Origin of the sequence: Clostridium caldaquaticum, from assembly GCF_023806125.1 — a bacterium.
Classification (GTDB): Bacteria; Bacillota; Clostridia; order Clostridiales; family Clostridiaceae; genus Clostridium_AT; species Clostridium_AT caldaquaticum.
This window is the reverse complement of record NZ_JAMSKT010000004.1, coordinates 57672-173014: the sequence shown is the minus strand read 5'-3', so window position 1 is coordinate 173014 and position 115343 is coordinate 57672. Positions and strand designations below refer to the sequence as shown.

Below are 115343 nucleotides of genomic sequence, written 5' to 3'. Positions count from 1 at the left end.
TAGAAAAAAAAGACAATAAATTTATTTTTAAAACCTTAAGTGTTTTTTTGTTAGGAGCTCTAGTTTCAATTATTTTATTGATCTTATTAATAATTATAAGTGGCCAATTAAATAATTTATATAATTCTATATTTCGATTAAGTGGTATGGCTAGCAGTTCTGGAGGTTATAACATTAAGACACTTATAAAAAAATTTGTTCAAGGTAATATGAAAGCTGTAGTTTCAGGTGGATTAACATTACTTTGGACAATTGTATTAATTTTCAATCTAAACTATTTAAAAAGTGAAAATAAGGAAAGAGGAACGCAAATATTAAAATGGATTATATTTATGTTCTTGTCAATTATATCTGTTTATGGTTACTATATTTCTTACAAGTTAAATGAGGAAGTAGCTTATATACATCCATTTATTTCTTTTTCATTAGGAATACAGTATATTGTTAATTTTATATTTATGCTGTATTTATTAAAAGATAGAAAGGGCAGAGAATTATCATTAATTATATTTTTAGGGATAGTATTCTCAATACTAATGCCTATTGGTTCTAATGTTGGAATAAAACACTCTATTATGGGAATGTGGATTAATTACCCGGTATTAGTATATATAATTGCGAATTTTATAAAAGATGGTTATCTCGATATAAAATTTCATTTAAATAATAATATTTATAATACTATTGCTATGAACGACTCTATAAAAACTATACTAATTTTTTCTTCTATATTGTTTATAATAGTTTTGTGTAACTTTTCCTATAAAATTAATAACTTTGATGATTACAGAAGATACAACTTAAAATATAAAATAAATAGTGAAAAGTTAAAAGGATTAACTACAACTAAAAGAGAAGCTGATGCAGTTAATGGAGTTTTAAATGCCTTAGAACCATACAAACAGAATAATACGCTTATGGTATATGGAAATGCAGTTTTATTTTATTATTTAACTGATATGGTGTCATATTTAGATAAACCATGGGCAAATATAGACTCTTATACTACAGCTGATTTTATTAGAGATTTAAAGAATAAACCTGATATTGATAAAAAGTTACCAATAGTTTTAAAAGCAAAAACTAATACTTACAATGGGTTTAATGAAGAGAATTATTTAACTTTAATTAAAGAAATGAAAGATCAAGATCAGAATGTTAAAGGAAGAAACTTACAAGAGTTTTTAAAAAGACATAATTATGAAACCTTATATGAAAATGATTATTTTATTATATATATAACTAAACAATAATATAAAATTTGAAAATATAAAGAATTATACTTATTGTTAATAACTAAGTTTAAATGGAGGCATTATTGTGAGTGAAGAGGAAATGTATTACTCAATTGTTATTCCAATGTATAACAGTGGTGATTGGATACAAGAATTAACATCTAAGATAACAGATGTTCTAAAAATAACTAATAAAAAGTTTGAAATTATCTTGGTAAATGATTGTAGTCCTGATTTAACAACATGGGATAAAATTGTAGAAACTTGCAAAGTTAATAAAAATGTAAAAGGCATTAATTTAATGCGAAATACTGGACAATATAGAGCAACTATTGCAGGATTAGATAGAGCAATGGGGAAATATGTTGTTACAATGGATGATGACTTTCAGCATAAACCTGAAGAGTTAATTAAACTGATAAATGCCATTGAAAAAGACAATAAATATGATTGTGTTTTTGGAATATATGGTGAACGTAAGGATAGTTTTATAAGAAAAATAGGTTCAAAAGCTTTTAATAAGTTGAATGAAAAAATATATAAAAGACCAAAAGGAATAAAAATATCTAGTTTTAGAATAATGAAAAGAGATATTGCAAAAGCACTTGTAATGTATAAAACCACAAAACCACAAGTAGGACCGTTAATTTTAAAAATAACTAATAAGGTGGGTAATGTAATAGTTGAACATCAAGAACGGATTTATGGTAAAAGCGGGTATAAGTTATCAAAACTTATTAGTGAAACTATAATGTCAATTATTAATGTTTCTACTTTACCTTTGGATATAATGAGTTGGCTTGGATTTTTATCATCATTTTTTTCAGCAGTTGTTGGTGTAATTTATTTGATTTTATATTTATTAGGAAGGGCAAAAGTACCAGGATTCACTACTCTGATATTAAGTACTACATTTTTCTCAGGTTCGATTTTATTTAGTATAGGAATATTAGGTAAATACATTGGAAGAATTATTAATGAGTTAACTGGTTTACCAAACTATATAATTAAAGAAGAGATAGATGGAGATAAAAATTTAAAATAATACAGGAGGAACAATATGAAAAAAATACTAATTTTAGGGACAGGAAATGCACAAGTTGATATCATAGAATATTGTAAAGAGGCTGGTTTTGAGGTACACGCCTGCAGCTATACTACTGGAGGTTCAGGTGAAAAGCTGGTAGATAAGTTTGAACTAATAAATATAATAGATATAGATGGTGTAGAGAAATATGTAAAAGACAATAACATAGATTATGTTTATTCTGCAGGTTCCGATGTTGCTATGCCTACTGCATGTATAGTAAGTGAACGATTAGGATTACCTCATTTTGTAAGCTCTAAAACTGCATTATTATGTAATACAAAAAATGAATTAAGAAAATATTTAAAATTAGATTTTGAAGGAAACATAAAATTTCAGGAAATAACAAATATTAACGATGAAATACATCTAGAGTTTCCTTTAATTATGAAACCAGTTGATTCTCAGGGGCAAAGGGGAGTAACAAGAATAAACAGTCTTGATGAGTTTAAAGAAAAATTCGAGTCTTCAATGAAACATTCACGAGTAAAGAGATTGATCGTAGAAGAATACATTGAAGGCCCCGAAATATCAGTGAACTCTTATTCTATAAATAATGAGGTTGTTTTCTCATTAATATCAGATAGAATAGTATTTAGTGATTTACCAGGAGGAATAATACATAAACATTTGATTCCTACAAGTATAGAGAGTAAAGAAATAAAAAATAGCATAGAAGATTTAGTTAAAAGAGTGCTGGAAAAACTAGAAATTAAAAATGGTCCTGCATATTTTCAAATTAAAATGAAAAATGGTATTGAGCCTAAACTTATAGAAGTTACTCCAAGACTAGATGGATGCCATATGTGGAGATTAATAAAAAAGTATACAGGTAATAACTTATTAGATTGGACAATAAAGCATATTCAAGGAAATTTAAACTTTGTAGATTCTAAGGGGATAAAACCTTTGTATAAAGATAAGAAATTTGTGCTAGAATTCTTATGCGAAAAACCAGGACTAGCATTTAATAAAGAGAAATATGATGTAGGCAATTCTTCTTATTTAAAATGGTATTATGAGAATGGTGATATTGTAAAATCAATGAATGGATATATGGAGAAATGTGGATATATGATAAAAGAATGGGAAGGTAGATAAATTATGAAAGTTCTTGTAACTGGAGCAGCAGGTTTTGTAGGAAAATGGGTACTAAAAATTGCAAGTGAAGAAGGTTATGATGTAGTAGGATTAGATATTCAAGAGTTAGGAGATCATATTTACTTTGATAATAATTATTTTAAATATATTAAATCTTCTTGTCAAATTGATGATTTAGTTAAAATATTACCTGAATTTGAGGGCGTTGTCCATTTAGCTGCAATTAGACCTACAGGTGATTTTGGAATTAATGAATATATAAAAAATATAAAATTAGCCAGTGATGTTATTGAAGCTTGTAGATTGACATCTATTAACAATTTAGTATTAATATCATCAAGATCTGTTTATTCTAATAAGGACATACCTTGGAAAGAAGAAAAACTTAATATTCCACTAAACCTTTATGGGGAATCTAAACTTGCAGTTGATATGTTGGCTGAATTTTATAGTGAAAAGTATGGAATGAATATTAAATCTCTTAGATTAGCTCAAGTATTAGGAGTAGGAGAGAAATCAGGATATCTATTAAATACATTTATTAACAGAGCATTTAAGAAAGAAACTCTTAAGCTTTTCGGTAAAGGTAAAGGAGAAAGACAGTATATATATGTTAAAGATGTAGCATATGCAATACTAGCTGCTTTAGAACATAAAAATATTAAGGGCATATTTAATATTGGAATTGAAGAAACTATTAAAAATTCAGAATTAGGATTAATAATAAATAGAATTTTTGATAATGAAGGTAATTTAGAACAAGAAATAAATATGCCAGAAGACATAAATATTTATAAGATGGATATTACAAAGGCAAAAGATGTTTTAGAGTGGAAGCCGAGATTTACATTTGAAGAGGCATTAAAAGATATTAAAAAAATTATGGAAAACAAATAGAGGTTTTTATGAAACAAAATTCAATGTATAATAAAAAAAGATACTTATTATTGCATTTGTTAGTATTATATTATCCTGTAATAAGTATTGTAGCAAAATATGCATCTAAATACGATGTTTTAACATGGCAGTTTTTGTTGATTTATGGGTTGCAATTATTCTGTATAGGTGTTTACGCTATATTTTGGCAGATGGTTATTAAAGGAATGGATTTGTCTATAGCTTATTCTACTAGAGCGTTGGTTGTTATATACAATATGTTTTGGGCATATATTTTATTTGAAGAGAGAATAAGTTTTAAAAATATCATTGGGTCTATAATTATACTATTAGGGATTTGGGTGGTTACAAAAGATGATTAGTATTGGTCAACTTTATATTATGTTAGCAGTAATACTAACAGCCTTTTCACAAATATTGTTAAAAAAAAGTGCTAACAAAAAGTATACAAGTTTCTTGAGAGAGTATATAAATTTTAGAGTAATATTCTCTTATGGATTATTTTTTATTACAATGCTTTTAAATACTATTTCTTTAAAAACTATAGGATTAAAAGATATTCAAGTATATATGGCATTAAGTTATTTATTTGTTCTGATATTTAGTAGGATAATGTTAGGTGAAAAGATAACTAAAAGGAAATTGATTGGGAATATTATTATTGTATTCGGCATAATAGTATTTAATTTATAAGCATTACTAATGATTTAAAAAATTGGATTAAATTCAATGGTTCAAAGAATTCTTTTAAGAATTAAAACTTCAAAATAAAAATATCTATGGAACAAAAGATTAAAAAAATCCAGTAGAAGGCTTTACAGCTTACTCTACTGGATTTTTTTATGGAAATTTTTTGACGCTTACAACTTTAGTTAAAATTTATGGTTTTGCGCTTACTACCGATGTCCAATTGCCATATACTTTTGTTGTTCCAACCATTACATATGCTCTTGCCTTGTAATAATAAGTTGTTCCTGTGGTCAAGCCTGTATTAATATAAGATAAGTTAGAGGTTGACGTTAAATAGCTATAGTTTCCTGTGTTTGAAGTAGCCCTATATATTTCATAACCACTAGCTCCCGTTACCCCACTCCAAGTAAGTTTAATGCTTGTAGAACTATTACGAGTAGCTGCAAAATTTGCAGGTATTGCAGGAACAGGTTTAGCGTTTACCACAGGTGAAAAATTACCGTATACTTTTGTAGAACCTACAGTAGTATAAGCTCTAACTTTGTAGTAATAAGTAGTTCCAGTAGTTAGTCCAGTGTTAGTAAAACTTGTAGATGTTGTAGTTGATACTAATGAGTAAGTTCCTGAACTTGATGTTGATCTATAAACTTCATAACCGTTAGCGCCGCTTACTGCAGCCCAGCTGATATTTATACTGTTATATGAAGATGATTCTGCTTTTACTGATGTTGGAACAGGAACAGTAATTTCTGTAACTTTTAAAGAATACTTTTGTGTGGTGCTATAGCCTCTAAAAGGAAATACCAATATATAATATTTACCTGATTCAGTGGCATAAAAATCCATACATTCCCCAGTTGTATTCCAATTTTCTGAATATGCAACTATATCTCCGTTTGAATTAATCAAACAAAAGTCGTTATCATTAGGTAAATTTGAAAGTTCAACATGAATAGCTTTATTACTATTAATGTTTAAACTATAAAAATCCCAATCATTAGGAGCTGATATAAATGACTGATAAGTAGTTCCATAATTTATTGGATATGCTGTTGTCATTGTATCATTAGGTTCATATGGATCTCCCATTTCACCAGTTCCTGTAACTACAAGAGAATATTTCTGTGTTATATTATATTCTTCGTAATAAGAATATACCAATATGTAATACTTACCGGTTTGAGTGGCATTAAAATCTATGGACTCTGTTGTCGTACCCTCATTAACTGAAAAATCAACTATACTTCCGTTAGAATTATATAATAATAAGTCATAGTCTTCAGGCAAATTTGAAAGTTCAATATGCATAGTACCAGTATTTATAACATTCAAGCTATAAAAATCTAAATCATTAGATCCTGATATATAAGCCTCATAAGTTGAGCCAAAATTTACTGGATATGCTTCCATAACTGTATTGTTAGGTTCATAGCAATCTTGTATTAGCGTAGCTTTGAGAGTATATTTTTGTGTAGTACTATAGCCTTCAAAAGGAAGTACAAGTATATAATACACACCTGATTCAGTGGCATTAAAACTTATAGATTCATTTGTTGTATTCCAATTATATGAACCTGTTACCCAATTTCCGTTAGAATCAAATAATTCTAAGTCATAGTCGCAAGGCAAATTTGAAAGTTCAATAAAGGTTGTTCCAGTATTAGTAACATTTAACTTATAGTAATCAAAATCATTAGGTGTTGATATATATGACTGGTAATATGTTCCATAATCTATTGAATATGCTGTCTGCATTGTGTCGTTTGGCTCATATGGATCCTCTACTGGTGGTTCTGGATCACCTACACCAACAGAATCAAAAGCATTTTTTACAGCTGTGGCTTCAGCAGAATTTTCACCATATAAATCAACGGCAGATTGTATAAGATAATTTTTTGCATTAGCAAAGTCAGTATATTGACTCATATAATTTACTAAAGCTCTGTAATATATCCTTGCGGTCTTTTCCATACCAATACTTTGAGCAACAAGATATGCAGCTTTATTGGGAATACCTGAATTAGTATGAACCCCACCCCAGTCACCGTATTCATTGTCTGGTAAATACTCATAATCGCTCATATGATCAGGCTGATAATATAATGCAGGATTTGACAGACTTCTTAATGCATCTCCAGAAATATAAGGAGTATAGATATCATCACCTACAACCCAGTCAGCTGCATCAAATGTCCAGTTACCACCGTCAGCAACGTTATATTTGCTGTAGGTTTCAATAAGGACTCCAAATACATCTGCCATTGATTCATTTAAAGCACCTGATTGATTATGATAGTATAAATCTGCAGTATAGTCTATTACCCCATGAGTCATTTCATGACCAACAACATCTAAATCTCCGCTAAGATAAGTAAATAAATAACCGTCGCCATCACCATATACCATTTCATAGCCATCCCAGAAGGCGTTATTATAGTAATAACCATAGTGTGTAAAAGATTTAATATCCATACCACTGTTATCTAAGCTGTTTCTATTAAATAAATTTTTATAGAAGTCAACTACTTTATCCGCATAATGATGTGCACTAACAGAAGCTTTATGATCTTCAGTTCCAAAAAAATTAGTACTATTTGTAACTAAAGTTCCAGAGGTTGTGGAATTATCACAATCATAGGTAAGTATGCTGTTTGTTGATGAATTGGTTAAGTCCTTCATTTGATATTGAGCACTAGACTGGTATAAATTCAGAGACTTAGTATTTCCTTGAACATCAATACCTGAACCTGTAACTGAGCCATCATATCTTATATTATTTTCAGTTTTAATTACATTACCTGAATAAGTTTCAACATAAACATCATAATTTCCTATAGTAGGTTCCATATAGGAGATATTAACCTTATATACTTCATAATTTTTATTGTCTTTGCTTATTATAAGTTTCTCTGCTTTTGGAGTATTTCTTAAACTTTTATAAGTGTATTGCTTTTTTGCTATTTCCACAGCTTTGCTTTCAGAAATTTTATTGTTTCCAAGAGTGGTAATACTTTTATTTTTTTCCACCTTTCCATTAACACTTACTATAACTCCATTTTTGTCAAAATGAACATTTATTAAGCTGCCTTCTACCTTGTTTCCATTAATCATTTGCATAAATTTAACATAGGTATGGCCTAACTCATCTTTTTTTACCTCAACAGTCTTTAACTCATTTGTTACATTATCTATTCCAAATAACTTCTTGTTTTCATCTAAAAAATTGACAGCTGATTTCTCGCCAGGAGTTTGCTTGGCAGAAAGTTTTCCTGATAGAAATACTTGTCCATCTTTTTCGTACAATTTTAGCTTACCATTGCTTAAGTTATTTAGCTTTTGAATATTTTGTACCTTGGTTAGATCTTTTGGCTTTTGAGTAGTTTGTTTTTTGATTGAGTTCCTTAGTTCCTGAATATTTTCAATTTTGCTCAGGTCTTTTGAGTTTTGAATAGTTTGTCCATTAATTAAGTTTTTTAGTTCCTGAATATTTTTTACTTTGCTTAAGTTTTTTGTAGGATTTAATTCTTTCGCAGATGCAGGTATTGAGAAAGAACTAAATAATACTAAGCTTAAAAAAATAGAAATAAATTTTTTTTTCATAATCCCCCTCCTGTTTTAAGTGTATACTGCAGTATGTTTACAAAAAACAACTTCAATACAATATAACCAGAAATTCCTTAAAATGTCAATACAATTCATAAAGCAACTTTTTCGAGAATATTGTATAATAAATGTGTATTTATTTTATGGGAAAGGAAACTAAAATGGTTAAGAAATTATCTAAAATAACTATAATACTCTTAGCATTACTTTTGATAATCAATCAAAATGTACAAGCCTATTCCTTCTATAATAAAAATAATAAAACTGTAAATAAAATTTACAATAGTAATAATAAATTAATTACTAAAAATATAGAATCTCAGCTTAAAAAAGTTCCAAATGAACTAATAATAAAATACAAAAAAGGCACTACACAAATTAAAAAAGAAGCTTCACTAAAGAAAGTAAAAGGTCTTCAAAAAAAGCAGCAGTTAAATCTTGTAAACAGCGATGTTGTAAAGCTTCCAGATGGTACTGATTTGGATGCTGCTATGAAGGCTTTAAAAGAGAATTCAAATGTTGAATTTGTTCAGCCAAACTATATTTATTACCCTGCTGAGCTTACAAGTGATACAAGAAGTTCTGAGCAGTGGGGGCTTCAAAATACAGGACAGGTTATTAACGGACAGCAGGGCACAGCAGGTATTGATATTGATATAAAAAGTGCATGGAATATAACAAAGGGCAGCAGTCAGGTTATTGTTGGCATAATTGATTCAGGAATTGATATAAATCATCCTGAGCTTAAGGATAAGCTTTGGAAAAATCCTGGAGAGATTCCAGGTAATGGTGTAGATGATGATCATAATGGTTATGTTGATGATATAAATGGATGGAATTTCTATGGGGATAATAGCCAGATTTATAATGCTGAAGATGGAGACAGTCATGGAACTCATGTAGCAGGTATTATAGCTGCAGCTTTAAATGGTATAGGTGTTGCAGGTATTGCCCCTGATGTGAGTATTATGCCTTTAAAATTTATTGGACCTTATGGTGGTACTACAACAGATGCAATAGCTGCAATAGAGTATGCTAAGAAAAAAGGCGTTAAAATTCTTAATATGAGCTGGGGAAATGCAAGCTTCGATGCTGCACTGAAAGAGGCTATTGAAAATTCCGGCTGCCTTGTTGTTGCTGCGGCAGGGAATAACGGTGAAAATATTGATACAAGCCCTATATATCCTGCAGCTTTTAACAGCAGCAATATTTTATCTGTAGCAGCTTTAGACAATAAAGGAAGCTTAACGGATTTTTCAAATTATGGCTTAACAAATGTAGACGTTGCAGCTCCAGGACAGGATATATTAAGTACTGTTCCTAGAAAAACTTTGCTAGGTGCTGCAGTTGCAAGCAGCAACGGCATTTATAAAACTTTGCTTCAAGGCTTTGGAATGGAAAGTATAGCTTCAGGTGCTGAGAGAAAAGATTTAATGTCAAGAGTTTTAAGTTTCTTTGGAGTAAGTCAAAGTGATGCCATACTCCTCATTCAAGATGATGAAAGTAGTTATGGCTTTGAGAATATACTTTCTTATTATAAAAATCCTCTGCAGGAACTAGGATTTAATAATGTAACTGTATATAATATTGGTTATTTAAGAAACGGACCTGGCTTTTCAGCCTTAAGGAGTTATAAGCTTGTTATATGGGCTACGGGGGAGGCTGTTGGGTTAGCTGATGATAATAGTTATATTATAACTGAAACGGATCAGAGAAATATAAAAAGCTATCTTGATTGTGGCGGAATGTTTTATGTATCAGGAGAAAATATAGCATATAATTTATCAGATACTAGTTTTATAGAAAATTATCTCCATGCAAAACATTTAACAGATGAATATAACAGAAGATCTGTATCAGGCATGAGTGGAACTTTTTTTGAAGGTAAAAGCTATAATTTAAATACAGCTTATGAGGATATTGTAAAAGCAAGTGATTCTAGTGGACAAGTAGTTTTGGCTTATGATGAGGAGCAAAACTATAATAATGCTTATGAATATTTTTCAGGTACTTCTATGGCAGCGCCTTTTGCTTCAGGAGTAGCGGCACTTTTACTTAGCTATGGTGTGGATGATCCTCTTATTATAAAGCAGAAGATTATAGATACGAGCAAACCTCTTCAAAGCTTAAGCGGAAAAGTTGCCACTGGAGGAATGATAAATGCAGCAGGAGCTTTAGCTTCAGCTAAGAATGCAGGAAAAAGCAATTTATTTCAGAGGCTTTGGGGAGCTAATAGATATGAAACTGCCGTTTCTATTTCAAAGTATGGCTGGAAGGGAGCCAGCAACGCAGTTTTAACTACAGGTGCTGACTTTCCTGATGCTCTTAGTGCTGCTCCTCTTGCTAGAAAATATAATGCACCTATACTTTTAACGGAAAGACAAAGCTTAACTCCTTCTGTTGAAGCAGAGCTTGATAGGCTTGGAGTTAAAAATGTGTTTATTATAGGAGGAGAAGGAGTAGTTTCTAAAGCTGTAGAAGATAGGCTTAGACTAAAGAACATAACATTCACAAGGCTTGGCGGTGTAAACCGCTATGAAACCTCCTTGGCTATAGCAAATTATCTGGGAGGCAGCAGTGAGATTGTTGTTGCCACAGGCAGAGATTTTCCAGATGCGCTTTCTATAGCATCTTATGCAGCTTTTAAAAATGTTCCAATACTTTTAACTGAAACAAATAGTCTTTACAGCGGTATTTCAGACTATATTAGAAAATATGGTGTTAATAAGGCATATGTAATTGGAGGTTATGGAGTAGTATCAGACTTTGTGCTTAACAGCCTGCCAAATGGTGAGAGAATAGCAGGAAACAATAGATATGAAACAAATACTGCTGTGTTAAATAAGTTCAGTGGAGAATTTGATATAACAACTATGTATTTTGCAACGGGACAGGACTTTCCAGATGCTTTGGCAGGTTCAGTGCTTGCTGCAGCTACTAAGTCTCCAATTGTGCTGCTTGGAAAAACTGGTGCAAGTGCAGCTACAAGCAGTTATATAAAGGGAAACCTAAGCAGAATACAAAATAAGCAGGTGCTTGGAGGAGAAGGGGCGGTTTCAAGCAGTGTTATGAATAGTCTGCTTCAATAGTATGATAAAAGGCAGTTCAAAGCTATGAACTGCCTTTTATTAACACCAATATATTTTTTGCTAAGTTTATATTAAAGTATATAGATGCCTTTCTTTTTTAAGTTATTAATTTACAGCAGAAAGCTGCTTGCATCTATTCTTAATATCAGTTAAGTTTAACTCCTTTGTTTAAATTTTCTTTTATTTTTTCAGCTACTGTTTCACCGAATTTATAAGCCTCTAAAAGCTCTTTTTCGCTAGGTTTAAAGTTAATTTTAAGTCCTGGAGTTATAAGTTTCATCCTTAAAGCTTTAAGTCTTGATTCAATATTTGGTACAGCCTCTCCGCTCCAGCCAAAGGAACCAAAGGCTGCAGCTATTTTCCCGCCGTGAACTAACGGGTTCATTGTGATTAATAATTCCATTATTGGTTTTAGAGCATCACCGTTTATAGTTGGGGAACCGAAGAGCACTGCATCTGCCCAATAAATTTTGTTTAGGATATCTTCTTGTTTATGGTATATAACGTTGAATAAATCAACAATAGCATCATCAATTCTTGACTTTATTCCCTCGGCAATTTTATTTGCCATATCTTCAGTAAACCCGTAGGCTGATACATATGGTATAACAACCCTTGTTTTCCCGTCAGATGGAGCTGTCTCTGTGCTCCATTTTCTGTAAGTTTCTTTATAAAACTCTATATTTCCTCTAAGTATTGGACCGTGGCCTGTGCATATAGTATCGATTTCTAAGTATTTAATTTTATCAAGAGCTTTAAGAACATAAGGTTTAAAAGGTCCCATTATGCAGTCATAATAGTATTTTAAGGAATCCATGTATTCATTTTCTTTTTCTTTTGGAATTAAATCTCTAAACATTTCATCAAAGCAGTAATGGCTTCCAAAAGAGTCGCAGGTCATAAGCACATGGTCTTCTTCTACATAAGTGTAAATTGAATCTGGCCAATGCAAAAATGGTGCTTCAATAAATCTTAAAGTTTTATTTCCAAGGCTTAATGTATCGCCTTGCTTTACTATTATTTCTTCAAAAGGTCTGTTTGTTATTTGCTTTAAAAAGCGTATGGCAGCAGCTGAACCAACTATTTTTGCGTTTTTTGCATAGTCTAAAAGTTTTGCTACAGAACCAGCGTGGTCAGGCTCTGTATGTTCTATTATAATGTAGGCTATTTCATCAAAGTTTATGTTTAAGGATTTCAGTCTTTCAAGATATTGTTCAAAAGTTTTTTCTTTAACAGTTTCAAATAGGGCTGTTTTTTCGCTTCCTTTAACTACATAGGAGTTGTAAGTTGTTCCATAAGGAGTGTACATTATTACGTCAAAAATTCTAAGGTTAGGGTCTAGTGAACCTACCCAGTAAATGTCTTTCTTTACTTCTAAAGCTCTCATCATTTAAAATCACCCTTCATTAATGTTTATGTACAAATTATCAGTTGATAATATTTATCCGTTAAGTTTGAATTAATTATAATATATTGTTAAAAATAAATCAATAATAAATGCTAATTATATCTATATTATTACTAAAATTTAATATTCTATTAAAAAAATAAGTGCATATTTTTTACATTGTCTGCAAAAAATAAATTGTGATTAACGGAAGGGAAGTGATATAGATGAATAGCAAGGAATATATGAAAAAAGTATATAGAAGGTTTTCAGATTTTGTCTCAATAGCATCAGCAAGAGAGCTTGAATTTTTCGTTTTAGATTCAAAATTCACTTCAAGTTTTAATTACAGAATGAAGAAAATGTTAGAGGAAATAAAAGCAGAAAAAAATGATGATATAGAATTCAGTATAATGTTTAATACAAGCGGTGAAATTGTCTTAATAGATGCTAATATTCTGGGAAAGTACATAGGAAATAATTATAACATATCTATAGAAGAGTACTATAAGAATGCTTCACTGAATAAAATAATTAAAGATGTCATTAATGGCAGTGAGAAATCACAAAAAGACTTTGTAATCATTTCTTACAGTATTTTGTATCATACTTTAGATACCATTTACAGTGAAATTAAGTGTAAAAAAGACACTGTGGATAAGTATAAAAAAGATTATCTGCTGACAGACTATGAGGGTGGTGATATTGGAGCAGTGATTGCCAGCATATTAATTTTAGAAGACATATGCAGGTACATAGGTATTAGAGAAAATTTAGTTTTACAAGCAATTAATGATGTTGTTTATAGAAAAAATATATAGTCAATTTTATAACGTTTTCGACACAAAGCAGAACAAATTGTGTAAAATATGTAATATTATAGAATTAAGTACTGTAAGAAATGTTAATAATGGGTTTTGCGTGTCATAATAAAGGGATAATATATTATAAATGGCTATCAGATTACGACAATGTTTTTTTGTGTATAATGTTAATATTGTGATAAAGAGATTTATGGGGGGTGGAGAACTGTTCTAGTGAGCCTATTGTGTATATTGATAAAACAATCCACAAATGTTAATAATTATTGTGATAATTGTGGACAACTTAAACGCAGAGCTCAGAACAGAATTTTATGATGATAGTAGAAAGCATGATTAGAAATGAATTAAGTGACGGAATGAAACGTAATTATTTTTATAGGCTTACAAAGGATAAAATTTCACTTTCAATAGGTGCAGATGAAATGGAAGTACAGTCTTATGGAATTGAAATTGAAAGACAGGATGTAGTAAATGGTTCAATAGTTAATATTGAGAGAGAAGCTGTTAAGAGCATAAGTCCTCATAGACATAAGGTACATAATCTTCTTAAGATGTTGTGCGACAGCTGTGTTTCACCAGTACATCTGATTGATATTCTCGGGGAATATATAGATGAGTATATTGTGGATTTTGATGAAGCTTTAAAAGAAATATCAGCGTATTAAAAGAGGAGTTGATTCCTCTTTTTTTAGTTTAAAGAAAATTAAAGTTTTAGGGTAAACCTTAAGATTTAACAGCGAAAGCAACTTTATTGCTTTTTTTATATTCTTTAAAGTGATTTAGTGATAAAATAAATATAGTATTACTTTAAATTTTGACTCTTAGCTGGTTAAGTGATTAAAAATAAATCTTATATAAACCATTAGAGGAGGAAGTAAAATGATTATCGGGGTTGGTGTGGATATAGTTGAAATTAGGAGGATAAAAGAGGCTCTTGACAGGACAGAGAATTTTGTGGAGAAACTCTTTTCCAAGGAGGAAATTGAGTATTTAAAAAGCAGGGGGTTAAGGCCGGAGTATGTGGCGGGGAGGTTTGCTGCTAAGGAGGCTATTGCTAAGGCTTTAGGAACAGGTTTCAGGGGATTTAATATTAAAGATATTGTAATAGATAGGACTGCTCTTGGGAAACCTATTGTTGTGTTTAAAGGTAAAGCGAAGCTTATTGCTCAAAAGTATGGAGATTATAAAGTGCACTTAAGCATATCTCATGGTGAAGATAATGCTATTGCTTATGCACTTCTTGAAAGCGGTGAAGGTTTGGGAGACAGAGAGTGTGATAATCTTTCTGTGCAATATAGGAATGCAGGAGAGGATGACAGTGAAAATAGCAGCAAGCTCAATAATGAGAGAGATTGATAAATACTGTATAGAAACTTTGAAAATTCCTGGTATAGTGCTAATGGAAAATGCAGCACTTAAGATTATAAAAAATATAGATCTTAAAAATTGTAAATCTTTTTCTATTATATGCGGCAGCGGCAATAATGGAGGTGATGGCTTTGCAGTTGCAAGGCATCTTTTTGTACTGGGGAAAAAGGTTGATGTGTTTTTAGTTGGCAGTGAGGACAATATGAGCACGGACTGCAAAGTAAATTATACAGCTTTAAAAAATTTAGGGGTTGCAATAAATAAGGTCAGTAATGTTGAGGATTTAAGCGAATTAAGAGAGGCCGTTTTAAGATGTGAAATAACTATAGATGCTATATTTGGAACAGGACTTAAAAGAAATATTGAGGGTATATATGACTTAGTTATATCTGTAATGAATGAGAATAGTAAATTTATACTGTCTATAGATGTACCTTCAGGTTTCAACAGTGATACAGGAAAAGTTTTAGGAAATTGTATAAAAGCTCATAAAACAGTAACCTTTCAGCTTTATAAAAGAGGTTTTCTAAACTATGGAAGCGATAGGTATACAGGGGAAGTTGCAGTTGAAGCTATTGGAATACCAGAATTTGCAGTAGATAAATTTCATGATAATGAATTTATTGTTGAAAAATATATGTTAAAAGAGAAGATTAAGGTGAGAGATAAATATTCTCATAAGGGTGATTTTGGCAAAATTTTAATAGCTGCTGGTTCAAGAGGCTTTACTGGAGCAGCATATATTGCAGCGGAAGCAGCAGTAAAAAGTGGTGCGGGCCTTGTTACTTTAGCCTGCAGTAGGGATATTCAGGATGTGTTAAGTTCTAAGTTAGTTGAAGCTATGACTGTAAATTATGAAGATAAGGACAGGTTGAAGGATATAATAACAAAGTGTGATTGTATTGCAGTTGGGCCAGGACTTGGTAATAATGAAGACACCTTTCATTTGCTTCAATTCATTTTAGAAAATGCTGCTTGTCCTGTAGTAATTGATGCTGATGGAATAAATGTACTTAAGGATAAGCTTTTTGTTTTAAAAAATAGAAAACATAAAATTATTATAACTCCACATCCGGGAGAAATGTCCAGAATAACTGGGTTTACTGCAGGGGATATTAATGAAAACAGAATAGAGATTGCTAAAAATTTTGCTAAAGAGCATGGAATTATAGTGCTGCTAAAAGGTTATAATACGGTGATTACAGATGGAGAGAAGGTTTTTATTAATCCAACGGGCAATAGTTCTATGGCTTCAGGGGGAATGGGTGATTGTTTAACAGGAATAATAACTTCTTTTATAGCTCAAGGTTATAAAGAACTGGAAGCTGTATATATGGCTGCTTTTGTTCATGGTTATGCTGGTGAAATGCTTTCAGAGAATTTGTTTTGTGTAAGCGCCAGCAGTATAATTGAAAGTTTATCCGAAATTATAAAAGAACTGCAGAGATAAAAGAATATTAGTAAGACAAGCAGAATAGTATTAGTAATAGAATTAGTAATAGAATTAATAGTAAGGGAGCATGACATGAGAAGGAAGTTACTAATACTATTTTCTGTAATATTTGTTTTTACTATTATAGTTATATTTTATGGCTGCGGAAAATCTAAAAAAGATCCTAACGAAGTTACAAATTATTTAAAGGATTTAAAAACTTATAGTACAGATTTTATTATAGAAATTAAAAATGATAAACAAGTGATAACATATGAGGGAAAGCATTATTACAGCAAGGCTTTAGGGCATAGAATGGAACTTGGACAAGACAGGGTCTTTATATACAAAGGGGATAAGATATATGCCCATGATGTTAAAAATAATGTCAGGTATACTGTGGACAAGAAGTTTGATAGTGGTTTTCTGCTTAGTTTTGTGGAAGAATATATAAATCTTTTGTATACAAACGAAGAGATAAAATATGAATTTAAGGAAAATGAAATGAAGAAATATCAGCTTATACACCTATTGATTCCAGGGTTAAACAAAGATACGGAAAAGGCTGTTATGTATGTAGAACTTACAAGCAATCTGCCAGAAAAGGTAATAATATATGACGAAAAAGACAATGAAAAAGTTAAAATAACTTATAAAAATTTTCAACCCAATCCTGAATTAAAACAGGAATTATTTAAAGTGGAATAAGTGGACATACATGGAGGGATAAGATTTGTTTAAACACTTAAGACCAGTATGGGCAGAGGTAGATCTGGATAGATTAGCTCATAATATGAGAGAGATAAGAAGGATTGCAAGAAGCAGGGAAATTATAGCTGTAATTAAAGCTGACGGTTATGGTCATGGAGCTTTGGATATTGCTCCAACTCTGCTTGAAAATGGAGCAACAAGATTAGCTGTTGCAGTCTTAAATGAAGCTGTAGAACTTAAAAGAGGTGGAATTATGGCACCTGTGATGGTGCTTGGATTTACACCTCCAAGCTTAATAGACATGCTTCTAAGATACGACATTGAACAGACAGTTTATTCCTTTGAGCTGGCTAAGGAAATATCAGATTTAGCAAGAAAAAAACATAAGACAGCTAAAATTCATATAGCTTTGGATACAGGCATGGGCAGAATTGGTTTTTTACCAGATGAGAAAAGCTTGGAAGAGGTATATAAAATTAGCAAATTGCCTAACATAATTATAGAAGGTTTATATTCACATTTTTCTACTGCAGATGAAAAGGATAAATCCTATGCTGAAATTCAGCTTAATAAATATAATGATTTTTATGATAAATTAGTAAAGCTGGGTGTGAATATAAAAATAAGACATATTGCAAATAGTGCGGCAATAATTGATATGCCGGAAACTCATTTTGAAGCAGTCAGGCCGGGAATTATACAATATGGTTATTATCCATCTCAGGAAGTCTTTAAAGATAAAATAGATTTAAAACCTGTAATGTCTTTAAAAACAAATATTGTTCACATAAAAAACCTTCCAGCTGGGGAATATATAAGCTATGGAAGGAAATTTCAAACATCCAGGGAAAGTATAATAGCTACTCTTCCAGTAGGCTATGCAGATGGTTATACAAGGCTTCTTTTTGAGAAAGCAAAGGTAATTGTAAAAGGAAGCTTTGTACCAGTTGTTGGTCGAATTTGTATGGATCAGTGTATGGTAGATATTACCGATATAAAGGATGTAAAGCTTGGTGATGAAGTTATACTGATGGGAGAACAAGGCGATTTAAAATTTACTGCAGAGGATATAGGCAATCTTCTTGGTACAATAAATTATGAGGTTACCTGTATGATTAGCAAAAGAGTTCCTAGAGTTTATATAAAAAATGGGGAAGTTGTAAAAATAAGAAATTATGTTTGGTAAAATAAGGAATTATAAATTATTTTTTGACATATTGACAGTTTGTAGAGTATAATTGTATCATATATATTTGCGCACTTTTTTAGATATAAATTCTACTTGTGAATGCAAATAGATTATACAGTATGCTACTTTCAGATAAGTACCTAGTATACGAAGTTTTAGGAGGCGTTGTTTCTCATGGCAGGTTCAAAAAAACTCGTAGTTAACCTCACAGAGTCATTATTCAATGAATTTAATAAAGCTCTTGAAGAAGATTGTAAAAAAAGAAGTGAATTTATTCGAGAAGCTATAATATTATATATTGAGGAGAAAAAAAGACTTAACCTAATGGATCAGATGAGAAAGGGATATATGGATATGGCTCAGCTGAATCTTGAAATAGCAGAAATGGGCTTTGCAAATGATATAGATGAGTTAAAAAAGTATGAAGCGAAGCTTTCGGAGAGTGATTTTCCTAATGACAACAGTAGTGAAAAGAGGAGATATATTTTATGCTGATTTAAGCCCAGTAGTAGGCTCAGAACAAGGGGGAATAAGACCGGTTATCATTATACAAAATGATGTGGGGAATAAATACAGTCCTACGGTAATTGTAGCTGCAATTACATCACAGATAAACAAAGCGAAACTTCCAACTCATGTTGAAATCTCCTCAGAGGAATATGGATTAAATAAAGATTCAGTAGTTTTGCTTGAACAAATTAGAACACTCGACAAAAAAAGACTAAAGGAAAAAATAGGTCATATGACTGAAGGGGACATGAAAAAAGTGGATGAAGCACTTTCTATAAGTGTTGGGTTGTAATGGGGGCTTTTAAAGGCCCCTTTTTAGGTTTAGAAAAAATGTTTTCAAGGGGGAATCATATGAAAAAGTTCAAAGAATATTTATTGATTACAATGGGTTTTTTGCTTGTAGCACTTTCGCTGGAGCTTTTTCTTGTTCCAAATAAAATAGCTGCAGGCGGAGTATCCGGTATAGCTATAATAATAAACAGTATTTTTCCAGTGTTTGATGTTGGATTTTTGATGCTGGGCATGAATATTATTTTGTTTATAATTGGATTTTTAGTTATTGGAAATAAGTTTGGAGCTAAAAGCATATATGCAAGTTTGGGTTTATCAGGTGCTATATGGATAATGGATAGATTTGAACTGTATAATAGAGTGCTTACAAAAGATTTGCTGCTTGCTTCTGTATTTGGTACCCTTCTTTCTGGTATAGGAATGGCTATGGTTTTTAATCAGAATGCTTCTACCGGCGGTACGGATATACTCGCTAAAATATTAAATAAATTTTTTCATCTTGATATAGGAAAATCCCTGCTTGCAGTTGATTTTGTAGTTACTTTGTTTGCAGGAGTGAGCTTTGGTGCGGATATAGCTATGTATGCACTTCTAGCAGTTATAGTAAATGGTTTTGTAATAGATAATGTAATAGAAGGTTTAAATTCCTGTAAAGAAGTTATGATTATAAGCAGCAAGTTAGAGGAAATTGGAAATTACATAATAAAGGAATTAGACAGGGGATATACAATTTTTCATGGAAAAGGCGGTTTCACCGGAAAAAATACAAAAATATTGTATACTGTGCTTTATAGAAGGCAGTTTATTAAGCTTAAAAAATTTATAAAAGAAATAGATAGTAAAGCTTTCATTACTATAAGTGAGTCTCATGAGGTGCTGGGAGAAGGTTTTAAAGATATAGTAGGAGATGAGTAACAGGATGCCAGGCATTTGTTAAGTGCCTGGCATTTGTTCATAGTTTTTTTATTAAATTAAATTTCATATTAAGTACAAGCTGTGTTATAATGTTAGTGTGGATGGTGTATTTTTGTGTATAAATATAGATAAATAAGGAGATGCAGCAATGATTGAGTTTAAAAATGTAAGTAAAGTTTACGACAATAATGTTACTGCTCTTAAAGACGTTAACATAAGAATTGAAAGAGGAGAATTTGTGTTTTTAGTAGGACCAAGCGGAGCTGGTAAGTCTACTTTTATTAAAATGCTTTTAAAAGAAGTGGATCCTACTACAGGTTCAATAATTTTAAATGATAATTTGGATATAACTAATCTAAAAAGAAAACAAATTCCTTTTTATAGAAGAAAGATAGGAGTAGTTTTTCAGGATTTTAGGCTGATTCCTACTTTAAATGTTTATGAAAATGTAGCTTTTGCCATGAGGGTTGTTGAAGCTCCTGAAAAAGAAATAAGAAAAAGAGTTCCTATGATGCTTTCACTTGTAGGATTATCAAATAAGTATAAGTCGCTTCCAAGCGAGCTTTCAGGAGGAGAACAGCAAAGAGTTTCTCTTGCCAGGGCAATAGTTAATAATCCGTCCTTATTAATTGCAGATGAGCCTACTGGAAACCTTGACCCCGATACAGCTTTAGGAATTATGGATATACTAAACGACATTAATCGTGCAGGAACTACTATAGTAATGGCTACTCATGCTAAGGACATAGTTGATGCTATGAAAAAGAGAGTTATTGCTATTGAAAAGGGAACTATAGCAAGAGATGAGCTGAGAGGTGGATACGGATATGAAGATTAATACTTTTAAGCATTTTATAGCAGATGCATTAAAGAACTTGAAAAGAAATCAAACCATGAGTACAGCTTCTGCAGCTACTGTTGCAGCAACTTTATTTATTCTTGGTTTGTTTATGCTTACTATATTGAATATTAGGCTGGCTATGAAGGATGTTGAATCACAGGTAGAAATAAAAGTATTCTTAAAAGAGGATATTAAGATTGATGAACAAAAGGATTTGGAAAGCACTATAAAAGGTACAGCTGGAGTTGTAGAAGTTAAATTCGAAAGCCAAACGGAAGCTTTAGAAAACTTAAAGAATAGACTAGGTGAACAATATAAGTCCCTTTTAGAAGGACTGGACAAGGAAAATCCTATGCCAAGCTCTTATATTATTAAGGTGGATAAGCCGGAAAGTGTATCAAAGGTTGTTGATACTATAAAGGATAAGCCTGGTATAGAAGTAATAAAAGATGGTAAAGAAGTTGTTCAAAAGATAATTGCTATAACTAGTGCTGTAAGATGGGTAGGTATTGTTATATTTGTAATTTTAATTGGAGTTTCATTGTTTTTGATTGGTAACACGATAAAGCTTACTGTATATGCTAGAAGAAGAGAAATAGGAATAATGAAGTATATAGGAGCTACTGACTGGTTTATAAGATGGCCGTTTATTTTAGAAGGTATGTTTATTGGTATTCTAGGGGCTTTAGCATCTTCTGTGCTGCTTTACTATGGATACAGATATATTTTTGTTAAAATGTCTACTCAGCTTATGATGGTACAATTTATTGAACCTAACTATGTTTTTAATACTATGCTGGGTGAATTTGTGCTAGGCGGGGTGGTTATAGGCATACTTGGAAGTATAATGGCTATCAGGAAATTCTTAGCAGTTTAAATATATTATTTACTGTGGTTTGGGGGGATACACATGAGAAAGGGCATAAGCCTTATTATAGCTCTTGCATTAACTTTTGTTTCTTTAGTTAATGTAAAAGCTGATGAATTAACTGATGCACAAAAACAATTAAATAACATTCAAAATTCTATAGAGGATAAAAAAGATGAATTAGAGGACATTAATAAGCAAAAGGAAACTGTGCAGAAGTCTCTTGAAGAACTTGATAAAAAGATGGAGGAGTCAGAAAAAGTTCTAAACAGCCTAAATAGTAAGATAAATGATATAAATAAACAAATATCACAAAGCGAAAAACAAATACAGGAAAGCCTGAAAAATCTGGAAGACCAAAATGAGCTTTTTAAAAAGAGATTAAGAGCAATGTATGTAAACGGAAATGAAAGCTATTTGGAAATAATATTAAATTCAAGCAGTTTTTCAGATTTTTTCTCCAGGTTAGACACTGTAGTGAGAGTTATGGAATATGATAAAAAGTTAATTCAAAGCATAGAAAATAACAAAAAAGCTTTAGAACTTCAAAAATCACAGCTTGAAAAGTCTAAAAAGGAAAACTTAGCTTTAAAATCTGAAGCGGATAAAAAATATAGCGAGCTTAAAAAAAGTGCTGATGAAAAAGAAAAGCTTATGGCTTCATTAGAGAAAGATAAGGCTGCCTATGAGAGAATGATTGAACAGGAAGAGCAGGAGTCAAAGGCTATAGCTACAATGATAGCCAGTATAAAGAAGAAAAAGGAAGAGGAAGCTAAAAAGCAGCAGGAAATAAACAGAGGTTCAGCATCGTCTGGTACTACAACAGTTTCAGTAAACTCAAGCATAGGCAAGCTGTTTAGTATTACAGGCGGTAAAGCATACCCGATAACTTCCGCTTATGGACCAAGAGTTCATCCTGTATTTGGGGTGCAGAAGCCACATACTGGAATAGATATAGGTGTTCCTATGCAAACTCCTATTTATTCTCTGGCTGATGGAGAGATTATATACTCTGGCTGGCAGACAGGTTATGGAAATGTGGTTATGGTTGATCATGGAAATCTTATAAGCTTATATGCTCATAACTCTTCTTTATCAGTAAAAGTAGGACAAACTGTTAAGGGTGGTCAGCTTATTGCTTATTCAGGCAGCACAGGGTATTCTACAGGACCACACCTTCACTTTGAGATAAGAATGTCAAGTGGAGCAACTATAAATCCAGCTTCTTATTATATAAGATAAATAACATATTTAAAAATAAATTTGCAAATGTTTTTGCAAATTTATTTTTTTTAGTGTTATAATTATGGAAGATTTATATAAATATATAGATGAGCACAAATATTAAGTAAATTAATTAGATTACTATGTGATTATGAGGGGAGAGATGTGAATGAAGAGTAAAAAGAAATGGGTAGCCTGGACTGTTGCTTTGGTAATAGCAACAAATTTATTGACTTACTTTGGAACTAAGAAGCTTTCTATAGTGCTTCCAAATGGAAAAGTTATAGGAGCACAGCAGTATGGTGATGTATCTAATTTTCAGAAGTTATTTGAGGTAAGAAATCTTATATATAAATTATATGATGGTACAATTGACGACAATGTTCTTTTAGAAGGAGCTATAAAAGGAATGACAGGAGCTCTAAATGATCCTTACACTGTGTTTATGAATCAAAAGGAGTTTGAAGCTTTTAGTACTCAAACAGAAGGAAGCTATTCAGGCATAGGGCTTCAGATAGAAGTAAAGGATGATGATATAGTAGTTTTAAGCACTTTTGAAGACTCTCCTGCTAGAAAGGTTGGAATACTTCCAGGTGATATAATAAAGAATGTTGATGGAACAGATGTTACAGGTAAGGAATATCAAAAAGCTATTTCCATGATAAAGGGACAGGAAGGTACAACTGTTAACGTAACAATAAGCAGAAATGAGAAAGAAACGCATACATATACAGTTAAAAGAGCAAAGATAAACCTTCAGACTGTAAGTGGCGAGATGCTGCCAGGAAACATGGCTTACATAAAAATTTCTATGTTTGATGAGCATACTGCAGATGATTTCAGCAAAAAATTAAAGGAACTTAAAGGGCAGGGGGCTAAAGGTATTCTTTTAGATTTAAGACAAAATCCAGGAGGGTTGTTATCCAGCAGCGTTGATGTGGTTTCAAATTTTGTTTCAAAAGGAAAGGTAATAGTTTCAACTGTTGATAAATATAAAAAGGAAGAAAAACATGTATCTAAAGGAGGAATAGCAGAAGGAATGCCTCTTGTAGTTTTAATTGATGGTTTAACTGCCAGTGCATCAGAAATAGTTTCTGGTGCAGTAAGAGACTACAAGGTAGGAACCCTGGTAGGTGAAAAAACCTTTGGCAAGGGTGTCGTTCAAACTTTAGTAGATACTGGAGATGGTACTGCTTTAAAGGTTACAGTATCTAAATATTACACTCCAAATGGTGAAAATATACATAAAACTGGTATTGCTCCGGATGTACAGGTTACATACCCGGAGGAGCTTTTAAAGAAGGCTTATAACAGAAATACTGATCCACAGTTTATCAGGGCGGTAGAGGTATTAAGAGAGAAGATGAAATAATTAATTTTGAGGAGATTTTATTTACATGAGTATTTTACTTAGCACTTTAAGAGCTGTTGCATATGCTCTGGTAGATTCTAGCAGTATGCTTATGCTCATACTCTTAGCTTTTATATTATATAGACAAAATAAGAAGATAACAGTAATGCAGAAAATGATTATAGGTGAAAGCCTTAATTCAGCTTTTGAACTTACAATATCTCAAATAGTAATAGGTATATTTGCAGGGGCAGCATCCAGCATACTGTTGTCATTTTTAGGGGTGGCCTTTGATATAAATTCTGCTATCTATTTAGTGTTTTTGATATCTATATTTTTCATGTTCTGGAGGCCAAGATTTATATGTTTTGCATATTCTGGAGCAGTGCTTGGACTTTTAAGCCTGCTTCTAGAATTAATATCTAAGGTTTATGCCGGGGTTAAGATAAATTTATTAGGAAATAATATAAACTTGGCTGATGTTAATATTTTAAGAATAGATATAGGGGCACTTATGACCTTTATTGCGGTTATGCATTTTATTGAAGGTATTTTGGTTATAATAGATGGTAAGAGGGGTTCTATACCTGTATTTACAAATAGAGATAATAAGATAATAGGAGGATTTGCTTTTAGAAGAAATTGGGTACTTCCTATAGCCTTGTTTTTTATAGTAAACGATGCAGGTAATTTAGGATTTACGGAAACAATTGCAACACCTGACTGGTGGCCTATTTTAGGAACTTCTCCTATTTTGACTATGGCAAAAGGTGCCGCAGTAAGCCTTTTTGCTTACTTTGGAATTATTGGTTATAGCACTGTTACTTTCACAAAGAACAGAGAGGAAAAAGTAATACAATCTGCTGCAGCACTTTTTATATTTAGTTCAGTATTATTTGCATTTTCCCAGCTATCCTATTTAGGATATATGTATAAGCTTTTTCTCATTGTATTTGCTCCTGTAGCTCATGAACTTATGTTAAATGTACAAAGAATTATGGAAGTAAAAGGAAAGCCTAAGTATATGAGCAGCGAGGAAGGAATAATGGTTCTTGAGGTAGCTCCCAATTCTCCAGCTTATGAAATGGGAATAAAAAGCGGAGATTTGCTTCTAGAAGTTAATGATAAAAAGATTACAAACGAGCAGGATATACTAACTGTTCCAAAGGAAAGCTTCAATTACATAAGCTTTAAGCTTAAAAGAGGTTTAGGAAAGATTCATGAGGTAAGCTATAACAGGATGTCTAGGGATAAAAAGCTTGGGATAGTTTTTGTACCGAAGGAAATGCCAGGAGACAGTATGGTGATTCGTTATGATGATAATAAGTTTAGAGAGATACTTGATAAGATGAAGAATAAAGATGATAATGATGAGGAGTAAACGCAGAAATTTCTGCGTTTTTTTGCTAATGAATTTATGGGGTTAATACCCAATTGTAAGTTTTGTTATAATTGTTGACAGTGATAGTATAAAAGTATACAATAATAATTATTGAACAAATGTTCGTATTTTGGAGTTGATGATTCATGAATAGATTTAAGATAAGTTCCAAGTTTAAGCCTACTGGAGATCAGCCTCAGGCAATAGAAAGCATTGTGAATGGAATAAATAATGGTGAAAGATTTCAGACTCTGCTCGGTGTAACTGGTTCTGGAAAAACATTTACTATGGCTAATATAATAGAAAGAGTTCAAAGACCTGCTTTGGTTTTAGCTCACAATAAAACTCTTGCAGCTCAGCTTTGCTCTGAGTTTAGAGAGTTTTTTCCTGACAGCTGTGTAGAGTACTTTGTTTCCTACTATGATTATTATCAGCCGGAGGCTTATGTTCCTCAGACGGATACTTATATTGAAAAGGATGCTTCTATAAATGATGAAATTGATAAGCTTAGACACTCAGCCACAGCTGCACTTTTTGAAAGAAGAGATGTTATTATAGTAGCTTCTGTGTCCTGCATTTATGGCTTAGGAAATCCGGAAGAATATAAAAACCTTACAATATCTTTAAGAGAAGGTATGCAGAAGGATAGAGATGATGTAATAAAAAAGCTTATAGAAATACAGTATGAAAGAAACGAAATTAACTTTGTGAGAGGTACCTTCAGAGTAAGAGGCGATGTGTTAGATATTTATCCCGCAGGTTCTACTAATAAGGCTGTAAGAGTAGAGTTTTTTGGTGATGAGATAGATAGAATAAGAGAATTTGACGTATTAACTGGAGAAATTTTAGGTGTTAGAAATCATATATCAATATTTCCAGCTTCTCACTTTGCTACTTCTTATGAAAAACTGGAAATAGCAATTAAGAAGATTGAGGAGGAGCTTGAGGAGAGGCTTAAGGAGCTTACAGCACAGGATAAGCTTTTAGAGGCTCAAAGATTAAAGCAGAGGACAAATTTTGATATAGAGATGATAAGGGAAGTTGGATATTGCAGCGGAATAGAAAACTATTCAAGAATATTAGACGGAAGAGCACCAGGAACACCTCCACAGACTTTGCTAGATTATTTTCCAGAGGATTTTCTTATGTTTATAGACGAAAGCCACGTTACGCTGCCGCAGACAAGGGCTATGTATGCTGGTGATAGATCCAGAAAGAATACTTTGGTTGAATATGGCTTCAGGCTTCCTAGTGCTTATGATAATAGACCGCTTAAGTTTGAGGAGCTTGAGAAAAAGATGAATACTGTAGTGTTTGTTAGTGCAACCCCAGGTCCTTATGAACTTGAGCATTCAACAAATGTTGCAGAGCAGATTATAAGGCCAACTGGTCTTTTAGACCCGGAAATTATAATAAAGCCTGTTAAAGGACAGATTGATGATTTGTATGCAAATATTAAGGATACAATTAATAGAGGTTTCAGAGCTCTTATAACCACTCTTACAAAGAAAATGGCAGAGGATTTGACTAAGTATTTCAAAGAGATGGGAATAAAGGTTAATTATCTTCACTCTGATATAGACACCATTGAGAGAATGAAGATTATAAGAGATTTGAGAAAAGGCGAGTTTGATGTGCTTGTTGGGATAAATCTTTTAAGAGAAGGATTGGATATTCCGGAGGTTGCGCTGGTAGCAATTCTTGATGCTGATAAGGAAGGTTTTTTAAGGTCTGAAACTTCACTTATTCAGACTATAGGCAGGGCGGCTAGAAATTCTGAAAGCAAGGTTATTATGTATGCTGATGTTATAACTAATTCTATGGAGAGAGCAATTAGTGAAACAAACAGAAGAAGAAAAATACAGATGGAGTATAATGAGAAGCATGGTATTGTGCCTAAGACTGTTATTAAAGATATAAGAGAAATTATAGAAGCTACAAAGGTAGCCGAAGAGGAAGCTCATTATGGAAGTTTAGAAGAAGCGGTTCAGGCTAATAATGAAAATATAGATAGGCTTATAGAGCAATATGAGCTTGAGATGAGTCAGGCGGCTAAGGATCTGCAGTTTGAAAGAGCAGCACAGCTTAGAGATATGATATTTAAGCTTAAGAAACAAAAGACTAAAAAGTAGGATATATGGAGGGTTAAATGAAGGATAAGATAATAATAAAAGGTGCGAAGGTTCACAATTTAAAAAATGTGGATCTGGAGATTCCTAGAGATAAGTTTGTTGTTTTTACCGGGCTTTCTGGGTCCGGAAAATCTTCCCTGGCTTTTGATACTCTTTATGCAGAGGGTCAGAGAAGGTATGTGGAGTCTTTGTCTGCTTATGCAAGGCAGTTTTTGGGTCAGATGAATAAGCCGGATGTGGAGTATATTGAAGGATTGTCTCCTGCTATATCTATAGACCAGAAGACTACAAGCAGAAATCCCCGTTCTACAGTTGGAACAGTAACTGAGATTTACGACTATTTAAGGCTTTTGTATGCCAGAATAGGAATTCCGCATTGTCCAAAGTGTGGCAAGGAGATTAAACAGCAGACTATTGACCAGATGGTTGATAAAATTATGGAGATGCCTGAGAGAACCAAAATTCAGATTCTTGCTCCTGTTATAAGAGGAAGAAAGGGAGAACATACAAAGGTTTTAGAAAACATAAAAAAAGAAGGTTTTGTTAGAGCTAGAATAGATGGAGAGATAGTTGAGCTTACTGAAGAGGAAGTTAAGCTTGAAAAAACTAAGAAGCATAATATTGAAGCTGTAATTGACAGACTTATGGTAAAGAATGATATAGGCAGCAGATTGACTGATTCTTTGGAAACAGCATTGAGACTGGCAGAGGGATTGGTTATAGTAAATGTGGTTGATGGAGAAGATATGCTTTTTAGTGAAAAGTTTGCCTGTGCAGACTGCGGAATCAGTATAGAAGAACTTGCTCCAAGAATGTTTTCTTTTAACTCTCCCTTTGGTAAATGTGATACCTGTGACGGTCTTGGTACTTTAATGGAAATAGATGAAGATTTAGTAGTTCCAGATAAGACTAAAAGCTTGGCAGAAGGAGCAATTTTACCTTGGAGTGGTACCAGCGGTAAGGATGATTCCTGGACCTACAGTGTATTAAAGGCTCTTGCAAGGGAGTATGAATTCAGACTTGATACACCATGGCAGGAGCTGTCAGCTGATATAAAAAAGATACTTCTTTATGGATTGAATGGACAAAAGATAAAAGTAAGATATGAAAGAGAAACTGGAACAGGAGAGTTTAACCATGCTTTTGAAGGAGTTATAAACAGCCTTAAGAGAAGGTATATGGAGAGCAATTCTGATTATATAAAGACAGAGATTGAAGGTTACATGAGCGATTCGCCTTGTCCTAAGTGTAAGGGTGCAAGGCTTAAGCCGGAAACTCTTGCGGTAACTGTTGGGGATAAGAATATACATGAGTTTTGTCTTATGCCTATACAGGAGGAGCTTGATTATATTGAAAATCTGCAGCTTTCAGAAAAAGATACAATGATAAGCAGTCAGATTTTAAAGGAAATAAAAAGCAGATTAAAGTTTCTGGTTGATGTAGGTTTAGACTATTTAAATCTTTGGAGAAATGCAGGAACTTTGTCCGGTGGAGAAGCACAAAGAATCAGACTTGCTACACAGATAGGTTCAAGCCTTGTAGGAGTATTATATATTTTAGATGAGCCCAGCATAGGACTTCACCAACGGGATAACGACAAGCTTATATCTACTTTAAAGCATCTTAGAGATTTAGGAAATACTCTTATAGTTGTTGAGCATGATGAAGATACTATGAGGGCGGCAGACTGCATTGTAGATATAGGTCCTGGAGCAGGAGAGCATGGCGGGCAGGTTGTAGCCATGGGAACTCTTGAGGAAATTGCCAAATGTGAAGCATCTATTACAGGTCAATATCTTAGTGGCAAAAAGGTTATAGAAGTACCAAGTGAAAGAAGAAAACTAAATGGTAATTATATTTCAGTTATAGGAGCAAAGGAGAACAATCTTAAGAATGTAAATGTTAATTTTCCTCTTGGAGTATTTACAGCAGTAACTGGTGTGTCTGGCTCAGGAAAGAGTACTCTTGTTAATGAAATACTTTATAAGGGCTTAAATAAAAAGCTTAATAATGCAAAGGCTATGCCAGGAAAGCATAAGGATATACTCGGTGTTGAAAATATAGATAAAATTATAGACATAGACCAAAGCCCAATTGGAAGAACACCTCGTTCCAATCCTGCTACCTACACTGGAACCTTTGATCTTATAAGAGAAGTTTTTGCAACAACTTCAGAAGCTAGAATGAGAGGGTATAAAGCAGGTCGCTTCAGTTTTAATGTTAAAGGCGGAAGATGCGAGGCCTGCAGCGGGGATGGTATTATTAAAATTGAAATGCAGTTTTTATCCGATGTTTACGTACCTTGCGAGGTATGTAAAGGAAAGAGATATAACAGAGAAACTCTTGAAGTAAAATATAAGGGTAAAAATATAGATGATGTATTAAACATGACGGTAGAGGAAGCTATAAAGTTTTTTGAAAATCTTCCTAGAATAAAAAATAAGCTTCAAACTCTTATGGACGTGGGGCTTGGTTATATAAGGCTTGGCCAGCCTTCTACTCAGTTATCGGGAGGAGAGGCTCAAAGAATTAAACTTGCTTACGAACTTTCAAAGAGAAGCACAGGAAAAACTCTTTATATTTTGGATGAGCCGACTACAGGTCTTCACATAGATGATGTAAGCAGGCTTATAAAAATAATTCAAAGGCTTGTGGAATCAGGGAATACTGTAGTTGTTATTGAGCACAATCTTGATGTAATAAAGTGTGCAGATTATCTTATTGATTTAGGTCCTGAAGGGGGAGAAAAGGGAGGAACTGTACTTGCAGCAGGCACTCCGGAGGAAATTGCTAAGGTAAAAGCTTCTTACACAGGACAATATCTAAAAAAAATGTTATAATATTTTTAGTCAGACTAGCATATCATTATTATGCTAGTCTTTAAGCTTTAAGTTATGTTTTAAAATAATGTTGAAATGTGCCTGTTAAAATGTTATGCTCCTTTCAGCAGTATTTTGAAACATATTGAGACTATAAGGAAGGGTAGTGGAGTTAATTGGACTTTAGTAAGTTGACCACCATTTTTAGATTTGCCATAATAGGTATAATTTATATAATTATATTTTTGGCTCTTAGAATAATGTATAAGGATATTAAAAGTGGAGGCAGGAGAAGGCCTGTAAAAAAGAAATCCTTTGGTCTTGAAGTTATAGAACCAGGAGAAAACCATCATTTAAAAGAAGGAGTAATTATTCCTGTTAAGGGTGAACTTACCATAGGGAGAAAAAATACTAATAATTTAATACTGGAGGATCAGTTTGTTTCTGGAAATCATGCTAGAATATTTCTTAAAAATACAGACTATATGCTAGAGGATTTAGGCAGTACAAACGGCACCAAATTGAATGACAAGAGATTAGATGGCAGAGCTATATTAAAAATCGGCGATGAAATAGAAATAGGCAGCGCACTATTTAAGGTTATAGGATAGGTGAAGCTAGTGGATAGTATAAGAGATGAAAAAAAGTTAATAAAATACACTTATTTGCTTTGTATAATAAGCTTTGCAAATCTTGCACTGCTTAAGCAGCCCTTTGATAAAGGGGCTTTGCTTGTGGCAGGAATTATAATAGTTTTGATTTCCTACTCACAATTTATTATTAGACGATTTTACCCTGATGGAGATAAGTATATACTAATACTTGCCAGTGTTTTATCTGTTATAGGTTTAACTTTCATTTATAGAATAAATTACATGCTGGCTTTAAGGCAGGTAATGTGGTTTGCTCTAGGCGTTTCAGCCTTTATAGTTATTATAGTTTTGTTTCCAGATTTAAAAAGTTTTCAAAGATATAAGTATGTTTATCTTGTTTTTACTATAATATTTATGTCAATGGCTTTGCTGTTTGGTAAAGTAGAATTTGGAGCAAAAAATTGGGTCAGAGTAGGAGGTTTCAGTTTTCAGCCCTCGGAATTTGGAAAGCTTTTTTTAGTTGCTTATCTTGCTGCTGCTTTAAAGGATTATGAAGATTTCAAAGCTTTAATAGAGCCTGCCATAGTGGTTATGGTTTGTCTTGGCTTTATGGTTCTTCAAAGAGATTTGGGTACAGCACTTATTGTTTTTGCCCTTTCTGTAACTATACTTTATATAGCTACTTCAAAATTTAAATATGTTATAACCTGCTTAGGTCTTTTTATAATTGGAGGTTATATAAGCTATAAGCTTTTCGGTCATGTAAGGGTAAGGGTAGATATTTGGCAGAATCCGTGGGCTGACCCTACAGGCGACGGACATCAGATAGTTCAATCTCTTATTGCCATAGCTTGGGGAGGACTATTTGGGAGAGGTCTTGGCTTTGGATATCCTAATTATGTTCCGGTAAGCATATCAGACTTTATTTTCACGGTAATCTGTGAAGAATTAGGAATAATTGCAGGTCTTGGCATAATAATAATTTACTTTCTTCTCTTTTATAGATGCATGAGAGCAGCAGTTTATGTTCAGGATAATTTCTCTAGATTAGTTGCAGTAGGATACAGTGCCATTCTTGCTTCTCAAGCATTGGTAATACTTGGAGGGGTTATAAATTTAGTTCCTCTTACAGGTATTACACTGCCTCTTATAAGTCAAGGAGGAACCTCTATGCTTATTACCTTTTGCTCTCTAGGAGTTGTACAGAAGATATCGGAAGGAGAGAGTTAGGGTTATGGAGAGAGATATTTCAACTAACATAAAAAAGGTATTTGTAGTATTTTTATTGTGCTTTGTTGTGATTATGTCATATATAGCCTATTTTATTTTATATAAGGCGGATGCGGTAGCTAAAAGTCCTTATAATAGAAGGCTTTTGGTTATAAGAAATGAAGTGTTAAGAGGAACAATTTATGATAGAAATATGACAGCTCTTACTAAAAGCGAGAGAGTAAATGCAGAAACTCAAAAGAGGGTTTATACTGCAGGAGAAGTTTTTGCCCATGCTTTAGGGTATATCGATGAAAAATATGGTTTGACAGGTCTTGAAAGAAAATATGACGCGGAGCTTATGGGGCTTGGCGGAATAGATTTATCTAGCCTTATAAAAAGCAAGGATAAAAAAGAAGAGAGAGTAGGAAAAAGTATAAAAACAACTCTTGATTCTGATGTGCAAAAGCTTGCTTATGAGCTTCTTGGCATTGAAAGAGGAGCTGTCGTAGCATTAAATCCTAAAACAGGAGAAATTTTAGCTATGGTATCCAAGCCTTCCTTCGATCCTAATAATTTAAGCAGAAACTGGGAAAAATTGCAAAAATCAGAATCTCAATTTCCATTACTTAACAGAGCTACTGCTGGTTTATATCCTCCAGGTTCCGTATTTAAGATAATTACTGCTGTAAGTGGATTAGAGAATATACAAGGATTAAAAGATAGAAAATTTAAGGACGAAGGAAAGCTTGTGTTCAATGCAAATGAATCTTTAAGCAATTATAATGGAACAGCCTATGGGAATATATCTTTAGATAAGGCAATTTATAAATCCAGTAATGTATACTTTGGAAGTTTAGGTATAGAGCTTGGAAATGACAAGCTTAAAGCTACTGCAGAAAAATTTTTCTTTAATAAAGATATTCCAGCTAATGGAATAACAATTGAAAATAGCAGGTTTCCAACTTATAAAAGCAATGAAAAAGGGAATATAGCTCAAAGTGCAATAGGCCAGGCTGGAGTGCTGGTTACTCCTATGGAAATGGTTCTTACTGCAGGAACTATTGCCAATGATGGTGTTATGATGAAGCCGTCAATAGTAAGTCAGATATTAGATGATAAAGGAAAGGTAGTTAAAGATATTAAACCTGAAAGTATAGGGAATATAATCTCAAAGGAAAATGCAGCAATTATAAAAGAAGCCATGAGAGAAGTTGTAACAAGTGGAACTGGCAAGGCAGCGGCAATTTCAGGTATAAGTGTAGCCGGTAAAACAGGAACCGCAGACCATGATGATATACCAGGAATAGATGAAGTTCCACACTCTTGGTTTATAGGTTTTGCCCCTTATGAAAATCCACAGGTAGCTGTGGCTGTTATTGTAGAAGAAGGTGGAACAGGAGGAAAGGCTGCAGCAACAATAGCAGGCAAGATAATGAAAGAGGCGTTGAAAAAATAAGCATTTTTATATACATGAACATATGTTTCTATGATATAATAAAGTCAGGTACGTGTAACATTTTGACGATACCTGGCTTTTTTTAATTTTTTTAGAAGAACACTTTAAAATATTAGCATTTAATTGTATTTTATATAAGGAGAGTTTTATGAATGGAAAGACACATGCAGGAGTAGGATTAGCAGCTTTTGTAGCTCTTAGCAATAAATTGCCAGATGGGTTCAGTTATATGGGAATGGGAGTAGTGATTTTAGCTTCACTGCTTCCTGATATTGACCACCCAAAGAGCATAATGAACAGGTATATATTACCTTTTAAAAATAATGGAGCAAAAGTTACATTATATTTTTGTAGTGGTATAATTGTTTTGTACTTTGATTACCTTTATGCTAATGAGCCGGCTTATAAAGCTCTAGGCATAACACTAATTACAGTAGGACTGTCTTCTCATAGAAATGGTCTTACTCATAGTTTGCTTGGAATGATTACATTTAGTTTTATAGTTGGATATATAGGAAATAAATATAATTTGAAAAATATTACTTATTATTTTATTATAGGATATAGCTTACATCTATTATGTGATATGTCAACAAACAGAGGAGTGCCTCTTTTTTATCCTTTTAAAAATAAAAAGGTAAAATTCCCATTTACTTACAGGGTAGGTTCTAAGTTTGGAAATTTTATTGAACTAGTTTTAATAGCAGCTGGGTTAATCTACATAATTTACAAGCTGCCAGTAATGTCTTAAAAGGTTACAAGGATGCAGTAATGGGACTTAGGGTAAATGAAATGTCCCTTTGTCACCTTGATAAAATAAAGGTGGTGAAGAAGTTGTTTGATTTCGAATATCAATTAAAGATACTTCCGGACAAACCAGGAGTTTATCTTATGAAAAATTCCTTAGGCGAAGTAATATACGTTGGAAAGGCTAAAATACTTAAAAACAGAGTAAGACAGTATTTTCAAAGCTCAAAGAACCATTCAGAAAAAGTCAAGGCTATGGTTAAAAACATAGCTGAATTTGAATATATAGTTACGGATTCAGAGATGGAAGCGCTTATACTTGAGTGCAACCTTATAAAAAAATATAGACCAAGATATAATATTTTGCTTAAGGATGATAAGCATTATCCTTTTATAAAGGTTACAACTAATGAAGATTTTCCAAGAGTATTTATGACTAGAATACATGCTAAAGATGGGGCAAAATATTTTGGACCTTATACAGACTATGGTGCTGTATATGAAACCTTGGATTTAATTAAAAAGGTATTTCCACTTAGAACCTGCAAGCTGTCTATAAAAGAAGGAGAAAATAAGGCAAGACCTTGTCTTAATTATCATATAGGGCTTTGCAGTGCTCCTTGTGCAGGGTTTGCATCTAAAGAGGAATATGGAAGTACTGTTCAAAATATCATTGACTTGTTATCTGGTAAGGATAGACAAATAGTAAAAGATTTAAAGGCTCAAATGGAAAAGTCAGCAGAGAATTTGGAGTTTGAAAAAGCAGCAGCTTTTAGAGATAAAATTTTAGCTGTAGAAAAGATTGTAGAAAAGCAGAAAATTATAATAGGCAACTTTGAAGATGAGGACTTTATAAGCATATACAGCGATGAAGTAGACACCTGTGCTATGGTGTTTTTCTTAAGAGATGGAAAAGTGGTAGGAAGAGAGCATTATATGCTTGATAATACTTCAGGAATTGAAAAAGGGGAAATAATATCCGATTTTATTAAGGAATTTTATGGAGGTACAGCCTTTATTCCAAAGAATATATACGTACCTGAAATAGAGGATTCAGAACTACTGGAGCAGTGGCTTACTATGAAGAGGGAATCAAAAGTATGGATTAAGATTCCGCAAAGAGGAGATAAAAAAGAGCTTTTAGATATGGTAACTAAAAATGCAAAGCTTATAATGGAGCAGTTTAAAGCTAAGCTTAAGGCTGATAAGGAGCTTCATAAAGTTTCGCTTAAAGAACTGGCAGAGCTTTTGGAGCTTGAGGAGCTGCCTAACAGAATCGAAGCTTATGATATTTCAAATATTCAAGGGGTAGACTCTGTAGGAAGTATGGTAGTGTTTGAAGGCGGCAAAGCTAAAAATAGTGATTATAGAAGATTTAAAATTAAAACGGTGCTTGGAGCAAATGATTATGACAGCATGAGAGAAATTTTGACCAGGCGTTTTAAGCATGGACTTGAGGAGTTGGAAAAGATCAGAGAGAGAAACTTGGAGCTAAGTGCAGGTAAATTTTGTGTGTTTCCTGATTTAATCCTTATGGATGGAGGAAAAGGTCAGGTAAATGTAGCTTTGGAGGTTTTAAAAGAGCTTAACATAGAAATACCTGTCTGCGGTATGGTTAAGGATGATAAGCACAATACTAGAGGACTTATATATAATAATAATGAGATGTTTATTAGGCAAAATTCTAATGTAATGCATCTTATAACAAGAATACAGGATGAAGTGCACAGATTTGCCATAACTTATCACCGAAGCTTAAGAGATAAGAGAGTGCTTCATTCTGTTCTTGAGGACATCCCAGGCATTGGTGAAAAAAGAAGAAAAGAATTGCTGACTAAGTTTGGAAGCATTGAAAATATTAAAAATGCAAGTTTTGAAGCACTTATAGAGACACCATCTATAGATAGAAAGGCAGCAAAAAATATAATTGATTACTTTAATAAATCAAAGTAGCAAAGGAGAGAAAAAATGAAATACGTTGTAGATACCCATACACATACAATTTCCAGTGGTCATGCTTATAATACATTGCTAGAAAATATAAAGGAAGCTTCTCAAAATGGAATTGAACTTATAGCTACTACAGATCATGGACCAGATATGCCTGGAGGGCCTCATAAATATTATTTTGCAAATATTAAAGTATTGCCTAGAGAGATTAATGGAGTAACTGTCCTTAGAGGCTGTGAAGCTAATATTATAGATTTTCAGGGGAATTTAGACATACCTGATAAAATTCAGAAGAATTTGGATATAATAATAGCTAGCCTCCATGATGTATGCATAAGACCAGGAAGCAAGGAAGGAAACACAAAAGCACTGATTGGTGCTATGGAAAATCCTTATGTTGATATTATAGGACATTGTGGCAATCCAGTATTTCCAATAGATGAGGAAAAAGTTGTGAGAGCAGCAAAAGAGAAAAATGTACTTATTGAAATCAATAATAGTTCTCTTATGAAGGGGGGAGCAAGAGAAGGCAGTATAAAAACCTGCACTAGGGTAGCAAAACTGTGCAAGGAATATGGAGTTAAAATAGTTATAGGAAGTGACGCTCATTCCTGTTTTCAAGTTGGAAGGTTTGATGATGCACATAAAATGCTTGCTGAAGTTGGCATGCCTGAAGAGCTTATAATAAATACACAAAAAGATAGAATTTTAAAATACTTGAAAAAAAAGGGAAAATTAGCTGACCTAAAGCTTGATTAAAGCATATACTATACATTATACTAAAATATGTATCATTAATAGTGTCAAGGAGATTTATGATGAATCGATATAAAAATTTTAGCAGTGAGCTTTATAATATCTTATCATCAGAGGATGTAGTAATTGATGAACCGATGAAAAATCATACTTCATTTAAGGTTGGAGGTCCAGCAGATATATTGGTTACTCCTGAAAATTATGATGAGGTAGTTAAGATAATTAAGCTGTGTAATGATAAAAATGTACCTTATTACATAGTGGGTAAAGGTTCTAATCTGCTAGTTAAAGATGGAGGATTCAGAGGTGTAGTAATAAAGCTTACAAAGCTTGATAATATAAAAGTTGATAATAATAAAATTATAGTACAGTGTGGAGCAGAACTGTGCAAGGTTTCTGATGCAGCACTTAAAAACAGTCTAACAGGCTTTGAATTTGCCTGCGGTATACCTGGAACTGTTGGAGGAGCCGTTACAATGAATGCAGGAGCTTACAATGGAGAGATTAGTCAGGTAATTCAAAGTGCACTTGTAGCTGATAAAGAAGGGAATTTAATAACATTAAATAAAGAACAGTTAGAGCTTGGCTATAGAATGAGTGCAGTACAAAAATATGGCTATACTGTGCTTGAAGTAACCTTTGAATTAAGTAAAGGTGATTATAGCAAAATAAAGGAAAGAATTGATGATTTAACCAGAAGAAGAGAGGAAAAGCAGCCTTTAGAATATCCTTCTGCAGGAAGCACTTTTAAGCGTCCGGAAGGACATTTTACAGGGAAGCTTATAGAAGATTGTGCACTTAAAGGTTATAAGCTGGGAGGAGCACAAATATCAGACAAACATGCAGGCTTTGTCATAAATAAAGAAAACGCTACAGCTAAGGATATATTGAATTTAATTGAGTATATACAAGCTACTGTAAAGGAAAGATTTAATGTAGACCTTCATCCAGAGGTAAGAATTATCGGGGAAGAAACAAAATGAAAGGAAATCTGTAAAATTTAGACACGGGGAAAGTCTCCGTGTCTAATATTTTAATAATATAATTATTTTAACCATAATATTTTTTGTGTTATAATTATAAAATAAAACTGTACTAATAATCTTTATTTTTAATTATAGATATACAATATATATTAATCTCAAGGAGGTAAACTATGAGATTTGTTATAATTACAGGACTGTCAGGTGCGGGAAAAACTCAAGCTATAAGGTGTTTGGAGGATTTAGGTTATTTTTGTGTAGATAATCTGCCGGCAACTTTAATTCCTAAATTTGCAGAGGCTTGTTATCAAACAGATGGTAAGATAGATAAAATAGCTTTAGTTATAGATATACGAGGCGGAAAGTTCTTTGATAATTTATTTGAGAGTCTTAACTACTTAAAAGAGCAGAATTTTAATTACGAAATACTATTTTTAGATGCTAAGGATGAAACACTTATAAAGCGGTTTAAAGAATCCAGAAGAAAGCATCCTTTAGCTCCAGAAGGTAGAATACTAAATGGTATCACTATGGAGAGAAACAGGCTTAAAGAGCTTAAGGACAGGGCTAATAATATTATAGATACAACAAAGCTGTCTACAAGAGAACTTAGAGATAAGCTCACATCAATATATTCTGAAGAAGGGCAGGTTGAAAATGAGCTTATGATAACTGTATTGTCCTTCGGATTCAAATATGGTATACCAGTTGATTCAGATTTGGTTTTTGATGTAAGATTTATTACAAATCCTTTCTATATACCAGAATTAAAGCCTTTTTCAGGAAATGACAAGCCAGTTAGAGATTATGTTTTCAGTTTTGAAGAGACAAGAACTTTTGTAGATAAGCTTGAGAATATGGCTGAATTTTTAATTCCACATTATCTTAAAGAGGGAAAAAGGCAGCTTATCATATCTATTGGCTGCACAGGAGGCAGACATAGGTCTGTAGCTATTGCTAATGAAGTTTATGAAAGACTGAAGAGCCGAGGGCATAAGGTAACTATTGACCATAGAGATATTGATGAGGATATAAATAAGGGTGGGTTAAAGCTATGAGATTTATTGACTGGTTAAAACCAGGAATTAAGGTTAAGCGCTGGATTATGCTTGGAATCCTGGGAATATTAATGATAGCTTTTGGGCTTGTAGAGTGGATACAGCATAGATTTTACAGCGGCTATTATATCGCCTTTTATGTATTTCTTATCACTGTAGGCTTGTTTATATTATATTTAGCTGTTACCCAGGGAATGAGATCTTTTATATTTTTAATAAACAAAGGATATATTAATGTTTCTTTGGATTCTAGAAAGCTGGAAAGTTTAATTTATGAAAAGAGATTATTAGTTAAAGGACCTAAGGTAGTAGTTATAGGTGGAGGTACTGGTCTTTCAACTATGCTTAGGGGTTTAAAGCATTACACTTCAAATATTACAGCTATAGTAACTGTTGCAGATGATGGAGGGGGGTCAGGAGATTTAAGAGAAGATTTAGGAATACTTCCTCCTGGGGATATAAGAAATTGTATACTGGCTCTAGCAGATACTGAGCCTCTTATGGAGGAACTTTTACAGTATAGATTTAAAGGTGGAAGACTAGAAAATCAAAGTTTTGGCAACCTTTTTCTTGCTGCTATGGATGGTATTTCTTCAAACTTTGAAGAAGCAGTTCAGAAAATGAGTTCAGTACTTGCGGTAACAGGTAAGGTTTTACCAGTTACTTTAGATAATGTAATTCTTAAGGCTAAGCTGAAAAATGGAGCTATTGTAGAGGGGGAATCTAAAATTGCGGAAGGAGTTTTTGAAAACAAAAGCCCTATTGATAAGGTGTTTTTAGAGCCTCCAAATGCAAATGCTCTTAGAGAAGCGGTTATAGCAATAAGAGAAGCTGATGCTATAATACTTGGACCTGGAAGTCTTTATACCAGTATTATACCTAATCTATTGGTTCAAGATATTTCAGTTACACTTCGCAGAACAAAAGCTTTGAAAATTTATGTGTCAAATATAATGACTCAACCAGGAGAAACAGATAACTTTGGAGTTGAAGATCACCTAAAAGCTATTTTCAAGCATGGTGGTGAAGAGATAGTAGATTATGTCATTGTAAATTCAGGAAAAATTGACAAGAAATTAGAAGAAAAGTATTTACAAGATGGTCAGAAGCTTGTTGATATAAATAAAAAACAAGTTGAAGATATGAATGTTAAAGTTATTGAAGGTAATTTTGTTAAGATAAAAAATGGATTTGTAAGACACGATTCTGAAAAACTTGCTGCAATATTAATTGAGACTATTATGGAAAAGAAGCTTCTATTTGATAGAAAGAAGATAATAGAATACTTTTATTTATCAGAAAGGCTTAAGGAAAGAAAAGAAACTAAAAAGTCATAGAGAGGGAAAGATTATGTCATTTTCAGCCAAAGTAAAAAGCGAGGCTTGCAGAATAGGCGAACTAACAAGAGATGAAGCTAAAGCAGAGCTTGCAGCTATAATGAAGGTCAGCGGCACTTTATCCTTAGGCTCTAATAAACAGCTCAGCTTTAGAGTAACTACTGAAAATCCGTCTATTGCAAGAAGAATATTTAAGATGTTAAAGCAGTATTTTAATATTCACACTAAGCTATTAGTGAAAAAAAATAATTCTTTTAAAAGAAATAATATATATATGGTTGTTATAACTGAGGATATGGGTGTTAGAAGTCTTCTAAAAGAGGTGGGAGTTTTAAAGAGCAGTGAAGGGATTTTGTCATTAGATTATGGAATACCAGGTAAGCTTATAGAGACCGAAGAAAACAAAAAGGCCTATATTAGAGGAGCATTTTTAGGAGGCGGGAGTGTTAGCAATCCGGAAAAAACTTATCATCTTGAGTTTGTAACTCATAACAGTGAATATGCAGAACAGCTTAGCAGTTTAATAAATACTTTTGGACTTGTTTCTAAAGTTATACAAAGAAAAGGAAGTTTTATAGTTTATATAAAAGAGGGAGAGCAGATAATAGATCTTTTAAATATAATTGGAGCACACACTTCTCTTTTAGAGCTTGAAAATGTAAGAATTATGAAGGAAATGAGAAATAATGTTAACAGGCTTGTAAACTGTGAAACAGCTAATCTTAGCAAAACTGTAAATGCTGCTGTAAGGCAGGTTGAAAGCATTAAGCTTATTCAAAAAGAAATAGGGCTTCAGAGACTTCCTAAAAATTTAAGAGAAATTGCAGAGGTAAGACTTGCTTATCCAGATGAATCTTTAAAGGAACTTGGAGAACTTTTAAATCCTCCCGTAGGTAAATCAGGGGTAAATCATAGACTTAGAAAAATAGAAAAAATCGCAGAGGAATTAAGGAAAGAGGGAAGGTAGTTTTATATGTCAAAGCATGAGGATATCATTAAGTATATACTGTCTTTAGAAGTCGGCACTAAGATTTCTGTAAGAAGTATAGCTGGTGATTTGGGGGTTAGTGATGGTACTGCATACAGAGCCATTAAGGATTGCGATGCTATGGGTATAGTTACAACTATACCTAGAGTTGGTACTGTGAGAATAGAAAAGGTTGAAAAGAAAAGTATAGAAGCTCTTACTTTTGCAGAGGTAGTAAATATAGTTGATGGCACTCTTCTAGGAGGGAAAGATGGGGTTCATAAAGCTTTGAGCAAGTTTATTATAGGTGCTATGACTATGGATGCTTTTATGAAGTATATAAGTCCTAATTGTCTTGTACTTGTTGGTAATAGAGAAGAGATTCAGAGATTAGCACTTATGAATGAGTGTGCAGTACTTATAACAGGGGGATTTGGCTGTAGTGAAGAGATAAAACGGCTTGCAAATGAAAAAGGTCTTCCAATAATTTCTTCTACTTATGATACTTTTACCACTGCAAGCATGATAAATAAGGCAATGTCAGAAAATCTTATTAAAAAGGATATTATATTAGTTGAAGATATTATGATTACAGAACCGGTTTATTTAAGAGATACTGATATTGTGGCTCATTGGAAAGGACTTATGAGTGAAACCAAGCATGAGCGTTATCCTGTTGTCGATAATGAGATGAGGGTAGTAGGTATAATTACATTAAAGGATATGTCTATTGAAGCTATGGATGATGATGAGCCTATAAGCAAATATATGACTAAGGATATTATAACAGTTACTCCAAAGACTACTGCAGCATATACTGCTCATATTATGGGCTGGGAAGGTATTGAAATGTGTCCTGTTGTTGATGGAAGAAAACTTGTGGGGGTTGTGAGCAGACATGATGTTATAAAGGCTCTTCAGTATATATCCAGGCAGCCTCAAATAGGTGAAACAATAGAGGATTTAGTTCTTAAAAATTTTGAATTTGATAATAATGAGGACAAGATGCATTTCTGGGGAAAGATTATTCCAGAAATGTTAGATCCTATAGGTACAGCTTCATGGAGTTCTATGAATATGCTGCTTTCAACTATGGGCATTATGACTCTTAGGCAGAGAAACAATATTAATATATCTGTAGACAGCATTTCTACATACTTTATGAAGCCAGTGCAAATAGACAGCCATATTGAAATATTTGCAGAGGTTATAGATATGGGACGAAACTTCTGTAAAGTTGAAATAACTATGTATGACAATAAAAAAGAATTAGCAGGAAAGACTTTGCTTTCTGCCAAGGTGCTGAGGAAGTAAGATGTGTCATAATTAAAGGGCGTCACATATGAGTCATATTTTTATATGGCTCATATGTGACGCTTTTTTGCGGTATTCCTCATAATTGTCATTATTGCATAATGACAATTATGCCTAGTGCCGAATAAGGTGATTTAACAAATGGTATTAACAGTATCTTACCTTAAAAATTAAAATTATCAGTTATTATTAGGATAAATAATATATATGATAATTTTGTCAATTTTTAATGAAGACAATTATGATTTTCTTTTAGTTGAGTGATAAATCGATTACATAGTATAATTTTAACATGAAAGGGGTGAGGTTATGAAGTTCTCAGCAAGATTAATTCAAATTTTATTTCTTTTGCTTAGTTCAGATAAACCTATTCCTGCTGTTATTCTTGCTGAAAATATGCAGATAAGTAAAAGAACTATATTTAGAGAATTAGAAAATGCAGATAACTGTTTAAAAGAATACGACCTTAAATTAGAGACAAAGTCTAAAAAAGGCATCAGTATTAAAGGGAGTGAGTCAAATAAAAATAGACTACTGGATGAATTAAATAAATTGGAATATAGTGATCCGAAAAATAAAGAAGGACGTCATAATCGTATTATTCTAGAATTATTAAAGCAAGAAGAACCACAAAAGATATATTATTACTCAAGCCTTTTAAAGGTTAGCGAAGCAACAATTAATAATGATTTAGATAATATAGAGGAGTGGTTTCTAAAAAATAATATAAATTTAGTTAGAAAATCTGGACTTGGAATTTATCTGGATTATAAAGAAGAAGATTATAGAAAAGCATGCATGAGATATGTATACCAAAATACGGAAGATCCACTTAATAGATTATCTGATTTAATAGAAGCCAGTATTGTAAGTAAAGTAATCAATTCAATAAAACAGGTTAAAAGCAGTAGATTAAGTGGAATGGCTGAAAGTTCTTATACAGAACTCATAGTATATTTGTCAATAATGACAAAACGAATATTAAATGGAAAGAAAAACACAAGAGAAAAAAACATAAACTTAACAGGACAAAACATTAAAGATTATGAGTTTGTAATAGAACTGGTTTCATTACTTGGTGAACAGTTTAAAGCGGAATACACTACTACGGAAATAATAGATTTGTATATATATATTAAAGGTGCTAAATTACAACATATTAATGAGAATGAAGATGTTATCGATATAGAACCTGATATAAGGTATATGGTGTATGAAATGATTCAACAGTATGATAGTACTATAGCTTATCAGCTTAAACAGGATACAGATTTTATAAGAGGATTAATAGCACATGTTAGACCTACAATTATACGTTTGCAGCATGAAATCGAGATTCAAAATCCATTTCAAAATGAGATAAAAAGTTTATACCCTAATGTATACGAAAAAGCTCAGAGAGCTGCAAAAGTAATTGAAGATAAATTTAAGCTTAAAGTTCCAGAACAAGAGTTAGGGCTTTTAGCAGTACATTTTGGAGGAGCTGAAGTAAGGCTGAAAAGGAACTATAAGTTTATTAGAAAAGTAAATGTGGGTGTAATTTGTTCTAGTGGAATAGGAATATCTGCTTTATTATCTTCAAGGATATCTCATATTTTTTATGATAAAGTAAGGGTAAAAACTCTTTCTATAAGCGATTTATCATCTAATAGGATAGAAGATGTTGAGATATTGATATCTACTTTTGATATAAATACTCCTAGGTACAGTTATATTAAGGTAAATCCAATGCTTACAGAGGAAGATGTATTGTTAATTTCTAAGGAAATAGAAAATATATCTAAAAATATAGTGCAAGATAAAGGTATTGAAAAAGCGGATATTCTTAATAGAATTCAGGAAATAGGGTTAATAACTAAAGAAATAAGCTCTATTATTAAAAGTTTTGATTTATATATTGTAAATTCATATATCAAAATTGATGAAATTATGGTTTTTGTAAGTGAAATAATAGGAGAAAGTGAAGAAAGTAAAAATTATATATACAATGATTTGAAAAAAAGAGAGGAGTTAGCTACTCAAGTTATACCAGAGTTTGAATTTGTACTTTTACATGCAAAGACAAAAGGAGTAGAGGCATCTAAATTTATATTAATAAAACCAGAGTTAACTCACTTTGAAGATAAATATTTTTCCAGATCAAAGGCGGTAGTAGTAATGCTGATACCAGAGGACGATCCTAGGAGAGTGCTGGCTATTTCAAGTATAAGCAGTGCTTTATTTGATGATGAATTGTTTTTAGATGATATAAAAACTGGGAATAAACAAGCTGTAAAAAGTTACGTAGAAAGGGTATTGAAAGAATACCTTTCAGAACAAATTAAAAATTTATAAGCAATAGGAGATAGACAATATGTTGAAAGAAATGTTAACAAACAATATAAATGTGGTTGAGGAAGCAGCAAGTTGGGAAGAAGCAATTAAAATTGCTGCTGCTCCATTAAAGGAAAAGGGATATATAAAAGAAGAATATATTAGTGCAATGTTACAGAATGTAGTAAATAACGGTCCTTATATAGTTATTATGCCAGGTCTTGCTATACCACACTCTAGACCAGAACATGGAGTGATAAAAACAGGTATGTCGCTTTTAAAATTATTAAAGAGTGTTAAATTTCCAGAAGATAAAGAAATAGAGTTAATTATTGTTTTAGCTGCAAACGATTCTGAAGTACATTTAGAATTAATATCTGAGCTAACTAATTTACTTATGGAAGAAGAGGCTATTAAAAAATTATTTTCATCAAAATCTAAAGAAGAGGTGCTTCAGTGTATATGATCGATAAAATTAAATCATTTAAGGTTTTAGTTAACTCCTTCGAGGTAAATGCAAATTATTATGAAGAAGATATAACAAATATATTTATTCCATTATTAAAAAGATTGACAAATATGAAAAAAAGAAAAAATGGAAGGCTTTTGGTTTATTTAGCAGCATCACCCGGAGTTGGTAAAAGTACTTTAGCTGCGTTTTTAGAAATTATTTCTAAAAACATCGAAAATACTATGGAGATACAATCTATTGGAATTGATGGATTTCACTATGATCAAGAGTATATTAAAAATCACAAAATAATTATTGATGAAAAAGAAGTACCTATGATAGAAGTCAAAGGATGTCCAGAAACTTTCAATTTAAGTAAGTTAAAATCAAAAATAAAAGTTTTAAAAAATGAAAGTGTTAATTGGCCGATTTATGATAGGAGCTTACATGATGTTGTGGAAGACAAAATACTGGTTACTAAAGATATTGTACTAATTGAGGGAAATTGGCTCTTATTAAATGAAGATGGATGGAGGGAATTAAAGGATTATTGTGATTATAGTATTTTTATAAAAGCTGATGAAGCAATGCTAAGAGATAGACTAATACAGCGAAAAATAAAGGGGGGATTATCGGAGGAAGCGGCAACTAATTTTTATGAACAAAGCGACAGCAAAAATGTGAAAAGAGTACTTAATAATAGTTTAAATGCTGATTTACAGCTAGAACTATTAAGCAATGGAAAGTATAAAATAAGGGGGTAAATTTATGGAAATTCGTAAACAATTAAATTCAGTTCAAAAGAAAAACATGAGATCGAAAGTTCAAGCTTTTGGTGGATTTCTTACAGGAATGGTTATTCCCAATATGGGGGCATTTATTGCATGGGGATTTATAACGGCATTATTCATACCTACTGGATGGGTTCCTAATGAATATTTTGGAAAATTAGTAGGACCTATGATAACTTATATGCTTCCCCTTTTACTTGCTTATACAGGTGGTAAGCTTGTAGCTGGTGAAAGAGGAGGAGTAGCTGGCGTTATTGGTACATTTGGATTAATAATTGGTTCAGATATACCGATGTTTTTAGGGGCAATGGTGATGGGACCTTTCAGTGCATACGCAGTAAAAAAATTTGATTCACTTATTGAAAATAAGATACCAGTTGGATTTGAAATGGTTATAAATAATTTTTCCTTAGGTATACTGGGATTACTGCTTAGTTTATTTTCTTACTCATTAATAGGCCCAGTAATATTACAGGCTAATAAGGCAGTAACTGTACTTATAGAAGGCTTAATTAAAACAGGATTTTTACCTATTTTATCACTTATTAACGAACCAGCAAAGGTATTATTCTTAAATAATGTAATTGACCAGGGTATTTATTATCCATTAGGAATGCAGGCTGCTTTAAAGGCTGGGAAGTCAATATACTTTATGGTAGCTTCAAACCCAGGAGCAGGCTTAGGATTATTACTTGCATACTCCTTATTTGGAAAAGGTGCATCTAAGAAAACAGCCCCAGGAGCTATAATAATTCATTTCTTAGGCGGTATACATGAAATATACTTCCCATATGTATTAATGAAACCAATATTGATCATAAGTATGATACTTGGCAGTGCTTCAGGTATATTAACCTTTAGTATTTTTAATGCAGGTTTAGTCGCAGGACCAAGTCCAGGATCAATATTTGCATATCTAGCATTAACACCAAAAGGAAATTTCATAGGAGTAATTGCTGGAGTATTAGTAGCTGCAGCAGTAAGTTTTGCAATAACGTCCTTTATATTAAAATCTTCTAAAGAAGAGGAGGACTTTGAACAAACAGTCAAAAAATCAAAGGAAATGAAACAAGAGGGTAAGGACTTATTAAACTCTGTATTACAACATAATAATGCACCAATAAAACTAGTTGTATTTGCTTGTGATGCAGGTCTTGGAAGTAGTGCAATGGGAGCTAATGCATTTAAAAAGAGAGTAGAAAAAGAAGGGCTTTCAGTAGCAGTTAAAAACTATGCTATTGAAAAAGTTCCTCAGGAAGCTGATGTAATTGTAACTCATAAGAGCTTGCTAGATAGAACTAGGTTGACATGGCCAGACAAACGTATAGTTACAATTGAAAACTTTATAAAAGACAGCAACATAGATGAATTGCTTGCAGAATTGATTGCACGTAAATAAAATGTATAGGCAGTAAGGAGATGTTGGCTTATGAAGACTAGGGCTGCAGTGTTAGCTGGTAAAAATAAAATATATATAAGAGAATTTGAACTGCCCGAAATAACTGAGGATGAACTATTGGTAAAGGTAGTTTCAGATAGTGTTTGTCTATCAACCTATAAGGCATTAAAAAGAGGAGAGGAACATAAAAGAGTTCCTAATAATGTATCAGAGCATCCAGCCATTGTAGGACATGAATTTGCAGGGATTATAGAAAAGGTAGGCAGCAACTTAAAAAATAAATTTACAGAAGGTGAAAGATTTGTACTGCAGCCAGCAATGGGGCTTGAGTCAGGCTATTCAGCAGGATACAGCTATGAGTATTTTGGAGGAGATGCTACCTATTGCATAATTCCTAAAATAGCTATTGATTTGGGGTGTGTACTTCCACTTAACGGAACATATTTTGCCAATGCATCTTTAGCAGAGCCTATGTCATGTATAATAGGAGCTTTTCACGCCAGCTACCATACAAAACAATATGTTTATAAATATGATATGGGAATAAAGGAAGGTGGAAAAGCTGCACTTCTTGGATGTGCTGGTCCTATGGGTCTAGGAGCTATAGAATATGCTGTCAATGGTCCTATAAAACCAAAGATGGTTGTAGTTACAGATATTGATGAAGCTAGATTAAAAAGAGCATCAAGTCTTATAAAAGTTGAAGATGCCAGAGAAAAGGGTGTTGAATTAATATATATTAATACTAAAAATATGGATGCAGTAAGCGAGCTTATGAAATTGTCAGGCGGTAAGGGCTATGATGATGTATTTGTATTTGCTGCTGTTAAGGGGTTAATAGAAACTGCTGATGATATATTAGGTAATGATGGATGCTTAAACTTCTTTGCTGGACCAACAGATAATAATTTTAAGGTTCCACTTAATTTCTACAAGGTTCACTATGAAGGAACTCACATTGTTGGAACTTCAGGTGGATCAACTGATGATATGCTTGAAGCTATAGAGTTATCGGAAAAGGGTTTGATTAATCCTTCTTATATGATAACTCATGTGGGTGGACTGAATGCAGTTCCAGACACTATAAGAAATCTTCCTAATATTCCAGGAGGAAAGAAGTTAATTTATCCTCATATAGAAATGGAATTAACGGCGATTGATGATTTTGAAAAGTTAGGTGAAAATAACGAGTTCTACAAAAGATTAGCTGAAATATGCAAGAAAAACAACAATGTTTGGTGTGAAGAAGCAGAGAAGTTTCTGCTGGAGTCAAATGGAGTTCTGTAATGATTTTATGTATCAGTAATATAGAATAAATATTAATTCACAGGAAACCATATTTCTGTATAAGTAAGTTTTTTACTAAAGTTGTTTTATATACAGAGAGGAGTGAAGCTTGTGAGGAATAGAACAAAATTAACAAACACTCAAAGAAAAGCAGTAGGCCTCATAATGAAAGATAATGGTGAGATAGCACACTATGCTGAAAAGGCAGCTGCCAGCAGAAAAAATGATAATGTAAAACCAGAAGAAACTTTTTAAAATGTAAAATGCAGAATATAGAATGTTAATTCTATATTCTGCATTTTAATATAATAAATATCCAGCAATGCCGGCTAAAACAGATAAAAGTATAGGATCCAGCTTGTATTTAAATGAAGCAATAAAGGCTGCAAGGAATATCAGTACACTTTTATAGTCTATGAAAGAATCATAGGCCACTAAAATTGCAGCAGCAGCAATTAATCCAACAGTTGCTGGTCTTAATCCAAGAAAAGCATATTCTACATTTTTGTTATTTTTAAACTTAATGAAGAATGTGGATATTATAATCATAATTATAATAGATGGAGTAATAACACCTAAAGTTGCAACTATTGAGCCGATTATTCCAGCGGTTTTATAACCGATATAGGTGGCTGAATTTATAGCTATGGGGCCAGGAGTAATCTGAGAGATAGCTACAATATCTATAAATTCTTTAGTACTTACCCAATTATGTATATTTACTACTTCTCGCTGGATAAGAGGAAGCATGGCATAGCCTCCACCAAAGCTGAACAAACCGATTTTAAAAAAAGTTATAAATATATCTAAAATAATCATTTTACATCTCCCTTATTTCTTCCATATAGTACTCCTAAAGCTACAGCTGCAATTATTATTATGACGGGTGTAACATTTACAAAGGCTACAAGTGCAGCAACTGCGACAGGTATGATTATAGTTTTTTTGTTAATTTTCGCAGCCTTTCCAAACCTTAAAATAGGAGCTGCTATAAGTGCTACTACTGCAGGTCTTATACCCTTAAAAACTCTTTCAACTGCAGCATTGTCTTTTATTCCAACAAAAAAGGAAGCTATTATTAAAATTATAAGCAAGGAAGGAAGAACCGAACCTAAAACTGTAAATATCATTCCAGGTATTCCAGCCATTTTATAGCCTGCAAATACTGCGGTATTAATTGCTATAGGTCCTGGAGCAGATTGTGCAAGTGCAAGCATATCAAGAAAATCTTCTCGGTTTATCCACTTATTTTTATCTACTATTTCTTTTTCGATTAAAGGAATCATGGCATAGCCGCCTCCGATAGTAAAAGCACCTATCTTAAAAAAAGAATAGAACATTTCAAAGTATTTTTTCATTTTCAATGCCTCCATTTTAATAAACTGGATATATATGCAATATTATTATAACATAATTATATAGAGTATCAGGGATTATTTTGGTAAAATTAATTAAAGCAATAATAAGGAGGAGGTAATTAAATGTTTACACATGTAGTATTCTTTAAATTAAATGATCCAACACCATTAAATGTGGAGAAAGCTAAAACTATATTGCTTGGTATGGAAGGGAATATACCTCAGTTGAAATATCTTGAGGTAGGAGCAGATATTTTACATACTGAACGTTCTTATGATTTAGTTCTTATTACAAGATTTGAATGTAAAAATGATATGGACGCATATCAGGTTCATCCATTCCATGTTAATGAAGTACTTAAAAATTTAAGACCAATGCTTAAAGCTTCTGCAGCGGTAGATTATGAAGATTAGATGAAGGCAGGTATTTAATAAGTGCAGGGATACTGTTTACGGACAGTGTCCTTTTTGTTTCCATTTAATATTAGTTGAAAAAAATACTCCATAAATATAAAATTATAGTAATAAACTAACCGTAAAAGAAAGGAAGTGAAAATTTGTCAACTGACTTTAATGGAGAGTTTGTTCATTTGCATGTACATACAGAATATAGTCTTTTAGATGGTTCTGGTAAAATTTCTGATATGATTGCAAGAGTAAAAGAGCTTGGAATGAAAAGTATTGCTATAACAGACCACGGTGCAATGTACGGCTGTGTTGATTTTTACAAGGCTGCGAAAGAGCAGGGAATAAAACCTATAATTGGATGCGAAATATATGTGGCGGCAAAATCTATGTATGATAAAACAAACAACAAGGATAATGATATATATCACTTAGTTTTGCTAGTTAAAAATGAAATTGGATATAAAAACCTTATGAAGATAGTTTCAAAGGCGTCTATAGATGGTTTTTACTACAAGCCAAGGGTTGACCATGACTATTTAAGAAAGCATAGTGAAGGTATAATAGCTTCCAGTGCATGTCTTGGAGGAGAGGTTCAAGCAAATCTATTAAATGGAAATAGAAAAAAAGCAGTAGAAATTGCTCTTTTGTATAAGGACATATTTAAAGATGGTTTTTATTTAGAACTTCAAAATCATGGAATGGAAGAGCAGCTTAAAGTAAATGAGGAACTTATAAGCTTATCTAAAGAACTTGAAATTCCTTTGATATGTACTAATGATGTACACTACATAAAAAGGGAAGATTCAAAGGCTCACGATATCCTTCTTTGTGTTCAGACAGGTAAAACTATTGATGAAGAAAACAGGATGAGATATCCTTCAAGTGAGTTTTATTTAAAATCTCCAGAAGAAATGTATGAACTATTTTCATATATTCCAGAGGCTTTAAAAAATACGGTTAAAATAGCGGAGCAGTGTAATTTTGATTATGAATTCCACGTATCTAAGCTGCCTAAGTTTCCTCTGCCAGAGGGTGTAGAACCTTTTGATTACCTTAGAAAAACTTGTTACGAAGGGCTTAAGGAAAGGTATAAGGAAGTTACGAAGAACCTTACAGACAGACTAGAGTATGAGCTTGGAGTAATTAGGAACATGGGCTATGTGGATTACTTTCTTATAGTTTGGGATTTTATAAGGTTTGCAAGGGAAAGTAAGATAGCTACTGGAGCTGGAAGGGGGTCAGCTGCAGGTTCTTTAGTTGCGTATACTCTTGGAATTACTAAAATTGACCCTCTTAGGTATGGTTTGCTTTTTGAGAGATTTTTAAATCCAGAACGTATATCTATGCCGGATATCGATAGTGACTTTTGCTATGAACGTCGTCAAGAAGTAATTGACTATGTAGTAGAAAAATATGGAATAGAAAATGTATCACAGATAATAACCTTTGGAACTTTGGCAGCCAGAGCCTGTATAAGAGATGTAGGAAGAGCAATGAATTATTCTTATGCTGAAGTAGACAGAATTGCAAAGATGATTCCTGCAATGCTTGGAATTACTATAGACAAAGCCTTAAATATAAATCCAGAACTTAAGAGTGCTTATGACAATGAGCAGAGAGTTAAAGAACTTATAGATGTAGCAAAAGCCTTAGAGGGTCTTCCAAGACATTCTGGAACTCATGCTGCAGGAGTTGTTATAGCTTCTCAGCCTTTAGTTAATTATGTTCCTATGCAAAAAAATGAAGGTAATATAGTAACGCAGTTTACTATGGGAACACTTGAAGAACTTGGACTTCTTAAAATGGATTTTCTTGGTCTTAGAACCTTAACTGTTATGAGAGATGCAGTTGATATGGTTAAGTCAGGAAAAGGAGTTGATATAGACTTAGATAAGATAAATTATGAAGATAAAGAAGTCTACAAGATGATTGGAGAAGGTAAAACGGTAGGTATATTCCAGTTAGAATCACCAGGTATGACTTCCTTTATGAAAGACCTGAATCCTGATAATCTTGAAGATATAATAGCAGGTATAAGTCTTTACAGACCTGGTCCTATGGCGGAAATACCAAGATATATAGAGGGTAAAAGAAACCCTGAAAAGATACATTATGAAACTCCTGAACTTGAAGCTATACTTAATGTAACATACGGGGTTATGGTATATCAGGAACAGGTTATGGAAATAGTTAGAAAGTTGGCAGGGTATTCTATGGGACGTGCAGACTTAGTTCGTCGTGCCATGTCGAAGAAAAAGCATAGCGTAATGGAGCAGGAAAGAAAAAATTTTATATATGGTATTGCAGATAAAGATGGAAACATAGAAGTACCAGGCTGTATAAGAAATGGCATTAGTGAGGCTGCGGCAAATAAGATATTTGACCAGATGATGGATTTTGCTTCTTATGCCTTTAATAAAAGTCATGCGGCAGCTTATGCAGTAGTTGCATTCCAAACAGCATACCTTATGCGATACTACTCCACGGAATACATAGCAGCAATGCTGAACAGCGTAATGGGAAATAATGAAAAGATAGCCTTCTACATCAGATTTGCTAATGAATCAGGTATTGAGGTACTTCCTCCTGATATTAATGAAAGTTACAGTAAGTTTACAGTTAAAAATGGTAAAATAAGGTTTGGGTTAGCAGCTATTAAAAACGCAGGTGTAAATGTAATTGAAAGCATAGTAAAGTCCAGAGAAGAAAAAGGCAAGTTTAAGAATTTAAGCGATTTTTATAATAAAATAGATGTATCTATAGTTAATAAACGGGCTATTGAAAGTCTTATTAAAGCTGGAGCCTTTGATTGTTTCAAGGTTTATCGCTCTCAAATGCTTGCTGTGTATGAAAAGTTATTAGAAGGAATGCACAGTGAGAGAAAGAGAAATATTCAAGGCCAGTTAAGTCTTTTTAAAGACTTTAGTGCAGATGAAGATATATTTGAGATTAAATATCCAAAAATAAAAGAATTTGAAAAAAAGTATCTTTTAGCTATGGAAAAAGAAATGACAGGTCTTTATTTGTCAGGGCATCCGCTTGAAGAGTATGAAGAAACTCTTAAGTTTCAGACAAATACTAGAATATCTGATATTGTAGTAAGTGAAACTCTTGAAGAGGGAGAACTTCAGGAAACTTCAAAAATAAAGGATGGAGATAGAGTTATTATAGGCGGAATTATATCAGAGGTGAATAAAAAAGTTACAAGAAACAATGATATGATGGCTTTTGTAAGGCTTGAAGATATGTATGGAGGCATAGAGGTAATAATTTTTCCTAAGGTGCTTCAAAACTGTAAAGCTCACATAGTTGAAGATAGTGTAGTGATAGTAAAAGGAAGAGTAAGTATCAGAGAAGAGGAACAGCCCAAAATATTATGTGAAAACATAGAACCTTTAATAAAGATAAATAACGATAAGGTATATATTTTAATAGAAGAAGATAAACTAAGAAAAGAAGCCTTTGATAGAATAAAAAATGAATTGGTTAAACATAAAGGAAATCAGCCTGTGTACATATGTACAAGAAAAGAAAGATATAAGTTCAGGCTGGATAGAGAATATTGGATTAAGCCAAGTGATGAGATTCTTTCTTTCTTAAAAAATCAATTTGGGGAAGCAAATGTAAAGGTACAATAGTTTATATAAAGCTTAAAGGTTGATAATGGTCTAGTAAAATAAAATCTTAATTATTTAAATAAAAATAATTGGCTGGTTAAATTATTATTTTACTAGACTATATCAGGTTTTAGAAATTCATATTTACAAATTTACTAATCAAGTAAAGTAAAAAAAGTTTTGAACAGTATTATGTCGAAATTTATTGCAAATTACATTATATTAGATTAGAATTAAAGTGGAATATCACTATAATTTTCGTAACCTTCATGGGACAATATTTGTCCCAGTGGGATAAGTTAGGAGGGAAATTATGAAAACAATTGCCATATTAACTAGTGGAGGAGATGCTCCAGGAATGAATGCTGCTATAAGAGCAGTAGTTAGAGCTGGTTTAGATAAAGGGCTCAAGGTAATGGGTATTCAAAGAGGATACAGTGGCCTTTTAAATGGAGAAATATTTGAAATGAACAGGCACAGTGTATCCGACATAATACACAGAGGTGGAACTATACTAAAAACAGCTAGATGTGAAGAATTCAAAAAAGAAGAAGTAAGAAAAAAAGCTGCACAAATTTTAAAGGTTTATGGAATAGATGGACTTGTAGTAATTGGTGGAGATGGTTCCTTTACAGGAGCAAGGCTGTTATCTGAACTGGGAGTAAAAACAATAGGAATACCTGGAACTATAGATAATGACCTTCCATATACAGAATATACATTAGGTTTTGATACTGCACTTAATACAGTTTTAGATGCTATTAATAAGTTAAGAGACACTTCAACTTCTCATGAAAGAATAAGTATAGTGGAAGTTATGGGAAGAAACTGTGGAGATATTGCTTTATATGCAGGTCTTGCAGGTGGAGCAGAAAGCATAATCCTTCCAGAAAAGGGATTTGACCTAAATGAAATATGTAAAGTAATACTTGATGGAAAACAAAAAGGAAAGCTTCATAATTTAATATTACTTGCAGAAGGCGTTGGCGGAGCTAATGAGCTTGCTGAACAAATTGAAGAGATAACAGGAATTGAAACAAGAGCTACAATACTTGGACATATACAAAGAGGAGGAAGCCCATCAGCTTTTGACAGAATATTAGCGTCTAAAATGGGAGCAAGAGCTGTTGAATTGCTTTTAGAGGGAAAAACTTCCAGAGTAATAGGAACTAGAGGCGGAGAAATCATTGATTTAGAAACTAATGAAGCTTTATCAATAAAGAGAAAATTTGATGAAAAGACTTATGAAATAGCAAAAGCATTATCTTATTAATTCAGGGGAGGGGAACTCATGAGAAAAACTAAAATTATATGTACTGTAGGACCTGCAAGTGAAAATGAGGAGATTTTATCAAAGCTTATAGAAGCGGGAATGAATGCTTCAAGGCATAACTTTTCTCACGGAGATCATGAGGAGCATGGAAGAAGAATAAATCTTGTTAAAGCTTTAAGGAAAAAATATAATAAACCGATTGCCATAATACTTGATACTAAAGGACCAGAAATTAGAACAGGCAAGTTTGAAGGAGGCAGTGTTGAATTAAGAGAAGGAGAACCTTTTACTGTTGTATGCGGTGAAGATATTCTAGGAAACAACACTATTTGTTCTGTTACATACGCTGATCTTTATAAGGATGTAAAAATAGGTGATTCCATACTGATAGCTGATGGACTTGTAGGACTTGAGGTAAAAGGTATAGAAGGCAACAGAATATTCTGCACAGTAAAAAACAGCGGCAGTCTTGGAAATAATAAAAATGTAAATGTTCCAGGAGTTGTAACTACGTTGCCAGCTGTTACAGAAAAGGATATCAAAGATTTAAAATTTGGCATTGAAGTGGGAGTGGATATAATTGCTGCATCCTTCATAAGAAAAGCTTCAGATGTTCTTGCTATTAGAAAGGTTCTACAGGAAAACGGCGGTGGGGATATATTAATCTTTTCAAAGATTGAAAACCATGAAGGTGTTGCTAATATAGACGAAATTATTAAGTTTTCCGACGGTATAATGGTAGCAAGAGGAGATCTTGGAGTTGAAATACCAACAGAAGATGTTCCTGTTGTACAAAAGATGATAATAGAAAAATGTAATGAAGCAGGTAAGCCTGTTATAACTGCAACTCAAATGCTTGACTCTATGATAAAAAACCCAAGACCAACAAGAGCAGAAGCTTCAGACGTTGCTAATGCTATTTTTGATGGTACTGATGCTATAATGTTAAGCGGAGAAACTGCTAATGGAAAGTATCCTGTAGAGACAGTTATTACTATGTCCAAGATAGCAGAAAGAGCAGAAAAAGCTCTTAACTATGAAGAAAAGCTAAAGAAAAGAAGAAGAAACCATATTCCTAACGTTCCAAATGCAATAAGTCTTGCTACCTGCAATACTGCAATGGACTTAAATGCTTCAGCTATAATTACAGCAACTCAAAGCGGACATACTGCAAAAATAGTTTCAAACTACAGACCAGAATGTCCAATAATTGCTGTTACTCCATATTGGAATGTGGCAAGAAAGCTAGCTCTTAATTGGGGTGTGTTCCCTATTATAGCAGATAAGATGGAATCAACAGATGAGCTTATAGAAAAGTCAGTTGTTATTGCTCAGAATACCGGATATGTAAAAAACGGTGATTTAGTAGTTATCGCAGCAGGTATACCTGTTGATTATGTAGGAACTACAAATATGATGAAGGTACACGTTGTTGGAGATATATTAGTTCAAGGAAAGTCATCCGGTTCCGTGCATGGCTATGGTACAGTAAATGTAGTAAGCAGCTTTAGTGAAGCTCAGGAAAATGTACAAGAAGGAGATATTCTAGTAGTTAAACATCTGACAGGAGAATATCTTAACCTGCTTGATAGAGTTTCAGGAATAATTACTGAACAAGCAGAGGTTTCATCAGATATTACTATTAAGTGTATAGCTCAGGAAATACCGCTTATATATAACGCAGCTGGTGCAACAGATATTCTAAAAACAGGTTCCTTTATTACACTAGATATTAGAAGAGGAGTCGTATACAGCGGAAAGGTAAACCTGGTATAATTATAAATATATGAGAGAATGCCTAAAGTAAGGCGTTCTCTCTTTTAAATTATTTGATTAATATAAAATTAAAAATTGAATATATGTAATTGTAAAAATTTTTAAAAAACTATTGACTGAATATACACAATAATATAAAATTATTTTAACATCAGTGATCAGAAAGAGTAGATATAGAAGTTTAGTTTCAGCGAATCTGGGATAGTGTAAGCCAGATACTGTAGTCTATATTGAATGGGTCTGTGAGATGATATGCGAACTTATAGTAGCATTTTCCGGGAGTCTTCCGTTAAAAGGACAGGGTATCGATTAATTCCGTACCTGGTAAAGATAAATTTCCATTTAGGTGGCATAGCGAGTTCAACACCTCGTCCTATTTGCAGGGCAAGGTGTTTTTATTTATCTTATTTTAGAATAATTAAAATAAGATTTATGCTTTATACTAAATGTAAATTTAATTTGGGTGGCACCACGAGTCACTTCGTCCCAAAACAGACGAAGTGGCTTTTTTTTAATAATTTTTTAAGGGGGCTAAGTTATGATTAATTTGAGTAAATGTAAATTTTATGAACTTAGAGAATCTAAAAAAGTTTTTCCTGTAATCTTTGAAGCACATGCAGATGAACTTACACCAATAATAATATTTTATAACCTTGAAGGAAAAAACAGGTGTCTTTTAGAAAGTGCTTTAGCTACTAAAGACAGCGGAAGATACTCATTTATGGCGGAAAATCCTTATCTTCAGGTTAATAGTTATAAAGACAGGATAACCATAATAAGTGATGACGGCAGTAAAATACAAAAACAAGGTGATGTGCTTGATACAGTTAGGGATATATTGAATTTAAAATATCATGCTGAAAATATAAGCCTTCCTTTTAGTGGAGGTGCTATAGGCTATGTAGGCTACGATGTTATCAGGCAGTATGAGGTGCTGCCTGATAAAAATAAGGATAAGATAAACATACCAGAGGCTTATCTTTTATTTTATAAAACAATAATATGCTATGATCACTATAACCATAAGCTTTATATTATTTATAATGTACTTCCTGAAGATAATCTTGAATATGAAGAAGTTGTGCAATTACTGCAAACAACTTATGAGAAGATTAGAGTTAGAAAAGAGCTTCATCCTTTGAAAAGGGAAGGGTCTTTTGGGGAAGCAAAATCTAATTTTACAAAAGAAGAGTTTTGTAAAAGGGTAAATAAAGCAAAAGATTATATAACTAAAGGAGATATATTCCAGGTGGTTTTATCTCAAAGATTAACTATTAATACAGAAGAAAACCCTTTTGAAGTATACAGAAGATTAAGATCTAAAAATCCATCTCCATATCTTTTTTATATAGAATTTGACGGCTTTGAGGTAGTAGGCTCTTCTCCTGAAAGATTAGTAAGCGTTATTAATAATATAGTATCAACTAATCCTATAGCAGGTACAAGACCTAGAGGGAAAAACAGTGAAGAAGATAAAGTTTTAGCAGAAGATTTGCTTAAAGATGAGAAGGAAATAGCTGAGCATGTAATGCTTGTAGATTTAGGGAGAAACGATACTGGTAGAATAAGCGAGTTTGGCACTGTTAAGGTAGAGAAATTTATGGAAGTAGAACTTTATTCACATGTAATGCATTTAGTTTCAAAGGTTACTGGCAGGTTAAAAGAAGGCTTAGATTGTTTTGACGCCTTAAAGGTTTGTCTTCCAGCAGGAACAGTGTCCGGGGCGCCTAAAATAAGAGCAATGGAAATAATAGATGAGCTTGAAAATATAAGACGTGGAATATATGCAGGTGCCTTAGGGTACTTTTCCTATGAAGGAAATATGGATGTGTGTATTGCAATCAGAACTGTAATTTTTAAAAATAAAACTGCTTATCTTCAGGCAGGGGCTGGAATAGTGTATGATTCGGATCCAGTTAAGGAGTATGAAGAAACAATAAATAAGGCTAAGGCGTTAAGGGTGGTGATTTAATGCTTCTTTTAATAGATAATTATGATTCTTTTACCTTTAATTTATATCAAATGCTGGGAGTAATTTACAAAGATATTAAGGTAATCAGAAATGATGCTGTTACAATAGAGGAAATAACAAATATGGATTTACATGGTATTATTATTTCTCCAGGACCTGGAAGACCAGAGGAAGCAGGAATTTGTATTGAGGTAATAAGAAATTTTGCAGATAAGCTTCCTATACTTGGAATATGTCTTGGGCATCAGGCTATAGGCTATGCCTTTGGAGGAAAAATATCAGGAGCTGAGAAAATAATGCACGGAAAGACTTCAGAAGTTTTTATAGAAGAAAGTGACATATTTAAAGATTTACCAGAAAGATTTACTGTTATGAGATATCATTCTCTTGTTGTTGAAAAGAATAGTTTACCAACTGAGTTTAAAGTAATAGCAAAAACTGAGGATGATGTAATAATGGGTATAAAGCATAAAGATTTTGACCTTTATGGGCTTCAATTTCATCCTGAATCAATTTTAACACAATATGGTGACAAGATGTTAAGAAATTTTGCAGAGGTGATTTGTAATGTTAAATGAAGCTATTAAAAAGATTGTTATAAGAGAAAATTTAACAACCGAAGAAGCAGAGGCAGCTATGAATGAGATAATGAGAGGTGAATGTACTCCATCTCAGATAGGAGCTTTTCTTACAGGGCTTAGAATGAAAGGTGAGACTATAGATGAAATAACAGGTTGTGCTAAGTCTATGAAACAAAATGCAAGAAGCTTTAATGTATCCTTTTTTGCTATAGATACCTGCGGCACTGGAGGAGATGGTGCCAATACATTTAATATATCTACAGCTGTAGCTATAATTGCTGCTGCTGCAGGTGTAAAGGTAGCAAAACACGGAAATAGAGCAGTTTCAAGTAAAAGCGGAAGTGCAGATGTGCTTTGCGAACTAGGTTTTAATATAGATTTTGAAACTTCATTATCTGAGAAGTGTCTTAAGGATACAGGTATGACTTTTCTCTTTGCTCAAAAGTACCATCCTGCAATGAAAAATGCTGCTCCGATAAGAAGAGAATTAGGAATTAGAACTATATTTAATATTTTAGGACCTCTTACAAATCCTGCAGATATAAAGGGACAGGTGCTTGGAGTATTTGATGGAAACTTGACTCATCAGCTTGGAGAAGTTCTTTTAAGACTTGGAAGGGAAAGAGTACTTGTAATACACGGAAATGACGGTTTGGATGAAATAACAACAACAACAACTACTACTGTAACAGAAGTAAAAGAAGGTAAAGTTATAGATTACACTATTAATCCGCTGGATTATGGTATACCGCTTTGCACAAAGGAAGAGATAAAAGGTGGAGATTCAAAAGAAAATGCAGCAATAATTTTAGATATATTTAAGGGAGAAAAGGGAGCTAGACGCAATATTGTAGTGATGAATGCTGCAGCTGCTTTGTATGTAGGTAAGGCAGCGGATAATTTCAGGGAAGGAATTAGATTAGCAGAGAAGATTATTGATTCTGGAAAAGCCTATGACAAGTTAGAGGAAATAATAAACTTTGGTAAGAAGGTGGCAATGTAATGATACTGGATGAAATTGTTGCGGTTAAAAAAAAGCAGCTTGAAATAGAGAAAGAAGAAAAACCATTAGAGAATTTGATTAAAAATTCTAAGCCTAGGGAAATTAGAAACTTTGAAAAGGCACTAAGCGGAAGGGAAATGTCTATAATAGCAGAGATTAAAAAAGCTTCTCCTTCAAAGGGAGTTATTATAGAAAACTTCAATCATAAAGCTATTGCAAAAGTATATGATGAAGTTGATATAGATGCAATTTCAGTTCTTACAGAGAAATATTTTTTTAAGGGGAATGATGAATATATAAAAGATGTAAAGATAATAGCTGATAAGCCTGTGCTTCGCAAAGATTTTATTATAGAGGAATATCAAATATATCAGGCTTTAGATATAGGTGCAGATGCTATTCTTCTTATAGCAGCTATTCTGCCTGGAAAGCTTAAAAGATTTTATGATTTAGCTTCAAGCTTGGGACTGCATGTGCTTATAGAAGTTCATAATGAAAGTGAGCTTGAAGAGGCACTTAAAAGTGGAGGAAGGATAATAGGGATAAACAATAGAGACCTTAAAACTTTTCACGTCAGCTTAAAGCATACAGAAAAGCTTAAAAATCTAATACCAAAGGATAAAATAGTAGTTTCTGAAAGCGGGATAAGCAATGCTGATGATATAAAGTATTTGAAAAGTTTAGGAGTAAGTGCCATATTAGTTGGTGAAACTTTTATGAGAATTATTAAAGATAGAACTAAAGTTAATGAATTTGTAAGAGTTTGCAAAGATGGTATTAAGTCATGATTAAGATTAAAATTTGCGGTTTAACAAGATATGTTGATATTGAATATGTAAATAAGCTAAGGCCTGAATATGCTGGTTTTGTATTTGCTGAAAGTAGGAGAAGAGTAAGTGCTGGTACAGCTTTAAAGCTTCATGAAAACTTAGATAAAGAAATAAAAGCTGTAGGTGTTTTTGCAGATGAAAGCATTGAAGCTGTAAGAGAAATTGCAGATAAGGTTAAACTTGATGTGCTTCAGTTTCATGGTAATGAATCTATTGAGTATATAAATAGCTTTAAGGATTTTGAGGTTTGGAAGGCTATTTCAGTTAAAAGAGAGGAAGACCTTTCAAATATATATAAATATAAAAATATCAGACTGCTTCTTGACTCTAAGGTTGAGGGAGTAAAGGGGGGCAGCGGCAAAACTTTTGACTGGAATATATTAAAGAAGCATGATTTAGAACAAAAAATAGTGCTTGCAGGGGGATTAAACTGTGAAAATATTAAAGAGGCTATAAAAATTGTGAAGCCTTTTGCAGTAGATGTATCCAGCGGAGTTGAAAGCAGCGGTTTTAAAGATTTTCATAAAATGAAAGAATTTATAGATAAAGTGAGGAGATTATAATGAAGGGAAGATTTGGACAATTTGGAGGGCAGTATGTACCTGAGACTGTTATGAATGCAATAACAGAACTGGAAATTGAATTTGAAAAGGCAATAAAGGATAAAAGTTTTTTAGAGGAATATCATTACTATTTAAAGGAATACAGCGGAAGAGAAACTCCGCTTTATTATGCAAAAAGTTTAAGTGAAAAATACAAAGGAGCAAAAATTTATTTAAAAAGAGAAGATTTAAATCATACCGGGGCACATAAAATAAACAATGTTTTAGGACAGGTACTTTTGGCAAAAAGAATGGGAAAGAAAAGAATAATAGCAGAAACAGGGGCGGGACAGCATGGTGTTGCTACAGCTACTGTTGCAGCAATGTTTCAAATGGAATGTGAAATATTTATGGGAGAAGAAGATATAAGAAGACAAGCGCTTAATGTATTTAAAATGAAAATGCTAGGTGCAAAGGTTAATGCTATAACAAGCGGTACAGGAACCTTAAAGGATGCAGTAAACGGAGCGATGAGAGACTGGGTATCAAATATAGATACTACTTTTTATGTTATAGGTTCTGTTATGGGACCCCACCCATATCCAACAATGGTTAGAGATTTTCAAAGAATAATAGGTGATGAAGCCAGAAGGCAGATAATTGAAAAGGAAGGAAGGCTTCCAGATTATGTGGTAGCTTGTGTCGGCGGTGGAAGCAATGCTATTGGAATTTTTTATCCTTTTATAGAAGATAAGGAGGTAAAGCTTGTAGGAGTCGAGGCTGCAGGGCTTGGAGTTGATACAGAACAGCATGCTGCAACTATAACTAAAGGCTCCCTTGGAATAATTCACGGTATGAAAACTTATGTGCTTCAAGATGAAGATGGACAAATAATGCCGGTTTACTCTATATCAGCGGGACTTGATTACCCAGGTGTAGGACCTGAGCATGCATATTTACATGACATAGGCAGGGCTGAATATGTTGCTGTAACTGATAAGGAAGCACTGGAAGCTTTTAAAGAATTATCATTAATGGAAGGGATAATACCTGCAATTGAAAGTTCACATGCAATTGCTCATGTTTTAAAATTAGCACCAACCTTAAGCAAGGACAAAATTATTGTAGTTAACCTTTCAGGCAGAGGAGATAAGGATATTAATACTGTAGCTGAAGAAATGGGGGTAAAGCTTTAATGAACAGAATAGATTTAAAGTTTAAGGAGTTAAAAGAAAAAAATGAAAAAGCACTTATTACTTTTATAACAGCAGGAGATCCGGATAGAAGTACTACAATAGATTTAGTACTGGCTATGGAGAAAGCAGGGGCAGATATAATTGAACTAGGTATTCCTTATTCAGACCCCCTGGCAGATGGAGTAGTTATACAAGAATCCTCTCAAAGAGCGTTAAAAGCTGGAATAAAAATAAATGATATAATGAATATTGTAAAAGATATAAGAAGAATTTCTTCTGTACCACTATTATATTTGGTTTATTATAATTGTATTTTTAAATATGGAATAGAAAAGTTTATAAAAAAATGTAATGAAGTTGGTATTGACGGGCTTATAATTCCTGATTTACCTTTGGAGGAAAGAGGAGAAATCGCAGAAATTGCTTTTGAATATAATATAGATATTATTCCATTAGTAGCACCTGCCTCAGAAGAAAGAGTTAAAAAAGTGTTGAAGTTTGGCAGAGGTTTTGTATATTGTGTATCAACAAATGGTGTTACTGGGACAAGAGACAGTATTGCTACGGATTTAAAAAACTATATGAATTTGGTTGGACAATACAGTGAAATACCAAGAGCTATCGGATTTGGTGTATCTAGTGCAGAAATGGCAGAGGAATTTGCAAAATATGGTGAAGGTGTAATAGTAGGAAGTGCTATAATAAAGCTTATAGCTTCAGCAGAAAATAGTACAGCAGCAGTTGAAAAAGTAGGAGTTTTTACAAAAGAACTTAAAAATGCTGTAAAAAAAGTTGTCAATTGCCCAGGAAATAAGTAAAATAATATTTGTGAGCTATTATCATAATAATACTAGGTTTCATATAACCAATAGTTGTATTGTCTTTGTCGTATATTTCTAATAGATAATTATAAAGAATTATATGAATAATGTATAATTTGGTTAAAAAATGGAAAAAATGACTAAATGGAATATAAGAGCAACTGATTCATTCTATTACTTTGCAGCTTAGCTGCTTTTTTTTTTATCTTAGAATAAATATAATAAATTATGGATAAACTACTTACATGCAAAATAGAATAGTAATAGTGGTAAGGATATGGGAGGATTTTTATGAATGGAGAATTAAGCTGCAGTGCATTAAATTGTGTTCATAATATGAGTGGGCTGTGCTCAGCAAATGTTATAAATATAATAGGTGCAGGCGCTCATTCAAGTATGGAGACTATGTGTAATACTTTTGCTCCTAAAGGAATTAAAAATGCAATAACTCACCTACCTAATATGAATATGATAGGAGAAATTAAGCAAATTTTTACTAAAAATTCAATACAAATGATTCCTATAATAAAATGCGAAGCAATGAACTGTATTTATAATATAGACAGAAAATGTAACGCAGATAATATCCAGATTCATGGTCCTAATGCTGAAAATACTCAAGGAACTCAATGTGAAACTTTTAAGAATAGATAGTTTATGTAGTCTATAAGTCGATTTCATGATTTATAGACTATTTTTTATATAATAGACAAGGAAGTAAATAAATTATATAATTTATAAATCAGATAGTACACAGGTGAAGGATGATAATATGAGTGAAAATATAGTAATTGAAAAAAATAAGGATTATATTATAGATATAATTGGTATGGGATATGAAGGTGAAGGAGTAGGAAAGCTTAACAATTTCACTATCTTTGTACAAGGCGCTTTAATTGGTGAAACTGTAAAAGTTAAGATAGTTAAAGTAGCTAAAAACTATGCTTATGGAAAGCTTTTAGATATTATAAAGCAGTCTTTTCATAGAAGAGAACCAATTTGCAGTATTTATAAAAGATGCGGCGGCTGTCAAATGCAGCATATGTCTTATGAGGCTCAGCTTCAATTTAAAACTGAAAGAGTCAAAGAGGTTATTGCAAGAATAGGAAAGCTTAAAGATGTGACAGTTCATCCTGTTATAGGGATGGAAGAGCCTTATAGATATAGAAATAAAGTTCAGCTTCCTGTAGGAAAGGTTAATGGAGAAGTTCAAATTGGATTTTACGCTCCAAGAAGCCATGACATAGTAAATATGGAAACCTGCTATATACAGGATAAAATAGCTGATAAGGTTATAAGTTTGACTAAAGAATGGATAATTAAATATAATATTGAAACTTATGATGAAAACGAGGATGATGGAAATATAAGGCATATAATGGTACGAAGAGGTTTTAAAACCAAAGAAGTTATGGTGGTTATTGTAACAAGGCAGGATAAACTGCCTTACTATGAAGAATTTGTAGATTTAATCACTAAAAATATTCAGGGAATTAAAAGTATTATACAAAATGTAAATCATAAAAAAACTAATGTAATACTAGGTGAGAAAAATAAAACCTTGTGGGGCAGTGATGTTATAACGGATTATATAGGAAAATTTAAGTTTAATATTTCTCCTCTTTCCTTTTTTCAGGTTAATCCTGTTCAGACAGAGGTACTTTATAATAAAGCACTTGAATATGCAGGTTTAAGCGGAAATGAAACAGTATTCGATGCCTACTGCGGTACAGGAACTATATCTCTTTTCCTTTCTCAAAAAGCTAAAAAGGTTTATGGAGTAGAAATAGTTCCGCAGGCTATAGAGGATGCAAAGAAAAATGCATTGCAAAACAATGTAGATAACGTAGAGTTTTTAACAGGTGAATCTGAAAAAGTAATTCCAGAGCTTATAGAAAAAGGGATAAAGGCTCAGGTGGTGGTTGTAGACCCGCCAAGAAAGGGCTGCGAAAGAAGTCTCCTTGAAGCCATAGCTAACATGGTACCTGAAAGAATTGTATATGTATCCTGTGATGCAGCAACTTTGGCTAGGGATTTAGGAATACTTCAAGAGCTTAACTATAAGACAATAGAAGTGCAGCCAGTTGATAATTTTCCTCAGACTGCGCACGTTGAGTGTGTTGTATTGATAACAAAAAAATAAATATAAAAGTGTGTAAAGCATTGATAAATAAAGGGTTTTCAAGTTTACAAGAGGCATCATAAAATTTATTTTTGGTGTTTCTGATTTGAAAATCCTTATATTTATTTTGCAGAGAAATATTTTAATGATTATAATATTTGTATAGTGTAGTAGGCAAGATAGATACCGTAGAGGTTGAGAAGGCAGGATAGATGTGGCTTTTACGAGTAGGCTAGATAGATGTTTGAAAATTATGGATAAAATAATTGTTTTTTTAGACTACTTATCATATAGCTGGCAATAATTAAAGATAAGTAGTCTAAACTTAATAGTGAGGTTTTGTTATGGTGAATAAGAGTTTAAATCCCAAAGTAATGTACATTCCAGCTAAAATAGAGCCAAATAAAAGGGTAGCAATATACTGTAGGGTTAGTACAAATCACGATTCTCAAGAAGAAAGCCTAGAAGCACAAATAGAAGGATTAAAGCAGATTGTAAAAAACAATCCTAAGTGGAGTTTATTTAAAGTTTACACAGATAAAGACTCAGGAGGAAATACATTTCGTTCAGGATTTCAGAATATGATATTTGATTGTTATGAAAATTTAATTGACATTGTTTTAGTTAAGTCTATTAGCCGCATAGCTAGAAATACAGTAGATTTACTTGAAACAGTAAATAAGTTAAGAAGTATGGGAATTGAAATGATATTTGATAAAGAAAATATTAGAACCAGTGAAGTTGACAATGATGTACTTGTAGCTGTATTAACTGCAATTGCACAAGCAGAGAGCGAATCAACAAGTGAGGCTATAAAGTGGGGGTTAAAGCGTGGATTTGAATCAGGTAAATCTAAGCTTTATTGTAGAAAGTGTTATGGTTATAAACATAACGAAAAAGGAGAACTGGTAATTGATGAAGCTCAAGCAGAGGTTGTAAGAAAAATATTTGACTTATATTTAAGAGGATACAGTATAGGCTTAATTATAAAAGAGCTAGAGTGTGAAGATATTAAATCCTCAAAGGGTAAAGATAAGTGGTCTAAACGTGCCATTCAAACTATACTTACAAATGAAAAATATATAGGAAATGTAATTTTAGGAAAAACTTATACAGGGACATTTCCAAATAATAAACAGCAAATAAATAATGGTGAACAAGAAAAATATTTATTGGAGAATGCTCATGAGCCAATAATAGAAGTTGAAAAATTTGAACAGGTACAAGAAGAGATGAGACGAAGAAGCAATGTAGAAGTTATTGAAGGAAAAGTTAAAAGAAAAGGAACTCGTTATAGTATAAAGAAAGAAAATAAAATTTAATCTTATTATGCACTTAACTAGTGATTTGAGTGCATGGATTTGAATTTGATGAAAGTGAGGAGAAAATATGCAAATTGCATTAACTAAAAAACTGGCGAGTGCCATGGGAATAAATCCACAACCTATTAATGAGGTTATAAACCCACTATTTTCATGGACAGCAAACTGGACTAAAGTTTGGGATAATCGTAGAACAGAGGATATGCTTGTTCTAGTGAACAATGCAACACGCTTTACTGTTGCTATTTATCAAGTTAAGCGAAATTCGCTGAAAAATGTAGCGGAAATGATGAAGGCAGCCATTTCAAGCACACTTCTTTCCATGAATTTAAACCCAGAGCTTGTGGAAGAATATATGCGACTGTCAGGTGAGGTGGAATTTGTTCAAAATAGTAGCAGACAGGCAGCATCATGGGTAACAAAAGCGGGAACAGAATGTGCTTTTTATGTAGCAAATGAATATAATGGAATTGAAAAAGTATTTAGTGATACAATAGGTGTTCCTGCAAATCGAACCATTGTCAATTATTCTGGTACAAATAAAGAGGGCTTCTACCCTTACAAGGCAATGATTAATGCACTTTGTGAGGGTACTGGAAAGCAAGCTTATAGATACCGTGCCTTTGAATTACTTGTAACACTTGATTTAGACATATATAAGGCGGAAAGGAAAATTATTGTACCTGCAGATATACAATTTAAACAGTTACATAAGGTGCTGCAGTCAGTGTTTGACTGGAGGAACTATCATCTATATGACTTTACTGTTTTTGATAGAGATAAGAATAAGCCAACTACCAGAATTGTTCCTTTTGAGGAAGACTTAGAATATGATGAAGAAGCAATTTTGATGGGAAGTCACACCTTGTCAGAATTTTTGTCTCAGGAGAAATATATAATCTATACCTATGATATGGGAGATAACTGGAAACATGAAATAGAGCTTATAAATATAATAGATGAGTACGATAAGGAGTCACCATATTTGTTAGAAGCAAGTGGGCAAACACCTCCAGAGGATGTGGGAGGGGTACCAGGATTTATTGACTTCCATGAAATTATGATGAATCCTAACTCCCCAGAATATAAAGAAATGCGAGAATGGGCAGGGTATTGGACTGTAGAGCTGAGTGATTGGGAAAAGCGTCCTAGGGTTATAAGTATATGAATTTGAGTTGACATCAATATTATCAACTCAACCTTATTGCAAAAGTTTAACTTATGAATATGAAAGGTTTATTTATAAATATTAAAGAAATGGCTATTTTACAAGCTTTAAGGGGATTTTTTAAAGATGAATGTGACATCAATATTGCCACTTTATTTAGTCTAACTATCACACGTTGAGACGATAGCATTGATAACTGACCTACGGACAGTTAATAACCAATTAATTGGTAATGTGAATTTTGCTAAAAAATTTATTCTGAAAAATATAAAAAACCACCTTTTTCTAGTGTAAAATTGACTTGCAACCCCAATTTACAAAAGAAAGGTGGTTTCTATGATCAATGATCAAGAATATCTTACTACAAAATTGAAAAAAACACTAGAAAAAATGATAATTTTATCTGCTCCTCGCTTAAATAATTTAATTGCAATGATTATTGGGATAATAATTTCACAGTCAGTTGTTTTATCTAAAATATCTCAAGAATTGAAAGATTGTTATTCTTTAGGAACTGAAGAAAGCAAAATAAAGAGGTTACAAAGATTTTTAGGTAATAAAGCTATTAATCCTGAAAAACTCTATGAGTTTTTTGCGTATAGATTATTGCAGAAGTATAAATTTAGATCTAAATCAATTTATATAATATTTGATCATACAACAATAGATGATAGATTTGTAATACTCCAATTTTCATTGAAGGTAGGGAGAAGAGCTATCCCACTTTGGTTTAAATTATTTGGATATAAGCAAGATGGCAACAAGGATTTTATTCATGTTAAGGAAGGACTTAAATTTTTACATAAGATACTAAATCCATATAATTTTGATGTTACTATACTTGCAGATAGAGGATTTAAAAGTATTGATTTATTTAAATTTATAGATGAAAGTCTTAAATGGAAATATTGTATTAGATGCACAAAAGACTTAGGAATATCCATTGCCGGCAAAAGAAAAATTAGAAAACTAGATGATATAACTCCAACAAAGTGGTCTACAAAACATTTTTACAATATTAAGTTAACAACTCAACAATATATTTGTAACATGGCAGTATGTAAAGCTCAAGATGCCGAAGATGTGTGGTTTATTGCTAATAATCTTTCCGGTCCTTATGCAATAAGGGAATATAAAAAGAGATTTGATATTGAAGAAATGTTTAGAGATTTTAAAAGTAATGGGTTTAATTTAGAGAGTACTTGGAGTAATGATATTCACTATGCTAAAATGTTATATTTTTGCGTTTGTATAGCTTATTCTTATATAATTTCCTTAGGTGTTTCATGTACTAAAGATAAGAAAAATAAATTATTGGGTTCAACTAAGAATATCAAAGGAAAGAAAGTTAGAATTTATAGTTTATTTACTACTGGCGTTAAATGGTTTAAAAGAGCTTATTATTCATGTAGGAAAAATATTACTTAAAAACTTGCTTTACGATATACCAAGGATAATATAAGTAAGGGTATTGACAGATTCGATATAGTGAAAATAGACGTTCCTATTTACTTATTTATACTTAAATTCAATAAAAAACAATTTATTTAAAAAGCAAATTCCATAATAATTGAAAATTAAAATTATTATGGAATTTATTGAATAATATTGATAATAACTGTCCGTAAGTCAGGGAAACAGAGACTTCAACATAAGGGTTTTCTTTAATATCTTTATAAACATCTTTTGTGTTATTATTGCAGAACCATAGCTTGCCATCTTGTTTAAAACAGAACATGAAAGGACGGCACTTTGCCTTTCCGTCGCGGCCGACTGTAGCAAGATACTGCACAGGATTTTCTTGTAAAAATTTAAATACTTCATTCATTTTTGACATCTCCCAACTTTTAAAAATTACTTCAGTTTTATGATAATTTTATTTGCAAATTTTAACAAGTAAGCACATTGTGGTAATATAGTTACTACATAGTAACTATTGTTAAGTATTATTTTTAATATTTTCGTGTTATTATCCCTCCTAAATTCAATTGATTTTTGCCGGCTTCAATTATATAATAAATGCAATGGTATTGTTTAGCAAGTAAGCACTTTAAAGTACTATATGCACCCTAAAGTAACCAATAGATAGTCTAGTAATCTTAAAGAAAGAAGGGATAGTTTATGAAGAAAGAATTGCCTGCTTGTCCTATCGAAATAACTCTTTTACTCATCGGGGACAAGTGGAAAGTATTAATATTAAGAGAATTAATTGAAGGTACAAAGAGATTTTGAGAATTAAGAAAATCTATTGGTTCTATAAGTCAAAAGATGTTGACACAACAATTAAGAGAGATCGAAGAGGATGGTCTTGTAGATAGAAAGGTTTATGCTGAAGTTCCTCCAAGAGTTGAATATTCTCTTACTGAGGATGGACTTAGTCTAAAGTCTATTTTGGATTCTCTATGGGTATGGGGAGAGCAGTATAAGAGAAAAATGAAGGTATAATGAGCTTGGTATACTATTATTCTGTACTAAACAATAGAATAGGATGTGTTGTAAATGATGGATGAAAAAATCAAGGAGCTTACATTATTATTGTTATATTTAACTTCGTGGGAAGACGACTGTGAACCGTTTAAATGTCAAAGAAGCTGGAAAGGATATAATTTTGATGCACTTAATGAGTTAAAAAATGAAGGATATATTGGTGGTGGATATAAATCAAAATCAGTTTATTTTACAGATGAAGGTATAAAGAAAGCTGAAGAATTAATGTGCAGGTATTTAAAAAACTGTAAATCACATGAAAAATAACAGACATTTAAGAGTGAGGAAGAGTATATGATTAAACCCTTGAGCTCTCAAGGGTTTTTAAATGTATTTATTTTTTGGAGCATCAATAATTTACTAAAGTATAAAATAAATAGAATAAAGTTGTTTTTTATATTTATTTAAGATTTAATACAAGAGGAATTAAAAGCTAATAACTATTGAATTAACGTGTTTTAGCCTTTTTATTATAGCCATTTTTCGCCAAATGCAATTTTTCTTATTGTAAAAACAAATTCTTTTTTGAAATAGAATGCATGATTTTTATTTGATATGTATCTACCATATTTATTTGAATAGATGGGATTATACTGGCCGTTTGCTCGTTTTGAATCTTTTGAACGAACTTGTATAAATTTCCCGTTTGTTGTGTGAATATAGCCATCTGACGAGGTAGTAATATGTTCATTTAATCCGTTGCAAATAGTGTAATAGTCTTTTTCTAATTGCTCATAGACGATTGAAAACTGATGATTTTCCATAGATACATGAATATATGGCATAATATACCAATTTGATTGATGACCTTCCTTACAAATAGGAACGTATAGCAAATTTGAAATTTTTTTGTATATGTAAGATTCTTGAAAAGGTTGTATACTTAATAGATTGTCAATTTCCTTTGATATTTGTGTAATAAATACAGTTTCTTTAGGTTTGCCGTTTGCCTGTACTTTGTTAGTTTTAAGTTCACCATCTTCACAATCAAGCTGGTTGCTTGAAAGCATTAATCCAGAGGTTAATTCGAGCATCTGCCCAGCTTGTCCTTTGTTTAGCAGAATTGTCTCTAACCTTTCAGTATTATATAAATCTCCAAATTTAATACCTATTAAAGGTGCAATTTTTGTTTTTAATTCTTGTAAAGTCATTTTACATGCGCCTCCTAAAAATATATGTTTTAATTATACTACTCTTCCATAAAATTTCATATCCCAAACAGCAAAGCATATTTCTTAATAGTCTATGTTTAAGCAAAGATTTTCATCTTCAACTGAATATTGATGGAGATTGATGTTAAAGATCTTGATATAATTGGAGGTAATAGAATGAGTGAAGTTTTTAAGTTAGAAACAAAGTCTATTTGGAGTTTTAAGGATAGAGGAAATTACGGCGTACATAAGGGAGATTATAGAGGAAATTGGAGTCCTTTCGTTCCGAAAAATATAATATTAAGATATTCAATAGAGAATGATTTAGTATTGGATCAGTTTTTGGGAAGTGGAACCACTTTAATAGAAGCAAAGAGTTTAAACAGAAGAGGACTTGGTTGTGATATAAATTCCGTAGCATTAGAAATTTCTAAGAAAAGAATTGAACAAACAAGTGGAGACACATATATAAGGTTGTTTAATGCCAATGCTAGAGATTTAAGTTTCATTAAAAAACAGCTCTGTTGATTTAATTTGTACTCATCCACCTTATGCAAATATTATAAAGTACAGTAAAGATATTATTGGTGATTTATCTCTTCTTAGTATTAATGAATTTTATGAAGCAATAAAAGATGTTGCAAAGGAATCTTATAGAGTTTTAAAAAATAAAAAATACTGTGCAATTATGATGGGAGATATCAGGGTAAATGGGTATGTAGTTCCATTAGGATTTAATATTATGAATGAATTTTTAAGCCAAGGTTTTGTATTAAAAGAAATTATAATTAAAGAGCAGCATAATTGTAGTTCTACAAAGTACTGGAAAGAGATTAGCTTAAAAAGAAATTTTTATCTGCTTGCTCATGAATACCTATTTATATTTTTTAAACAATAAATAATTAATTACTGGATTTATTCTTAAGTAACATTATAATATAATTTGTGTAATGTTACTTTGAGGGGGGGGAGTACTTTGAAATTCATTGGTAATACAAATTATATGTTATTGATAGGAGATTGCATTAAAGAATTAAAGAAACTTGAGAGTAAGTCGATACCAATGATATTTGCAGATCCACCATATAGACTTAGTAACAATGGAATAACTTGCAAGTCAGGGAAAATAGCTACAGTAAATAAAGGTGAATGGGACCAATCTAATGGGATTGATTTTGATTATAAATTTAATATGAAATGGCTAAAAGAATGTGATAGAGTTTTAAAAGATAATGGAACAATGTGGATAACAGGAACATATCATATAATTCATTCAATAGCATTTTCATTATTAAAGATGGATTATTACATAATAAATGAGATTACATGGGTCAAACCAAATGCAGCACCAAATATGGGGTGTAGATGTTTTACTGCAAGTCAAGAAACAGTACTTTGGGTTAAGAAGAGTAAGAAAGCAAAACATATTTTTAATTATCAACTGATGAAAGAATTGAATGGTGGTAAGCAGATGAGGAGTGTATGGGAGATACCAACAACGCCTAAAAGAGAAAAGATACATGGTTATCATCCTACTCAAAAACCTAAGGAATTGCTGTATAGGTGTGTATTATCAAGTACTAATAAAGATGATTTAATTCTAGATCCATTTTGTGGTTCAGGTACAACGGGCGTTGTAGCTATAGAAAATGGCAGAAAATTTATAGGAATTGATAATAACAAGGATTATCTGGAACTTGCATATAGAAGAATCGAAGAAATAATAGCAACTAATACTGAACAAATATTGGATTAGATTAAGAGGTGATTACAATGAATTTTAATTTAAAGCCATTTTTAAAATGGGCTGGGGGTAAATCTCAGTTATTAGACGATATAATTGAAAACTTACCTGCAAATATAAATTTGTTAAATAAATATGTTGAGCCATTTGTTGGGGCCGGATCTGTATTTTTATATTTTATAGAAAATAACTATTTTGATGAATATATTATTAATGATATAAATCCTAAGTTGATAAATTTATATAAAGTTATTAAGGATAATGTTGAAGCATTAATTTCAGAAACTTTGGAACTTAAAACTAGATATTTAGAAGCTGATATTGAAGAGAGAGAAAAATTATATTATGAAATAAGATATAGTTTTAATGAAGAAAATTGTGATGATATTAAGTCTGCTGCATATTTTATTTTTTTAAATAAGACTTGTTTTAATGGTCTATATAGAGAAAATTCAAAAGGTGAGTTTAATGTACCATTTGGAAAATATAGCAATCCAAGTTTTTTTGATGAATTTCAATTGAGAAAAATATCAAAATTATTAGGTATAAGAAATGAAGTTGGAAACTATAAGGTAAAAATATTAAATAAATCCTTTAATGAGCTTGAACCGTTTATTGATGACAATACATTTGTATATTGTGATCCTCCATATAGACCAGTTACAGCAGGAGGATTCACATCTTATAATAAGAGTAATTTTAATGATGAATCACAAATTTTATTAAGAGATTTCTATAAAGTAGTACATAAAAAAGGTGCTAAGATAATGTTAAGTAATTCAGATCCTAAAAACTTAGATAAAAATGATAATTTTTTTGATGATTTATATTCAGATTTTTACATAAAAAGGGTATATGCAAAAAGATCTATTAATTCAGTAGGAAGTGCCAGGGGACAAATAACAGAGTTGTTAATAACAAATTATAAAGCAAAAAAAGATTTAGAATTAAATAAAATCAATGAAGAAGTAGCACTACATGCTGATGATATGAATAAAGAGATAAATTTCTATATTGGAATTTAATAATGAAAATTTATTTATTAAATAAAAACAAGGAAGCAACTATTGGTTGGCAAATTTGTTGTTTTACATCGGTAGTTATTACTAATGATGCTTAGTATACTAGAACTGATGTGATGAAATTCTCATGATTTTCAATATATAGAAGGACATCTAAAGTATATTGACATAAATCCGATTTAAGTTTGGCACTAGGGCTCGTATTTGTATAATATCTTATTGTATGTTCTGTTTATTAAGGAGTTTTGAAATCTCTTTTAATTTATATATTTTTATCTTGTTTCTATTGCCTAAGACAAAAAATTAATAAAACTCTTGACTTTGAGTTACTTGAATGGGATAAAATTAGAGTAAAGAGGAGGAATTAATGTGAAAGTATTATTAATTAACGGAAGCCCTAATGAGAAAGGATGTACATATACGGCTTTGAGCGAAGTAGCAAAAACTTTGACACAACAAGGAATAGAGACAGAAATTATCCATGTTGGCAATAAAGATATCAGAGGATGTATAGGGTGCCGCAAATGTAAAACAACAGGTAAATGCGTTTTTAATGATATTGTAAATGAAACAGCACCAAAATTTGAGCAAGCTGACGGCATTGTGATTGGATCACCTGTGTATTATGCATCAGCAAATGGAACTCTAATATCTTTTTTAGACCGTCTTTTTTATAGCGTGCCGGCTGATAAAACTATGAAGGTAGGAGCAGCGGTAGTATCTGCAAGGAGAGGCGGTTGCTCATCTACGTTTGACGAAATAAACAAATATTTTACAATTTCAGGAATGCCAATCGCTTCAAGTCAATATTGGAACAGTGTTCATGGATTTACGCCAGATGACGTGAGAAAGGACGAAGAGGGCCTGCAAACAATGCGCACTTTGGGGAGAAATATGGCATTTTTAATCAAGAGTATTTCGTTAGGAAAAGAAAAGTTCGGCTTACCAGAAAAAGAACAGCGAATAGCAACCAATTTTATTTAATAGAAGAATTGCAGATTAATGAAAAGAAGTACAAATTTCAAGTTATTGTAATGTTTGGATATATTTATTTAAAGAGCAGTATTATATTAAATACTGCTCTTTAAAATTAAATATTAAATAGCCCCTACAATTTTATGAGGAACATATAGTTCTTCAAGATATGTAATATCTTCATCGGTAAGTTTTAAATTTAAAGCCCCCACAGCATCGTCAAAATATTTTGCTTTTGTTGCACCAATTATCGGTGCAGTAACTCCCTTAGCAAACTGCCATGCAAGAGAAATTTGAGTCATTGTGGCATTGTACTTATTTGCAAGTTCATTTACTCGAAGAACAATACCATAATCGGTTTCTTGTGTGCTGTCATATTTAGAAACTGCAGTTTTATCGGTCTGGCTGCGCTTTGTATCAGTTTTCCATTCAGGGCGGGAAAGTCTTCCTGCGGCAAGGGGACTATAGGGAGTGAGTGCCACATTCTGCTGTTTGCAGATTGGAATAAGTTCACGTTCATCTTCACGATAGATCAGATTATAGTGATTCTGCATTGAAACAAATTTTGTCCAGCCATTCTTCTCTGCCGCAAGCTGCATATTATAAAACTGATATCCATACATTGCAGAAGCACCAAGGGCTCTTACCTTACCTGCTTTAACAAGACTGTGGAGTGCTTCCATTGTTTCTTCTATCGGTGTGTTATAGTCGAAGCGGTGAATAATGTAAAGGTCAACGTAATCTGTGCCCAGTCGTTTTAGAGAGTTGTCAATCTCACGCAATATTGCTTGTTTTGATAGTTTTCCTTCATTAAAATAAACTTTTGTGGCTATAACTACTTTATCACGGCTTATATTGTTTTTAATTGCACGGCCGAGATATTCTTCACTGGTACCCCCTGAATATACATTTGCTGTATCAAAGAAATTAATGCCTAAATTAAGAGCGTGTTTGATGAGTGTTTCGCTATCCTCAGCATTCAGTGTCCATTCATGAAAATTGCTTGCAGTGTCACCAAAGCTCATGCAGCCTACGCAAAGGCGTGATACAAGAAGATTTGAATTTCCAAGTTTTAAATAATCCATTTTGTTCCCTCCTCAATTAATCAGTTATTGATGATAGATTTTTTACAGTTTTTACATACGTTTGTATGTGTAATATTATAATAAATTCTGGAGTTAACTCTAAGTCAAGGGGGTTAATAATTAATTTACATTTTTTATTGTATTTTAAATTTCTACTAAGGAAAGTATTTTCAAATTAAAAGTGCTAAAAAATACTTGACTTGGAGTTAACTCTAAGGAGTAGAGTGATAATAGAAAGTAATGAAAGCGAGGGAAAAAATATGAGTAGCTTTAATATGTATATACCAACAAGAACTTTATTTGGAGTTGGTATGTTAAACAGCCTTAAGGATCAGGCTATGCCAGGTAAAAAGGCATTGATTGTAATTACTAATGGAAAATCTATCAGGGAAAACGGCTATCTTTTAAGAGTAGAAGAGCAGCTTAAACTTGCAGGAGTTCAAACAGTTGTATTTGATAAAGTAGAACCAAATCCATTAAAAACAACAGTTATGGCTGGAGCTGTATTTGCTAAAGAAAACGGTTGTGATTTTATTGTGGCGTTGGGTGGCGGAAGCTCTATGGATGCATCAAAAGCAATTGCAATCATGGCAACAAATCCGGGAGATCTTTGGGATTATGTTCAGTCAGGAACAGGAAAAAGAAAAGCAATTGAAAATAAACCTCTTCCTATAATAGCAATAACAACAACAGCAGGAACCGGATCTGAAACAGATGCAGGTGCAGTTATAACAAATGAAGAAACTCAGGAAAAAGTTGGTATTAAAGACCCTAGGTTATTCCCAGTGTTTGCTATTGTAGATCCAGAACTTATGAGGACAGTACCGCCTAAATTTACAGCTTTCCAGGGATGGGATGCCTTGTCACACAGCATGGAAGGGTATATCAATAACAAAACAAATTTAATGAGCGATATGTATGCCATCACTGCAATTGAAAATGTCAGTCGTTATCTTGCTAGAGCAGTAAAGGATGGAAATGATATGGAAGCAAGAGAAAGAGTTGCCTTTGGCAATAATCTGTCAGGTGTAGTAATGTGTGTAGGTACAACTTCCAGCCAGCATTCCTTGGAACATGCTATGTCTGCATACCATCAGGATTTACCTCACGGAGCAGGACTTATTATGCTTAGCAAGGCATATTTCACTCATTTCATTAACAAACATGTCTGTGATGACCGTTTTATACGTATGGCAAAAGCAATGGGTATGGAAGATGCAAAGGAGCCTATGGATTTTATAACTATGCTTTCAAAGTTACAAGAAGAATGCGGTATAGCTGATTTAAAGATGTCGGATTATGGTATCAAACCTGAGGAGTTTGAAACTTTTGCACATAATGCAAAGGATGCAATGAGCGGACTGTTCTTAGTTGACAGATGTGAACTGAGCATAGAGGATTGCATAGCTATTTACGAGGCTAGCTTTAGATAAATAAGCGAGAAAAATAATTTTTGAAAAGAGAGGTTAAATTATGCGTATAAGTGAAACAGCAAATAAAAACCATGAAAAATTGTTTCCTAATCATAAATCAACACTTAAAGTAACAGATCCAGAGCTTATAGAAATATTTTATAACTTTGCATTTGATGAGGTGTTGCAATATGGTGAATTAGATATTAAGTTAAGAATGAAAGTTATATTAGCAGCAATGATTGCCATGCAGACATTAAGTGAATACAAAGTAATGCTTGGAGCGGCATTAAATGTAGGAGTTACGCCAATAGAAATCAAAGAAATAGTATATCAGTCCGTACCATATTGCGGTATTGCAAAGTCTTTTGATTTCATTCATGCAACTAATGAAATTCTTACTCAGAGAGGCATTGAGCTTCCATTAGAGGGACAGTCAACTACTAATCCTGATACTAGAATGGAGAAAGGGTTAAAAATACAAAAAGAAATCGTCGGAGCAGAAGTAATTGATAAAATGTATGAAAATTCTCCAGAAAATCAGATTCATATTCAAAAATATTTATCATCTAATTGTTTTGGTGATTATTATACAAGAGATGGACTTGATATCAAGACAAGAGAATTGCTTACGTTTTCCATGCTCATTGCTATGGGAGGTTGTGAGAAGCAGGCAAAAGGCCACATCAAGGCAAATTTAAATGTAGGAAATAATAAACAGCTTTTATTAACTGTTATTACAAATCTGCTGCCGTACATTGGTTATCCAAGAACACTAAATGCGATTAGCTACTTAAACGAAATTATTCCAGAAAATAAATAAGAAAGAAGGATTTGAAATGAGTGAAGTAAAAGATTTAAGTAATAGTGTAATTTTCCCTATAGGAGATGTTTTTGAAAGTAATAATTTTAATGGAACGGTTCATCTTAAAATGCTTACAGGTAAACCGTGCCCTATTGGTAATGTAACCTTTGAACCAGGATGTCGCAATAACTGGCATAAGCATCCAGGCGGCCAGATATTACTTGTAACTGGTGGAAAAGGATATTATCAGGAATGGGGAAAACCAGCCAAAAAACTTCATGCTGGAGATGTTGTAAATATACCGGCAGATGTGAAACATTGGCATGGGGCAGCAAAAGACAGCTGGTTTGTACATTTAGCAGTAGAAGCTGATGCTTCAAAAGGATCAACTGAGTGGCTGGAACCTGTATCTGATGAGGAGTATGAAAGAGCAAACAGCAATTAACCAGAATGAGAAATATTAAGAGGTGAAACGCATGACAATTGCAGAAGTAAGTGAGAGATTTGGCATTTCACAGGATACTCTTCGTTATTATGAGCGTATCGGCTTAATACCTCCTGTGAACCGCAATAAAAGCGGAAACAGAAACTATACAGAAGAAGACTTAAGATGGGTAGAATTTATCAAATGCATGAGAGGAGCAGGTCTTCCTATCGAAGTATTAATTGAGTATGTTACACTGTTTCAACAAGGTGATGAAACAGTGGAGGCAAGAAAGGAACTTTTGATTGAGCAGCGTAATGAGCTCATAGCAAGAATTGAAGATATGAAGAAAACACTGGAACGTCTTAATTTAAAAATTGCAAGATATGAGCAGATAGTAGTTCAAAAAGAAAAAGGACTTAAAAAATTAAAAGATTAATTTTGTGTAACATATAATAATTGTACACCCCCCTTTGATTCAGAGGGGGATTTTTACGTAAAAGTAATAAAAATAGCAAAAGTTCTTATTATAATTTATATATTGCTCTTCATTAAAATCAAAAAGTCACTAAATATTGAAATTTTTAAAAATTACTTTAAATCTGTACATAATTATAGCTTTGGCTTATATAATATAGTACAATTTAATTATAAAAAATATTTTTGGAGGATTTTAATATGGACAAGTCAATTGGATTTGGAAATGATGTGGTGTGGGAAGATACAATTTTGTATGAATATTCAGAAGAAAATATAAATCAAAATAGTTTAAATTTTTATAAAATCCGTAATAAACCAGAAGAAATTGTAATTGAAAACAATACAGAAGGTAGGATAACAGATTCCAAATTCAGTTTTACTTTAGTAAAGCAGGCGGCAATAAGATTTTTAAAGCAAAATGCGGTATTTTTAATATGTATTTCAGTAATATGGATTTTGGCAGGTTCACAGGATTATCTTATTAAGTTATTTAACACGCCTGTTATTGGTAAACCTCTTACAAGATTTGCTTTATTTATTGGTTCTGGAGCTACAGGTAATTTTTTAAGATATATAACAGCTACTTACAATGGACCTGTCTTTAATATGACGGTATATACTTTTTTTGTTGCAATTGCTGCAAAAACTGTTTATTTGCTGGCAGTTACTGAGGTTGTGTTCCCGGCAATTAAAGAACTGTTTAAAGATTCTGCACAAGCTAAAAAATATTATACTAATGTTTGGAATTTAGCGAAAAATAATTTACTTCAGGGTATTTATAAGAAAAACACATTAGGTTTTTTACTTGTTGGTGCAGGTTCTGCTTTAGCTTTATCGAATTTTCTAACTCGAAACGGCAAATTTGATAAGTCATTTGTACTATTTCTGCTTTCATTTGTAATGTTAAAAGGCCTTGGTGGTTCATTGCCATCTGTATTGGATTTCTTGCTTTGTAAGGTTATGAGGGCTATGACGTTTTTGATGGCGGGATTTAATGAAAATAGCAATTCTTTTTATCAGATTATGCGCTTAGGAGCTATATTTGGGTTTTTACTTGCAATTATAGTTGGCAATTTCGGTGAGTTTTTTGGATACAATGCTGGAATTGTTATAATGATTGTCGGAGTAGTTATAAACTTTATTAACAAAGGGAGTTTAAAACATGACAATTAGAAAAATTTATGACAGTGGCAGATTTATTTCTGCCTTTAATGATGAAAATGGAGATTATATAAGAACAGGTATACTTGATGAAAATGGTAATGATACTGGTATTGATCCAATGTTTGCTGATTTTCCACAGCTTCTTGACATAGGTATAATGGGGCATTGCCAGCATGGTTTATCGGGGAAGTGTAAGGAGTTAGGTATTCAGTGTTACCAGAGTGGAGCTTATATTGATATGCCTAATATGCCCTTTGAGGACTTTAAAACAATCATTTCTCAGTGTGAGGGCAGGACATTCCAAGTTGCACTAGGTGGTAGAGGCGACAGTGAAATGCACGAAGATTTTGAAAATATACTTTCGGTTTGCAGGCATTATGGAATTGTACCCAATACTACTACATCAGGATATGGCTTGGATAATGAAAAAGTTAAGATAATAAAACGATACTGCGGTGCGGTAGCTGTAAGTTGGTACAAAACTGAATATACTTATAAAGCAATTAATATGCTGCTGGATGCAGGTGTTACAACTAATATCCATTTTGTGCTGGGACAAAACAGCATAGATGAGGCTATTGATATATTGTCCAAGGATCTTATTCCAAAGGGAATTTCTAGATTCATATTTTTACTTCATAAGCCTGTAGGGATGGGGGATAAAAACAGAATTTTAAGGGCTGATGATATTAGAATTAAAAAGTTTTTTGATCTTTTATCAGATAGCTATATTGCAGAACGTACGGGTTTTGACTCTTGTTTGGTACCAGGAATAATAAAAAACTGTATAAATATAATGCCTGAAAGTTTTGATGCTTGTGAGGCAGGCAGATTTTCTGCTTATATAGGCGCTGATATGATGATGTCTCCATGTAGTTTTGACAGACAAAATAAGGTATCAATGAGTCTTAAAGAATATACAATTAAAGAAGTCTGGGACAGTCCTGAGTTTTCGAAATTGAGAGAATTTTTTGAAAAAAGTTGTCAGGGCTGTTATTATAGGAGTAATTGTTTAGGAGGGTGTCCATATTATCCTGAAATTAGACTTTGCAAGGAAGGAGTATAAAATATGAAATTTAGAAAAGGCTTTGTTACTAATTCAAGTTCAACAAATTTTGGGGTTATGGTAGTGACCTCACTGGCGAGTATTTCGGCGGCATCATTTTTGTCTTTTTGGGAGCATGTGTTTGGAGTAGATAATTCAAAGAAAAAGGATTATGTTCGGCTGTGTATAGAGGTACCAGATGGCAGAGTATTAAAAATGGGTCAGAGCACATATATAAAGGCTACCATTTTAAAGACATCAATAGTAGAGGGAAAGCTTGAGGGTTCTGTAGAAAGCGTTGGAAAAGCGGTTATTAATATATTGAAGGGAAAAGAACTTTTAGATAGTATCAGCGGTGAGGGTGATGAGCGTATTGATTTTACCGTTACTTGTGATAAGAATGTTTTAAGATCTGCAAATAAATCAATTGTATTTCAGGTAAGTGGTGAAGGCATGCAGCAAACTGTGGAATTTGAAGTGCCATACTATGATGTAACTCCGGAAATTGATGTTTTTTTTGCAGGCAAAGGGGAAAAAAAATTAGTAAATCTGAATGCGAACTATAAAACTAAATTCAATAATTTTTATAAAAATTGCAAGTACTTAAAAGGTAAGGTTTTAAATGAAAATGAGGGAGAGGTGTCTTCTACTACTATTGAATTGACAGAAGATATGTCTGAGGAATTAATAAAAAAAGTGTTTGGTAAAAGTAAATCAAAAATAGATAATGTATTTACTATAGTTCCTGAAAAAAGTTTTGTTCATGATGTTATTAAATATACAGCAAGAATTATAAAAGAATCTATAATTGTTCCAGCTGCAATGAAAGAACCTTTGGAAATAAAGCATTCAGGAACTCAAAACAAGGATGAACAACAAAAGAAAGCTTTTAAGCTTTATGTAAAGGTAATGAAATATGATGAAAAGAAAAAAGATGTTGCAAATGATATTGATCTTGTAAATGATTTGGAGTTTTCATTCACTGCTAAACCTAGTGTTAAACATATCACTGAAGAGAAAGCCAATGAAATAATTGAAAAGTCGAAAATCATAGTTGAAATAGACCCTGATAATGGTGCTGCTACTGACAGCAAAAATTATGCCACTTACTTAATTTATCCTACGGAGGATATTGAAGCTGATGTAGATAAATTAGATATGCTTTTAACTGTATCATGTAAGGATAAAGATATAGAGCCTCTAACTTTGGAAGCAGCTTTGATTCCAAAGCCGAACTATAAAGCAATGATTAAGTGGTTTATTGAAAGACCAAACGGAACATATATAGACAAGTTTGTTAAAATTGGTGATGTAAGTAAGTTCTTTAGTGCAATTGATTTTATATCAAACAACGTCATAGAACATTCAAAAGCATATAAGCCAAGGTCATCAGAAAATCATTATGAAGACGGAAAGCTTGATGTTATGAGACCGAGAAGTGTTATTTTGAGAAAAGAAAGTCTGCCAACTCAAATAGGCCAATTTAAAGAGATACAGTCATTGTATCATGAATTATGTCATGCTATTGAAGATCAGAATGGTGATATAGGAATATTAAATAGTGTGGATCCTGAGAAACATGCATACTTCTGTCAATATCTTACTGATGCAGTTAAAGTATTGACAAATATTGAAAAAAGTTTTCCGGCAGACCTTGATAATTGCATTACTCAGGCAATTTCTTATTATAATATGACGTTTTTTAATGCTAATAATGTAGAACCTATAAATTATTTTGCGGATTTTGAGTGGTTTGGGGTCACAACTCCTACACAACACAAGGTATTTGAAAAATATGCTATGATGAATGTATATTATGAAGGCTCAATGCTATCATCTGAACAAACTCAGAAAATTGCAGCATGCGTTAAGAAAAACTATTTTCCAGGTAATATAGTAGGTAAATTTATTGAATCTGATGGATTCTTTAAAGGTGCCAATTGGCAATTTGTTTGGGGTGGCGGAGAATTAAAAAATATAAATATAAGTCTGCCTGGATATACATTCAAAATGACAAAGAGGGCGTGGCATGGAGGAAATACTTTAGCCATGACGGTTTATTTTGATATCGAAGCACAAAACGGAAAAACAGACAGCCTTATAGCAGTTTTAGATGCAGGAACTTTTAATAATGATGATTACCATTACCCTACTGTAACAGAATTTAATTTAACTTGGAAACCAACTTTGAAAATAAGTGATTGTATACTTGGAAATTATATGGATAAGACAATTAAATTGATTAGAAAATAGGATACTAACGCTAAAATAAATCCAGTAGAACAAGCTGTAAAGCCTTCTACTGGATTTTATTATTGATAAATTTACACTTAAATTAGAAAAAAATCTAATTTTATTACAATTATTATAAAGTCATATGTTTAACTTTAACTCCTTCAAGATTTAAAAGTTCTTTTTCAAGTTTTTCAACTTCATTTAAATCTGAATTAAGCTGCAAAAGAATTAGCCCTTTTTCTGAACAAAAATCAGAGCTTTGTTCATGCAATCCAATTCTTGCTCGTATAGCACAGCCGTGATTTGTTAAAACTGATTGTACTTTTGGAGCTTGAGCAGTTCGTGGATCTAAAGTTAATGCCATAATTGTTGTCTCCATAATGCTGCCTCCTGTCTAAATATCAAATTTATAAATATTATTCCCTGAATAAATAATAAAATTCAATAAAAACTTTTAATTTTATAGTTGATGTAATTTATTTTGATTAAAAGTTATAAAAAATATTAAAAATTCAAATTGGCATTTGACAATAACAAAAAATAGTAGTATTATGAAAGTGGCAAATGCCAATATACTTTTGGGAGATGATTTTATGGGAGAATGTACTTCATGTCCATCAAATAATGAATGCACTAAAGATAAAGAAAGTTGTATGATTGAAAATAATCCTTTAAACAATGTAAAAAAAATTATTGGAGTTATGAGTGGAAAAGGAGGAGTTGGAAAATCTTCAATTTCTGTTCTTATTGCAAAACATTTAAATCAATTAGGTTATAGTGTAGGAGTATTAGATGCAGATATAACAGGTCCAAGTATTCCAAGACTTCTTGGATTAAAAGAGAAAAAAGCAAGCGGTATTGAACAGGTGTTATTACCTGTTGAAACTTTTGATGGTATAAAGGTTATGTCATTAAATTTTTTAACAGAGAAAGAAGATGAACCTGTAATTTGGAGAGGACCTGTGATTTCAGGTGTTGTTAAGCAGTTTTGGACAGATGTTTTTTGGGGAGATTTGGATTATTTAATAATTGATATGCCTCCGGGAACAGGTGATGTTCCTTTAACTGTAATGCAGTCAATACCTATTAATGGGGTTATAATGGTATCTGTGCCGCAGGATTTAGTGTCTATGATAGTTTCAAAAGCTGTAAATATGGTAAGAAAGATGAACATAAATGTTTTAGGTGTTATTGAAAATATGAGTTATATAACTTGTCCTGATTGTGGCAAAAAAATAAAACTTTTCAATGGACAAAATACAGATAAATTTTTAAAGGAAATGGATTTAAAACTTTTAGCAGAGCTTCCTATGTTAAATAGTATAAGCAGTTTAAGCGATTGCTGGTATGAAAGTGTAAATGAAAGTCTTGAATTAATCTTCAATCCTATAGTAACAAGTATTATTAGAGATTTGGAGGAATCAAAATGAAAATAGCAATTTCAGCAACAGGAAAAACTTCAGAAAATTTACTAGATGTTAGATTTGGAAGATGTGAGTATTTTCAAATTCATGATACAGAAAGCAAAGAAATAAAAATTATAGAAAATGAAGGTAAAAATTCTAGCGGGGGAGCAGGTATTGCTGCATCTAATCAGTTAATTGATGAAAAAGTAGATGTTATTATAACAGGAAATCTTGGACCGAATGCTTTTGAAATTATTGAAAGAGCAGGTATTAAAGCATATAAATGCAATAATATACCTATAAGTTCAGTAATTGAACAATATAATAAGGGAGAACTTAAAGAAATAAAAACAGCTGGTCCTGCACATCATGGAGGAGCTCACTAGATTGGAGATGAGTATAGGTTGAATATAGTGGTGCTTAGTGGAAAAGGAGGAACAGGTAAAACTACAGTTTCTACAAATCTTGCCATTGCATTAAAATCAAATTATATAGATTGTGATGTAGAAGAACCAAATGGTTTCTTATTTTTAAATCCTCAAATAGACAAAACAGAAAAAGTTATGGTTGAATATCCTGTTATAGATGATAATAAATGTACTTCCTGTGGAGCTTGTGTAAGGGTATGTCAATTTAATGCTCTTGCAAAAGTAAAAGAAGATATTATGCTATTTCAAAAGTTATGCCATGGCTGTGGTGCTTGTCAGATTGTATGTAACAATGCTGCTATAACTTATAATAAAAGAGAAATAGGTAGAATTGAAAGCGGCAAAGCTAGAGATATAAGTATAAATTGCAGCAGAGGAATTTTAAACATAAGTGAACCTATGGCAGTACCTGTTATTCGAGAGCTTCTTAAAAATTTATCAGATAATATTAATATAATTGATTGTCCGCCAGGTACTTCTTGTAACGTTGTGAATGCTTTAAAATATGCAGATGGAGCTATACTTGTAACAGAACCTTCAGAATTTGGTCTTCATGATTTAAAAATGGCTGTAAAATTAGTGAAAATGTATAACATACCTTTTGGTATAGTTATAAACAAAGATGATGATAAAGATAACATAATAAAAAAATATTGCAGAGATGAAAAAATAAATTTATTTGGAACTATACCTTATAGAAAAGAAACCGCAGTACTTTATTCTAAAGGAAAAATACTTTATGAAGATTTTCAGCATAGAAAAATATTTGATGAACTAACTGAGGCGGTAAAGGGGGCTTTATTATGGAGTTAGTAGTTTTAAGTGGAAAAGGAGGAACAGGTAAAACTACTATTGCTACAGCATTATCTGAGCTTGCCAAAGATGTAATAAGAATAGACTGTGATGTAGATGCACCAAATCTTTATCTGTTTTATAAAGGAAGAGATATTGAAAAGAGAGATTTTATTGGTGGTAAAAAAGCTTTTATAAACAAATTTATATGCAGTAAATGCAGGAAATGTGAAACAGTTTGCAAATTTCATGCTATAGATAATCTTACAATCAATGCTTTTGTTTGTGAAGGTTGTGGAACCTGCGCATTAATATGTCCTGAAAAGGCTATAAAGTTAAAGGATGAAAAAACAGCAGATACATTTGTTACTAAATTAGACAAAGGAATAATTTCAAGAGCAGAGATGGAAATAGGAAGTGATGGTTCAGGAAAATTAATAACTTATCTAAGGAAAAATGCTAAGAGATTCAGTGATAAGGATAAACTAACTATAATAGATGGATCTCCAGGCATTGGATGTTCCGTCATATCTTCAATAACAGGCAGTGATGCTGTATTAGCTGTTACAGAACCTACAAAATCCGGCCTTGAAGATTTGAAAAGGGTAGTAGATTTATGTGAACACTTTGGTATATTTACTATGGTTTGCATAAATAAATATGACATAAATGAAGATATGAGCACAGAAATAGAAAAATTTATAAAAGAAAAAGAATTAGTACTAGTAGGCAAAATTCCTTATGATGATATTGTAATGAAGTCTATAAATGAGCTAAAGCCTATCATATACTATCCAGATAGTAAAGCGTATCATGCTATTAGAAACATGTGGAGTAATATAGAAATGGCTATTAATTAAATTAAAATAAAGGGAGGAAATCAAAATGAAAATAGCAATTGCATGTGAAGGAAAATATGTAAGTGGTCACTTTGGACATTGTGAAGGTTTTGCAATTTATGAAGTAGAGGAAGGCAAAATTTTAGAAAAGAAATTTGAAGCAAACCCAGGACATAGACCAGGATTTTTACCAGTATTTTTAAAAAATCTCGGAGTAAATGTAATAATTGCAGGAGGTATGGGAGAAACAGCACAGCAGCTTTTTAATGAAAATGCAATAAAAGTTTTTGTTGGAGTACAAGGACTATGTGATGATGTTATGGATAAATTTATAAAAGGTACATTAAAATCAACAGGTAGTGTATGTACTGAACATGCTCACGAAGGTCATTGTAATGGCTAATATTTAGGAAGAAGACTTTATATGGATAGAAATCTTTCCTTTTCATTTTAAATGTTCCAAGTGTAATAGTATAATAGATATTGATAGTACAGATTTTAATTTAGAATATATAAAATTAAATAAAAAAATCGAAAAAGAAAAGAACTTAGAAATTAATGATGTAAATATTATGTTACTTGGGATATGCAATAAATGTAAGGAGGATAAAATATGCCTAGACCAACAAAATTCAGAAAAGTAGAGTTTTTTCCAGAGAATACTTATTTTGTACCTTTGGGAAAACCAAAATGCGAAATTGAAGAAATAATTTTAAAAGTAGAAGAACTTGAAGCAATGCGACTAAAAGATATTGAAGAATTAAATCAGGAAGAATGTGCTGAAAAGATGGAAGTATCAAGGCAAACTTTTCAAAATATAATAGATAGTGCAAGAAAAAAGGTTGCTGTTGCTTTGACAGAAGGTAAAGCTATAAAAATAAGCGGCGGACATTATACTACTAATTTTTGCAAATTTAAGTGTTTAGATTGTGGAATAGTTTATGAAATAAATTTTGAGCAGGATAGGGCTATCTGTCCTGCTTGTGGTTCACAAAGAGTTATATGCAGTAAGAAAGCAGAATTTTGTAAAAATTGGTGTAGAAGTAATAACAAACATAGTAATACTCTATAGTTAAAGTGTAAGGAAGTGAATTATATGTTTACAGATGAGTATTCTGATATTGTCATTGAGCATTTTATGTGTCCAAGAAATGCAGGCGTTATAAAAAACTTTAACGGAGAAGGTTCAAATGGAGATCCTAAATGCGGTGACTCTTTAAATATATATATACGAGTAGAAAATAATTTGATAGAAGATATTAGTTTTCTAGTTTATGGATGCCCTGCATCTATTGCTACTAGCAGCATGACAACAGTGCTTGCAAAAGGAAAAACTCTAGATGAAGCATTAAAAATTACTGAAGATGATATTATAAATGCTTTAGGGGGACTTCCAGAAAATAAAAAGCATTGTTCCAACCTTGGAGTTAAAGCATTAAGAAATGCTATTAATAATTATATTCAAAAGTCAGGAAAGCAGTAATGAAGGAAATGATATTAAAAGGTGATGATTAAATGGGTGTTAAAATAACTACTCTTATTGAAAATAATCCTGATGACAATAGGGTTTTATATAGTGAGAGTGGACTTTCTGTTTATATTGAAATTGATGAAATGAAAATTTTATTTGATACAGGTGAAAGCGGAAATTTTATTAAAAATGCTGAAAAAAAGAGTATCGATTTAGGAAATTTAGATTATGTTATATTAAGTCATGGACACTATGATCATAGTGGAGGCTTTAGAGAACTTGTAGAAAATGTAGGAAATTCATTTAAGTTAATTATAGGAAAAGGATTTTTTAATAAAAAATTCAAAGTATTAGAAAAAAGTTCTTATAAATATATTGGAAATTCTTTTGATGAGTCATATATTAATGAAATGAATATCCCTGTAAAATATATTGAAGAAGATATATTTTATATAAATGAAAATATAATGATATTTTTCAATTTTACAAGATGGAATGACTATGAGCTGCTGAATGAAAAATTCGTAATAAAGCAGGATGAAAATTATATTTTAGATGATTTTTCAGATGAAATAGTACTTGCAGTAAATCTCCAAAAGGGATTAATAGTTATATTAGGATGTTCTCATGTTGGTGTAGTTAATATTTTAGAAACTATAATTAAAAGAACAGGGCTGCCTATTTATGGAGTCATTGGCGGCACACATTTAGTTGATGCAGATGAACAAAGGTTAAATAAGACAATTGAATTTTTAAAAGAAAAAAAATATTCAAATTTTAGGAATATGTCATTGTACTGGAGAAAGTGCATTACAAACAATTAGGCAGGAATTTGTTGAAAGCTATTTATATAATAACACAGGTAATGTGATAGAATTTAGCAATGATTAGTAAAATAAAAAAGATAACTTTTTAAATATTGATTTTAATAATAATATATAGTAAAATTTAGTACGTAAATGTCACGAAGGCATTATATTATAATGAAGGATACAAATAAAATTTTATAATTATCAATTGAAATAATTAAGGTCACGAAGACTGTTTCATTATGAAACTATTTTTGTGACTTTTTTTGTTTGGTTTTGTTATTAAGTTTTAAAATTTAATAGCAGATATTTTGTATCATTATTTAGACTCACGAATTCGCATGGGTCAGGAGGATTAAGGCATGAATAAGATTATTGAATGTTCGGTAAAAGTTTCTAAGCAAAAAAACATAAGGGATTTTACCATAATGAAATTTTATATTCTTTTGGTTTTAGTTATTATACTTCTGATGGTTACCGCTTTTGCGTACAAGCTAGTGCCTTATGATCCATTTGAGCAGGATTTATCAAAGACTCTTCAGCCTCCAAGTGTTAGCTGAATCAGTTGTATGAAGCTGTTAAACAACATGAGCAAGTAGGATGCGAGGAAATTATTGAAAGAGCTATGGAATTTTTTAAAAAATGAATCTTTTAGATGGAAAGCGTATTTTAGAAAGTTATCCCTTTGAGTTATCTGGCGGAATGAATCAAAGGGTATGAATTGCTATGGCTATGATGTTAAAATCTAACCTATTATTTGCTGATGAACTTACTTCTGCAATGGTAAGGATATGAATTTACAGCATCTACCTTTGTAGGTGCTTTTTATTATATAGGAAATTAAACAGCGTTAAGCAGGTTTGAAAAAAAGTTTAAAAACCCTCTTATAAAATGTGAAATTGTGATATATAATAGTGGTATGCGAACAAGTGTTCTAAAATAAAAGTACTATTATTTATAAGGGATGATGGTTAATGAGCAGATTAATTTTTCATGTAGACGTTAATTCAGCTTATTTAAGCTGGGAAGCTGTCTATAGGCTTCAGCATGGTGAAAAATTAGATTTAAGGGAAATACCTTCAGTCGTAGGAGGAGATGAAGAGAGCAGGCATGGCATTGTACTGGCGAAATCAATACCTGCTAAGAAATTCAATATACAGACTGGTGAAACTCTTTATAATGCAAGAATAAAGTGTCCAGAGCTTACAATTGTACCGCCAAGATATCACTTATATATGCAGTGCAGCTTAGCTCTGCATCAAATACTTCAGGAATATACGCCTAACATACAGAGATTTAGTGTAGATGAAAGTTTTTTAGATTTTTCAAACATGGAATATTTGTATGCTGATTATATGGAGCTGGCAGAAACTATAAGAAGAAGAATAAAAGAGGAATTAGGATTTACAGTAAATATAGGAATATCAAACAACAAATTATTAGCAAAGATGGCTTCAGAATTTAATAAACCAGATAGAATACATACTTTATTTCCTAATGAAATAAAAGAAAAGATGTGGTGTCTGCCGGTTGAGGATTTATTTATGGTAGGCAGGGCTACAGCACCAAAACTGCATAAATTGAATATTTATACTATTGGAGATTTAGCAAACTATGATATAGATATACTGAAAAATATTTTTAAAAGTCACGGTGAAGTTATTTTTAACTATGCCAATGGCATAGATAGTTCAGAAGTCAGAAAAAGCAATTTTATAGAAATGAAAGGTATAGGTAACAGTACTACTATAGCTTTTGATGTAGAGGATAAGAAAACAGCTCACAAAGTACTATTGTCTTTATGCGAGACAGTAGGTATGAGGCTAAGGAATTCACATAACTGCTGTAATGTTGTTTCTGTAAGCATAAGGGGCAGCGACCTTATAACTTATTCACGCCAAAAGAAGTTAAGTACAGCTACAAATTCAACTAGAAAAATATATGAAACTGCATGCTGTTTATTTGATAGTGTATGGAATGGTAATCCTATTCGTCATTTAGGAGTGCACATAACTGATTTTTGTTCTGATGATTATCAGCAATATTCTTTATTGGATTCTTTTAATTACGATAAAGATAGTAAATTAAACAAGGTCATTGATGACATCAGGCTGAAATATGGACATAAGGCTATATTCAGGTCCTGTTTTCTGCATTCAGGTTTAAGTTCTATGTGTGGAGGGGTAGGAGAAGAACATTATCCATTAATGAGTTCAATGCTGTAAGTAAGAGAAGAGGGGTATTTTTAAATGAAAATTGTAGCTAAACCAATAGAAGTTATTTCTTATACAGATAATAAAGGTAATATTAGGCCTTTAAGATTCAGGCTTTATACAGAAGATGAAACAGAAAAAGTAATAAAAGTAGATAGGATAGTTGCAAAAGACCTTGAGAAATTAGCAGGTAACCCAATGCTGGTATTTAAGTGTCAAAGTGTAATTGATAATATACAAAGGCAGTTTGAAATTAAATATGAACTTCAAACTTGTAAATGGGTGTTATTTAAAATTTAAAAGTTATTTGGTAGTGCTATTGTTAAACCTGCAAATTTAGGATATTATCTAAATAGGTTTAAATTTAATGTATAAAATGCTAAAAGATTAAAAAGGGTGGTTAAGATGATTAAAAAACCTAAAATGTCCCTGATGTTAAAAATCGTAATATTTTCGTTGGTTCTAGTATTATTTTCTTCATTTGCTATGCAGTTTTATTCCTATAGTACTGCAAGAAAGTCTATTGAAAAAACAATAGGAGAAACTGCGCTTAATATTACCCGTTCTGTAGTTGGCAATATTGATGCAGAAAAGTTTCAAGCATTGCAGACAGCAGAAGATATGGAAAAAGGATACTATATAGAACTGCGGCAGCAATTGAATAGTATACGGGAATCAACTGGATTGAAATACTTGTATACCATGCGTAAGACAAAGGATGGAAAATATATTTATGTAGTAGATGGAGTACCAATGAATGATGAAGAAGCCTCTTTGCTTGGGGATGCGGAAGAAATCACAGACTTTATGAGATTAAGTTTTGAAGGTGAGGAAGTATATGAATTAGACCAAGATAAAGAATGGGGGGAATTGATTTCTGCCTATATACCAATTAAAAATAAATCCGGACAAACCATTGGTATGCTGGGGGCTGATTTTGAAGTAAGCCATGTGGTTTATCAGCTTGGACAAATGAGGAAGAATATGCAGACTGCCGCTTTAATAATTGCCTTACTGGGAATAATTGCTGGTATCATTTTTTCATTCGTGTTTGTCCGTTCTTTAAATAAGTTGCAAGCCAAAATTCAATTGGTTGAGAAAGGTGATTTAACTATAAAGGTTGAAAACAATAGCAACGATGAAGTAGGCAGGCTGTCACAGGCATTTCAATCAATGGTTGAAAGCACAGCTGGAATTATAGGCAGTATTCGTAATAATACAAAACAGGTAGCAGAGTATATACAACAATTAAATGATAGTGTTAATGTAACTAATAGAGCTACAGAAGAAATTACTCAAGCTATCGGTGAAATTGCTGGTGGAGCTTCTGAACAGGTGGGTAATGCAGAAAATGTGTCAAAAACTATGGAAGAAGTTTTTAAAGAAATTCAATCAATTACCAAAAATATTGAATTAGTAACTGAGGCTTCTAATAAGTCTATGAAAGATGCAGAAGAAGCTGCTGAGATTCTGAGAAATTCAATAAAACAAATAAATTTGGTAAATAATACTGTTGATACTTCAGCTAATATGATAAAACAATTGGAAGATAAGTTTCAGGAAATCCTATCCTTTAGTGAAATTGTTTCTGCTATTGCAAGTCAAACTAATCTGTTATCTTTAAATGCTTCCATAGAAGCTGCAAGGGCAGGAGAACAAGGCAGAGGTTTTGCTGTAGTTGCAGGTGAGATTAAAAAATTAGCAGAACAATCCAGAGAAGCTAGTAAACGAATTAATGAACTTATAAAAATCATTCAGGAAGAAATCCTTAATTCAAGCCAGGCTATTGATAACGGTGTAGTTCAGGCACGAGACGGTGTTGACGCTATTTTTAAAGTAGATACTTATTTGAAAAAGCTGTTTAGTTCTAATGAAAAAGTAGACAGCAGAGTAAAGGAAGTTGTAAAAGGAATAATTAATATTGAAAAAGACAGCAGAAATGTACTTGAAAACACAATGAAATTGGCTGATATTTCAAGAGAATTCAGTGCCAGCACTCAGCAATCAGCAGCGGCAACAGAGGAGCAATTGGCTGTTATGGAGGGAATAAGAGAAGGCTTAGATAGTGTGAAAAAAATGATGGAGAACTTAGAGTTGACTGTAAATAAGTTTAAAATAGATTAAAACAGGCTTTTGAGTGTATTAATAAATGGTGTATTTGGAGAGAAGTCATGCTGACAACTCTCCTTTATTTTTATAATTTTAGAGCAGAGTATTACTTTAGTCTGTAACAATTATAAACAAATAGATTAGTAGGAAATTATATATTCAAAATAAATCTATGTTAGTAACTTTACTTATTTAACCAAAATTCTGCTTGTTACTTCAGAAGCAGAATTGCATCCTGTTAATATCATGGCAGACTTTAAATCATCCGCTATAATATCAACATATGTCTTTACGCCCTCTGATTGTCCTCCAAAAGAAGCTGTAACAAAAGGTCTTCCAATTAAAACGGCATCTGCTCCAAGAGCAAGCATTTTAAGTACGTCTACCCCGCTTCTAACACCACCGTCTGCCAGTATTTTTACCTTTCCTTTAACTTTAGCAGCAATTTCAGGAAGTACATCAGCAACTCCAGGAGTTTGGTCAAGTACTCTGCCGCCGTGATTTGATACAACAATAGCAGCAACACCTGCTTCAGCTGCTAGTTCTGCTTCGTCAGAGGTCATAATTCCTTTTAAAATAAAAGGCAGTTTTGTACTTTGTACTATCTCTTTTATGTCTTGTAAGGTTTTTGGTTCTACAGGCTTTCCGTGAAGAGCCAGGGTAATAAGACCTGCTGCATCTATATCCATACCTACTGCGTAGGCACCGGATTCCTCTGCCATACGAATTTTCTTTATAACCTCTGAGTTTTTCCAAGGCTTAATAATGGCAATGCCATTTCCGTCAGCTTTTTTAAGTTCTTCTAAGTTTGTTATAAGAAAAGAATCTACGGCAGTATCTCCTACCATTGGATAAATTCCGCCATTAAGACAGCCTTCAATTACCCATGATATATATTCTTTTTCAGTAAATTTTCCTCCCATATTAAGTGTTGTTCCTGATACAGGAGCTGCAAACACAGGAATTCTCATCTTTCTGCCAAAGATTTCAATGGAAGTATCAGGATTACTGCAGTTATGCAATACTCTCATGTTAAGTTTATATTTTTTAAGGGCATCTACATTTGCAGTAAATGCTTCCCCAGTTCCTTTTCCACCCATACCTGGCACTTCACCGGAGCATACTTTGCCGTTACACACAGGACAAACTCTGCAGCTGCCGTTTAAATTAGATTTTGCATTTTTTAATATCTCTTTATAGTTCATAATCATCCACCTCACTAGTAATGTTAAATACTAAAACATTTTCAGTATAGTATAAAAGAGTAATACTTTGCAAACAAGAAAAAGTCTGCAGTATATAATAAATAGTATGGCTATTTTTATATACTGCAGGCATTATATTATGCTTTCATTTTATTATCTGTTTTTGTTTGGAGTTTTTTATTTGCAGCTATTAAAAATACTGCAAGTGAACCAACTGCAACTGCTATACCTATAGGATAAGCTATGGAAGCTGCAAGTTTAAAGCCTTCTGGAGCAACAAGTATATAAGTTATGGAAACTGCGGTCATAAAAACAGCAGGTATTGTAGCTATCCAGTGGAACTGCTTTCTTACTGCAAGATACATAGCTGCGGCCCAAAGGACTATCATAGCTAAGGTTTGGTTAGACCATGCAAAGTATCTCCAAACTATATTGAAGTCTATTTTAGTTAAAATAAAGCCTATTATAAATAGAGGAATTGTTAATACAAGTCTGTTCTTTATTGGACCTTGCTTATAGTTTAAAAAGTCAGCTATAGTGAGTCTTGCACTTCTGAAGGCTGTATCTCCAGAGGTTATAGGACAAGCAATAACTCCAAGTATTGCAAGAGCTCCACCAACCTTACCAAGAAGAGTATTAGATATTGTACTTACAACCCAGCCTTGTCCTCCGTTAGCATTCATTTGTGCAGCTAATTCGCCAGTGTTGCCGAAAAATGCAATAGCAGCAGCTGCCCAGATTAAAGCAACTATACCTTCAGCAATCATTGCACCATAGAATATCGCTCTACCTTGCTTTTCTGAAGTTATACATCTAGCCATCATAGGTGATTGGGTAGAATGGAAACCTGATATAGCTCCGCAAGCAATAGTTACGAACATTAATGGCCAGATTGGAAGATTTTTTGGATGAAGATTGGTTAAAGTAATCTCTGGGATTTTATATCCTTCAAATATTATACCTCCAGATACACCTATAGCCATTATTAAAAGACAAATGCCGAATACAGGGTAAATCTTTCCTATTAATTTGTCTATTGGAAGCATAGTAGCCAATACATAATAAGCAAAAATTACATAAACCCAGAAAGCTGCATCAAATTGTTTAGGTGTTAATCCAGCTAGAAGTTTTGCAGGTCCTGTTATGAAAACTACACCTACAAGTACCAGAACTACAACGGAGAAACCTCTCATGAAGTTTTTGAAACCAGGCCCGAGGTATTTACCGACAACTTCAGGAATACTTGCACCGTCATGTCTTACGGATAACATTCCAGAGAAGTAGTCATGAACACCCCCTGCAAATATAGAACCAAGTACAATCCATAGGAATGCAGCAGGTCCCCATAAAGCACCAGCAATAGCACCGAAAATTGGACCAAGACCAGCGATGTTTAGGAATTGTACAAGAAATATTTTCCAACCTGGCATAGGAACAAAATCTACACCATCTTCAAGTCTTACTGCTGGAGTTTTTATGTTTTCATCTGCACCAAATGTTTTGTCTACGATTTTACTGTAAATAAAATAACCTAAGAGTAGAGCAACAATGGATAATAAAAATGATACCATTAAATATCCCTCCTGTATAAATGTTTTTATAGCTTTATTATACAACAGGTGTATAGGTTTACATTAAATACTGCATTAAATAACAAAATGAGCACATAAAATGCATTTATATGCCCATTAATTGTTTAAACATTGAAATGTTTTGACGGCTGACTGGTACTTCTGCAGAGTTTCCATCAAGTTTCAACATATAGGTATTATTAAACCAAGGTATTATCTCTGTTATTTTATCTATATTTACGATATAAGAGCGGTGGCATTTGAAAAAAATATCCTGAGGCAGCCTTTTATAAAAATCACTAATGCTTGAAGTAATCTTATATTGTTCGTCTTTAGTATATACAAAAACATCATGCTCGTTAGATTGGCAGTAGTAAATGTCATTAACGTTTAATACGTAGAGTTTGTTGTTTTTCCATAAGGATATCTTATTATTACTGCATTTAATAGCTGCACAGTTTTCAAGTCTATTTAGTGTATCTACTATTCTGTTTTCAGAGTAAGGTTTTAAAATATAATCAAAAGCTGAAACCTGAAAGGCATCTAAAGCATATTCTCTGTAAGCACTGATAAATACAAGGAGAGGTTTATGTTTTAAGGTATTTATCACTTTGCTTAAAGTTAGGCCATCAAGTTTTGGCATGTTTATATCGAGAAAAATTACATCTACAGAATTATTTTGTATAAATTCAAGGGCTTTTATGCTGTCATCAAACTCTTTTAGTATTTTAATTGAACTGAAATTAGTAATAAAGTAATTTAATTCTTGTATAGCAGGATATTCATCATCTACAATTATACAATTCAAGGTTCAGCACACCTCCTTGTAATTTTTATGAAGAATAAAACTTATTTTTGTGCCTTTAGTAAGCCTCTCAATTATAAGCCCACAGCCATATATATATTTTAATCTATTATGCACATTAGATATACCTATTTTATTTTCTTGTATAGTACCTTCATATATACTGTCAATTACAGCTTGAGGGATACCTATGCCGTCATCTTCTATTATTACTTTGACTTCGTTTAAACTATGTTTTATTACCTCGATTTTTACGCAGCCACTGCCAGAGCCTTCTAAAATTCCGTGTTTTATTGAGTTTTCTACTAAAGGCTGTATGATAAGCGAAGGAACTTTAATATTAATATTTTTATCAATATTATAAATTACAGTAAGTTTATCTCCAAACCTTGCTTTCTCTATTTCTACATAAGCTTTTACTTGTTCAAGTTCCTTGTTTATATCTACAAAGGTGCTTGTTTCTTCGATATTATATCTTAAATAAGTAGATAAATTGACTATTAGTTCTCTTGCACTGTTTGGATTAAATCTCATAAAAGATGCAATTGTATTTAAGGCGTTAAAGAGAAAATGTGGATTTATTTGAGCCTGAAGGGCTTTAATTTCTGCTTTTGTAGCAAGTTCTCTAAGTTTGCCAACTTTACTTATTTCAAGCTGAGTTGATATTATTTGAGATAAACCAATGGCCAGTTTTTCATCTGTATAGGAGATACCATTTTCCTTTGCGTAATATAATTTTAATGTTCCTGTAATTTCATCTCCTTCTTTAAGAGGAACAATAATTGCTGATTTTAAAGGGCAATGGTTACAAAAGCATTGTATTTCTTCCGTAGAATTTAGAATACGCATAGTACCGCTTTTTATAACTTGTTTTGTTGCAGTAGTCTGGATAGGTTCACCGCTAATATGATGGTCTGAACCAAGTCCTACATGAGCGGATATAATTTTTTTATCAGTAATTGCAACAGCGGCTGCTCCTGTGGAATCTTTTATTATAGAACATATTTTACTTAAGGAATCGCTGTTTATTTCTCTGAAATAGGGCAGGGTTTTATTTGCTATTTCAAGAGCTAATTGAGCTTGAGCTGCAGCTATTTGCTCTTTTTCATTAAAAATTTTTTGTATAAGCAAAATGAGAATACATATTCCTAAAGCATTTGTAAAACTCATAGGTAAATATATACTTTTTACTATTGAAAGCGCACTTGAATAAGGCTTGGATATAAGAAGTATGAGAAGCATTTCAATACTTTCCATAATTAGGCCGCTTAAAAGTCCATAAAACCATTTTTTAAATTTATTACCTCGTTTGTATATAAAGCCTGAAAAAAAGCCTGCCACAATAGTGGTTATGGCACATGGAACAGAGGTAATTCCGCCAAAATTATAAGTAAACCTATGAAGACCTGCAATTACGCCAGATACAATACCTACAAAAGGACCGCAGAGTATTCCGCCAGTCATAATTCCGATTATTCTTGTATTAGCTATTGCGCCATAAACATCTGTGCCGGTATAGGTGCCTATTATTCCAAAGACAGCAAAGGTTAAAGAAAGTATAATAAGATCAAGTGTTCTAAATTCATCCTTTTGAATTATTTTTTTAAATACAGATAAGTTTGAAATAATGAAAGCTATGAGAATGACATAGCCTAAATTGTTTACAAGACTTTTTAATAAATTTATCATATTTTACTTATACCTCTAGTTTAATTTTTTATTCATAAGATATATTTTCATAATATTTTATCCTTTTATTTTTATATGTGCAAGTGTATGTTTATGATAAGTTAATATAAAAATCTTTTCTTTAATTAAGTACAAGTAACAAGTTTAATTTAAAGAGCTGGTTATAATAAATGCATAGACCGAAAAAAATGTGGGTATACATTTTCAGTCTATGCATTTATTATGGAAATTATTATTTTACAAAAGGCAGTTCAACAGTAAATGTCGTACTCTTATTTAAAATGCTGCTAGCAGAAATTTTTCCGCCGTGCTGCTCAATTATTGCTTTGGCAATAGCTAGTCCAAGACCGTAGCCGCCGCTATTTCGTGAACGGGATTTATCCACGCGATAAAACCTGTCGAATATTTTGGATAAATGCTCCTCTGGAATTCCTTTTCCTGTATTTGTAACAGATAAAAGAACATTATTATGTGATTTCTTTAAAGTAATATTTACCTTTCCTTTTAAGTTTGTGTACTTTAAAGCATTATCTAAAAGTATCATTACTACTTGTTTTATTTGTTCATTGTTACCTTGTATCGTTAAATTAGGTTCAATATCATAATCTAATGAAATATCATTTTCAAAAATAACTGCTTCCATGGTTAATATAACATCCTCAATAGTCTCGCTTAAATTAAACTCAGAAAAAATCATTTTCATATCGGAATAATCCATTTGTGTGAGATAAAGCAAATCATTTGTTAATTTAGTCATTCTTTCAACTTCAGATTTAATGTAATGAAGCCACTTTGCCTGACTGTCAATGCTTTCCTCACCGTTGGATAAAAGTACATCTACATTTGTGTTTATAACTGCCAGTGGTGTTTTTAGTTCATGAGAAGCATCACCGATAAATTGTTTCTGTTTATCAAAAGCTTCCTTTATAGGTTCTATAGATTTATTTGCAAAGAATCTGCTTATAAAGAAAATTACAATAAGCATAGCAAGAGCAACAGCTAAAAAAGTATAGATAAGATTTGTAAGAATGCCTTGCTGTGATGTTATGTCTAAAAATACTAATTTATAGCCATCCATATGGTGCATCTTTATAAAGGCCCAATAGTATCCGTCTAATTTAAACTTACCTTTATCAGTATTTTCAGATAAAGCTTCTTGTTTGGCAGCTTCGTAAAATGTATCCTCCATTGTAAAGGCTGAAGAAGAATCGAGTATATTTCCTTTACTGTCAATTGTAAGGGTGAAGGACAGAGAGCGGTCTGGAGGCGTATCTTTTTTATCAAAACCAAGCTTCATATCCCTTGGACCATCGTTTGGTTTTTTGTTGAACTCTAGAATTTTGCGAAGTTCAATATCTATATTTTTGTTGACATTATTATGAGTAATTAGATATATAGAGAAAAAAGCAATAATCATCATTATTGAAATTATAGATAAGTTGAGAATAAGAAATTTATTTCTAAGCTGTTTAAACATTTATTTTTTCTCCTCCAGAATATAGCCTACTCCTCTGACAGTATTTATTGAAACCTGTGAGTTTAAGTATGCAAACTTTTTTCTTAAAAAAGATATATAAACTTCTACGTGGTTATGCTCTACATCGGAATCAAAACCCCAGAGCTTTTCAATTATCAATTCTTTAGAAACAGCAGAATTTTTCCTTGAAATAAGCAGTTCTAAAAGCTGACTTTCCTTTAATATAAGCTTAACTTCCTTGCTTCCACTAGATAATTTAAGTGTTGCAGGATTTAATTCTATATCTCCAAATTTTAAAGTATTATCAGTTGATACTTCCCCTTTGCGCCTTGATAAAGCTCTTATTCTGGCAAGAAGCTCCTCTGTAGCAAAAGGTTTTGGAAGATAGTCATCTGCACCGCTGTCAAGACCTGTAACCTTATCTGAAATTTCACCCTTAGCTGTAAGCAGTATAACAGGAGCTTTTATTCCTTCTTTTCTTATATATTTAAGTATGGATAATCCATCCATTTTAGGAAGCATAATATCTAATATTATTAAATCATATATGCCGCTTAAAGCGTTATCTAATCCAGATTCACCATCATTTACTGCATCAACTGTATAATTATTTTTTCTTAGTATTTGTGTTAAAGCTTCTGCTAGATGAATCTCATCTTCTACTATTAATATTCTCATGGGTACCCCTCCATATTTTTCTTTAGTTTTATTATATCACAGCTAACCTTTAATAAACCTTAAATGTAAATAGATTATGAACTGTTAAATCTGTGTTAAGTATTTAAGGTTTGTTTAAGGTTTAATCTGTAGAATTAGACTCATAGAGAACGAACGAAATTAACGAAGGGAGTAGAGGTTATGGCAATTGAGGTTTTCAAAAGACATGAATGCAAGTTCTTAATTGATGAAGATATATATAAAGAAATACAAAATAAGCTATCAGAATATATGGAACTTGACGAATATAATAAAACTCATGAATTTTATACTATAAGCAATATTTATTATGATACGCCTGACAGTTATTTGATAAGACACTCTTTATCTAAGCCAGAGTATAAAGAAAAGCTTAGGCTTAGAGCTTATGGTGTTCCCAGGGAAGATGAAAAAGTATATTTAGAGATTAAGAAAAAGGTTTGCGGAGTAGTCAATAAAAGGAGAACAAAGTTAAGGTTAAATGAGGCCTATGATTTTGTAAGAACGGGACAGAAGCCAGAGCTGAAAAAGTATATGAATAAACAGGTACTGAATGAAATTGAATATATCCTTAAAATATATGATTTAGAACCAAAACTTTATCTGGCATATGATAGAAAAGCGATGTTTGGAATAGAAAGCCGGGATTTAAGAATAACTTTTGATACAAATATAAGATCAAGAAGATATGATTTAAGGCTTGAAAGCGGTGATTACGGGGAAAGCCTGCTTCCAGAGGGTAAATGGCTTATGGAAGTGAAGGCAGAAAAAAATATACCCTTATGGCTCACTAAGCTTCTTTCAGAATATAAAATATATAAAACAAGCTTTTCTAAGTATGGAAAAGAATATGAAAGAATGATAAGAAATAATAGGATTTTAGAAGGAGAGAGAAATATATGTTTGAATCAATATTCAGTTCAATTGGGAACACAGCAGCAACTAGTACATCAATATCTTTAGCAAATGCTATATTGACAATAGTTGTATCCTTTGTTTTAGGCGGGATTATAAGCTTTACTTATATGAAAACAAGCAGCAAGGGAGGATATTCACAGAATTTTTCCCTTACATTAATTATTATACCAACAGTAATTGCTATAATTGTGCTTTTAATAGGAAGCAACGTTGCAAGGGCCTTCAGTTTAGCCGGAACATTTTCAATAATTAAATTCAGAAGTGCTCCTGGAGACCCTAAGGATATTTCTTATGTACTATTTACAATGGCAGCAGGTCTTGCCTGCGGTGTGGGCTTTTTCGGATATGCAGTTTTATTTACAGTTTTTCTTTGCCTGCTTATGTTCGCACTTAGTATTTTAAATTTTGGTGCAAAGAAAACCTCACAGAAACTGCTTAAGATAACAATCCCAGAAAATCTGGATTATGAGGGAGCCTTTGATGATGTATTTGAAAAATTCACAACAGATTATGAGCTTATAAAGGTTAAAACTACTGATTTAGGAAGTTTATTTCAGTTAGTTTATATAGTAACAATGGATAATAAATTAAGTCAAAAGGAATTTTTAGACGAACTTAGGTGTAGAAATGGCAATTTAAATATTACATTATCCATGAAACCTGATTCGCCAGAATACTAATATATTTTATATAAAAGGGCAGATAGAAGGAGGTGCTTATGGTTATGACTATACTGATACCAGCTTATGAACCGGATAATAAACTGATTAAACTTATAAATGAATTAAGGGAAGTATGTGATTATAACATTGTTATAGTTGACGACGGCAGCGGAATATCTTTTAAGAATATATTTGAGCTTGCAGCCCAAAATGGCTGCACTGTGCTTACCCATGAGACTAATAGAGGAAAAGGAAGAGCTTTAAAAACCGGATTTAACTATATAAGAGAAAATAAAGAGGCGGAAGGTGTTGTAACTGCTGATTGTGACGGGCAGCATCTTCCAAAAGATATAGTAAAAATTGCACAGTCTATTAAAGAGCATAGAGATTGTATTGTTCTTGGAACACGAAGATTTATAGGCAAAGTACCTTTCAGAAGTCGTTTTGGAAACAGCATAACAAGGGCAGTATTTTCCTTTGCAAGCGGCAGCAGAGTTTATGATACACAAACGGGTCTGCGAGGTTTTTCAACAGATATGCTAAAGTGGCTTTGTGAAGTTCCAGGGGAGCGTTTTGAATACGAGATGAATATGCTGCTTGAAGCTGTTCCTGCAGGCTATGGATTTTATGAAGCAGATATAAATACAGTATATCTTGAGAAGAACAAGTCTTCTCACTTCCATCCATTAAAAGACTCATTAAGAGTGTATAAGCCTATATTAAGATTCAGTATGTCCTCAATATTGTCAGCTTTGCTTGATTTTACTCTGCTGAGCGTTATACAGTTTTTTACCTCAAATCTTTTTCTTGCAGTAGTAGGAGCAAGAGTCTGCAGTGCTTTATTTAATTATACTTTAAACAGACTATATGTATTTTCAAAATTTAAAGGAGCCTCGGTTAAAAAATCTTTTCCAAAATATTTTTTGCTTGCAGCCTTTATAATGCTGGCTAATTATAGTGTAATTGATATATACTATAGTATCATAGGTTTTTCTTTATTCTTTGCCAAGATTTTTACTGAAGTAACTATATTTTTATTTAGTTTCTGGTCTCAGAGAAAGTTTGTATTCAGGTAAAAATATAATAAACAGTCCTGCTATGGAATTTATATAAACTGCAGCAGGACTGTTTATTATATTTTAGAATTTGGCTATGTTAAAGAATAGTGTTGATAATATATCATATTTAAAGGGAACTTGCAAAAAGTTCCCTTATCTCATGAATTTAGGAAATTATGAAATCTACTGTTATTTAGACCAATTTCCTATAATTGATACTTTCTTTTCAGTAGCATTTAGTTCAATCTCACATCCTATAGGTAAGGTCAACATTGGATGGGTATGACAGCAGTCAAAATCTGCAATGAATGGTAACTTTATATCTGCTAACACTTCTAATAGTATTTCATATGGTTTTCTACCTGTTTTTAAATCGTCAAACAACTCATGTTTTCCAAGGATTATTCCAGAAATCTTGTCAAAGACACCATTTACCTTCAAAAAAGAAAAACTTCTTTCTATTGTTGCAATATCCTTTAAACAATCTTCTATAAAAAGTATATCTCCATCTTTTATTTCGGGCATATACTTACTACCCCATATTCCTTGAATTGTATTCAAATTTCCGCCTATAACTCTACCCCTAACAACACCATCATAAACTGTTATCCACTTATTTTCCCTTTTTTCCTTACTTCTATCTTGCGTTTCCCAATTAATGTACTCGTCTGTCCAATATTTAGGTGTTCCAAAGACATAAGGAATTTTTGTATTATCCATAGTAACTTCCTTAAAATACTTATATGTATAGTCAACAAAAGGTGGGAACTCTCCGAAGGAAGCCACTAATGCAGGTCCATAATATGTACTTATTCCAGTTTGTGCATATATAGCAAGTAAAATTGCAGTAACATCAGAATATCCTATTATTACTTTAGGATTTCTTTTAAAGGCTTCATAATCTATATATGGAAGAATGGAATTTGAGTTCATTCCTCCAATTGTAGACATAATGCACTTTACTTTTGGATTTCTAATTAATTCATTTAGTTCTTCTGCCCTTTCTTTAATACTTCCAGACCTATAAAAATCATGTTTTCCTGTAAGATTTCCTTCTATAATCTTAAACCCTTTTTCTTGCAAATATTTTTTTGCTCGTTCAAATCTTTTAGGACATGAATATGTTATAGGTGAAGATGGTGAAAAAATACCTATAGAGTCACCAATCCTTAATTTATCTATATATTTCATTTTTATTCCCCCTTAAATACAATATCTTTTGTTTGCTATAAAATGCAACTCCATTTTATATAATTATATATCATATAACTGTAGAATTGCATATATTTTGCATATGCTATACATAAATTGCTTCTCTCTCAATCCTTCCACCAAAGAGCCTTTCTAAATCAGTATGTTTCATACTTCCTTTGCATATAAGTTCAGTAATAAGGTTTCCTGCTCTATTCATAGCACACAAAACGCATACCTGTTCCTTTGAGATACCTCTTTTTCTCTTTTCAGTCTTACTGCTGAAACTACCCTTAACACCTCTTTTATGGGCTTTTCGTGGTATAGCAAAGGTTGTGCTTTTTTTGTGGTTGCCTTTAAAAGACTCCCTAATGAAAGCCTCGTCAACTTCTACGACACCGCCAACACTACCAATACCCATAAAGGCTCTAATTGCGTCTGATATTTTATGTCTCCAATAGAATGATGTAGGTATATTTATCTTAACTTCTTTTGTACATCTTTTTATAGAATAGCCATTTATCATGCACTTGGCATATTGTATCCATTGCTTAACATCTTTCTTGCTATTATGCTTTGGAGAACGTGTAAAGTCAGTAAAAGTCTTTCGGCAGGACTTGCAGATATATCTTTGTTTTCCATTATACTTTCCGTTTCTGGATACTTCATCATGTTCACAATGAGGGCAGACTTTTCCACTTGAAAATCTATTTTTCTTAACCTCATTTGTAACTTCTGTGGCAAATGAGTCTAACACAAATACTTCTTCAAGGTATTGCACCTTCATACTGTGTATAAAAAATAAACTATTGGAAAATATGGAAAATAATATATAGATGTGATAATATAAAATTAGTTTATTAATAGGAGTGTGTTATATGAAAGCCAATATTAATTTTCAAAACAATTTGAAAAAGATATCTGAGATGCAAGGGGAGAATGTAAGCTTTGAAATATTAGAATACCCAGCTTTAAACGGAAGTAAAGATGTTGAAAGTGCTGTAATGCTTTCTTTTATGAAGGACGCAAATATAAAATTAAAGCAGGCTAAGGTAACTTTAAGAGGAGGAAGTGTAAAACTTGAAGCAGGAGCTTTGAGCTTTTTAAAAGGAAACATTGAGATGGATAATAACATGGGAGGAATTTTAGGCCTTGGAAAGAAGCTATTAACCAGCAAGGTAACTGGAGAAACAGCCTTTAAGCCTAGATATAAAGGAACTGGAGAAATATTTTTAGAGCCCAGCTTTGGCCATTATGCTTTAATTTTTTTAGAGAATGAAGAAATAGTAGTAGATGATGGATTGTTTTATGCCTGTGAAGATTCTGTAGAAGTTGGAGCTTATATGCAAAAAAATATATCTGCAACTATTATGGGAAACGAAGGTTTATTTCAGACTAAGCTTTCAGGAAGAGGAATTGTGCTTTTAGAAATACCTGTTCCAGAAAGTGAAATTGTTAAGTATACATTAAATAATGAAACTTTAAAGGTAGACGGAAACTTTGCACTATTAAGAAGCAGAGGAATAGAATTTACAGTTGAAAAGTCATCAAAATCATTATTATCCTCAGCAACAAGCGGAGAAGGTCTTTTAAATGTATTCAGAGGCACAGGAGAGGTTTGGATTGCTCCAACACAGCAGGTATATAACCGCCTAAGGTTTGCAGGATTAATGGGCATGACTAATCCTGGGGGAAGTTCTAATACGAAGGTTTAAATTATTGAGGTATTTTATTTATGGCACTGTCAAAATTACCTGTATATGTAATTTTGACAGTGTTTTTTAAGTACAGGGTTCAAAAAATGGAACGCAGCTTAAGAAGAGAATTAACAAAAAAATGGTGTATAATGCAGTAATGGATTTTGAAAAAAGAAGTGTTATAATATTCTTATATACTATAAATAAAAGGAGAAATTCTGAAAAAATGAATAATAAGGGTAAGGTTGTTTTGTATTTAATGAGACATGGACAAACTATTTTAAATAAAGCTGGAAGAACCCAAGGATGGTGTGATGGAGTTCTCACTAAAGAGGGGATAGAGGTTGCTGTAAATGTTGGACTTGGACTTAGCGATATTAAGTTCAAAGCTGCCTACAGCAGTGATTTAGGCAGAGCTATAAAGACGGCAAAAATTATTCTAAATGAAAACAGAGAAAGCGGTAATTTAGAATTAAAAGAACTTGAATGTTTAAGAGAGGTATGTTTTGGAAAGTATGAAGGAGAGCTTGAAAGCGTGAAACTTAAGGATATCTTAAATTTCCTTAACGTAAGCTCCTTTGAAGAAGCAGCGAAAAAATATGATTTTCAAAAAGCATATACTAATGCCTGTGCTGCTTTAGATGAAACAAAAGAGGCAGAAGATTATGATACGGCATTAAAAAGAGTTATGAAAGGTTTGGGAAATATATGTCTGGAAAATTCCAGTGATAATGGTGGCAATGTGCTTGTGGTAACCCATGGAGGAATAATTAGAATAATTATTAATTATTTAGATAAAAGTTTTGATTTAAGGCATGTGGATAATTCAAGTATATCTAAAATTATATATGAAAAAGGAACCTTTAAAGTTGAAACTGTAAATGATAATAGTTATTATGAGAAAGGTAAAGCTGTGAAAACAACAGTGAAGAATTAAAATTGTCTTATAGGTGGAAACAAAAGCTGTTGTTTAAAGTAATTTTGTTTCCACCTATATTTAAGTGTTGCAATAATAAATGAGATTGTATATAATGAAATTATAGAAAAGGATTTCTATTTAAGAAGGGTGAGGATATGGCAGTAACTATAAATGATGTTGCAAAAGAAGCAGGAGTTTCAATCACTACAGTATCCAGAGTTTTAAATAACAATTATCCAGTTAAAAAAGAAACAAGAATTAAAATAGAAAAAGCTATCGAAAAATTAGAGTATAAACCTAATGCTATGGCGAGAAGCCTCATAACTAAAAAGACATCTATAATAGGAGTAATAGTTCCAGGTATAACTAATCTCTTTTTCCCCACAATAGTAGAGGCTATAGAAGATATTACAAAGTCTAGGGGTTACAGTATATCCCTTGGAAATACTGGCGGAGATGCTAAGGAAGAAACAAAACTTGTAGAGGAGCTGAAAGCCAGACAGGTTGATGGAATTATAGTAATTGACCCTACCATAGAAAACCTGGAAAAAGGCTGCTATGATAAGCTTTCAAAGCTTGTTCCTTTAATAGTAGTAAACGGTGCTCCAAGTGGAAATAAGTGCAGTTTTGTATGTTATGATGAAGAGGTTGGGACTATAGAAGCTTTTGAGTACCTTCTTCAATTAGGTCATAAAAAAATTGCTTTTATAAGAGGGCACAAAAGTTTTTCCTATGATATTAAAGAAAAGATATATAGAATAACTTTAAAAAATGAAAAACTAGATTACATGAAAATATTGAATGTAGGAAAGGGTAACAGTATTGAAGTTGTTGATAGAGTGGAAAGTGAAATAAGAGAGCTTTTTTTAAGTGATGAACGTCCTACAGCAGTATTTGCCTGTAACGATTTAATGGCTATGGGTGTTATTAATGCCTGCAGCAAACTAGGTATAAAAGTTCCTGAAGACTTATCTGTTGTTGGGTTTGATAATACATTGATTTCGAAGCTTGCTCATCCAAAGCTTACAACTGTTGATTTAAATATGAAGGAAATAGGACATAGAGCAGCTCTTGAACTTATTGACATTATAGAAAATAAAACTAAAAGCAGAAAAAAAGTGATATTGGGAACAAAATTAATAATAAGAGAAAGCTGTGAAGAAATATAGAAAAGGCTTTCTATATAAATATTAATGTAAGGAGGAGTTGCTGATGAAAAATATAAACGCTGCTTTTGAAATTGAACGTCTTATTAATTTTGCAGTGCAGCATAAGATTATTGAAGAGCTGGATGTAATTTTTATGCGCAATCAATTAATGGATTTACTAAAGGTTGATGAGCCTTATGAAGGTGATATTACTTATGAGAATTTAAATAGTCCAGTTGAAATTTTAGAAAACCTTTTAGACTATGCCTGGGAAAACAAGCTGATTGAAGATAATACTTTGACATATAGAGATTTATTCGATACTAAAATTATGGGAATACTAATGCCTCGTCAGTCAGATGTAGTCAGAAGTTTTTATAAAACATATAACGAAAAAGGAAAAGAAGCAGCCACAAATGATTTTTATGCTATATCTCAGGCTTCAAACTATATAAGAATGGATAGGATAGCTAAGAATTTATATTGGGAAGCACCTACAGAATATGGAGTTTTAGAAATAACTGTAAATCTATCTAAACCGGAAAAAGATCCAAAGGAAATTGCAGCATCAAAACTTCGTCCTCAGTCAAATTATCCTAAATGCCTTTTATGTATAGAAAATGTGGGTTTTGCTGGTCATGTAAATCATCCTGCAAGACAAAACCATAGAGTAATACCTGTAACACTGTCAGGTGAGCAGTGGTATTTTCAGTATTCTCCTTATGTTTACTACAATGAACATTGCATATTATTTAATTCAGAACATATACCAATGAAAATATCAAATAAAACCTTTGAAAGACTTCTGGATTTTATAGAGAAGTTTCCACATTACTTTATAGGCTCTAATGCAGACCTGCCGATAGTAGGTGGATCAATTTTAAGTCATGATCATTTTCAAGGGGGAAAACATGTATTTCCTATGGAAAAAGCTCCTATAGAATTAAGCTTTACAAAGGATAATAGTAAAGTTAATTTAGGTATTGTAAAATGGCCTATGTCCGTTATAAGAATATCTTCAAAAGATAAAGAGGAGCTTATAAAACAGTCCGTTGAAATACTGGAAACTTGGAGAGACTATAGTGATGAAGCACTAGATATACTTGCTTATTCAGAGGTAAATGGTGAAAAAGTTCCTCACAATACTATAACTCCTATTGCCAGGATGAATAAAGCAGGAGAATTTGAATTAGATTTAGTGCTTAGAAATAATAGAACAAACAGTGATTATCCAGATGGTATATTTCATCCACATGAAGAGCTTCACCATATTAAGAAAGAAAATATAGGCTTAATTGAGGTAATGGGACTTGCAGTGCTTCCTGGAAGGTTAAATACAGAACTTAAAGAAGCAGAAACTATACTTCAAGGTGATAAAAATAGGCTCAAAGCTGCAGAAGAAAATGCTGACGACTCAATTCATAAACATGCAGTATGGATAAAAGCTATGGCTGAAAAATATGGAACAAACTGCAGCAGTGAGAAGGCAGAAGAGGTTTTAAAGAAAGAAGTTGGAAATAAATTCTTACAGGTATTAATTGATGCAGGTGTTTATAAGAGAAACAAGGAAGGCCAGGAAGGATTTGTGAAGTTAATTGAAAGTTTAGGGTTTAAAAACAATTTAATTAGACATAACAGGAGGGTATTATGGACGTATTAAAGTTAAAAGAGGAATTTAATAAGATATATGGAGAAGGAGAAGTAAGAGTGTTTCATTCTCCAGGAAGAGTTAATTTAATAGGTGAGCATATTGATTATAACGGAGGATATGTATTTCCTTGTGCTTTAGAGTTCGGAACCTTTGGTTTAGTAAGAGAAAGAGGAGACAGAAAGGTAAATTTAGCTTCCACAAACTTTGATTTAAAGGTTTCAGTAGATTTAGATAATATTGTATATAAAGAAGAGGATGACTGGGCAAATTATCCTAAGGGTGTTATGAAGGTTATGTCTGATATTGGATACAGACTTTCTGGTATGGATATTTTAATAAGCGGAAACATACCAAACGGTGCAGGGCTTTCTTCATCAGCTTCTTTAGAGTTACTTATAGCAGTGATAATAGATACGCTTTTCAATGGCGGAACTGCTGACAGAGTAGAACTTGTTAAGCTTTCGCAAAAAGCTGAAAACACCTTTGTTGGTGTGAACTGTGGTATTATGGATCAGTTTGCAGTTGGTATGGGAAAGAAAAACAAGGCTATACTTTTAGACTGCGCTACATTAAAATATAATTATGCGAGCGTAGAGCTTGGGGACTATACCTTAGTTATAATGAACACTAATAAGAGAAGAGCTTTAAATGAATCAAAGTATAATGAAAGAAGAGCTGAGTGTGATGAAGCTTTAAGTATACTTCAAAAAGAAACTGACATAAAAGCACTTTGTGATTTAACTGCTGAAGAGTTTGATAAGCTAGAGCACCTTTTAACTAAAGAAAATGTTAAAAATAGAGCAAAGCATGCTGTTTATGAAAATGAAAGAACTAAAAAAGCTTATGAAGCGTTAAATTCAGGCTGCATAGAGGAATTTGGAAAGCTATTAAAAGCTTCTCATGACTCACTTAGAGATTTATATGAAGTAACAGGCAGGGAACTGGATACAATTGTTGCAGAATCTTTAAAGATAGAGGGCTGCATAGGAGCAAGAATGACTGGAGCAGGTTTTGGAGGCTGTGCTATAGCACTTGTTAAAAAGGATAAAGTAGACAGCTTTATGGAGCAGGTTAAAAAGAATTACAAAGAACTTATAGGTTATGAGCCAAGCTTCTATTTAAGTGGAATTGGTGAAGGGACTGAAGAAATAATATTAAGTTGTAAATAAAAATTTACCTAGTAAAATGGAGGGATTTTAAATGTCGATATTAGTTTGCGGTGGAGCAGGTTATATTGGAAGTCATATGGTGGCTGCACTTTTAGACAAAGGTGAAAATGTTGTAATTTTAGATAATTTTCAAAAAGGACATAGAGATGCAGTTATAGGCGGAAAGCTTTATGAAGGTGATTTAAGAGATAGAGCAGTACTTGATAAAATTTTTACTGAAAATAAGATTGATGCTGTTATAGATTTTGCAGCAGATTCTTTAGTTGGAGAAAGTGTAATTGAGCCTTTAAAGTATTTTGAAAATAATGTTGGGGGAACACTCAGCCTTCTTCGTGCCATGAAAGATTACGGAGTTAAAAATATAGTATTTTCTTCAACAGCAGCAACCTATGGTGAACCAGAAAGTATTCCAATATTGGAAAGTGATAAGACATTTCCAACGAATCCTTATGGAGAATCAAAGCTTGCTGTAGAAAAAGTATTAAAGTGGTGTGATAATGCTTACGGCATAAAGTATACTGCATTAAGATATTTCAATGCAGCTGGAGCTCACGAAAGCGGTAAGATAGGAGAAGATCATAAGCCGGAAACACATCTTATTCCGCTCATCCTTGAAACTGCTCTTGGAAAAAGAGAAAAAATAATGATTTTCGGTGATGATTATAAAACTGAAGATGGAACCTGTATAAGAGACTATATACATGTTATGGATCTTGCACAGGCTCATCTTTTGGCAGTTGACAGATTAAGAGATGGAGGAGAAAGCAGAATATATAATCTTGGAAATGGAACAGGTTTTTCAGTTAAAGAAGTTATTGAAGTAGCAAGAAAGGTTACAGGAAGAGAAATAAAGGCTGAAGTTGCACCAAGACGTGCAGGAGACCCAGCGGTTTTAATTGCTTCTTCACAAAAGGCAGTAGATGAATTAGGCTGGAAACCTAAATATAATTCACTTGAAACTATAATTGAAACAGCTTGGAATTGGCATGTAAATCATCCAAATGGATATGAAAAATAATTTTAAATAAAACAGTGAAGGAGGGAATTATGCCCTCCTTTTTAAATGCTCTCAATTTTATTGCATAGTGCTAAACGTTTTCAGCATTCTTAAAAAGTGATTAGCTTCTCTAAGCACGTGGTCGCTTAAAAGCGGTGGAATAATAGATTTTACTTTACAGGTTAAAATTCCTTCGGTTCCCTGTTTTTTAAAATCTCTAAGCTCAGTTACACTTTTTATACTTTCTTTTGTAATTTCTGAAAGTGTCTGAGGCTCATTTTTTAAGGATATAGTTTTATCTAAAAGATTATCAAATTCTTTGGAAAAGGTATTTGCAGTTTCAAATAATACTTTTTCTGATGGATCCAGGTAGCCTCTTATAAATTTTGTGTGTTCACCCATTATATGATTCCAAAAAATTTCGTGTTCTATAATTTCGTTAATGCTATCAATGGAATCTTTGTTCTGAAATTTGTTTAATAACATAACAGCGAATTTAGATTCTTCTATTACATGGTGTAGCATAGTTGGATATATATAACTGAAGGTTTTGCAGTTTAGTATGTTGTTTAATAGCTTTGTTAAAAAAGCTATGGTACTGTTTGTTAGAGAAATAGTTTCTCTGTTAAGGATGGAAATTTCGTTGAATAGTCCTGTATCTCTTCTTGTCTTGGCTGCGGCAGCCATATTAAGCTGCTGCTTTGTAATTTCCTTATTAATCGGAATACCAGTTAAAAATTCTGTTGAAGCTTCTGCAGGCAGTGTCATCTCTGTTACAAGTTCATTGGAAGCTAATACTTCTTTGCTTAATACATTGAAGGAAAGAGAAACTGCTCTTGATAAAAG

Annotated in this window: 105 protein-coding genes, 3 pseudogenes and 1 other annotated feature (2 of these 109 cut by a window edge); of the genes and pseudogenes, 91 read left to right on the top strand and 17 right to left on the bottom strand. The window is 32.4% G+C overall.

Annotation, left to right across the window (positions count from 1 at the left end; all coding sequences use genetic code 11):
* The 6 genes from M2651_RS04005 to M2651_RS03980 form a co-directional block, all read left to right on the top strand.
* A protein-coding gene (locus M2651_RS04005; protein WP_252131049.1) for a glycosyltransferase family 39 protein crosses the window boundary here: on the top strand, window positions 1-1253 show its 3' portion. It extends 574 nt beyond the left edge of the window; the window shows 1253 of its 1827 coding nt (coding positions 575-1827); its start codon lies beyond the left edge, outside the window; the stop codon is at window positions 1251-1253.
* A gap of 67 nt (window positions 1254-1320) precedes the next feature.
* Window positions 1321-2280 carry a glycosyltransferase family 2 protein gene (locus tag M2651_RS04000; RefSeq protein ID WP_252131048.1) on the top strand — a complete coding sequence of 320 codons (960 nt, stop codon included), beginning with the start codon at window positions 1321-1323 and terminating at the stop codon, window positions 2278-2280.
* Window positions 2281-2295: 15 nt separating this feature from the next.
* Window positions 2296-3423, top strand: coding sequence for an ATP-grasp domain-containing protein (locus M2651_RS03995; RefSeq protein WP_252131047.1), 1128 nt, complete (start codon window positions 2296-2298; stop codon window positions 3421-3423).
* Between the two features lie 3 nt (window positions 3424-3426).
* On the top strand, window positions 3427-4320 hold the full coding sequence (locus M2651_RS03990; protein WP_252131046.1) for an NAD-dependent epimerase/dehydratase family protein: 894 nt from the start codon (window positions 3427-3429) through the stop codon (window positions 4318-4320).
* Window positions 4321-4328: 8 nt separating this feature from the next.
* Window positions 4329-4682 (top strand): EamA family transporter, encoded by a 354-nt coding sequence (locus M2651_RS03985; RefSeq protein ID WP_252131045.1) that lies wholly within the window; start codon window positions 4329-4331, stop codon window positions 4680-4682.
* Window positions 4675-5013, top strand: coding sequence for an EamA family transporter (locus M2651_RS03980; RefSeq protein ID WP_252131044.1), 339 nt, complete (start codon window positions 4675-4677; stop codon window positions 5011-5013). The genes M2651_RS03985 and M2651_RS03980 overlap by 8 nt, the downstream gene beginning before the upstream one ends.
* A 186-nt stretch (window positions 5014-5199) precedes the next feature.
* Here M2651_RS03980 and M2651_RS03975 read toward each other — a convergent pair whose 3' ends face one another.
* Window positions 5200-8610 (bottom strand): M4 family metallopeptidase, encoded by a 3411-nt coding sequence (locus M2651_RS03975; protein ID WP_252131043.1) that lies wholly within the window; start codon window positions 8608-8610, stop codon window positions 5200-5202.
* Between the two features lie 164 nt (window positions 8611-8774).
* On the opposite strand from M2651_RS03975, the gene M2651_RS03970 reads away from it, so the two are divergent.
* Window positions 8775-11702, top strand: coding sequence for a cell wall-binding repeat-containing protein (locus M2651_RS03970; RefSeq protein ID WP_252131042.1), 2928 nt, complete (start codon window positions 8775-8777; stop codon window positions 11700-11702).
* A 145-nt stretch (window positions 11703-11847) separates the two neighbouring features.
* Here the strand turns inward: M2651_RS03970 and M2651_RS03965 are convergent, their stop codons facing one another.
* Window positions 11848-13092 carry an FprA family A-type flavoprotein gene (locus M2651_RS03965; RefSeq protein ID WP_252131041.1) on the bottom strand — a complete coding sequence of 415 codons (1245 nt, stop codon included), beginning with the start codon at window positions 13090-13092 and terminating at the stop codon, window positions 11848-11850.
* Window positions 13093-13316: 224 nt separating this feature from the next.
* On the opposite strand from M2651_RS03965, the gene M2651_RS03960 reads away from it, so the two are divergent.
* The 33 genes and pseudogenes from M2651_RS03960 to M2651_RS03800 all read left to right on the top strand — a co-directional run bounded on the left by M2651_RS03960 (window position 13317) and on the right by M2651_RS03800 (window position 49814).
* Window positions 13317-13910: a hypothetical protein gene (locus M2651_RS03960; RefSeq protein ID WP_252131040.1), complete on the top strand. Its 594-nt coding sequence runs from the start codon at window positions 13317-13319 to the stop codon at window positions 13908-13910.
* 314 nt (window positions 13911-14224) lie between these two features.
* Entirely contained in the window at window positions 14225-14578 is a 354-nt protein-coding gene (locus tag M2651_RS03955; RefSeq protein WP_350338287.1) for a DUF6514 family protein, read from the top strand.
* 214 nt (window positions 14579-14792) lie between these two features.
* Window positions 14793-15158, top strand: a pseudogene (gene acpS / locus M2651_RS03950) (holo-ACP synthase); the annotation flags it as partial.
* Window positions 15159-15231: 73 nt separating this feature from the next.
* The gene (locus M2651_RS03945; protein ID WP_252131039.1) at window positions 15232-16731 is read left to right on the top strand and encodes an NAD(P)H-hydrate dehydratase; all 1500 of its coding nucleotides are present in this window, start codon (window positions 15232-15234) and stop codon (window positions 16729-16731) included.
* A gap of 75 nt (window positions 16732-16806) precedes the next feature.
* Window positions 16807-17421: a germination lipoprotein GerS-related protein gene (locus M2651_RS03940; protein ID WP_252131038.1), complete on the top strand. Its 615-nt coding sequence runs from the start codon at window positions 16807-16809 to the stop codon at window positions 17419-17421.
* 25 nt (window positions 17422-17446) lie between these two features.
* Window positions 17447-18610: an alanine racemase gene (alr, locus tag M2651_RS03935; protein WP_252131037.1), complete on the top strand. Its 1164-nt coding sequence runs from the start codon at window positions 17447-17449 to the stop codon at window positions 18608-18610.
* Window positions 18611-18787: 177 nt separating this feature from the next.
* Window positions 18788-19108 (top strand): CopG family ribbon-helix-helix protein, encoded by a 321-nt coding sequence (locus M2651_RS03930; RefSeq protein WP_252131036.1) that lies wholly within the window; start codon window positions 18788-18790, stop codon window positions 19106-19108.
* Window positions 19068-19415, top strand: a complete 348-nt coding sequence (locus M2651_RS03925; RefSeq protein ID WP_034568782.1) for a type II toxin-antitoxin system PemK/MazF family toxin — start codon at window positions 19068-19070, stop codon at window positions 19413-19415. Before M2651_RS03930 ends, M2651_RS03925 begins: the two co-directional genes overlap by 41 nt.
* Window positions 19416-19474: 59 nt before the next feature.
* Entirely contained in the window at window positions 19475-20329 is an 855-nt protein-coding gene (locus M2651_RS03920; protein ID WP_252131035.1) for a YitT family protein, read from the top strand.
* 148 nt (window positions 20330-20477) lie between these two features.
* Window positions 20478-21167 carry a cell division ATP-binding protein FtsE gene (ftsE, locus tag M2651_RS03915; protein ID WP_252131034.1) on the top strand — a complete coding sequence of 230 codons (690 nt, stop codon included), beginning with the start codon at window positions 20478-20480 and terminating at the stop codon, window positions 21165-21167.
* Window positions 21157-22047, top strand: coding sequence for a permease-like cell division protein FtsX (ftsX, locus tag M2651_RS03910; RefSeq protein ID WP_252131033.1), 891 nt, complete (start codon window positions 21157-21159; stop codon window positions 22045-22047). Before ftsE ends, ftsX begins: the two co-directional genes overlap by 11 nt.
* A gap of 33 nt (window positions 22048-22080) precedes the next feature.
* On the top strand, window positions 22081-23280 hold the full coding sequence (locus tag M2651_RS03905) for a murein hydrolase activator EnvC family protein (RefSeq protein ID WP_252131032.1): 1200 nt from the start codon (window positions 22081-22083) through the stop codon (window positions 23278-23280).
* Window positions 23281-23431: 151 nt separating this feature from the next.
* The gene (locus tag M2651_RS03900) at window positions 23432-24634 is read left to right on the top strand and encodes a S41 family peptidase (RefSeq protein WP_252131031.1); all 1203 of its coding nucleotides are present in this window, start codon (window positions 23432-23434) and stop codon (window positions 24632-24634) included.
* A gap of 25 nt (window positions 24635-24659) precedes the next feature.
* Window positions 24660-25994 carry a PDZ domain-containing protein gene (locus M2651_RS03895; protein WP_252131030.1) on the top strand — a complete coding sequence of 445 codons (1335 nt, stop codon included), beginning with the start codon at window positions 24660-24662 and terminating at the stop codon, window positions 25992-25994.
* Window positions 25995-26140: 146 nt separating this feature from the next.
* Entirely contained in the window at window positions 26141-28126 is a 1986-nt protein-coding gene (gene uvrB, locus M2651_RS03890; RefSeq protein WP_252131029.1) for an excinuclease ABC subunit UvrB, read from the top strand.
* Window positions 28127-28143: 17 nt separating this feature from the next.
* A complete protein-coding gene (gene uvrA, locus M2651_RS03885) occupies window positions 28144-30966 on the top strand; it encodes an excinuclease ABC subunit UvrA (protein ID WP_252131028.1) in 2823 nt (940 codons plus the stop codon).
* 155 nt (window positions 30967-31121) lie between these two features.
* A complete protein-coding gene (locus tag M2651_RS03880; protein ID WP_252131027.1) occupies window positions 31122-31556 on the top strand; it encodes an FHA domain-containing protein in 435 nt (144 codons plus the stop codon).
* Window positions 31557-31565: 9 nt separating this feature from the next.
* A complete protein-coding gene (locus M2651_RS03875) occupies window positions 31566-32768 on the top strand; it encodes an FtsW/RodA/SpoVE family cell cycle protein (protein ID WP_252131026.1) in 1203 nt (400 codons plus the stop codon).
* A 4-nt stretch (window positions 32769-32772) separates the two neighbouring features.
* Window positions 32773-34206, top strand: coding sequence for a peptidoglycan D,D-transpeptidase FtsI family protein (locus tag M2651_RS03870; protein ID WP_252131025.1), 1434 nt, complete (start codon window positions 32773-32775; stop codon window positions 34204-34206).
* A gap of 148 nt (window positions 34207-34354) precedes the next feature.
* The gene (locus tag M2651_RS03865) at window positions 34355-34957 is read left to right on the top strand and encodes a metal-dependent hydrolase (RefSeq protein WP_252131024.1); all 603 of its coding nucleotides are present in this window, start codon (window positions 34355-34357) and stop codon (window positions 34955-34957) included.
* Between the two features lie 83 nt (window positions 34958-35040).
* Window positions 35041-36906 carry an excinuclease ABC subunit UvrC gene (gene uvrC / locus M2651_RS03860; RefSeq protein ID WP_252131023.1) on the top strand — a complete coding sequence of 622 codons (1866 nt, stop codon included), beginning with the start codon at window positions 35041-35043 and terminating at the stop codon, window positions 36904-36906.
* Window positions 36907-36921: 15 nt separating this feature from the next.
* Window positions 36922-37662 carry a phosphatase gene (locus M2651_RS03855; protein WP_252131022.1) on the top strand — a complete coding sequence of 247 codons (741 nt, stop codon included), beginning with the start codon at window positions 36922-36924 and terminating at the stop codon, window positions 37660-37662.
* Window positions 37663-37721: 59 nt separating this feature from the next.
* Window positions 37722-38642 (top strand): UDP-N-acetylmuramate dehydrogenase, encoded by a 921-nt coding sequence (gene murB / locus M2651_RS03850; RefSeq protein ID WP_252131021.1) that lies wholly within the window; start codon window positions 37722-37724, stop codon window positions 38640-38642.
* Between the two features lie 173 nt (window positions 38643-38815).
* Window positions 38816-39700, top strand: a complete 885-nt coding sequence (gene rapZ, locus M2651_RS03845; protein WP_252131020.1) for an RNase adapter RapZ — start codon at window positions 38816-38818, stop codon at window positions 39698-39700.
* The gene (gene yvcK / locus M2651_RS03840) at window positions 39697-41037 is read left to right on the top strand and encodes a uridine diphosphate-N-acetylglucosamine-binding protein YvcK (RefSeq protein WP_252131019.1); all 1341 of its coding nucleotides are present in this window, start codon (window positions 39697-39699) and stop codon (window positions 41035-41037) included. Before rapZ ends, yvcK begins: the two co-directional genes overlap by 4 nt.
* Before the next feature lie 13 nt (window positions 41038-41050).
* Entirely contained in the window at window positions 41051-42004 is a 954-nt protein-coding gene (gene whiA / locus M2651_RS03835; RefSeq protein WP_252131018.1) for a DNA-binding protein WhiA, read from the top strand.
* Between the two features lie 6 nt (window positions 42005-42010).
* Entirely contained in the window at window positions 42011-43318 is a 1308-nt protein-coding gene (locus M2651_RS03830) for a DRTGG domain-containing protein (RefSeq protein ID WP_252131017.1), read from the top strand.
* Window positions 43319-43627: 309 nt separating this feature from the next.
* Entirely contained in the window at window positions 43628-45652 is a 2025-nt protein-coding gene (locus tag M2651_RS03825) for a BglG family transcription antiterminator (RefSeq protein WP_252131016.1), read from the top strand.
* Between the two features lie 19 nt (window positions 45653-45671).
* Complete coding sequence (locus M2651_RS03820) at window positions 45672-46097, top strand: PTS sugar transporter subunit IIA (protein ID WP_252131015.1); 426 nt, start codon at window positions 45672-45674, stop codon at window positions 46095-46097.
* Window positions 46094-46846, top strand: a complete 753-nt coding sequence (locus M2651_RS03815; RefSeq protein ID WP_252131014.1) for a nucleoside/nucleotide kinase family protein — start codon at window positions 46094-46096, stop codon at window positions 46844-46846. The genes M2651_RS03820 and M2651_RS03815 overlap by 4 nt, the downstream gene beginning before the upstream one ends.
* Before the next feature lie 4 nt (window positions 46847-46850).
* Entirely contained in the window at window positions 46851-48272 is a 1422-nt protein-coding gene (locus M2651_RS03810) for a PTS mannitol transporter subunit IIBC (protein ID WP_252131013.1), read from the top strand.
* A gap of 30 nt (window positions 48273-48302) precedes the next feature.
* Window positions 48303-49559, top strand: a complete 1257-nt coding sequence (locus M2651_RS03805; protein WP_252131012.1) for a zinc-binding dehydrogenase — start codon at window positions 48303-48305, stop codon at window positions 49557-49559.
* 111 nt (window positions 49560-49670) lie between these two features.
* Window positions 49671-49814, top strand: a complete 144-nt coding sequence (locus M2651_RS03800; RefSeq protein ID WP_252131011.1) for a hypothetical protein — start codon at window positions 49671-49673, stop codon at window positions 49812-49814.
* A gap of 45 nt (window positions 49815-49859) precedes the next feature.
* On the opposite strand, the gene M2651_RS03795 is transcribed toward M2651_RS03800, so the two are convergent.
* Together M2651_RS03795 and M2651_RS03790 are read right to left on the bottom strand one after the other, a co-directional pair.
* Window positions 49860-50378: a chromate transporter gene (locus M2651_RS03795; RefSeq protein WP_252131010.1), complete on the bottom strand. Its 519-nt coding sequence runs from the start codon at window positions 50376-50378 to the stop codon at window positions 49860-49862.
* On the bottom strand, window positions 50375-50917 hold the full coding sequence (locus M2651_RS03790) for a chromate transporter (RefSeq protein ID WP_252131009.1): 543 nt from the start codon (window positions 50915-50917) through the stop codon (window positions 50375-50377). Before M2651_RS03790 ends, M2651_RS03795 begins: the two co-directional genes overlap by 4 nt.
* A gap of 123 nt (window positions 50918-51040) precedes the next feature.
* Between M2651_RS03790 and M2651_RS03785 the strand changes: the two genes are divergently transcribed.
* From M2651_RS03785 to M2651_RS03710, 16 genes are all read left to right on the top strand, one after another.
* Window positions 51041-51331 (top strand): Dabb family protein, encoded by a 291-nt coding sequence (locus M2651_RS03785; RefSeq protein ID WP_252131008.1) that lies wholly within the window; start codon window positions 51041-51043, stop codon window positions 51329-51331.
* A 143-nt stretch (window positions 51332-51474) separates the two neighbouring features.
* The gene (locus M2651_RS03780; RefSeq protein ID WP_252131007.1) at window positions 51475-54963 is read left to right on the top strand and encodes a DNA polymerase III subunit alpha; all 3489 of its coding nucleotides are present in this window, start codon (window positions 51475-51477) and stop codon (window positions 54961-54963) included.
* Between the two features lie 292 nt (window positions 54964-55255).
* A complete protein-coding gene (gene pfkA, locus M2651_RS03775; RefSeq protein ID WP_252131006.1) occupies window positions 55256-56215 on the top strand; it encodes a 6-phosphofructokinase in 960 nt (319 codons plus the stop codon).
* A gap of 18 nt (window positions 56216-56233) precedes the next feature.
* Window positions 56234-57991: a pyruvate kinase gene (gene pyk, locus M2651_RS03770; protein ID WP_252131005.1), complete on the top strand. Its 1758-nt coding sequence runs from the start codon at window positions 56234-56236 to the stop codon at window positions 57989-57991.
* Window positions 57992-58136: 145 nt separating this feature from the next.
* Window positions 58137-58483 (top strand) — a binding site (T-box leader).
* A 46-nt stretch (window positions 58484-58529) separates the two neighbouring features.
* Window positions 58530-59963 carry an anthranilate synthase component I gene (gene trpE / locus M2651_RS03765; protein ID WP_252131004.1) on the top strand — a complete coding sequence of 478 codons (1434 nt, stop codon included), beginning with the start codon at window positions 58530-58532 and terminating at the stop codon, window positions 59961-59963.
* Entirely contained in the window at window positions 59963-60541 is a 579-nt protein-coding gene (locus tag M2651_RS03760) for an anthranilate synthase component II (RefSeq protein ID WP_252131003.1), read from the top strand. The genes trpE and M2651_RS03760 overlap by 1 nt, the downstream gene beginning before the upstream one ends.
* Window positions 60531-61547 carry an anthranilate phosphoribosyltransferase gene (gene trpD / locus M2651_RS03755; protein WP_252131002.1) on the top strand — a complete coding sequence of 339 codons (1017 nt, stop codon included), beginning with the start codon at window positions 60531-60533 and terminating at the stop codon, window positions 61545-61547. Before M2651_RS03760 ends, trpD begins: the two co-directional genes overlap by 11 nt.
* The gene (gene trpC, locus M2651_RS03750; RefSeq protein ID WP_252131001.1) at window positions 61547-62335 is read left to right on the top strand and encodes an indole-3-glycerol phosphate synthase TrpC; all 789 of its coding nucleotides are present in this window, start codon (window positions 61547-61549) and stop codon (window positions 62333-62335) included. The genes trpD and trpC overlap by 1 nt, the downstream gene beginning before the upstream one ends.
* Window positions 62332-62940 (top strand): phosphoribosylanthranilate isomerase, encoded by a 609-nt coding sequence (locus M2651_RS03745; RefSeq protein ID WP_252131000.1) that lies wholly within the window; start codon window positions 62332-62334, stop codon window positions 62938-62940. Before trpC ends, M2651_RS03745 begins: the two co-directional genes overlap by 4 nt.
* Window positions 62940-64115, top strand: coding sequence for a tryptophan synthase subunit beta (gene trpB / locus M2651_RS03740; RefSeq protein ID WP_252130999.1), 1176 nt, complete (start codon window positions 62940-62942; stop codon window positions 64113-64115). The genes M2651_RS03745 and trpB overlap by 1 nt, the downstream gene beginning before the upstream one ends.
* Window positions 64115-64933: a tryptophan synthase subunit alpha gene (gene trpA, locus M2651_RS03735; RefSeq protein WP_252130998.1), complete on the top strand. Its 819-nt coding sequence runs from the start codon at window positions 64115-64117 to the stop codon at window positions 64931-64933. The genes trpB and trpA overlap by 1 nt, the downstream gene beginning before the upstream one ends.
* Window positions 64934-65227: 294 nt before the next feature.
* On the top strand, window positions 65228-65590 hold the full coding sequence (locus M2651_RS03730) for a DUF1540 domain-containing protein (RefSeq protein ID WP_252130997.1): 363 nt from the start codon (window positions 65228-65230) through the stop codon (window positions 65588-65590).
* 118 nt (window positions 65591-65708) lie between these two features.
* Window positions 65709-67079, top strand: a complete 1371-nt coding sequence (gene rlmD, locus M2651_RS03725) for a 23S rRNA (uracil(1939)-C(5))-methyltransferase RlmD (protein ID WP_252130996.1) — start codon at window positions 65709-65711, stop codon at window positions 67077-67079.
* Between the two features lie 323 nt (window positions 67080-67402).
* On the top strand, window positions 67403-68380 hold the full coding sequence (locus M2651_RS03720; protein ID WP_252130995.1) for a recombinase family protein: 978 nt from the start codon (window positions 67403-67405) through the stop codon (window positions 68378-68380).
* A 67-nt stretch (window positions 68381-68447) separates the two neighbouring features.
* A complete protein-coding gene (locus tag M2651_RS03715) occupies window positions 68448-69548 on the top strand; it encodes a plasmid pRiA4b ORF-3 family protein (protein ID WP_252130994.1) in 1101 nt (366 codons plus the stop codon).
* A gap of 336 nt (window positions 69549-69884) precedes the next feature.
* Window positions 69885-70976: a transposase gene (locus M2651_RS03710; RefSeq protein ID WP_252130993.1), complete on the top strand. Its 1092-nt coding sequence runs from the start codon at window positions 69885-69887 to the stop codon at window positions 70974-70976.
* A gap of 205 nt (window positions 70977-71181) precedes the next feature.
* Here the strand turns inward: M2651_RS03710 and M2651_RS03705 are convergent.
* Window positions 71182-71376: pseudogene (locus tag M2651_RS03705) on the bottom strand (pyridoxamine 5'-phosphate oxidase family protein); the annotation flags it as partial.
* A 293-nt stretch (window positions 71377-71669) separates the two neighbouring features.
* Between M2651_RS03705 and M2651_RS03700 the strand changes: the two are divergent.
* Together M2651_RS03700 and M2651_RS03695 are read left to right on the top strand one after the other, a co-directional pair.
* Window positions 71670-71993, top strand: a pseudogene (locus M2651_RS03700) (winged helix-turn-helix transcriptional regulator).
* A gap of 54 nt (window positions 71994-72047) precedes the next feature.
* Window positions 72048-72302, top strand: coding sequence for a DUF6429 family protein (locus M2651_RS03695; RefSeq protein ID WP_252130992.1), 255 nt, complete (start codon window positions 72048-72050; stop codon window positions 72300-72302).
* A 203-nt stretch (window positions 72303-72505) separates the two neighbouring features.
* Here the strand turns inward: M2651_RS03695 and M2651_RS03690 are convergent, their stop codons facing one another.
* Entirely contained in the window at window positions 72506-73186 is a 681-nt protein-coding gene (locus tag M2651_RS03690) for a MutH/Sau3AI family endonuclease (protein WP_252130991.1), read from the bottom strand.
* A gap of 177 nt (window positions 73187-73363) precedes the next feature.
* On the opposite strand from M2651_RS03690, the gene M2651_RS14420 reads away from it, so the two are divergent.
* From M2651_RS14420 to M2651_RS03670, 5 genes are all read left to right on the top strand, one after another.
* Window positions 73364-73714: a TRM11 family SAM-dependent methyltransferase gene (locus M2651_RS14420; protein ID WP_350338286.1), complete on the top strand. Its 351-nt coding sequence runs from the start codon at window positions 73364-73366 to the stop codon at window positions 73712-73714.
* 4 nt (window positions 73715-73718) lie between these two features.
* A complete protein-coding gene (locus M2651_RS14415; RefSeq protein WP_350338288.1) occupies window positions 73719-74084 on the top strand; it encodes a DNA methyltransferase in 366 nt (121 codons plus the stop codon).
* Between the two features lie 78 nt (window positions 74085-74162).
* The gene (locus M2651_RS03680; protein WP_350338285.1) at window positions 74163-74942 is read left to right on the top strand and encodes a DNA-methyltransferase; all 780 of its coding nucleotides are present in this window, start codon (window positions 74163-74165) and stop codon (window positions 74940-74942) included.
* A 17-nt stretch (window positions 74943-74959) separates the two neighbouring features.
* A complete protein-coding gene (locus M2651_RS03675) occupies window positions 74960-75955 on the top strand; it encodes a DNA adenine methylase (RefSeq protein WP_252130990.1) in 996 nt (331 codons plus the stop codon).
* A 366-nt stretch (window positions 75956-76321) separates the two neighbouring features.
* Window positions 76322-76936 carry a flavodoxin family protein gene (locus M2651_RS03670; protein WP_252130989.1) on the top strand — a complete coding sequence of 205 codons (615 nt, stop codon included), beginning with the start codon at window positions 76322-76324 and terminating at the stop codon, window positions 76934-76936.
* 113 nt (window positions 76937-77049) lie between these two features.
* Here the strand turns inward: M2651_RS03670 and M2651_RS03665 are convergent, their stop codons facing one another.
* Window positions 77050-78012, bottom strand: coding sequence for an aldo/keto reductase (locus tag M2651_RS03665; RefSeq protein ID WP_252130988.1), 963 nt, complete (start codon window positions 78010-78012; stop codon window positions 77050-77052).
* A gap of 260 nt (window positions 78013-78272) precedes the next feature.
* Between M2651_RS03665 and M2651_RS03660 the strand changes: the two genes are divergently transcribed.
* From M2651_RS03660 to M2651_RS03630, 7 genes are all read left to right on the top strand, one after another.
* The gene (locus tag M2651_RS03660) at window positions 78273-79445 is read left to right on the top strand and encodes an iron-containing alcohol dehydrogenase (protein WP_252130987.1); all 1173 of its coding nucleotides are present in this window, start codon (window positions 78273-78275) and stop codon (window positions 79443-79445) included.
* 40 nt (window positions 79446-79485) lie between these two features.
* Window positions 79486-80247, top strand: coding sequence for a carboxymuconolactone decarboxylase family protein (locus M2651_RS03655; RefSeq protein WP_252130986.1), 762 nt, complete (start codon window positions 79486-79488; stop codon window positions 80245-80247).
* Window positions 80248-80263: 16 nt separating this feature from the next.
* Window positions 80264-80674 carry a cupin domain-containing protein gene (locus tag M2651_RS03650; RefSeq protein WP_252130985.1) on the top strand — a complete coding sequence of 137 codons (411 nt, stop codon included), beginning with the start codon at window positions 80264-80266 and terminating at the stop codon, window positions 80672-80674.
* A gap of 31 nt (window positions 80675-80705) precedes the next feature.
* Window positions 80706-81092: a MerR family transcriptional regulator gene (locus M2651_RS03645; protein ID WP_252130984.1), complete on the top strand. Its 387-nt coding sequence runs from the start codon at window positions 80706-80708 to the stop codon at window positions 81090-81092.
* Between the two features lie 239 nt (window positions 81093-81331).
* Window positions 81332-82306: a hypothetical protein gene (locus tag M2651_RS03640; protein WP_252130983.1), complete on the top strand. Its 975-nt coding sequence runs from the start codon at window positions 81332-81334 to the stop codon at window positions 82304-82306.
* Window positions 82296-83363: a radical SAM protein gene (locus M2651_RS03635; RefSeq protein WP_252130982.1), complete on the top strand. Its 1068-nt coding sequence runs from the start codon at window positions 82296-82298 to the stop codon at window positions 83361-83363. Before M2651_RS03640 ends, M2651_RS03635 begins: the two co-directional genes overlap by 11 nt.
* 3 nt (window positions 83364-83366) lie before the next feature.
* Window positions 83367-85595: a hypothetical protein gene (locus M2651_RS03630; protein WP_252130981.1), complete on the top strand. Its 2229-nt coding sequence runs from the start codon at window positions 83367-83369 to the stop codon at window positions 85593-85595.
* A gap of 112 nt (window positions 85596-85707) precedes the next feature.
* Here M2651_RS03630 and M2651_RS03625 read toward each other — a convergent pair whose 3' ends face one another.
* Window positions 85708-85956: a CPF_0552 family protein gene (locus M2651_RS03625; protein ID WP_252130980.1), complete on the bottom strand. Its 249-nt coding sequence runs from the start codon at window positions 85954-85956 to the stop codon at window positions 85708-85710.
* Between the two features lie 214 nt (window positions 85957-86170).
* On the opposite strand from M2651_RS03625, the gene M2651_RS03620 reads away from it, so the two are divergent.
* From M2651_RS03620 to M2651_RS03565, 12 genes are all read left to right on the top strand, one after another.
* Entirely contained in the window at window positions 86171-87007 is an 837-nt protein-coding gene (locus M2651_RS03620) for an Mrp/NBP35 family ATP-binding protein (protein WP_252130979.1), read from the top strand.
* Complete coding sequence (locus tag M2651_RS03615) at window positions 87004-87369, top strand: NifB/NifX family molybdenum-iron cluster-binding protein (protein WP_252130978.1); 366 nt, start codon at window positions 87004-87006, stop codon at window positions 87367-87369. The genes M2651_RS03620 and M2651_RS03615 overlap by 4 nt, the downstream gene beginning before the upstream one ends.
* Window positions 87370-87387: 18 nt before the next feature.
* Window positions 87388-88224, top strand: a complete 837-nt coding sequence (locus tag M2651_RS03610; RefSeq protein WP_252130977.1) for an ATP-binding protein — start codon at window positions 87388-87390, stop codon at window positions 88222-88224.
* Entirely contained in the window at window positions 88215-89063 is an 849-nt protein-coding gene (locus M2651_RS03605) for an ATP-binding protein (protein ID WP_252130976.1), read from the top strand. The genes M2651_RS03610 and M2651_RS03605 overlap by 10 nt, the downstream gene beginning before the upstream one ends.
* A gap of 25 nt (window positions 89064-89088) precedes the next feature.
* Window positions 89089-89445, top strand: coding sequence for a NifB/NifX family molybdenum-iron cluster-binding protein (locus M2651_RS03600; protein WP_252130975.1), 357 nt, complete (start codon window positions 89089-89091; stop codon window positions 89443-89445).
* Between the two features lie 210 nt (window positions 89446-89655).
* A complete protein-coding gene (locus tag M2651_RS03595; RefSeq protein ID WP_252130974.1) occupies window positions 89656-90114 on the top strand; it encodes a DUF134 domain-containing protein in 459 nt (152 codons plus the stop codon).
* A gap of 24 nt (window positions 90115-90138) precedes the next feature.
* Window positions 90139-90525 (top strand): iron-sulfur cluster assembly scaffold protein, encoded by a 387-nt coding sequence (locus M2651_RS03590; protein WP_252130973.1) that lies wholly within the window; start codon window positions 90139-90141, stop codon window positions 90523-90525.
* A 32-nt stretch (window positions 90526-90557) separates the two neighbouring features.
* Complete coding sequence (locus M2651_RS03585; protein WP_252130972.1) at window positions 90558-91337, top strand: MBL fold metallo-hydrolase; 780 nt, start codon at window positions 90558-90560, stop codon at window positions 91335-91337.
* A 347-nt stretch (window positions 91338-91684) separates the two neighbouring features.
* Window positions 91685-91882, top strand: coding sequence for a hypothetical protein (locus M2651_RS03580; protein WP_252130971.1), 198 nt, complete (start codon window positions 91685-91687; stop codon window positions 91880-91882).
* 414 nt (window positions 91883-92296) lie between these two features.
* Window positions 92297-93547 carry a Y-family DNA polymerase gene (locus M2651_RS03575; RefSeq protein ID WP_252130970.1) on the top strand — a complete coding sequence of 417 codons (1251 nt, stop codon included), beginning with the start codon at window positions 92297-92299 and terminating at the stop codon, window positions 93545-93547.
* Between the two features lie 24 nt (window positions 93548-93571).
* Window positions 93572-93835, top strand: coding sequence for a hypothetical protein (locus tag M2651_RS03570; RefSeq protein WP_252130969.1), 264 nt, complete (start codon window positions 93572-93574; stop codon window positions 93833-93835).
* Window positions 93836-93940: 105 nt separating this feature from the next.
* Window positions 93941-95659: a methyl-accepting chemotaxis protein gene (locus M2651_RS03565; protein WP_252130968.1), complete on the top strand. Its 1719-nt coding sequence runs from the start codon at window positions 93941-93943 to the stop codon at window positions 95657-95659.
* 173 nt (window positions 95660-95832) lie between these two features.
* Here M2651_RS03565 and M2651_RS03560 read toward each other — a convergent pair whose 3' ends face one another.
* The 6 genes from M2651_RS03560 to M2651_RS03535 form a co-directional block, all read right to left on the bottom strand.
* Complete coding sequence (locus tag M2651_RS03560; RefSeq protein WP_252130967.1) at window positions 95833-96849, bottom strand: alpha-hydroxy-acid oxidizing protein; 1017 nt, start codon at window positions 96847-96849, stop codon at window positions 95833-95835.
* Window positions 96850-96986: 137 nt separating this feature from the next.
* A complete protein-coding gene (locus tag M2651_RS03555) occupies window positions 96987-98420 on the bottom strand; it encodes a carbon starvation CstA family protein (RefSeq protein WP_252130966.1) in 1434 nt (477 codons plus the stop codon).
* A gap of 106 nt (window positions 98421-98526) precedes the next feature.
* Window positions 98527-99228 (bottom strand): LytR/AlgR family response regulator transcription factor, encoded by a 702-nt coding sequence (locus M2651_RS03550; protein ID WP_252130965.1) that lies wholly within the window; start codon window positions 99226-99228, stop codon window positions 98527-98529.
* Window positions 99229-99231: 3 nt separating this feature from the next.
* On the bottom strand, window positions 99232-100914 hold the full coding sequence (locus tag M2651_RS03545) for a sensor histidine kinase (protein ID WP_252130964.1): 1683 nt from the start codon (window positions 100912-100914) through the stop codon (window positions 99232-99234).
* Window positions 100915-101146: 232 nt separating this feature from the next.
* Complete coding sequence (locus M2651_RS03540) at window positions 101147-102391, bottom strand: sensor histidine kinase (RefSeq protein WP_252130963.1); 1245 nt, start codon at window positions 102389-102391, stop codon at window positions 101147-101149.
* On the bottom strand, window positions 102392-103069 hold the full coding sequence (locus M2651_RS03535; RefSeq protein WP_252130962.1) for a response regulator transcription factor: 678 nt from the start codon (window positions 103067-103069) through the stop codon (window positions 102392-102394). It lies immediately after the preceding gene.
* Between the two features lie 180 nt (window positions 103070-103249).
* On the opposite strand from M2651_RS03535, the gene M2651_RS03530 reads away from it, so the two are divergent.
* From M2651_RS03530 to M2651_RS03520, 3 genes are read left to right on the top strand one after another with little or no spacing between them, the layout of a single operon-like run.
* The gene (locus M2651_RS03530; RefSeq protein ID WP_252130961.1) at window positions 103250-104050 is read left to right on the top strand and encodes a polyphosphate polymerase domain-containing protein; all 801 of its coding nucleotides are present in this window, start codon (window positions 103250-103252) and stop codon (window positions 104048-104050) included.
* Window positions 103987-104685: a DUF4956 domain-containing protein gene (locus M2651_RS03525; RefSeq protein ID WP_252130960.1), complete on the top strand. Its 699-nt coding sequence runs from the start codon at window positions 103987-103989 to the stop codon at window positions 104683-104685. The genes M2651_RS03530 and M2651_RS03525 overlap by 64 nt, the downstream gene beginning before the upstream one ends.
* A 38-nt stretch (window positions 104686-104723) precedes the next feature.
* The gene (locus tag M2651_RS03520; protein WP_350338284.1) at window positions 104724-105743 is read left to right on the top strand and encodes a glycosyltransferase; all 1020 of its coding nucleotides are present in this window, start codon (window positions 104724-104726) and stop codon (window positions 105741-105743) included.
* A 171-nt stretch (window positions 105744-105914) separates the two neighbouring features.
* Here the strand turns inward: M2651_RS03520 and M2651_RS03515 are convergent, their stop codons facing one another.
* Both M2651_RS03515 and M2651_RS03510 read right to left on the bottom strand, forming a co-directional pair.
* Entirely contained in the window at window positions 105915-106916 is a 1002-nt protein-coding gene (locus M2651_RS03515) for a S66 family peptidase (RefSeq protein WP_252130959.1), read from the bottom strand.
* Window positions 106917-107022: 106 nt separating this feature from the next.
* Window positions 107023-107673: an IS1595 family transposase gene (locus tag M2651_RS03510; protein ID WP_252130958.1), complete on the bottom strand. Its 651-nt coding sequence runs from the start codon at window positions 107671-107673 to the stop codon at window positions 107023-107025.
* A gap of 121 nt (window positions 107674-107794) precedes the next feature.
* Between M2651_RS03510 and M2651_RS03505 the strand changes: the two genes are divergently transcribed.
* The 6 genes from M2651_RS03505 (at window position 107795) to galE (ending at window position 114518) form a co-directional block, all read left to right on the top strand.
* A complete protein-coding gene (locus M2651_RS03505) occupies window positions 107795-108631 on the top strand; it encodes an AIM24 family protein (protein ID WP_252130957.1) in 837 nt (278 codons plus the stop codon).
* 208 nt (window positions 108632-108839) lie between these two features.
* Window positions 108840-109550 (top strand): histidine phosphatase family protein, encoded by a 711-nt coding sequence (locus tag M2651_RS03500; RefSeq protein ID WP_252130956.1) that lies wholly within the window; start codon window positions 108840-108842, stop codon window positions 109548-109550.
* A gap of 137 nt (window positions 109551-109687) precedes the next feature.
* A complete protein-coding gene (locus M2651_RS03495) occupies window positions 109688-110701 on the top strand; it encodes a LacI family DNA-binding transcriptional regulator (RefSeq protein ID WP_252130955.1) in 1014 nt (337 codons plus the stop codon).
* Between the two features lie 43 nt (window positions 110702-110744).
* Window positions 110745-112340 carry a UDP-glucose--hexose-1-phosphate uridylyltransferase gene (galT, locus tag M2651_RS03490; RefSeq protein WP_252130954.1) on the top strand — a complete coding sequence of 532 codons (1596 nt, stop codon included), beginning with the start codon at window positions 110745-110747 and terminating at the stop codon, window positions 112338-112340.
* Window positions 112328-113500 carry a galactokinase gene (locus tag M2651_RS03485; RefSeq protein WP_286207925.1) on the top strand — a complete coding sequence of 391 codons (1173 nt, stop codon included), beginning with the start codon at window positions 112328-112330 and terminating at the stop codon, window positions 113498-113500. The genes galT and M2651_RS03485 overlap by 13 nt, the downstream gene beginning before the upstream one ends.
* 31 nt (window positions 113501-113531) lie before the next feature.
* The gene (gene galE, locus M2651_RS03480) at window positions 113532-114518 is read left to right on the top strand and encodes a UDP-glucose 4-epimerase GalE (RefSeq protein ID WP_252130953.1); all 987 of its coding nucleotides are present in this window, start codon (window positions 113532-113534) and stop codon (window positions 114516-114518) included.
* A 57-nt stretch (window positions 114519-114575) separates the two neighbouring features.
* Here the strand turns inward: galE and M2651_RS03475 are convergent, their stop codons facing one another.
* Window positions 114576-115343, bottom strand: the 3' portion of a protein-coding gene (locus tag M2651_RS03475; protein WP_252130952.1) for a DUF2935 domain-containing protein. 159 nt of this gene lie beyond the right edge of the window; only the last 768 of its 927 coding nucleotides appear in the window; its start codon lies off the right edge, out of view; its stop codon occupies window positions 114576-114578.

Bases quoted from the DNA above. Each gene is read 5' to 3' on its own strand.
- M2651_RS03630 (WP_252130981.1), top strand. From the start codon at position 83,367: ATGAAATTTAGAAAAGGCTTTGTTACTAATTCAAGTTCAACAAATTTT.
- M2651_RS03855 (WP_252131022.1), top strand. From the start codon at position 36,922: ATGAAATACGTTGTAGATACCCATACACATACAATTTCCAGTGGTCAT.
- M2651_RS03485 (WP_286207925.1), top strand. From the start codon at position 112,328: ATGGACGTATTAAAGTTAAAAGAGGAATTTAATAAGATATATGGAGAA.
- M2651_RS03520 (WP_350338284.1), top strand. From the start codon at position 104,724: ATGGTTATGACTATACTGATACCAGCTTATGAACCGGATAATAAACTG.
- uvrA (WP_252131028.1), top strand. From the start codon at position 28,144: ATGAAGGATAAGATAATAATAAAAGGTGCGAAGGTTCACAATTTAAAA.
- whiA (WP_252131018.1), top strand. From the start codon at position 41,051: ATGTCATTTTCAGCCAAAGTAAAAAGCGAGGCTTGCAGAATAGGCGAA.
- M2651_RS03985 (WP_252131045.1), top strand. From the start codon at position 4,329: ATGAAACAAAATTCAATGTATAATAAAAAAAGATACTTATTATTGCAT.
- M2651_RS03760 (WP_252131003.1), top strand. From the start codon at position 59,963: ATGCTTCTTTTAATAGATAATTATGATTCTTTTACCTTTAATTTATAT.
- rapZ (WP_252131020.1), top strand. From the start codon at position 38,816: ATGAGATTTGTTATAATTACAGGACTGTCAGGTGCGGGAAAAACTCAA.
- pfkA (WP_252131006.1), top strand. From the start codon at position 55,256: ATGAAAACAATTGCCATATTAACTAGTGGAGGAGATGCTCCAGGAATG.
- M2651_RS03990 (WP_252131046.1), top strand. From the start codon at position 3,427: ATGAAAGTTCTTGTAACTGGAGCAGCAGGTTTTGTAGGAAAATGGGTA.
- M2651_RS03710 (WP_252130993.1), top strand. From the start codon at position 69,885: ATGATCAATGATCAAGAATATCTTACTACAAAATTGAAAAAAACACTA.
- ftsX (WP_252131033.1), top strand. From the start codon at position 21,157: ATGAAGATTAATACTTTTAAGCATTTTATAGCAGATGCATTAAAGAAC.
- M2651_RS03555 (WP_252130966.1), bottom strand. From the start codon at position 98,420: ATGGTATCATTTTTATTATCCATTGTTGCTCTACTCTTAGGTTATTTT.
- M2651_RS03580 (WP_252130971.1), top strand. From the start codon at position 91,685: ATGAATAAGATTATTGAATGTTCGGTAAAAGTTTCTAAGCAAAAAAAC.
- M2651_RS03525 (WP_252130960.1), top strand. From the start codon at position 103,987: ATGTTTGAATCAATATTCAGTTCAATTGGGAACACAGCAGCAACTAGT.
- trpD (WP_252131002.1), top strand. From the start codon at position 60,531: ATGTTAAATGAAGCTATTAAAAAGATTGTTATAAGAGAAAATTTAACA.
- ftsE (WP_252131034.1), top strand. From the start codon at position 20,478: ATGATTGAGTTTAAAAATGTAAGTAAAGTTTACGACAATAATGTTACT.
- M2651_RS03500 (WP_252130956.1), top strand. From the start codon at position 108,840: ATGAATAATAAGGGTAAGGTTGTTTTGTATTTAATGAGACATGGACAA.
- M2651_RS03650 (WP_252130985.1), top strand. From the start codon at position 80,264: ATGAGTGAAGTAAAAGATTTAAGTAATAGTGTAATTTTCCCTATAGGA.
- trpE (WP_252131004.1), top strand. From the start codon at position 58,530: ATGATTAATTTGAGTAAATGTAAATTTTATGAACTTAGAGAATCTAAA.
- M2651_RS03545 (WP_252130964.1), bottom strand. From the start codon at position 100,914: ATGATAAATTTATTAAAAAGTCTTGTAAACAATTTAGGCTATGTCATT.
- M2651_RS03620 (WP_252130979.1), top strand. From the start codon at position 86,171: ATGGGAGAATGTACTTCATGTCCATCAAATAATGAATGCACTAAAGAT.
- M2651_RS03595 (WP_252130974.1), top strand. From the start codon at position 89,656: ATGCCTAGACCAACAAAATTCAGAAAAGTAGAGTTTTTTCCAGAGAAT.
- M2651_RS03575 (WP_252130970.1), top strand. From the start codon at position 92,297: ATGAGCAGATTAATTTTTCATGTAGACGTTAATTCAGCTTATTTAAGC.
- M2651_RS03505 (WP_252130957.1), top strand. From the start codon at position 107,795: ATGAAAGCCAATATTAATTTTCAAAACAATTTGAAAAAGATATCTGAG.
- M2651_RS03570 (WP_252130969.1), top strand. From the start codon at position 93,572: ATGAAAATTGTAGCTAAACCAATAGAAGTTATTTCTTATACAGATAAT.
- M2651_RS03810 (WP_252131013.1), top strand. From the start codon at position 46,851: ATGGAAATTCGTAAACAATTAAATTCAGTTCAAAAGAAAAACATGAGA.
- M2651_RS03960 (WP_252131040.1), top strand. From the start codon at position 13,317: ATGAATAGCAAGGAATATATGAAAAAAGTATATAGAAGGTTTTCAGAT.
- M2651_RS03540 (WP_252130963.1), bottom strand. From the start codon at position 102,391: ATGTTTAAACAGCTTAGAAATAAATTTCTTATTCTCAACTTATCTATA.
- M2651_RS03970 (WP_252131042.1), top strand. From the start codon at position 8,775: ATGGTTAAGAAATTATCTAAAATAACTATAATACTCTTAGCATTACTT.
- M2651_RS03645 (WP_252130984.1), top strand. From the start codon at position 80,706: ATGACAATTGCAGAAGTAAGTGAGAGATTTGGCATTTCACAGGATACT.
- M2651_RS03615 (WP_252130978.1), top strand. From the start codon at position 87,004: ATGAAAATAGCAATTTCAGCAACAGGAAAAACTTCAGAAAATTTACTA.
- M2651_RS03675 (WP_252130990.1), top strand. From the start codon at position 74,960: ATGAATTTTAATTTAAAGCCATTTTTAAAATGGGCTGGGGGTAAATCT.
- M2651_RS03635 (WP_252130982.1), top strand. From the start codon at position 82,296: ATGACAATTAGAAAAATTTATGACAGTGGCAGATTTATTTCTGCCTTT.
- M2651_RS03585 (WP_252130972.1), top strand. From the start codon at position 90,558: ATGGGTGTTAAAATAACTACTCTTATTGAAAATAATCCTGATGACAAT.
- M2651_RS03600 (WP_252130975.1), top strand. From the start codon at position 89,089: ATGAAAATAGCAATTGCATGTGAAGGAAAATATGTAAGTGGTCACTTT.
- M2651_RS03745 (WP_252131000.1), top strand. From the start codon at position 62,332: ATGATTAAGATTAAAATTTGCGGTTTAACAAGATATGTTGATATTGAA.
- yvcK (WP_252131019.1), top strand. From the start codon at position 39,697: ATGAGATTTATTGACTGGTTAAAACCAGGAATTAAGGTTAAGCGCTGG.
- trpB (WP_252130999.1), top strand. From the start codon at position 62,940: ATGAAGGGAAGATTTGGACAATTTGGAGGGCAGTATGTACCTGAGACT.
- M2651_RS03975 (WP_252131043.1), bottom strand. From the start codon at position 8,610: ATGAAAAAAAAATTTATTTCTATTTTTTTAAGCTTAGTATTATTTAGT.
- M2651_RS03980 (WP_252131044.1), top strand. From the start codon at position 4,675: ATGATTAGTATTGGTCAACTTTATATTATGTTAGCAGTAATACTAACA.
- pyk (WP_252131005.1), top strand. From the start codon at position 56,234: ATGAGAAAAACTAAAATTATATGTACTGTAGGACCTGCAAGTGAAAAT.
- M2651_RS03940 (WP_252131038.1), top strand. From the start codon at position 16,807: ATGAGAAGGAAGTTACTAATACTATTTTCTGTAATATTTGTTTTTACT.
- M2651_RS03925 (WP_034568782.1), top strand. From the start codon at position 19,068: ATGACAACAGTAGTGAAAAGAGGAGATATATTTTATGCTGATTTAAGC.
- M2651_RS03795 (WP_252131010.1), bottom strand. From the start codon at position 50,378: ATGATTATTTTAGATATATTTATAACTTTTTTTAAAATCGGTTTGTTC.
- trpA (WP_252130998.1), top strand. From the start codon at position 64,115: ATGAACAGAATAGATTTAAAGTTTAAGGAGTTAAAAGAAAAAAATGAA.
- M2651_RS03825 (WP_252131016.1), top strand. From the start codon at position 43,628: ATGAAGTTCTCAGCAAGATTAATTCAAATTTTATTTCTTTTGCTTAGT.
- M2651_RS03830 (WP_252131017.1), top strand. From the start codon at position 42,011: ATGTCAAAGCATGAGGATATCATTAAGTATATACTGTCTTTAGAAGTC.
- M2651_RS03920 (WP_252131035.1), top strand. From the start codon at position 19,475: ATGAAAAAGTTCAAAGAATATTTATTGATTACAATGGGTTTTTTGCTT.
- M2651_RS03895 (WP_252131030.1), top strand. From the start codon at position 24,660: ATGAGTATTTTACTTAGCACTTTAAGAGCTGTTGCATATGCTCTGGTA.
- M2651_RS03625 (WP_252130980.1), bottom strand. From the start codon at position 85,956: ATGGAGACAACAATTATGGCATTAACTTTAGATCCACGAACTGCTCAA.
- rlmD (WP_252130996.1), top strand. From the start codon at position 65,709: ATGAGTGAAAATATAGTAATTGAAAAAAATAAGGATTATATTATAGAT.
- M2651_RS03695 (WP_252130992.1), top strand. From the start codon at position 72,048: ATGATGGATGAAAAAATCAAGGAGCTTACATTATTATTGTTATATTTA.
- M2651_RS03720 (WP_252130995.1), top strand. From the start codon at position 67,403: ATGGTGAATAAGAGTTTAAATCCCAAAGTAATGTACATTCCAGCTAAA.
- M2651_RS03930 (WP_252131036.1), top strand. From the start codon at position 18,788: ATGGCAGGTTCAAAAAAACTCGTAGTTAACCTCACAGAGTCATTATTC.
- M2651_RS03715 (WP_252130994.1), top strand. From the start codon at position 68,448: ATGCAAATTGCATTAACTAAAAAACTGGCGAGTGCCATGGGAATAAAT.
- M2651_RS03865 (WP_252131024.1), top strand. From the start codon at position 34,355: ATGAATGGAAAGACACATGCAGGAGTAGGATTAGCAGCTTTTGTAGCT.
- M2651_RS03900 (WP_252131031.1), top strand. From the start codon at position 23,432: ATGAAGAGTAAAAAGAAATGGGTAGCCTGGACTGTTGCTTTGGTAATA.
- M2651_RS14420 (WP_350338286.1), top strand. From the start codon at position 73,364: ATGAGTGAAGTTTTTAAGTTAGAAACAAAGTCTATTTGGAGTTTTAAG.
- M2651_RS03565 (WP_252130968.1), top strand. From the start codon at position 93,941: ATGATTAAAAAACCTAAAATGTCCCTGATGTTAAAAATCGTAATATTT.
- uvrB (WP_252131029.1), top strand. From the start codon at position 26,141: ATGAATAGATTTAAGATAAGTTCCAAGTTTAAGCCTACTGGAGATCAG.
- M2651_RS03805 (WP_252131012.1), top strand. From the start codon at position 48,303: ATGAAGACTAGGGCTGCAGTGTTAGCTGGTAAAAATAAAATATATATA.
- M2651_RS03995 (WP_252131047.1), top strand. From the start codon at position 2,296: ATGAAAAAAATACTAATTTTAGGGACAGGAAATGCACAAGTTGATATC.
- M2651_RS03790 (WP_252131009.1), bottom strand. From the start codon at position 50,917: ATGAAAAAATACTTTGAAATGTTCTATTCTTTTTTTAAGATAGGTGCT.
- M2651_RS03495 (WP_252130955.1), top strand. From the start codon at position 109,688: ATGGCAGTAACTATAAATGATGTTGCAAAAGAAGCAGGAGTTTCAATC.
- trpC (WP_252131001.1), top strand. From the start codon at position 61,547: ATGATACTGGATGAAATTGTTGCGGTTAAAAAAAAGCAGCTTGAAATA.
- galE (WP_252130953.1), top strand. From the start codon at position 113,532: ATGTCGATATTAGTTTGCGGTGGAGCAGGTTATATTGGAAGTCATATG.
- M2651_RS03590 (WP_252130973.1), top strand. From the start codon at position 90,139: ATGTTTACAGATGAGTATTCTGATATTGTCATTGAGCATTTTATGTGT.
- M2651_RS03655 (WP_252130986.1), top strand. From the start codon at position 79,486: ATGCGTATAAGTGAAACAGCAAATAAAAACCATGAAAAATTGTTTCCT.
- M2651_RS03640 (WP_252130983.1), top strand. From the start codon at position 81,332: ATGGACAAGTCAATTGGATTTGGAAATGATGTGGTGTGGGAAGATACA.
- M2651_RS03515 (WP_252130959.1), bottom strand. From the start codon at position 106,916: ATGAAATATATAGATAAATTAAGGATTGGTGACTCTATAGGTATTTTT.
- M2651_RS03815 (WP_252131014.1), top strand. From the start codon at position 46,094: ATGATCGATAAAATTAAATCATTTAAGGTTTTAGTTAACTCCTTCGAG.
- M2651_RS03905 (WP_252131032.1), top strand. From the start codon at position 22,081: ATGAGAAAGGGCATAAGCCTTATTATAGCTCTTGCATTAACTTTTGTT.
- M2651_RS03785 (WP_252131008.1), top strand. From the start codon at position 51,041: ATGTTTACACATGTAGTATTCTTTAAATTAAATGATCCAACACCATTA.
- M2651_RS03690 (WP_252130991.1), bottom strand. From the start codon at position 73,186: ATGACTTTACAAGAATTAAAAACAAAAATTGCACCTTTAATAGGTATT.
- M2651_RS03820 (WP_252131015.1), top strand. From the start codon at position 45,672: ATGTTGAAAGAAATGTTAACAAACAATATAAATGTGGTTGAGGAAGCA.
- murB (WP_252131021.1), top strand. From the start codon at position 37,722: ATGAATCGATATAAAAATTTTAGCAGTGAGCTTTATAATATCTTATCA.
- M2651_RS03660 (WP_252130987.1), top strand. From the start codon at position 78,273: ATGAGTAGCTTTAATATGTATATACCAACAAGAACTTTATTTGGAGTT.
- M2651_RS03730 (WP_252130997.1), top strand. From the start codon at position 65,228: ATGAATGGAGAATTAAGCTGCAGTGCATTAAATTGTGTTCATAATATG.
- M2651_RS03870 (WP_252131025.1), top strand. From the start codon at position 32,773: ATGGAGAGAGATATTTCAACTAACATAAAAAAGGTATTTGTAGTATTT.
- galT (WP_252130954.1), top strand. From the start codon at position 110,745: ATGAAAAATATAAACGCTGCTTTTGAAATTGAACGTCTTATTAATTTT.
- M2651_RS03535 (WP_252130962.1), bottom strand. From the start codon at position 103,069: ATGAGAATATTAATAGTAGAAGATGAGATTCATCTAGCAGAAGCTTTA.
- M2651_RS03965 (WP_252131041.1), bottom strand. From the start codon at position 13,092: ATGATGAGAGCTTTAGAAGTAAAGAAAGACATTTACTGGGTAGGTTCA.
- M2651_RS03530 (WP_252130961.1), top strand. From the start codon at position 103,250: ATGGCAATTGAGGTTTTCAAAAGACATGAATGCAAGTTCTTAATTGAT.
- M2651_RS03605 (WP_252130976.1), top strand. From the start codon at position 88,215: ATGGAGTTAGTAGTTTTAAGTGGAAAAGGAGGAACAGGTAAAACTACT.
- M2651_RS03560 (WP_252130967.1), bottom strand. From the start codon at position 96,849: ATGAACTATAAAGAGATATTAAAAAATGCAAAATCTAATTTAAACGGC.
- M2651_RS03955 (WP_350338287.1), top strand. From the start codon at position 14,225: ATGATGATAGTAGAAAGCATGATTAGAAATGAATTAAGTGACGGAATG.
- M2651_RS03665 (WP_252130988.1), bottom strand. From the start codon at position 78,012: ATGGATTATTTAAAACTTGGAAATTCAAATCTTCTTGTATCACGCCTT.